Here is a 115,343-nt window from a genome sequence, read left to right as displayed (position 1 = left end):
TAACATGTTTCCATATCCGTCAGGTTCAGGTTGGTGAACATATTTGAAGCCATCGTCAGCATCTTATTGCCGATCGAGTGCCAGAAAAACAAAATGCGGTGCGGGTTGCCACCCAGGAAGCGGGAGCCGAAAACTACATCCGCATGCCCGCGCAACACCGGCTTGATCAGCTCATTATACTCTTCCGGGTCATATTCCAGGTCGGCATCCTGGATCACCGTAAAATCACCCGTTGCCTTGGAAATACCGGTATGCAGGGCCGCACCCTTGCCCTGGTTAAACTCATGTTTATAATACTTAATATCCATCGCAGGATGCTCATCTATATACTTACGGATCGCTTCCTCCGTATTATCCTTCGAGAAGTCATTAACAATAATAATCTCCTTTTGGATATTATTGACAAGCTGTACCTCCTTGATCCGGTCCAGGATTAAGTGAATAGTAGGCCCTTCATTATAGGCCGGGATCACAATAGAAAGCTTGTTGAATGGATGCATCTGGGTTGAAACGTTCATTGTTTTAAGGTTATACGGTCAATTGTCATCGTAACAGGGAACCGGTAATAAAATGGCAGGAATATTGGGTGAAGGTTGCGCACAATTTAGCTATTCACAGGCCGAATTAGGGCGCAACTTAATAATAACATGGCTTTTATGCAAGGTTTTGATTTTAAATATTCCCAATATGACAGGCAAATCCACTGCGTTTGGGTAAAATACGCCGGATATTGATAATGATAATATATTATTGGAAGGATACCGGGAATCAGAGGCTGGCTATAATCAAAAAGCCAGAAGGCGCGTAAAAATAATAAACAAAATCCACCGGTACCAGTAAATCCGCAAATATCTCTCCCGCCTGCAAAACCCCGGAATATTTTTTGTCGTATACCATCCGGACAGCCATTATTCCTACCTTTATTAAGGTTCAAACACTAAACACCCTTGGATTATGAAAAAACTATTCCTTGCCGCCGCTGTAATAATAGCTTCTGGCATCGTTCTCGTAGCTTATCGTCCTGCTCAACCTGCAAAGGGCCAGGCGCCCCTTACCGGTGAACCCGCCTCCGGGAAATTTGCCGGTAAATGGACCATTGACAAAGCGCACTCCAACGTAAAATTTACCGTCACCCACATGGTCGTATCGGAAGTAGACGGTTCTTTTAAGAACTTTGAAGGGACCCTCGAGCACACCAAAGCCGACTATTCAGATGCCAAAATCAACTTCACAGTAGACGTAAATTCGGTCGATACCGACAACGAGAACAGGGATAAACACCTGAAAAGTGCTGATTTCTTCGATGCAGAAAAATATCCGCAGATGAAATTTGAAAGCACCGCCTTCAAGCCATTGGGCGATAACAAATACAAACTGGAAGGCAACCTGACCATCAAGGATGTGACCAAACCGGTGAGCTTTGATGTCACCTATGGCGGTACCATCAATACGCAACGGGGCGCGAAAGCTGGTTTTAAAGCCAAAACCACTGTCAACCGTTTCGACTATAACCTCAAATGGGACCGTGCCACAGAAGCCGGGGGCCTCGTCGTGAGCAAAGAAGTACACATCACCATCAATGCCGAACTCAACGAAGTAAAATAATTCATCATCTCAAAAGGTGGGTCGCCCTTCCCGGGCGGCTCACCTTTTTATGAACTTCTCAGCAGCGTCTCCCAACGGGGACGCTGCGTCTTTTGTGCCACGAAATATCCACCCCGAAATCCCGTTTTAGTATATTCATTGAATTACCAACTTTTGCCTTTATTTTGAATAAATTTAGTGCCTCAAGACCATGAAGAAAATAGTATCCCTTGCCTCTTTATCAGTGCTCGTACTCCTGGCGCAGGCCCAAACAGGCTACAACATCAACATTACCCTAAAGCCCTATAAGAACAGCTACATCTACCTCGGCTACCATTATGGCAAAATGAAAGCCCTGGCCGACTCCGTACTGCTCGATCAAAACAGTACCGGCACCTTCAAAGGAAAGCAGGCCCTGCCCGGAGGCATCTACTTCATCGTGTCGCCCCGGAAAGAGATCCTGTTCGAACTGCTCCTGGACAAACAGCAAAACTTTTCCATCAAAGCCGATAGTGCCGGCCTGCCCAATAGCGTTGTCTTTACCGGCTCTGCCGATAATACGGCCTTCCAGAACTATACAAAATTTGCCAATACCACCGGCATGGCCATCAATAAAGCCAATATAGCCTATGCGGGAGCCCGGAATGCGAAGGATTCTGCTGCCATAACAGCAGAGATAAAAGCCCTGGCCGATAAAATGCAGCAGCACCGGGATAGCATCATCAAAAAACAACCTCATTCCATCCTTACGGCCCTTTTTGAGGCCATGAAAGAGCCGGTAGTGCCCCCCGCTGCCAAACATCCCAAAGGCAAATACGATACTGCCTTTGCGTTCCACTACTACAAATCCCACTTCTGGGATGGCGTTTCCTTTACCGATGAAAGACTCATCAGGACACCCTTCTTTGAATCCAAGCTCATCAAATACTATAAAGACCTCGTATCCCCCAATCCCGACTCCATCAACAAGGAAGTAGACCACATGCTGCTCTACTCCAGGAGCAATAAAGAAATGTTTAAATTCCTGCTGGTGCACTTTGTACAGAAATACATCAGTCCCGAATACATGGGGCAGGATGCTGTATTTGTACACCTCTTTGAGAAATACATCAACAACGGTCAGGCCGACTTCTTTACAGCGCAATACAAAGACCACATGACCAAGAGGGCCTACAGCCTTATGGCCAACCTCATTGGCCAGCCTGCCGCCAATATGGAAATGGTGGATAGCCTCGATAAGCCCCTGCCACTCTATAGCATACAAAGCGATATGATCGTCCTCTGTTTCTGGGACCCCACCTGCAGCCATTGTAAGGAAGTGGTGCCCAAAGTAGATTCCATCTACAATGCAAAATGGAAAAAACAGGGGATCACCGTATATGGTGTAATGGTGGATGGTGGTAAAGAAACCTGGCTGCAGTTCATCCGTGAAAAGGGGCTCAAAAACTGGTTACATGTATATCAGTTGCCTTCACAGCAGCAGGTCGAAGCCAGTGCCGGTAAGGCAGGTTTCCGGCAGCTATACGATGTGTATCAAACGCCTGTTCTCTACTTGCTCGATAAAGACAAACGTATAGTTGCCAAAAAGCTCAACTATCAGCAATTAGATGAAGTCATAAACCTTAAACTAAAAACATCAAAATCCAACTGATCAGCTTATGTCTTTCCTGCGAAAAATAATAACCGCATCAGTATTTACGGGTTGCCTGGCCACTACCCATGCCCAAACCTTATTTACCTATGGGACCAGGCCCGTTTCCAAGGAAGAATTTCTCAAAGCCTATAATAAGAACAATACAGAGACCACACCTTCTGATCAATCCTACCGCGAATACCTGGACCTGTACATCCGGTTTAAGATCAAAGTGCAGGCCGCGCTGGATGCAAAACTGGATACCCTGCCCAATCAGCAAGCAGAATTGGCTGCCTTCCGCAGTCAGGTAGTGGAAAGCTACATGAATGACGAGGCCAGCATCAATGTACTGATAGATGAGGCAATAGACCGCAGTGCAAAAGACATTCACATTGCCCACATCTTCGTGGCGGCGGGCGCTTCCGCAACGGCCGAGCAGGCAAAACAGGCCCTGCAGAAAATCAATGCGGCGCATGCGCAGCTACAAAAGGGTGACGACTTTGAAAAAACAGCCCTCGCTTATTCAGAAGATCCCTCCGTGAAAACCAATAAAGGCGACCTTGGCTTCATCACCGCGCTGGTGCTGCCTTATGAAATGGAAAACCTTGTCTACAATACGCCGGCTGGCAGGTTTACAGCACCCCTGCGTGGTAAAAATGGCTTTCACATCTTTAAAGTCCTCGGTGAGCGCAAAGCAATCGGTAAGATCAAAGCCGCGCAGATACTCATTGCCTTTACGCCCGATGCTGCCGATAGCCAGAAGCAGGAAGCTGCTAAAAAGGCCGATTCATTATACAATGCCTTACAACACGGCAGCGATTTCAAACAACTGGCCGCCCTCTTCAGTGGTGATAACCTTACCTTTCAGAACGGCGGTGAAATGATGCTCTTTGGCGTGGGCCGCTACACGCCTGCTTTTGAAAATGCCGCCTTTGCATTGGCCAAAGATGGCGATATATCCCGGCCGGTATTAACCGAATTTGGTTACCACATCATCAAACGTTTACAACGCCTGCCTGTTCAGGATGATAAGACCAGCAAGCAATTACGGGAAGACATAAAACAGCAGATACTGCAAAGTGACCGGATGGAAGTGTCAAAAAAAGTGCTCTACAAAAAGATCCTCCAGTCAACAGGGTATAAAAAATTGCCGGTAAATGAAAAAAGCCTGTGGCTGCTAACGGAAAACGTGATTGCCAATAAAACAGCGCCCATGCCTGCCGGACTTACCGCCAATACGCCGTTATTTGTTATTGGCAAACAAACCTTCCGGGTAAAAGAGTGGCAGTCTTACCTCGAATCCATAAGGGGCTTTGAGGACCTGCGTGCAGGAAAAAGCCAGGCACAATTGCTCGATCAGTTCATTGAAATATCCGCCTTCGACTACTACCGCAACAACCTCGAAACCTATAACAAGGACTTCGCTTACCAGGTCAATGAATTTAAAGAAGGCAACCTCCTCTTCGAGATCATGCAGCGCAATATATGGGATAAGGCTTCTGTAGACAGCATCGGATTAAAGAAGCATTATGAAGCGCATAAAAACAACTATTGGTGGGAAGCCAGTGCCGATGCCATCATCCTCACCGCTGCTACCGAAGCGGCAGCCAATGAAGCAAAGAAAAAATTAGAGGCCAACTACAAAGAGTGGAAAAAACTACTGGAATCAGGGGATGGCGCCATTCAGGCCGACTCTGGCCGTTTCGAGCTGGGGCAGATACCTGTGCTGGAGCGAACCAACTTTCAGCCGGCGCTCATCACCGCACCTGTAAAAAATGAAACCGACAACAGCCTCACCTTTGCCTATATCATCAAAGTGTACAGGGAACGGGAACCCCGTGACTTTGCCGATGCCCGCGGCTTCGTCATTAATGATTACCAGGCCCACCTCGAAAACTTGTGGATAGCAGCATTAAAAAAGAAATACCCTGTAAAGATCAACGAAACAGTAGTAAAAAGCCTGCCGCATTAAACCTTCTCAATCCAGGCAGGTCAAAGTATCGTTTATATTTATAAATAGATGCTTATGAAATCACTAATCTGTATTCTGTTAAGCTGTTTGGTAGCATTTACGGCTACTGCACAAAAAGGAAGTGTTTACCTGAAAGGTGGATTGAATATTGCCAATATTTCCACTACCGATGATGGCGAAATAAACGATGCCAATGCCTTGGCCAGTTTTCATGTTGGCTTCATGGGCGATCTGCCCGTTGGAAAATTCTTTGCCATACAACCCGGCCTGTTGCTTACCGGAAAGGGCGCCAAAGTACAAAGCGGCACCCCTGATGATCCCACTTATTACAAAGCCACTACCAATCCTATCTATGTGGAACTGCCGGTAAATGCCGTCATTAAATTCCCCTTGGCCGGCGGGTCAAGCCTTTATGCCGGGGCCGGTGGTTATGTGGCCATGGGTATTGCCGGTAAAAGAAAAATTGAGGGAAAATTCCTGGGCACCAGCTTTAGCAGCAAGGAGAACATTGAGTTCAGCAATGATGACCCCACTACCTTTGATGAGGATGAAGGCGCGGGATTAGGCGTCATGAAACGGTTCGATTATGGCCTTAACTTCACGGGAGGGTTTCAGTTAGACAAAGTACTGCTTTCCGTAAACTATGGCCTGGGGTTGGCCAAATTGCAATCAGGCGCCGACAGTGAAGACAATAACAGGAATAAACACCGTGTACTAAGCCTTTCCATTGGCTTTAAACTATAAAACTACACAGGGGATTTAAACACAAATGGTGGGTCGCTTTAAAAACGACCCACCATTTGCATTATATAAAACATCTTTCTAAACAAGTTCCTTCACTGCATTCCATATCACTTTGGGCTTGCCCAGTGTATAATAATGCAATACGGGTACGTTTGCCGCCTTCAACTCCTTCGACTGCAGCAGTAACCACTCCGTCCCGATCTGCTCCACATCGGCATCTGTTTTAGCCTTCATGATCTCATTGCTCAGGTCGGTAGGAATATCCACGTGGAAAGTCCGTGGTATTACACTCAGTTGCTTCTTATTCGTGATCGGTTTCAGGCCCGGGATAATAGGGATCTCAATACCGGCTTCCCGGCAACGTTTTACAAACTCAAAATACTTCTGGTTATCAAAGAACATCTGGGTTACCACATACTCAGCGCCCGCATCCACCTTGGCTTTCAGGTACTGCAGGTCGCTCTGTAAATTGGGGGCTTCAAAATGCTTCTCGGGGTAGCCTGCCACGCCAATGCAGAACTTCGTGCGAAAGCCATCCCGGATATCTTCTTCCAGGTAAATGCCGTTATTCAGGTTAAGTACCTGTTTCAGCAGGTCCAGGGCATAGCGGTTTCCCGCTGGTTCCGGTTCAAATACTGTTTCATTCTTGGCGGCATCCCCCCGCAGTACCAGCACATTGTCCACGCCAATAAAATTCAGGTCAATCAGGGCATCCTCGGTTTCCCGTTTATTAAAGCCGCCGCAGATCAGGTGGGGTACCGCATCCACCTTATAATGGTTCATAATCGCTGCGCAAATACCTACCGTTCCCGGCCGTTTACGTACCTCTACCTTATCGAAAGTGCCGTCGGCTTTCTTCTTGAATACATGTTCACTACGGTGATAGGTAACATTAATAAACGACGGCTTGAACTCCATCAAGGGGTCCAGGTGGTCAAAAATCGAATTGATTGTCTTGCCCTTCAGCGGGGGTAATATTTCAAACGAGATGAGCGGCTTATTGGCCTGCCTGATATGATCAATTACTTTCATGAATACTTATTATCACTATATATCTTCAAAATAGCGTGCAAACATACTCAACGAATCCCGTATGGCAAATACCTGTCATACAGTCTCTTTAACATTATTTTGTTACTAATCCGGCTTTTCGGGCAACCCGAATCAATTACTTCCGGTATTTTTGTTCCAAACGTAACAACGCGTGATCAGTGAAATTCATACCCGGGACCTGGTTAAAATCTATCGTAACCGTACTGTTGTAAACCATGTATCTGTGAGCGTAAAGCAGGGTGAGATCGTGGGATTGCTGGGGCCCAATGGCGCCGGTAAAACGACCTCCTTCTACATGGTCGTAGGCCTCATCAAACCCGATGAGGGACAAGTATTTCTGGATCAGGAAGAGATCACCCGCCTCCCCATGTACAAAAGGGCGCAAATGGGCATTGGCTACCTGCCCCAGGAAGCCTCTGTATTCCGTAAGCTTACCGTGGAAGAGAACATCATGGCTGTACTGGAAATGACCAAACTCAAAAAGGCCCAGCAGAAAGAAAAGCTCGAAGCCCTGCTCGATGAATTTCGCCTGCACCACGTACGTAAAAACAATGGCGATAGCCTGAGCGGGGGAGAAAGGCGCAGAACAGAAATTGCCCGGGCATTGGCGGTAGACCCCAAATTCATCCTGCTCGATGAGCCTTTTGCCGGTGTGGACCCCATTGCGGTAGAAGACATTCAAACCGTCGTAGCCCGCCTCAAATACAGGAACATCGGTATCCTCATCACCGACCACAACGTAAACGAAACCCTTTCCATCTGCGACCGGGCCTACCTGCTCATAGATGGTAAAATATTCAAACATGGTACTGCCGAGGAGCTGGCAGCCGATGAACAGGTGCGGCGTTTATACCTCGGCCGTAACTTCGAGCTCAAACGCAAAGACTACCTCCATGAAGAAGCCATGAAGGGAGAACGAAGCATCTCAGCGCTGAGCGAAAGGGAAGGATTGGAATAAGTCATTTGCTTCCCTTAACTGTCATTATTATTCTTTATTTTGCTGCCGGTGAAACTACTCTCGCCTGCCATATCATCATTGGCCCGCATGCGGCTATGGCGCATTGAAGGTTGGAAAAACAATCCTGCCGATGCGCAGCGGGAGGTATTACAGGACCTCGTTACCTCTGCACAGAATACCGAATTTGGCCGCAAATACCACTTTTCAGAACTATTCAACATCCGGTCATTTAAGCAAACAGTGCCTATTCATGAATATGAGGACATGAAGCCTTATATCCAGCGCACCATGAAAGGCGAGCAGAACATAATATGGAATACCCCTGTCTATTGGTTTGCCAAAAGCAGCGGTACCACCAGTGATAAAAGCAAATTCATACCGGTTACCGACGAAAGCCTGGAAGACTGCCACTACAAAGCAGCCAAAGACGTGCTCACCTTCTACTATCAGTTCAATCCCGATTCCGACCTGCTCACGGGTAAGGGACTGGTATTGGGAGGCAGCCATACCATCAATCCCCTCAATCAGGAAGCGCAATACGGCGACCTCAGTGCTGTATTGCTGCAAAACTCTCCTTTCTGGGGGCATTGGCTGCGCACGCCCGACCTCAGCATAGCGCTCATGGATGAGTGGGAAAGTAAAATTGAATTGCTGGCCCAGAGCACCATCAAAGAAAACGTAACCTCCATATCTGGTGTGCCTACCTGGACACTCGTCCTCTTTCGCCGCATACTGGAGATCACCGGTAAAAGTTGTGTGGCCGAAGTATGGCCCCACCTGGAACTGTACATGCACGGCGGTGTATCCTTTACGCCTTACAAAGAACAGTTTCAGAAACTCATCGGCAAGCCCATTCATTACCTCGAAATGTACAATGCCAGCGAAGGGTTCTTTGCGGCGCAGGACGTACCCGGTGAAGAGGGCATGTTGCTGTTTGTAGATCATGGCATCTTCATGGAATTCATGCCCATTGAGGAATATGGCAAGCCACATCCGCAAACCATTGGCCTGGGTGAAGTGGAGCTGGGGAAAAACTATGCGCTCGTTATCAGCACCAATGGCGGTTTATGGCGGTACCTCGTGGGCGATACCATCCAGTTTACTTCCTTAACGCCTTTCAAAATAAAAGTAAGCGGCCGTCTCAAACATTACATCAATGCCTTTGGCGAGGAAGTCATCGTTGACAATACCGATAAGGCTGTAGCCATTGCCTGTGAAAAAACGGGGGCGGTAGTCAATGACTATACCGCGGCGCCTGTTTACTTTAGTGAAGGCAGCAATGGCGCCCATGAGTGGCTCGTGGAATTTGAGAAAGAGCCCGACAACATGGAGAACTTTATTGCTACCCTCGATACGGCCCTCAAAAACATCAACAGTGATTATGAGGCCAAGCGCCATAAAGACATTGCCCTGCGCATGCCCTTACTGCGTTCCCTCCGGAAGGGCATCTTCAACACCTGGCTCAAGAGCAAGGGCAAACTGGGCGGCCAGCACAAAGTGCCCCGCTTAAGCAATGACCGCAAACACCTCGAAGAAATACTGGCCATCGCCACGCAGTAATAATATTGTCACCCTGAGTCCCGCGAAGCGGGATAAACTTTGTCGAAGGGTACTGCCGAAGGCTGCTAACAGCTAAAGGCTAAAACCTAACAGCTATCTTCCCGGCATTCATAATTGCAGAAATTAGATGTTTTCAATACATTCGGGCCCTAATTATTATCATTATGAAATTACTGGAAGGAAAAGTAGCCATTGTAACAGGGGCAGCCCGCGGTATCGGGGAAGCCATCGCCGTTAAACTGGCCGAACAAGGCGCACACATCGCTTTTACCTATGTAAGCGACAGCAGTGCAGAAAAAGCTAAAACATTACAACAGAAAATAGAAGCACTGGGCGTAAAAGCAAAAGCATACCAAAGCAATGCCGGTGATTTTGCGGCCAGTGAAGCCTTCGTCAATGACGTGGTAAAAGAATTTGGTACCGTAGATGTATGCGTTAACAATGCCGGTATCTCCAAAGACAACCTGCTCCTGCGCATGAGCCCCGACCAGTGGGATGACGTCATGAACGTAAACCTCAAAAGTGTCTTCAACATGACCAAGCAGGTGATACGTCCGATGATGAAGGCTAAAAAAGGGTCCATCATCAACATGAGTTCCATCATTGGTATCCGTGGTAATGCCGGGCAAAGCAGCTATGCAGCTTCCAAAGCAGGCATCATTGGTTTCACCAAATCAGTTGCCCATGAGCTGGGTAGCCGCAACATCAGGTGCAATGCCATTGCGCCCGGCTTCATTGAAACCGACATGACCCATTACCTGAAAGATGGGGACGCCTCCAAAGCATTCCTGGAAAAAATTCCTTTAGGACGTTTCGGCAAAGCAGAAGAAGTGGCCGACACCACCTTATTCCTCGCTTCCGACCTCAGCTCCTACATCACCGGCCAGGTCATCAGCACCTGCGGCGGCTTAAATATTTAATAGCATAGTTGAAACAGTCGCCAGCCTCCGGCTGGTGACGGCTATTGACGAGCCTCCGGCTCGTATAAAAACTAAAAATGGTGAGCCGCCTTTGGAAAGTGGCTCACCATTTTGTATCGAAGCAAAAGCAAATCGAAGCAAATGTGCTAACAGCTAAGTCCTGACAGCTAATACCTTCCCCCTACGCCTTCTTCTTAAACGCCGCAATCGCATTCTTCGAAAACGTACTCAACACCAGCCTGCCACTGATCGCAGCACGCTCGGTCAGCAACTGGTCCCAATGTTCTGTGCCCTTCCACAACATATGCTTCATCTCCAGCATCGCGTCCGGACTGGAATGCGCCAGCGTATATGCAAGCCGCGCAACTGACTCATCCATGTCGGTGATATTATTATGAACCTCGGCATACAGGCCCTTTCGTTTGGCCCAGTCGGCACTGCGCCACATCGTAGCGTCAATGGCCAGGTGGCCAAAAGCGGCTGTCCCAATCTTGCGTTCTACAGCAGGACCTACCACAAAAGGCCCGATACCCACAGCTAACTCACTCAGCTTAATATCCGCGCCTTCTGTCGCGATCGCATAATCGGCCGCGGCAGCGATGCCTACGCCGCCGCCTACACATTTACCATGAATACGGGCAACAATAAACTTCGGGCACTTACGCATCGCATTGATCACAAGTGCAAACCCATTAAAAAATTGCAACCCTTCTTCTTTCGTGCTGATGGCGGCCAGTTCATCAAAAGAAGCGCCGGCGCAAAATGCCTTGTCGCCTTCTGAGCGTAATACAATAACCCGCGTATCACGTTCATTGCCGGCGCCATGAATAGCATGCGCCAGTTCTTCCAGCAACCGGTGCGGCAATGAATTGCTTTGCGGGTGGTGGAACTCTATTGTAGTAACTGCATTATGCGTTTCTGTCTTTACATAGCCGCTTTTAATTTCTTGTATCATAGCCAACGGGTTTAAACATTATTGATTTTTTAGCTTTACCATCGTTAAAATAGTAGCTATAGCCACAGGCTCACCTGTTTGGTCCGTAACCTCTACCAGCCATTTTACAATACCCTTCTTCACCGGGTCACCTTCTTTCTGTTCCTGCTCCGTCTTCTCCTTGCAGGTAAGCTGCACGCCGATAGTGGTGCCTGCATACACAGGTTTCAGGAAACGGCATTCTTCCAGGCCATAATTCAACAATACCGGTCCTTTCTTTGCGTCTACAAACAAACCGGCGGCAGCGCTCAGGATAAAATAGCCATGTGCTACCGGTTTCTCAAAAATCGTCCCCTCCAGCGAAGTATGGTCTGTATGCGCATAAAAATGGTCCCAGCTTACATTGGCAAAATTCACAATATCGGCTTCTGTTACCGTACGCTTATGGGTGATCACGGTGTCGCCAATGGCCAGCTCTTCAAAATACTTACGGAAGGGATGTTTCTCTTCTTCTGTAACGGCAGCGCCACGCTGGTATACATGCGTGATGGCAGTAATCACCGAGGGCGAACCCTGTACTGCCACCCGCTGCATATAGTGTTTTACACCACGTACGCCACCCATCTCTTCGCCACCACCTGCACGTCCCGGGCCTCCATGCACCAACATGGGCAGGGGAGAGCCGTGACCTGTACTTTCTTTGGCACATGCCTCATTCAATACGAGGATACGGCCATGGTGAGATGCCGCCCCCAGCACAAAATGCCTGGCAATAGAATGGTCGGCTGTCACAATCGAGCATACCAGGGAACCCTTGCCTTTTTTGGCCAGCTCAGTAGCTTCGGATAATAACTTATACGGCATAATCGTACTTACCGGGCCAAAAGCCTCCACCTCATGTACTTCGTGACTATCAAAAGGTTGCTCATTCATCAGTAATAAGGGGCTCATAAACGCGCCTTTGGCAGCATCAGCGTCTACGACCTGCACACTGTCCAGCGATCCAAAAACGATCTGCGAGGAAGCCAGCAGCTTCTGTACCTGGTGCTTCACCTCTTCACGCTGGCTTTGACCGGCCAGGGCACCCATGCGCACCTTTTCATTCAGGGGATTGCCGATCACCGTTTGTTCCAGCGCCTTCCCCAATCCTTTCCATACATCATCCAGTTTATTGTCCGGCACAAAAATGCGGCGTATCGCGGTGCACTTCTGCCCTGCCTTCACCGTCATCTCCTTCCGCACCTCCTTAATAAAAATATCCCACTCCGGCATGCCGGGTACTATATCGTTGCCCAGTACAATACAATTCAGCGAATCGGCTTCCATATTAAAAGGCACACTTTCCGACAACACCCGGGGATGTGATTTCAGCTTTAGTCCGGTAGAGGCAGAACCTGTGAAAGTGATCACATCCTGGGCCGTAACATGGTCCAACAGGTCACCGGCTGATCCGCACAGCAATTGCAGCGATCCTTCCGGTAAAATGCCTGAAGCAACAATCTCTTTTACAACGGCCTCAGTAAGGTAGGAAGTCACGGTAGCTGGTTTTACCACAGCAGGCATGCCGGCCAGTAAATTAACCGCGATCTTTTCCAGCATACCCCATACCGGGAAATTAAAAGCATTAATATGGATAGCAACCCCTTCTTTGGGTACCAGTATATGTTGGCCGGTGAAAGAACCCTGCTTGCTCAGGGCGATCGCCTCTCCATCCACGCAAAACGGTTCATCAGGAAACTGCCGGCGCAGGGAAGCATAAGAAAACAAATTGCCGATGCCGCCCTCAATATCAATCCAGCTATCGGCCTTTGTAGCGCCTGTCTGGTAGCTGATCGTATAAAACTTTTCCAGGTGATTGCGCAGGTGAAGTGCCAGTGCCCGCAGCATCCGGCCCCGCTCATGAAACGTAAGTTTGCGTAAGGCAGGGCCGCCTGTAGCACGGCCATACGCAAGGATGGCCGCAAAATCAAGTCCTGCAGTAGAAGCATGTCCGATCAATGACCCGTTTACCGCATCATACAGGGGTTGCCCTGTACCATCGCCGGTAATCCATTGTCCTGTTACATAATTAGCAAGTTTATTCATATAGCAATCAATTAATAATAATAGAGGCCGCTAAAGTAGCATATCCTCTTTGAACCCCATCATTCCCAAAATACGTATAGCCGGCCTGCACATTCACCCGGTTAAACTTTTTAGGCAGGTTAATGCCACCGGCAATACCGGCAGCCGGACGGAAAGCTGCGGCATTCATATCATTCACTACAAACCAGACAAACCCCGCCCGCAGCGACGCATATACCTGAGGTGTCATATAGGCTTTAATACCCGCTAGTACCGGCAGGGTAAAAGCATTATTCTTGCCCGACTCATAATAAGTCTTATCGCCCGTAAAATAAATATAGCTGGCTTCGGCCTCTGCTGCAAAGTTCCTGGAAAATTGCCGTTCTGCACCGGCCAGTCCGCCAATACCTACCGTATTATGGCTGATATTTGACAGGCCAAAGGCCACCTGGGCACCAATCCGGAAACGATAAGGAAGCTTATTTTGTGCAGCAGTGGTTGCTGACAGCAGGAGGAAGAAAACGAAACCCACACAGCACTTTTGCATAATTTTACAGGTATTGGTGTTAACGGTACTAAAATAGGGTAAAGGTCCATTAATAGGGAGGGTATTTTTGTTATCCTTTTACAAAACACTCATTAAAAGCAAAGTATTATGCATAATCATATAAAATCATTCGTAGTAATAGCCGCTATGGCCGCACTGGCTTGTAACAATGCCCCCACAGACCCCGCCCGCAAAGACGGATTCAGCACAATCCCTGCCACCAAAGAAGATTCCCTGTACCACCAGGTAATGGAGGGGCACGACGTGGGAATGGCCAAAATGGGCCGTATCAGGAAATACCTGGTACAAATACAGCAGACAACTGATAGCATCAGCAAGCTGCCTGTGAAACAACAGGATAAACAATACCTGCAGGCCTTGTCAACCCTTCAGCAGGAGCTGAAAAAGGCAGAAGAAGAAATGAATACCTGGATGGAGCAATTTAATGGGGATTCTGCCAAAGACAACCAGGCCCTGCGCATGCAGTACCTCGAAGCAGAAAAAGAGAAAGTCAATGGTGTAAAAGACCAGATACTGGGAAGCCTGCAACGGGCCGATTCCCTGTTAAAACCCCGTTAACGCCAGCCATCCTGTCAGGAAATAGAATTGGTAACAAGTTTGACGGGTAACCGTATGGAAAACTCAACACCTATTCAGCAGGTGCAGCATACCGACGCAGCCCTCCTGGATGCTTATTCACAAACGATTACCGGCGTTGTCAATACCATTGCAGAAGCCGTAGTACACATACAGGTCACCAAAAAGGCCTATGACCGGCAAACAAGGCAGGAACGGTTAACCCCGGGCAGCGGCTCAGGGTTCATCATCTCTTCGGACGGGTTCATTATTACCAATCACCATGTCATTGAAAATGCCACCAGTATAAAAGCCTCCCTGGCCGATGGCCGGTTGGTAACAGCAGAGCTCAAAGGCACGGACCCTTCTACCGACATTGCGGTATTAAAGATCTATGAAACCAACCTCCGGGCCCTGTCCTTTGCCGATTCGGCGCAGTTGCAACCGGGCCAGATTGCCATTGCCATCGGTAATCCGTTGGGATTGCAACACACCGTCACAGCCGGCGTGGTAAGTGCGCTGGGAAGAACATTAAGGGCTTCCAATGGCCGCCTGATAGACGACATCATTCAAACCGACGCCTCCCTCAATCCCGGTAACTCAGGAGGCCCCCTCGTTAACTCCCTCGGTCAGGTCATTGGCGTCAATACCGCCATGATACCCACTGCCCATGGGATCTGTTTTGCAGTATCCTCCAACCTGACGGCTTATGTGGCAGGGAAACTGATCATCCACGGCATCGTGAAGCGTGCCTGGCTAGGTATTGCCGGTCAATCCGTCAACCTTACCGAGCGCATGCGGGCAGCCAACAAACTCACCGCAAAAACAGGAGTATACATATTTGAGATCGTGGCCGATGGTCCGGTATACAACAACGAACTACGTACCGGTGACATCATCGTAGGCTTTGGCCAAAAGGAAGTAGCTTCTGTAGATGACCTGCACAAACAACTAAACGACCAGGTCATTGGCCAACGCACACAGCTACACGTATTGCGCGGCGGTCACAAACTGTCGCTCACCGTCATTCCCGGAGAAATGAAATAAAAGGGAGGAGATGAAATAGAAAAAGGGTGGGTCGCCTTCCAAAGGCGGCTCACCCTTTTTCTTAGTAACGAAGCAAGCGGCTCGCAGCTCGTAGCTCAAAGCCCGCAGCTCTCTTACCGCACAATCAGCTTCTTCAGATAGCTCTTATTATCATGCTGCACCTGCAGCAGGTAAATGCCGGCCGACAGTTTGCCTGCTTCCACCGGCTGTACATAATGACCAATAAAGCCTGGTGTGCGGCTATTGAAAACCTTCTGTCCTACTGCATTGTAAATAATAATATCCAGGTCGGCTTTCTTATTCACCGTAAAGTCGAGCATAAAGCGGCCATTATTGGGGTTAGGCATCACCTTCAGGCCGATCTCCGACGGATCAACATCCGGAATGCCGGTAACACCAAACGTGACCTCATTGGAAGTACTGGAGCAGCCCATCGGGGTCGTCACCACCGATTGATAAACACCACTTGCTGTAGCGGTATAAGTTTGATTGGTAGCACCTGCGATCGGGTTGCTGTTCAGGTACCACTGGTTGCCCGTAGCCACACTGCTGGTGAGCGTGCTGCCATTCAGGGTAACCACCGGTGTAACCGATGTGCCGGCTACCACAGATACCCGGCTGCTGGGACAGCCGCTGACCTTAATATTCATATCATAGAAGAAATAATAGAACCGCTGGAAATAATTGGGATCGGGGTTTGTTGTGGCAGGATCAGCAGCACTATTGCCGGTAATGGAGAAAACGCCGGGAATAGCGAACGGATAAGGATTACCGGTCACCCCATTATTTCTATAGATCGTTGCGCCTTCCAGGCAACGGATAACAATAATATAATCACCGGGATCAGTCAACGCAAAATTCAGGGCAAAAACAGCGCCCGGATCATCCCCGCCTGTACTGGTGGGATACACATTCAGGGTGGTGGTGGCCAGCGGATAATAAGTATTAACCTGGTTGCCGTTAACCGTAGCTACTTCTCCTAAAGTAAGTTCAACCTTGCCGGCAGCGCCAATATACAGCTTCACGGTTTCAATGGTCAGCGGTACCTGGTTTGTGAACCTCATATAATTACCCGTAAACGAACCATAACTACCTACACCCAATACTGCTTTATTGGCAGGGCCTGCCTTCGCATTCACCAGGTCATTGCGCCCTACATAATAGGTTTTGTCTGCTTTGATCACGCTGGTAAAAGTATTGGCGCCCGCGGCCAAAGGAGTTGTGGCGGCAGCAGTCTCATACCACAGCATAAGATCAGGGCCTGCATTCGTAGCTTTTAACAATACACTCGTATTATTACATACCTCAGCCTGTGCCACAGGGGCCGTTGTCTCACCGCCTACGGTCATCGTCATGGTCTGCTCATCATTCGAAGTCCGCTGATCACCAGCAATAGTCGTTTTAACGGTAACTGTATACGTTTTACCGGCAACAGGATTGAAAGGTGTTTGGAAAGTATACAATATTTCAGTCGAGTCGGGTACAGAGGGAACATAAGTGCCGGTTAAAGTGGCTACCGTAGTTGCTCCATCTTTTACCGTGCCCGACAAAGCAATATTATCCCTGGCAGTAGCCCCATAATTCCGGAACCGGATAGTTACATACTGTGCGCCGCTGGCGCAGCCCGAGCTCAGGGGCGATACAATGCTGGCGATGCCCACATCATTGGAGGGGATACCAAAGCGTATACGGTAATCCTGTGTTTCTCCTTTTCCATAAGTGCCGCAGGGGGCTACATCGTTGGCATTGGAAGTTTCCTGTACAATAACACGCAGCAACACGTAATTGCCGGGTGCAATACCGGCCGGGATGGTTACATTAGTAGCGAGTGCGCCATCTCCGTTAATGGCATTGCTGACGGCTATCAGTTCTCCCGCATCCAGGAAATCACCGTCTCCATTAAAATCAATCCAGGCTTTAACGATCTTATCCACAGCCCCGCCATTGCAGGCATTCACCTTTATATAAAGCGGTAAAGCACTGTTAGGTTCCACAGTGCCAGTAACATTTGTGAAATTGCTGTAGCCTGTACAGCCGGCAACATTTTGTTTTTGAATGCCGCCAAAAGAAACACTGTCAATGCGGGCGCCATCTGTAGAGCCGGGAGCAGAAGTACAACGGGCCACACCACCCGCGCCGGTTACAATCAATGAAAAAGCTTGTGAACCCCTGGCCAGTGTATTCTTATGGGTGATCTCAATCGTATAAGTTTCTCCAGGCACTGCATCTGTTACGGCTATCTTTTCTACATTATCCCGGAAATTATCGCCCGTAGTGGCTGCGGCAGCGGGTACAGCCGGGTTCAGTATCCAGGGCATGTAAGTAGTGGCTCCTTTCTTGATCCGGATATCCAGGTCATTGATCAGCTTCAGGGAACTATTGTCAACCTCTTGCGCGTGGGGCTCGCCTTTTACATCAGTCCAGCAAAGCGTAACAGTTAGTGATCCGTTGCCGGAAGCAACGACATTAGTCGTATAAGTTGGAGTTGCGGTACTAAGCGTATTCTCAACAATAAGATTACTATTGTTATTATTAGCAGTGGTGATCACACCGGCAGCCTTGGCGGTGTTGATAAGCCCCCAGCCATATATATAATCGGGACCGGGTGAAGTACCGGCTTCATCAGCCGTATGGATCACCAGGGCTTTCAAAGTAGCAGAACGCATAAAGGCGCCGCTATGTAGTTTGGAGTAATATTCCTGCAATAACAACAAGGAACCTGCAGCCGCAGGAGAGGCCATGGAAGTACCGCTATACGAAGCATAAGAATTATCGGTAGTGCCAATAGAAGACAACACATCTACCCCATCAGTTACCACATCCGGCTTAATACGTCCGTCATCGGTAGGCCCCCAACTGCTGAAAGTAGAGATGACCACATCCTGCGGAAGGTTATAGCCCGAAGCGATCGGCTCAATGGCGCCGACCGTGAGAATATTCTTAGCCGTACCATACGTAGGGATAATATCATAACCATCATTACTGCTGATGCCGGCAGGCCGGGCGCCTGCATTGATCATTGTGATAGCGCCAGTATTGGGGTCGGGAGCACTATACCGCCAGTAAGTGCTGCCTACCGTAGGTCCGTTCACATTACGGTTATTCCCGGCCGATTTAACAATAAGATAGTAAGGGGCATTATAAGCGATTGAGTCCCACAGTCGCGCCTCATCTGAATAATAGCCAAACTTATAATCCTCATTAGCGCCCCACTGCCCCCTGAACTCCCACCGGTTGGCTGTCTCATTGCGAACCCAGCCGGAAACAATGCCATAGGAGTGATTCGATACCAGCATATTATTGGCCGATTCATTCAGCATCTCGGATTCATCGTTTGCAAAATCGTATACAATCAACTCCTGCAGGCCAAATGACATGCCCTTGGCCAGGGGATTTACACCCGTAGCCATCAGCGTACCGGCTACGTGGGTAGAGTGGTCATTAATGGCAACGGTACCGGCTTCTTTATTGGTAATGCGGCCGGTCAGTTCCACATGGGTGGGCCGTACACGGCCACCATCCCAAACACCCAGTTTGCCCTTTACATTGGCCGAAGAGCCGGAAAGATTAAGGCCGGTGCTGCCGCCGGGCCACAGCTTATTCGTGCCCATAGTGGCTGCCGCCAGGATATTATTTTCGGTGCTCGTATAAAGGGGGTAGCCCTGGGCGTCAATCCCCGTCAGCAGGGTCAGTCCACCCAGCTTATTGGTATAGGCCAGTGGCCAGTTATTTGCTTTGGCTATCTTCTTCAGTTCTGTGGCGAAGTTCTTTTCCTTTGCAGCCTGTTCGGTAGCGGCCCGCCGCAAAGTAGCGGTTTGGGTAACCGTTTGGGCAAGTGTATTGGCATACAATCCTGTAAGAACAATAAAGAGGGGTACAATTTTCTGTTTAGGCATAAAGTTTTTGCAGTTAATTAAAAAACGATATATTGGAAATCCCGGTTGCTAATCAACCCTTAAATTTAATCATAAACGGCCCGAAAATGATAAAAAAGCTTGTAAAACCACTGTTATTACTGCCTCTCATAATATTGCTTAGTTCATATACGTGCATTTTCTGCAAAAGGGAGGGAATAAAAGGAAAAATTTACCGGGTCCAGGGCAATCAGATGCCTTCTCCCGATGAACCACCCCCCGCCCCGCAACCCCTCCAAACCACCCTTTATATTTATGAATTAACCAATATCAGCCAGGTGAAAAAAGCCCGGGAAGGGTCCTTTTATACTACCATCAATACAAAACTCATCAAAGAGGTCCAGTCCGATAAAAAAGGGGCATTCAAAATAAAACTGCCTCCGGGCCAATACTCCCTCTTCGTCAAAAAAGACAGCCTTTTCTATGCCAACCTCTTCGATGACAAAAATAACATTGCCCCCGTTACCGTAGAAAAAGGCAAATACACCACCGTCGACGTTAAAGCCGATTACGATGCCGTATACTAAGCTCTGCGAGGGCTTGTAGCCTCGCAGTTTTATTTCGTTGCTTGTAGCAACAAAAAAGCCCTCCATTGCTGGAAGGCTTTTGGTTCTATCAAATTCCTTATTCGCTTACCACCTGCGGTCATCATCCCGGCGGCCATAATCACGGTCACGGTCATGATCATGATTCCTGTCATTGCCCCACCTGTCATCACGGCCATCACGATCATAACGGTCCAGGTCTGATTTTCTTACCACCACATTACCGTTACGGTTCACATTCAGGCTCACCAATTGGTCGGGAGCTACAAACACATAGTCACTGTAAATAATCCTTGTTCTCATCGAGCCCCAAAAGCCACCGCGTTCCATACGGTAAATTTCCACCCGGTGATTACCCGGCCTGATGCTGTTCAATACAAAATCCTTGCGGTCCAGGTTATATCGCTGGCCATCGATCTTAACAAAGATCGTGGCAGGGCTATTGCTTGTCACTGAAATCTTTCCTTTCTTCGGACGATCAGCAGCCAATGATGCAACACTAAGACCAATCAGGATCGCAGCGAGTGTAAAGATCTTTTTCATAACTTGTTTCCTCCGTTTTGTTTTATACAGTAATAGATCAAAAACAAGCTCCACCGTTTACAAAAGCAATGTTAAAGCCTGTAGCTGCCTAGAAACAGCCTTCCTGTTGGTTCATGCTTTCAATCCTGCAACTGGTGCATCTTATAGTAGTAAGTCAATATAAACTTCAATAATCTTGTAATTCCTAAGTGCTCTGATTATCTAAGGATTGGGTACAAGCATTTAGACATACGATCCGGGAGGGGTTTTCACCCCTCCCTTTACTTTCCTGTGAGCATTGAAAATTGAGCATTGCGCGTTGAACATTACTTTGATTTTATTCCTATCTTATAGCAGCTAAAACCAACCTGCTATGAGATACCTTATCATCCTTGCGTTCCTTTTCAACACATACCTCCTTTCTGCACAACAACCTGTTCTCATCACCTGGTCCGCAAAACACAGCAGTCAGCCACTGGATGGTCGTTTATTACTGCTATTGTCCAATAACAACCGCGCAGAACCCCGCTTTCAAATAATAGATGGTCCGCAAACCCAACTCGTATTTGGTACAAACGTAGAGAACTGGAAAGCCGGCGAATCAAAAACAATCACCGGCAGGGCATTTGGTTATCCCATTCAAAGCATCGCCAATGTGCCGCCGGGAGAATACTATGTACAGGCTTTGCTGCATCGCTATGAAACCTTCCATCGCAAAGACGGCCATACCGTAAAGCTGCCCATGGATCGTGGCGAAGGACAACAATGGAACCAGGCGCCCGGCAACCTCTATTCTAAACCGGTCAAAATACGTATTGATGCAAAACTGAAAAATATCATACGCATAGAACTAACAGAGAGCATACCACCGGTAAAAGAACCGGAAGACACCAGATACATCAAACACATCAAAATACAAAGCAGGCTGCTCACCGAATTCTGGGGAAGGCCCATGTACCTCAGCGCCCATATCCTCTTGCCCGAAGGATGGGATACCCATCCTGATGTAAAATATCCGCTCGCCATCTTTCATGGTCACTTTCCGGCCAACTTCAGCGGCTTCAGGACCATGCCACCCGACTCTGCCCTCAAACCCGATTACATAGAGCGTTTCAAACTAACAGGCTACAATAAGATCGTGCAGCAGGAAGCCTATAACTTTTATAAACAGTGGACCGGCCCTGCCTTCCCGCGCGTCATCGCCATCGAAATACAACATGCCAATCCTTACTATGATGATTCCTATGCGGTGAATAGTGCCAACCTCGGCCCCTATGGCGACGCCATCACCTATGAACTCATTCCGGAAATTGAAAAACGCTTTCGTGGTATCGGGCAGGGATGGGCGCGCTTTATGTATGGCGGCAGCACAGGCGGCTGGGAGGTGTTGGCGGCCCAGGTATTCTATCCCGATCAATACAATGGTTGCTATGCAGCCTGCCCCGATCCTATAGACTTCAGGGCGTATACCGTGGTAGACCTGTACAAAGACAAAAACGCTTACTTCCTGGAAAGCGACTTCAAAAAAACACCCCGTCCCGGTATGCGCAACTACCTGGGCCACGTAAGCACTACCCTACAGGAAATGAATTACCGGGAACTGGCCCTGGGTACCCAAAGCAGGAGCGGACAACAGTTCGACATCTGGGAGGCGGTCTATTCACCAGTTGGCGCCGATGGCTATCCCCAACCCATCTGGAATAAATTGACCGGCGTTATTGACAGCAGTGTGGCGGCCTATTGGAAAGAGAACTATGATCTCTCCTACATCATGAAAAGGGACTGGGCAAAGATCGGTCGCCAACTAAAAGGCAAAGTGCACATCTATTGCGGCGACATGGACAACTATTACCTCAACAATGCCGTGTACCTCACCGAAGAAATGTTAAAAGCATTGGACAATCCTACCTATGAAGGGGAAGTAGACTATGGCGATCGCGCCGAACATTGCTGGAATGGCGATCATACGCAGCCCAACTACATTTCGCGGCTTCGCTATCATTCCATGTTCATCACCAAATGGGCAGAAGAAGTAAAGAAACGGGCGCCTGCAGGTGCAGACCTCACAGGCTGGAGGTATTAATCAACTAAACGATATCAGGCTGAGCTTGTCGAAGTCGTCTTCGATAAACTCAGCCTGACATCATGGAATAACTATATTATACCAACTGGCGGGCTTCAATCTGCCTGCACAGGGAATGGAAAATATCGTCAATGCTGCCTACGCCTTTCACATACACCACCTTGCCGCTTTGCGCATAATAATTGGCCACAGGAGCGGTCTTATTTTCATATTCCACCAGCCTGGCGCGGATAATATCCTCATTCGTGTCATCGCTGCGGCCGGAGCTCTTACCGCGGTTCAGCAGGCGTTTTACCAGCTCTTCACGGTCTACTTCCAGCGCCAGTACAATGGCTATTTCAGAAGCTTTCCCGGCCAGCAGGTTGTCCAGGGCTTCGGCCTGGGCTACCGTACGGGGAAAACCATCAAACAAAAATCCCTTCGCCTGGGGGTTGGCATCCAGTGCAGAGCCGATCATGCCGATCACTACTGCATCCGGCACCAGTTGGCCCTTGTCCATAAAACTTTTCGCCTCCAAACCCAGTTTCGTCTGATTAGCAATCTCTTCCCGCAGCAGGTTGCCGGTGGAAAGATGGATCAGGCCATACTTCTCAATAAGCTTTTCAGACTGGGTTCCCTTGCCGCTTCCGGGAGGGCCAAATAAAATCAGGTTAAACATGGTACTTACGTCACTTGATGAAGGGCAAAAATAAAGGAACACCCTTAAAAATCCTTTAACATTCCCCGGTTTCTGATTAAAAAACCATGGGAAAACTCCTAAATCCTTAATACAAAAGAAAATGTTAAGTTGCGCCTGTTGTCGCCTGCCCGACAACCGGAACGAACCCTCACTACGTAAGTTTGTTATAAATACATGCACATGAAACGAATAGCACAATGCCTGGCCATTCTCCTGCTGGCAACCCTGTTGCAGCAGTGCAGCTATTCCCAGTCAACAGACAACCAGAAAAAAACAACTATGAATACCTCCAAAAAAGACAGTACCAACCCCGTTTATTCCCGTACCGACACTTCCAAAGTGAACCTTTCCGAGGAAGAATGGAAAAAAGTGCTGCCGGCCGACGTCTACTTCATAGCCCGTCAGAAAGGCACGGAGCGGCCTGGCACCAGCATTTTTGAGCATTCTAAAGAAGTGGGCACCTACTATTGTGCTGCCTGCGGCAACTCCCTCTTTAAAAGTGACACCAAGTTTGAAAGCGGTTGCGGCTGGCCCAGTTTCTATGCCCCCATCAGCAAAACCAGCATCATCTACCTGCCCGACCATTCGCATGGCATGAGCCGTACGGAAGTGGAATGCGGCCGCTGTAAAGCCCACCTGGGCCACGTATTTGAAGATGGACCTCCCCCTACAGGGTTAAGGTACTGCATCAATGGCGTAGTATTGGACTTCGAAAAAGCCAAAGAGGCCGAAACCAAATACAACCAGGAAAAAACGAAGAAAAGCGAATAAACTGGTGTCAGGCTGAGCCTGTCGAAGCCTTTCCACCAGGTACTTTCTGACTAAGCAATAAACAACAGAAAACAAAAAGGAGCAAAGATGGCAGCAGCCGGTTTGCTCCTTTTCTTTTTCCAGGTATCTATTGTACCGAAAGCCTGGTGGAATGCTCAGGGAGTGGTAGGGGACAGCTCTAAGCATGGTACAGGATAGCTCAGGGAATACTACAGGACTCCTCTGCCAGATACTATTTTAGAGCTATCTCAGAGCATTCTCTGACCATTCCCAGACAAGCCTTAGAACATTCCACCACAACTCCCCGCCCAAACCTTCCCTACACAAGGTTCTTGCCCTCCTCCCAATCCCCAAAATCCCCTCCCCCTGGTTAGTGTCTCCCTCCGCCCTGGTTCGTGTCCCCACGAACCAGCTTGTCCTGTCAAAAAAATATTAGGTTATGTGTACCAATTACACATTATATTTGCGTAGCAGATACACATTATTTACATACCTAAACGAAAGCTTGTTTTTATGATGCCGAAACGACCGCTTGTGGGAGTTCTTATGCTCCTCCTGTGTCTACCTGTATTTTCATGGGCACAAAGCAAAACCGTTACCGGTAAAATTACCGATGCCAGCAATGGCACACCGGTAGCCGGGGCTTCGGTCACTGCCAAAGGTTCTAAACAGGGAACCTCCTCCAAATCAGATGGCAGCTTTTCGCTGACCATTCCTGCAGCAACAGCCACTTTAACCATTTCCGGCGTAGGCTTCGAAACACAGGACGTGCCTGTGGCGGCGGATGTTATCCTGGTATCCCTCAAAGGGGCTGCCTCCAACCTCAATGAAGTAGTGGTCATTGGCTATGGCACCCAGCGCCGCCGTGATGTTACCGGCGCCATTACCAAAGTAAGCGCCGAAAAGCTCACCTCTATTGCAGCGCCCAGCTTTGAAGCCGCACTGCAGGGTAAAGCGCCCGGTGTGCAGGTAATACAGGGTAGTGGGCTGGCCGGCTCAGGCTCTGTCATCCGCATCCGGGGTATTGCTTCCATTGGCGCCGGCGCCGATCCGCTTTACGTAGTGGATGGCATTCCCATCATTGCCGATGCATTCCTGCGGGGCAACAGTGGCGCCATGAACCAGAACCCGCTGGCTTCCATCAACCCCAATGACATTGAGTCTATCGAAATACTAAAAGATGCGGCCGCTGCCGGTATCTATGGCAGCCGCGGTTCCAATGGTGTGATCCTCATCACCACCAAACGCGGTAAAAGCGGTAAGCCTTCCTATAACTACAACAATAAGATCGGAATATCCACCTATGCCAACAAGCCCGATTTCGTGAGCGGCCCTGAATGGCTGCAATTGCGCCAGGAGGCATGGGAAAATGATGGCAATACCGGCAAAGCGCCTCTGCCGGGCGGACTTACCTGGGAGCAGGCGGAAAAAAACAATACCGACTGGTGGGACCAGCTCACCCGTACCGGCTTCATCAATGAGCACAGCCTTAGCATGACGCAGGGCAACAAGCTGGTGAAAAGCTTCGTGGGCGCTACCTACAGCGAAAACCAAAGTTATCTGAAGAACAATAGTTACACACGCCTCGGCTTGCGTACCAACTTCGATTTTACCATCACACCCAAATTCAAGGCTACGCTGAGCGCCGCTTACAACCGCGGTATCAACAAACGTGTACCAGCCGCCTGGGCAGGTGGTTTGGGCGATGCCATGAGTACAGCACTGCCGATCTATCCTATTTATAATGATGACAAGACCTGGTTTACCGGTGGCGCCAATCCGGTACGCCGCCTCAATGAAACACTCTGGAGAAATACTGACCATCGTCTTATAGGCGGGTTGATGCTCGATTATGAGGTTATCAAAAACCTAAACCTGCGTGTCAATGGTTCTTATGATTACCTGAGTGGCATTGATGATCAGTGGGAATCTTCCAACTGGATCAACGACACACAAAAACCCGGCATTGCCAAACGTTCCCCTTACCGGGGCAAAAACTGGGTGGCTTCTGGAACCGCTACTTACAACTGGACTTATAAAGATGACCACCGCTTCACCTTCCTGGCTGGTATCGAATTCCAGGAAAAGAGCTTTGTGAACAGGGTATATGTAGAAAAGAACAGCGACAAACCATTTTATAAAAACAAGTCACTGTACAAGCACGCGCTCGATTCCATCAAGGCCACAGGTACCCCGCTCAATTCACCGGCTTTTAATGCAGAAACCTTTGCCAGTGTATTTGGCCGGATAAACTATGTGTACAAAGAGCGCTATGCCTTACAGGCTTCTGTGCGCCGTGATGGTTCTTCCAAATTTGGTCCCAACAAAAAATATGGCGTCTTCCCCACCATTTCAGCCGGCTGGACCATCAGCCAGGAAGATTTCATGCAGGACTTCAAATTCATCAACTTCCTGAAGCTGCGTGCCAGCTATGGCCTCACTGGTAATTCAAACATTCCTTCCGGGCGATATTACTATACTTACTACGCGGGAAGTCAGTACAACACCCAGCCTACCCTCTATCCCGGCAACATAGGCAATCCCGATCTGCACTGGGAAGAAACAGCCAACATGGACCTTGCCATAGAGTTTGCGGCTGTTAATAACCGTATTACCGGCGAACTGGCCTACTATCATAAGAAAACGACCGATCTCTTATTAAATACTGCTGTATCCCCTTCCAACAGTTTTGGTGACTTTTACCGTAATGTGGAAGGCAGTGAAATACTCAACCAGGGCATTGAGCTGAGCCTGAACCTGAAACTCATCAACCAAAAAGACCTCTCCTTCAGTGTCGGCGGCAACATTGCCAAAAACTATAATGAGCTCATTAGCCTGGGTGGATTAAGCGCCGATGCGGCCGGTGGGGGCAGCAATGATACCCGCGTGGTAGTAGGATACCCCGTAGGTACCAACTACCTCGTACGTTACTATGGCGTAGATCCTGATGACGGACTGCCCATCTGGTACGATAAGAGCGGCAAGCTCACCAAAACCTTCAGCCTCGATAACCGGATGCCGGTAGGCTCTGTAGTGCCCGACTTCATTGGTGGCCTGAACCATAACCTCAGCTACAAAGGTTTTGAATTTACCAGCTTATGGACCTTCACCATTGGCGGCAACATCTATGATGGTTCCGGCAAAAGACAGGCGGGTATCATCACGGATTGGGTCATCCGTCGCGACCTGCTCGACAGGTGGAGGCAGCCCGGCGATGTAACCAAATTCCCCCGCCTCACTATGAACACAGGCACCTATGCCGGCCTGAGCAGTGAATGGCAATACAACAGCACCATGTTTCTCTATGATGCTTCTTTCCTGCGGTTACGGGAAATATCACTGGGTTACCGTTTCGATCCCAAACTGCTTACCAGGTTACACGTGAAGGGAGCCCGCGTATTTGTTACCGGTATGAACCTGCTCACCTTTACCAAATACCCCGGTGGCGATCCGGAGATAGCGCGTGATTTTGAAAACCCGACAGACCGTAACCTCAGTCCCAACATTACCTACCTCACCCCACCCCAACAGAAATCATGGGTGATAGGACTAAATGTTACTTTCTAAACCATCAAATGCATCTACAATGAAAAAAGCGATCTATATATTGTTGCTGGGATCTGTGGCTGTATATGCTCCATCCTGTAGCAAATTCCTCGAACGAAAACCAGCGGGGGCGCTTACCGAAGAGCAAGCCATTAAAAATGATGCCGACCTGCAGACACTCTTAAACAGCGCTTACTCAGATTACTGTAACAAAGTGTACAATGGTAAACTGCAATGGATAGAAGACCTGCTGGGGGATCAGGCCATAGGTACTTTATACACCGGTGACGACGGAGAGATCTTTAAACGCAAGACCTCCATCTTCGGCGATTATAAAAACGGCTTATATACAGATATGTATCGTCCGGCCTACATAGGCAACAAAGTGCTGCAAAACATTGACAAGGCAGGCACCGCAAAAAATGATATTGAAGGGCAGGCTTACTTCCTCCGGGCGCTTACCCATTTTGATGCAGTACGCTTGTGGGCGCAACCCTGGGGTTTCACCAGCGATAATACACACAATGGTATTGTATTACGCCTGAGCGCAGAAGTGACGCCCGGTGAGCGCAGCACCGTTAAAGCAGTATATGAATCCATCATTGCCGACCTGAAGAAAGCTGAGAACCTGCTGGGCGACCAGGTAACCCTTGGCTTTGCCAACAAATGGGCGGCCAAAGCGTTCCTGGCCAGGGTATACTTCCTGCAAAATGATTTTGCCAATGCCTATTCCTATGCCGGTCAGGTTATCGAAAGCAACAAATTCCAATTGGACGCCTCCTATGCCAACCGTTTTTCAATTGGGCTTTCCAAAGAGATCATCTTTGGGTTCAAATTCATAGATAATAACCTGTATCCCGGTGGCGAGCTCAGGAACCGTTACCGCAGCGATGTGGGCTTCAGCGCGCAGGGCAGGTTCCATGTCACAGATATATTTTATACTGCGGCCACCACAGCCGGAGATGTGCGCGGCACTGCCTGGTACAGCAATACCCTGGTGCCGGGTTACAATGTCATCACCAAATACAATAAGAACAACTTTGATGTGCCGGTAATGGGTTATACGGAAATAAAACTCATTCGTGCTGAAGCAGGGGCCGAAACAGGCGCTGCCAACCTCGGCACCGCCATTAAGGATATCAATGATATACTCACCCGTGCTTATGGTGGCACTGGCAAAAACCTCGCTGATAATGCGCTTGCTGCTACAGTGATCGCTGCTGCCCGCCGCGAAAGAGAGTTGGAACTCGTGGGAGAAGGCAACCGCATACAGGAGATCAAACGCATAGGTGTTCGCAACGGTACCAGCATTGATCGCCGCGGCGGCCAGTGGAACTGTCCCGGGCTGGCATTACAATTCCCCATTAGTGAACAGGCTGCCAATGCTTCCTTCAAGATGAACCAGGAAGGCGGTTGTGATTAATAACCCATACAACTAAGCAAAATGAAAGCAATACATTTCCTCACAATATTATTGGTAGCCGGCTTACTATTCGCCGGTTGCCGGCCCGATAGCTATGAGCCGATAGGCGATCCCAATGATAACATGACTGCTATTTCGGGCGTATGGAAACTGACAAAGGTTATACAAACAGATGCTGAGTCACAGCGCAAAGGGTTTCCCTATGCAGTGGAAGACATTACCACCTTGTTCAACTATGCTTCCCTGCAGCTCACCTTCAACCTGAGCAGTGGCGCCCCTTCCACCTTTGCCATCAACAATGGTTCAGCGCCCCCCATTACCGGTATTACTTCCGGTACCTGGACGGTGGACGACGTGAAAGCGCCTAAGAACATTACACTGAAAAGTGGTGCTGTAACAGAAATCATGACATTGGGCGGTTATCCCAATTCAGTGAACGGCAAACTCAAAGTAAAGGTTACGCGCACCGACGCAGCGACCAACAAATTGCTCATCGTGTATGATTATGAATTTTCACGCTAACCCTCCAACAAAGCAATTATGAAAAAGCTATTGATATTTTCACTCCTGTTACTGGGTAGCCGACTGGCCATGGCCCAGTGTATTCCGTTCGAGAACTTCAGCATCAACCCGGCTACTTTTAGTGCAGAAGATGAGATCACCATCTCCTTCGATTTTACCGGTACCGGCATGGCAGGAGAAGCTGAACTCTACATCTGGACCTGGGCCAATAAAGGGGCGTCGGGCTTCAGTGAAAAAAACGGCATCACCAATGCCAACCCCTCTGTTGACTGGGGCAATTCACCTGCCATAGCGAAAATGACACCGGTAAACGGCGCACCCAACAAATTCACCTATAAACTCACCGGTACTACCTTGTTTGAGCTGACGCCGGGCGGCCTGAAACATTTTCAGTTCCTGGTCAAAACAAAGAACGGTAGCAAACAAACCTGCGATAGTAAAGTCAATGCTTTTGACCCGCTGGTGTTTGTGCCCAGTATGCTGCGCCTATTCCCGGCGCGGGTAGGACAAAATGATGTAGTATCGCTCTACTTCCACCAGGACCTCGCCACTACCATTGATGAGCAGCGCATGGAGCCGGTTTCTGTTACCGTGGAAGTATTTGACAATACCAATACTTCTGCCGGTCAGCCATTGACACTGCCGGTGAAAAATGCAGGCACCAAATTGTGGAAAGCTTTCTTTGTGCCCACCCGTTCTTATACACCCGGTGCAGGAAAGAAATTCACCCGCTTCACCTACAAATTCAATGGAACGGTGCGTGATGCCAACAATCAACCGGTAAATGTCAGCACGGCTGCTGTGGAAGTGACTTTAGCCGATATGAAATAACATCCCTCTAAACATTAATAATGATGTTGCATATGAAAAAGATTCTTTGGTTTGCTGTCCTGTCCGCCGCACTCTTCGCCGGCTGCCAGAAACCAGATTTCGATAGCACGGTCACCGGAGAGGCGCTGGGAACCTTCACCCTTAGTGCCCCTGCTACCAATACGGCCATCGCTTTAAATGCCGCTACACCTACTGCCAAAGTGGAAATAAGCTGGACGGCCTCCAAGCCTGGTGTGGATGCAGTACCCGCCTATAAATGGATCGCGGCCTTAAAAACCAATGGCAGTCTCGAAGCTCCCTTATTGGAGATCGCGTCAGACAATGCTGGGAAAGACGCCCGGCTAACCATCACCCATAAACAACTGGATGATGCGCTCAAAGCAAAAGGCATTGCCGATGGCGCCAAAACGGATCTTATCTGGAGCGTAAAAGCCGATAATGGTTCTACACAGTTGATCTCATCCGATATCAGGAACATCAGCATCACCCGCATGAAGGACGGCGTTACAGCCTTCATCCTGCTGGGCCCGGCTTCTTCTGCTTCGGCCATCACACTCAACCCGGTATCTACCGCCGACAGCGTTAAATTCAACTGGACAAAATCATTGCCGGCAACAGGAGGCCCCGCCATTACCTACCAGGTAGCCTTTAGCAAAGACGGCGCCTTTACTACACCCCTGTTTGCAATAGCGGCTGCCAATAGCGGTAAGGATACCGTACTGAGCGTCGCCATGAAACAGCTCAATGATTCACTGGTAAAATATGGCTTCACCGATCTCTCACAAACAGTGAGCCTCAAGTGGACCGTCATCGCTACTTCAGGTACCTGGAAACAACCCGCCGACTACATCAACGATATCGCTTTCCTGCGCGAGGTGAATTTCTATCTCGTAGGCAGCGTAAACGGCTGGAGCATTGACAATCCGTTGAAAATGGTAGTAGACCAGAAAGCAGATCGCTATAGCACTGTTTTCTATACCTACATCAAACTGGCCGACAATGACGAATTCAAATTCTTCAAAATCAAAGGCGATTGGGGATCCGGTTATGGCGACAATGGCGCAGGCACTACGCCCGGTAGTTACAAGACCGGCTTCAATGTAGGTGGCAATTTTAAAGTCGCCACCGGCGGCATCTACCGGCTGACCATTGATACAAAAAATGACCTGGCCTACATTCAGCAAAAGCAGGTGGGCGTGGTAGGCAACATGCAGGGATGGAATGCTACTGCTCCTTTATTGGGTGCATACCTCCAGCGTGATAAATTCCTCATTATCGTTCCTTCCTCCGGCACCGATGAATTTAAATTCCACGATGGCTCACTCGGCAGTCCCTGGAACTTTGGTATTGGTGATGATCGCTGGTGGGGTGGTGCGGATGGCAAATTGGTCCATGACGGCGGCGATCCCAATATAAAAGCAGCTTATTCACCCTACACAAGATTAATATGGGATGCCACCAATGTACAGCAGTTGAAATACAACATGTACCAGGGTAAGCTGCGCATGGTAGGCGGCGCACCGGTGGTAGGCGACTGGACACCTGCCAATGCGCCCGACATGGATTACCAGGGCAATGGTGTTTGGAAAAAGACCATCACTTTTACCGGGACCACTGAATTCAAATTTGTTAGTGCAGAAGGCTGGGACCTGAACTATGGCGCAGATGGGGCCGGTAAGATCAGGGAAGGAGGAGATAATATCACCCTTACTGCCGGTACCTACACTATTACTGTAGACGAATATAATAGAACCTATACCATTTTGTAAACTGGTTTAGTGCTTTACAGGTGACACCTTTCTAAAAAGGTGTCACCTGTAAAGTAAAACGATTGCCGAATGAAATCATTTATCCTTACCATGTGTTGTGCAGTATGGTGGGCAATAACCACCTCCGCCCAATTGCTCACCACCACACCGGAATTTCCGGCCGATAATTCATCGCTGACCATTACGGTAGATTGTACCAAAGGCAATCAGGGACTGCTGAACTATGCCAATACCAATGATGTGTATGTACACATCGGCGTTATCACCAACCTCAGCAGCAACAATACCGACTGGAAATATTCAAAATTCGGCTGGGGCACTACCGACCCTGCTGCAAAAGCTACCTGGATAGCCGCCAACAAGTACCAGTATACCATCCCCAACATCCGGTCTTTCTTTGGAGTACCTGCCGGCGAGACCATCCGGAAAGTGGCCCTGTTATTCCGCAATGGAACAGGCGCACAGGTGCAGCGCATTGCCGACCCCTCCGTTGATATGGGCAATATGTATTTAACAGTATATGACAACAACCTGGCCGGCAAGTTCATCACGCCACCTTTTGAGTCCCGGTTCATACCTGTTCCGGAACCCATCACCAAAGCAGTGGGCGAATCTATTGCGGTCTCCTATACTGCCAGCAATACCGCCAATCTGCAACTCTTTTTCAATGGTGCCCTCATCAACAGCGTTGCCGGTAATACCAATATTCAATCAACGCCTGCCATCACAGTGGCCGGTAACCAACAGATCGTAGGCAGGGTTACAGATGGCGTAACTACTCATTCAGACACTATTAACTTTTTTGCTGCCCCGGCAGTCCACATCGAGCCCTTGCCTGCCGGTGTAAGGGATGGGATCAACTACGAGCAGGGCGATACATCGGCCATCCTCGTATTATATGCGCCCAATAAAAACAAAGTAGCCATCATAGGTGAGTTTAACAACTGGACAGAGTCGGTCAACTATCAGTGCAACAAAACACCGGATGGCGGGCGCTTCTGGAAGCGCATCACCGGCCTTACGCCCGGAACGGAATATGCCTATCAGTACGTAGTAGACAATACCCTGAAAATAGCAGATGCCTATGCACAAAAAGTATTGGACCCGGCCAATGATCCCTTCATCACAGCGGCCACCTATCCCAACCTTAAAGTCTACCCAACCGGGAAAACAACCGGCATGGTGAGCCTGTTGCAAACAGCCAAACCGGCTTATACCTGGCAGGTCAACAACTTCAGTCGCCCGGATAAACGCAACCTGCTCATCTATGAACTGCTGCTGCGCGACTTCATCGGCAACCATGACTGGAAAACCTTAAAAGATACCTTAACCTACCTGAAGCGGCTGGGGATTAATGCCATTGAGCTTATGCCTTTCAATGAGTTCGAAGGCAACCTCAGTTGGGGTTACAATCCTTCCTTTTACTTTGCGCCCGATAAATACTATGGCCCGGAAACCGGCCTCAAAGCATTCATTGATGAATGCCATAAGCAGGGCATAGCCGTCATCATGGACATGGTGCTCAACCATTCCTTTGGCCAATCGCCCATGGTCCAGCTATACTTTGATGCCGGTAAAGGCCAGCCTTCGGCAGAAAGTCCCTGGTTCAATACGGCTGCCAAACACCCTTTCAATGTAGGGTACGACTTCAACCATGAAAGCGCGGCCACGCAATACTTCGTGAGCCGGGTAGTGGAATTCTGGCTGAAGGAATACAAACTGGATGGTTTTCGCTTCGATCTCTCCAAAGGATTTACCCAGAAAGCCTCCTGTGATGCCGATGGCAACAATTGCAACCAGGCCAACTGGGATGCCTATGATGCCAGCCGTATCGCTATCTGGAAAAAATACTACGATACCATCCAGCTAAAATCCAATGGCAGCTATGTCATCCTCGAACACCTCGGCGTCAATGACGAAGAAAAGGAACTGGCTGCCTACGGTATGCTATTATGGGGTAATATGAACCATGCCTTTAATCAGGCTACCATGGGATATCCTGATGGCTGGGATTTCAGGAATGCCATCCATACGGAAAGAGGCTGGAGCCAGCCCAACCTCGTGGCTTACATGGAAAGCCATGACGAGGAAAGGCTTATGTACAAAAACATACAATATGGCAATGCCGCTGCCGGGTACAATGTAAAGGATCTTGTAACCGGCCTGCGCCGCAATGAAATGGCAGCAGCATTCTACTTCGCCATGCCCGGCCCTAAAATGATCTGGCAGTTTGGAGAGCTGGGGTATGATTACTCTATCAACTATTGCGAGAACGGGACCATTGATAATGCCTGCCGCACCAATCCCAAACCTTTCAAATGGGATTATCAGCAAAATGCCGGCAGGAAAAAACTATACGATATCTACAGTGTGCTGCTGGCTTTACGCAGCCACCCGGCTTATAAGAACGGCTTCACTACCGACCGCATCACCTCAAATCTTGCCGGGGCTTTCAAATGGTTGAAACTGACCACTGATACGTCTGATATAGTGGTCGTGGGAAATTTTGATGTGACGGCTGTAACGGGTTCAGTTACCTTTCAGCATGCGGGCACCTGGTATGATTACTTAACAGGTCAAACCATTACTGCCACCGGCAATTCGCAAAGCATTTCCTTGCAACCCGGCGAGTATCACGTATATTTGAACCGGAACATAACCAACATGCTGACCCCGGTCACCGGTCCTGAGAATCCGGGTTCAAATACAAGGTTAAGCATCTATCCCAACCCGGTCACATCGAACTCTACCATTGAATATGAACTACCGCTCAATACGGGCGTAACGTTGTCACTGTTGCATGCTAGTGGTCAACGGATCGCAGAACTATATGCTGGTTTTAAAGCTAAAGGAGTTCATCAATTACCTTTGCATAAGCTCAGTAATGGCAAACTTCGGACAGGATTATATTTCCTCCGTCTGCAGTTTGGCAATAACAACGTGGTCAGAAAACTAATAATCAATTAAGCCTTTTACTACTATAACACCAACAATATGGGAACAGCATTACAGAAAACAATTCACCAGCTACGGTCTGAGAACAGGGAATACTTTCAGATTGCCCTTTCTGTAGACTGCGTGATCTTTGGATTCGATGAGAATGAATTGAAAGTGTTGCTCATCAAGTCAGACCTGGAGGAATTTAATGATCAGTGGTCTTTACTGGGTGATCTCGTAAGGCCCGATGAGAACCTGGACAATGCTTCCTACCGGGTTTTGAAAGAGCGTACCGGTCTGGATGATGTATACCTGGAGCAGGTGTATACCTTTGGGGATGTAAACCGCCACCCGGCCGGCCGGGTAATTACCACCGCCTGGTATTCCCTCATCAATGTCAAGGATCACCAGTTGGATTTGGCACACAATGAATTACACTGGCATCCGGTGAGCGAGATAACCACTCTTGCATTCGACCATAAAAAAATACTGGATACCTGCTTAAAGCAGTTACAATCAAAGATCGACGAGCACCCGATCGTGTTCAACCTGCTGCCGGAGAAATTTTCCCTCCGGGAGCTGCAGAGCCTCTATGAGTCCATCCATGGCACCAAGCTGGACCGCCGCAACTTCCGCAAGAAATTCTTCCTCATGGACTGGCTCATTGATGTCAATGAGCTGGAGCAGGATGTGCCCCACAGGCCGGGTAAACTCTATCGTTTCAATGCCGCCAAATTCTCCGACGGCAAAGTAAGACTGGAAGAAGCCGTGCATTAACCCCACGCATCATATTATTACCACCCTGCGAGGCTGCTCTGCGAAGGCTTGCAGCCTCGCAGTTTTATTATATGGCTTTAAGCCATTACTCTCACCATTCTGCAACCCTACTGCCGGCAGTTCACTTGTCAATTTCTTATCATATTGACAATGATATTCTTATCAAGATTTCGCCCTCTCAGGCCAATTATCAAAACCGCATCATGTACTGTCCTGAGATAAATGTTAAATTTTTTTGAAAAATAGGTAGGAAAATGTTAAATTGTGTATAAGCTACACGTTACATTCCGCCATTTTATAACTACCTAACTGATTGCTATGACATCAAAACGATTGTTTACAGCAGCTGTTTTGCTATTGCTGGCATTGTCTATCAGCCTCGCCAGTCTCGCCCAGGACAAGATCATCACAGGAAAGGTTACAGATTCAAAAGATGGTGCACCGGTTATCGGTGCTTCTGTAGTTCCCAAAGGGTCTACCCAAGGCACATCTACCGGTACAGATGGTTCCTTTCGCATCAATGTAAGTGAAGGCGTCACCACCTTAGTAGTTTCTTCTGTAGGGTACACTACCCTTGAGGTCGATATCACCGGGAAAACAGTTGCCAATGTTGCCCTGGAAGCCAGCAACCTCAACCTGAACGAAGTCGTGGTAGTGGGATATGGTACCGCCCGCCGCAAGGATCTTACGGGGGCAGTAGCATCCATAAAATCCAAAGACTTTAACCAGGGTATCCTTACTTCTCCGGATCAATTGATCCAGGGTAAAGTAGCCGGTGTACAAATGATTAATAACAGTGGTGCGCCGGGCGGCGCAGCTACCATCCGCATCCGGGGTAATGCCTCTGTACGTTCGGGTAACCAACCTTTATTTGTGGTAGATGGTTTCCCGCTCGACGGCCGTACAGCCCGTCCCGGTGTAAACATTGGTGGTGTGGGGCAAACGCCTGATGCCAACCCGCTCAACTTTATCAATCCCAATGACATTGCCTCTATCGACATCCTGAAAGACGCTTCTGCTACTGCCATTTACGGCTCCAGGGGCGCTAATGGGGTGGTGATTATTACCACCAAACGGGGACAAACCGGCCAGCCCAGGATTGATGTGAGTGCAAATGCAGGTATCAGCAGGATACTTAAACGGTTTGATGTGCTGGATGGCAATGCATACAGGGCTGCACAAACCGAATATGGCCTTACCGGCAATGATAAGGGCGGAAACGTAGATGCCCTTGATGAAATCACCCGCACTGCCGTCACCCAAAACTATTATGTATCTATCGGTGGTGGTAATGAAAATGGCCGGTATCGTATCTCATTGGGTGTTCTTGATCAGGATGGTATTGTTAGAAAGACCAGCTTTAAAAAATATACCGCCAATATCAATGGCGCTTATAAATTCCTGGAAAGCAAAAAGCTGGGGATTGATTTCAACCTCCTCGCTTCACACAATACTGAACACATAGCGCCTATTTCCAACGATGCCGGATTTACAGGCAGCCTTATCAACCAGGCATTGCAATGGAACCCTACCAGGCCCCTGCGCAAAGCCAGTGATTCATTGGATATAGAATATGGTTCCACAACCGTTAATCCGCTGGCGATGTCAGAAGCTTATGATGATGTCTCCAACATCACCTCTGTACTTGCCAGCATTTCACCCTCCTATAAATTTACTGACTGGTTAGAGTATAAGATCCTGTTCAGTATAAACCGCAGCGTGGGCACCCGTAAAGCGCAGATAGCTTCCTTCATCAACCTGGAGCAGGTAGTCAACAGGGGGATCGCTTTTTCAGGTACCAATGAATTGACCACCCAGCAGCTTACGCATACACTGTCTTTTAACAAGGCAATAGCCGCTAAGCTCAACTTGAATGCGGTAGCAGGCTATGAGTACCAGAAATTTGATAACAAAGGTTCATGGATGGTGGGCAGGGACTTCCTGAGCAGCTTCATCAACTATACCAATTACTTCCAGAATACCTCCCAGAGTACCCGGGACATAGGCTCTTTTGCCGATCCCATCTCTGAATTACAATCTTTCTTCGGACGGGCGGCATTTAATTATGACGACCGTTTTCGCCTCATGGCTACTTTCAGGGCGGATGGTTCCAGTAAATTCGGGAAAAACAACCGCTACGGTTACTTCCCTTCCATTGGGGCATCATGGACCATTACCAATGAAGAGTTCATGAGCAATTCCAACATCTTTAACAACCTTAACTTCCGGGTAAGCTGGGGCAAAACCGGTAACCAGGAATTCCCCGCCGGGTCTGCCCAGGAAAGATTTGGTTTTTCACAAGGCGCATTCCAGCAGGTAAACGTGGCCAACCCCGACCTTAAATGGGAAACATCGACAGCCGTTAACGTAGGTCTTGATTTTTCTATTCTTGGAGACCGCCTCTTTGGTTCATTGGATTATTTTAATAAAAAGACCACCGACCTGCTGTTCAACTTTGACGCCATTCAGCCTGCGCCGGCTACCAAATATTGGATTAACCTCGATGGAGAAGTGGTGAACAAAGGATTTGAAGCAGGTATTACAGGCGTATTAATACAGAAAAGAGACCTTCGCTGGAACCTGGGCTTTAATGCCACCTTCCTGAAAAACGAATTGAATGGCTACAATGGGCCGGCTGTATTGACCGGCGCCATTCACGGTCAGGGTGTTTCAGGGGCCACCGTACAAAGGCTTGCCAATGGTCGTCCGCTCAATTCATTCTTTGTACGTGAATTCCTCGGTATAGATAAGGCTACCGGTTTTAGTACCTATACCGATGATGGCAACACTTTCTTTTATATCGGTGATCCTAACCCCACTAGCATATTGGGCATCAGTACGGATCTGACCTGGAAAAATTGGCTGCTCATTGTCAACATGAATGGGTCATTTGGCCATGAGATCTATAACAATACATTGAATTCGGTATTGCCTATTGGCAACCTCATTGGTGGCCGTAATATCGCTTCTTCCCTGGTAGCGGGCGATGTACAGGAAAATCTCTCCAATGCCCTTACTACCTCTTCCCGTTACCTCGAGAAAGGGGATTACATGAAGCTTACCAATGCAACCATCAGTTATAGAATAGGCAATCTGGGCAAAGTGATCAGGGATGCCAATGTATTCGTTACCGGACAAAACCTCTTCATCATTACCGATTTCAGTGGATTTGATCCTGAAGTGAATACAGACAAACAGGTTAATGGAGTGCCCTCTTTTGGTATTGAATATTCACCTTATCCAACACCAAGATCATTTATCCTTGGCGTCAGATTTACTCTTTAACAGCTAAAAAAAGATTGTATGAGCCATAAGAAAATTATAATACTACTGATGATGCCGGTCCTGCTTGTGCTCAGTTGTACAAAGCTGGAAGAGGATTTGAGAGGCGATATTCCCCGCGCCGAAGCAGAAAGAATATCCAACGTAAATGCCTTGCTCAAAGCAACCTATGATGGGCTGCAATTACCTTTCCAGGACCAGGCCAATGTTTGGGCTTTACAGGAGCATAGTACCGATGAAGCCCTGCCACCCACACGGGCCGGCGACTGGGATGACAACGGCGTATGGAGGGTGTTGCATACGCATACCTGGAATGCCGATCACACCTATGTACGCGATGTATTCAACAATCTGTTGGGCGTTGTTTTTAATGCCACCAACGTATTAAGTTTTAATCCCAACGCTCAACAGGCCGCTGAAGCAAAATTCCTGCGTGCCTTTGCTATGTTTACGGTGCTTGATCTTTATGGACAGGTCCCCTTCCGTGAGCCGGGCGAAAACCTGCTCAATCCACCCAAAGTATTGAAAGGCATAGAGGCACTGGACTTTATTGTAGAAGATCTAAATGCAATCCTTAATGATCTTCCTGCTACTTCTGACGATTTTGTGGCCAACAGGGATGCAGCAAGGGTATTACTAATGAAATGCTATCTCAACAAAGGTGTTTTTGCCAATCGTGAAACGCCAACTTTCGACGCTGCTGATATGAACCAGGTAATTACCCTGGCCGATCAGATCACCGCTACCGGCAAATACAGCCTGGAGGATAACTTCTATGATAATTTTGCGCCGAACAATCATACGGCATCATCCGAAAACATCTTTACCCAGCAAAACGGGCCCGGTATCAATAGAAATGGCAATGGCGCCCGTAGCAGGTACTATTCTTCCCTGCATTACAATTCTCCCATACCCGGTGGCGGGTGGAATGGATTTACCACGCTGTCCGACTTTTATGACAAATTTGAAGCTGCCGATAAGCGGCGGGGTGATGCTTATCCCGGCGTTACAGATTCATCTGGATTGCGGGTAGGCTTATTGTTGGGTCAGCAGGTGAATAAAAGCGGCGCTAATTTAACAGACCGCAGCGGTTCACGCCTGCTGTCCTTTACACGGGAAGTAAAATTAATAGAAACAGGCGCCAACCTGGAAGTCACCGGTATACGGGTAGTGAAATATCCGCCTGATCTTTTCAATGGTGATAATGCCAACAATGACTATGTCTTTTTCCGTTATGCTGATGTTTTACTCATGAAAGCAGAAGCGTTATTGCGTACCAGTAATGCGCCTGCAGGCCTCATTATTGTCAACAGCATTCGGGCAAAACGCCAGGCATCGGCACTGGCTACCCTTACTGCCGACAATCTCCTCGATGAAAGAGGAAGGGAAATGTATTGGGAAAGCTGGAGAAGGCAGGACCTGATCCGGTTTGGTAAATTCCTGCAGCCCTTCCAGGAAAAACCAGGCACTTCCGGTAAGGAAAGGCTATTGTATCCAATACCCAATGCTGCACTCGCAGTAAACCCAAATCTTGAACAAAATCCCGGATATACTCAATAAGTTTTCTAATTTACAGGAAGTCATTTTAGCAAAATGACTTCCTGTTCTTATGACACACCGCCATACATTTGCCTGCCTGTCGCTTGCCTGTTCTCTCTTATGGTCCTGCTCTCAAAAGAAGGCCCCGCCTGCTTTGTTTGAGCAAATGGAGCATACGGGTATTGACTTTACCAATAAGGTAGAGGATTCGCCCGACTTCAATATTTTCTCTTATCGCAACTTTTACAATGGCGGCGGTGTAGCCATCGGCGATATTAACAATGATGGATTAAGTGATATCTTCTTTACCGCCAATTCGGGCGGTAACAAATTATACCTCAATAAAGGCAACTGGCAGTTTGAGGACATCTCCGGAAAAGCAGGGATCGCCAACACAAAAAAGTGGAGCACAGGTGTGGTCATGGCCGATGTGAACCATGATGGCTGGCTCGACATTTACGTATGCAATGCCGGTTATCAGAAAGGCGTAGACCAGCAGGATGAGCTCTTCATCAACAACCACCGGCTTGGGTTTACAGATTCTGCCGTTGCTTACGGCTTAACCGAAAACGATTATACTACCCATGCCGCCTTCTTCGATTATGACCTCGATGGCGACCTTGATCTGTACTTGCTCAACAATAGTTTTATTCCTGTTAATACACTTAACTACGCCAATAACCGCGATCTCCGGGCAAAAGACTGGCCGGTAGCCGATTTCCTCAAAGGCGGTGGTGACCGCCTCATGCGGAACGACAAGGGGAAATTTACAGATGTAAGCAAAGAGGCCGGCATCTATGGTAGCCTCATTGGATTTGGATTAGGGGTCACCGTAGGGGACGTGAACAATGATCACTACCCGGACATCTATATCTCGAATGACTTTTTTGAACGCGATTATCTTTACATCAACCAGCACAATGGCGCCTTTACAGAAGAACTGGAAAAATGGACACAGCACATCAGTTTGTCTTCTATGGGCGCCGACATGGCCGATATCAACAATGACGGTTATCCGGACATCTTTACAACAGATATGCTGCCGGATGATGAATACCGGTTAAAAACAACCGCCTCTTTCGAAACCATTGATGTTAACCGCCTCACCATTAAAAAAGGCTTCTACCACCAGTACATGCAAAATACCTTGCAGGTCAACAATGGGAATGGCCGTTTCCTGGAAACAGCTCATTACAGCGGCGTGGCAGCTTCCGATTGGAGTTGGGGCGCCCTCATTTTCGATGCAGATAACGATGGCCTCTCCGACATCTATGTATGCAATGGTATTTACCACGACGTAACAGACCAGGATTTCATAGATTTCTTTGCCAATGAAGTGGTGCGTAAAATGGCGCTTACCGGTAAAAAAGAACAGGTAGACGGGATCATTGCAAAAATGCCTTCGCGGCCTATTGTCAACAAAGCCTTCCGGAACCTGGGCAATCTGCAGTTTGCAGATGCAGGCGCTTCCTGGGGTATTACGCAACCTTCCTTTTCCAATGGTGCTGCTTATGGCGACCTGGACAATGATGGTGACCTGGACCTGGTGGTCAACAATGTAAATGAAAAAGCATTCATATACCGCAACAACAACCGGGAAACAGCCGGCAATCATTACATAGGGGTTAGCCTCAAAGGCAAAGGCCTCAACACCTTTGCAGTAGGCAGTACCGTGAAAGTATACCAGGGCAATCAGATCATGAGCCGCGAGATCATTCCGGGCCGCGGCTTTCAGTCGTCCGTAGACTATAAAGCCATCATTGGCCTCGGTAACAAACCGGTTGATTCTATGATCATCATCTGGCCCGATCTTACGGCTTCACGCTTCGATCGTCCGGTAGCCGATTCAGTATACGCTATTCAGCAACCAGATGCCGGAAAACCAATTGCCGCACCTCCTGCCGCTACCGTTCAGCCACTGCTGGAAACAGTGAGCAGCCCGTTTGATAAGCATGTGGAAGATGATTATGTTGACTTCTATTATGAGCGTAACATTCCCATGATGCTTTCCCGGGAAGGCCCCAAAGCTGCTTTGGGAGATGTGAATGGTGATGGACTGTCTGATGTATATATCTGCGGTGCAGCCGGCACTGCCGGGCAACTCTACCTCCAAACAAACAATGGCTTTATAAAGAAACCCTCAACAACATTTGAGCAGTTTGCCAACTTTGAAGATGTAGCCGCTTTATTCTTTGATGCAGATAAAGATGGCGATGCTGATCTCTTTGTAGGCTCAGGCGGTAACAATCATCCCATGGGCAGCCGGGAAATGCAGAACAGGCTTTACATCAATGATGGTAAAGGGAACTTTGCCATCAATACGGCTGCCTTGCCGCCCAATGATGGCAATACCGCTGTGGTACTGGCCCATGATTTCGAGGGCGATGGCGACCTGGACCTCTTTGTCGGCAGCCGCAGCATCCCCGGTAACTACGGCGTTTCGCCTGCCAGCTACCTGCTCCTGAATGATGGGCGGGGCAAATTCAACGACATCGCCAAAACGAAAAATCCGGATATCGCGCAGGTTGGCCTGGTAACGGGAGCCGTGTTTGCCGACCTTACCGGCGACCGCCATCCCGAACTCATCATTGCCGGTGAATGGATGGCGCCCGGTATCTTTTCCTGGCAGGGCGATCACTTCGTGCCCCTGAAAAACAACCTCGATCAGTTATATGGCTGCTGGCAATCCATGGCCGCCACAGATATTGACCAGGATGGCGACCAGGACCTCCTACTGGGCAACATGGGCGAAAACTTCTACCTGCGCCCCACACAGGAGGCGCCGCAGAAAATATGGATCAATGACTATGACGGCAACGGGGTGACCGATAAGATCATGACCCGCACCGTAAAGGGACACGATGTAACAGTTTTTATGAAACGCGACCTGACCGATCAGTTGCCCTCTGTGAAAAAGCTGACGCTCAAACATGAAGACTTTGCCCAAAAAACCATACAGGACCTCTTTCCTGCCGACCTGCTGGAGAAAAGCCTGGTCAAAACCATCAACTATGCTGCCTCCTGTATAGCCGTGAATGAGGGGAACGGAAAATTTACCGTACACAAACTACCCCTGATGACCCAGCTTTCCTGTATCAACAGCATTCTCTGCACCGATATGAACCGGGACGGCTTTACCGACCTGGTCATGGGAGGTAACTGCTTTGGTTTCCTGCCCCAGTTTGCCCGCATGGATGCCTCTTTTGGTCATGTACTATTGAACAACGGGAAAGGAGGTTTTACCGGCCTGGCAGGCAGGCAATCCGGCCTGGAATTGACCGGCGTAATAAGGGATATAAAAGAAATACCCGCTAAAAATGGCCGTTACCTGCTGGTGTTGCAGAACAATGAACTGCCGGTACTGCTCAGGATGAAGCTTTAACATCTCCCCTGGTACCTCCAATTCGAAAAACTGTATCTTTGGCGCCTATGAAAAGATTCTTCTTCGCTGCCATTTTGTGTTTATCAGCAGGCGTTGCCGGTGCCCAGGATCAGGATTGGAAAGCTTTACAGGAAAAAGCCAAAGCCTTTACCCGGCAGGGCGACTATCCCAATGCCATCCTCGTGCTGAACCGGGCCATAGAAAAAGAGACCACTAACCTGGAACTTAAAAAAGACCTGGCTTTTGCCTACTACCTGAACCGCGATTATGTCCATGCACTGGAAGTAGCTAAGCCTTTCCCCGAATTGCAGGATGCTGATGTACAAAGCTTCCAGATATTGGGAATGGTATACAAGGCCATTGAAGAGGCAAAAGATGCCGAAAAAATGTACCGGGCAGCGCTTAAGAAATTTCCCAACAGCGGTGTATTATACAGTGAGTACGGGGAAATGCTGTGGAGCAAAAAGAATTATTCCGATGCCGTCAAGCAATGGGAAAAAGGCATAGAAGTAGATCCCAACCACTCCGGCAACTACTACAATGCCGCCAAATACTACTTCTTCACAAAAGATAAAGTATGGGCATTGATCTATGGCGAGATCTTCGTCAACCTGGAGAGCTATTCAAAGCGCACCCCCGAGATCAAGAACATCCTGCTGGACTCTTATAAAAAACTATTTACAGACAGTGACCTTACCAAAAACCAGGATACTAAAAACAACTTTATACGGGCTTTCCTGGACATCATGAAAACCCAGTCGGGCTATGTAGCCGCCAATGGCGTTACGCCGGAAACCCTATCGGCCATCAGGACCAAATTTGTGACCACCTGGTTTGAGAAATATGCCAAAGGACAGCCTTCCCGTTTATTCGAATACCAGCAGCAATTGCTGAAATCAGGCATATTTGAGGCCTATAACCAGTGGATCTTTGGGGCGGCCAGCAACCTGGCGGCGTATGAGAACTGGACCAAAGCAAATACGGAAGCCTATAACCAGTTCAATACCTTCCAGCGCAACCGGGTGTTTAAACTGCCGGGCGGTCAGTATTACCAGACTGCTTCCAAATAACTATTCAGACCATCTGATTATCAATAAGGCTTCCCGCTTTGCGGGGAGCTTTTTTTATTACCACTTATTTGGTAATTTGATGGCCAATAGCCGGGAAAAAACAACAATAGGGAGCTTCCGGATGTTGCATCAATGTGCCCCTTGATTTATATATTGTAAACAACGATTGTTATGACTGAACCCAGGCGCCTTTTCGACTGTATTCAATACCATCTTGAACGTACGCCTTTACCGGATATGCTGGCCGGTAAGGAAAATGGTCAATGGTGTACCTATAGCACACAACAGGTTAAAGACACGGTAGATAAACTAAGTGCCGGGTTACTGAACCTCGGTATCAGTGCCGGTGATATGACGGCTGAAGGCCGTGATAAAATAGCCATCATCAGCAAGAACCGCCCCGAATGGTTAATGATTGACATGGCAGTGCAACGGATTGGCGCCATCCTCACGCCGGTTTACCCTACCATTAATGTGAATGAACTGGAATTCATCCTGCAGGACGCACAGGTCAAAATGATCTTTGTAAATGATGAAGAACTATTTCACAAAGTGCTCAGCGTGAAAGACCGTGTTCCCTCGCTTACAGACATCTTCACCTTTGAGCATGTTGCGAATGCCCGGTATTGGAAAGATGTAATAAGTCTGGCCGATGAAGCAGGGCTGGGGAAAGCTGCTGCCATTGCAGATTCGATCCGGTATGAAGATCTTGCTACCATCATCTATACTTCCGGTACTACGGGTACGCCCAAGGGTGTCATGCTGTCGCACCGGAACCTGCTCAGTAATGTACTCGATTCTATTCCCTGCTTTCCGCCAGGTGATAACATGCGTGCCCTGAGCTTCCTGCCATTGAACCACGTGTTCGAACGCATGGTAAGCTATGTGTACCTCTTCAAGGGCACCTCCATCTACTACGCAGAGAGCCTGGAAACCATTGGCGATAACCTCAAAGAGGTAAAGCCTACCATGTTTACCACCGTGCCCCGCCTGCTGGAAAAAGTGTATGACAAGATCATGGCCAAGGGAGCGGAGCTGACCGGTATCAAAAGGAAACTCTTTTTCTGGGCTCATGACCTGGCCACCCGGTTCGAGATCAACAAAAACATGGGCATCGGCTACAGGATGCAACTGGCGCTGGCCAACAAACTTATATTCAGTAAATGGCGCGAAGCCCTGGGCAATAGGTTGTTGTGTATTGTAACGGGCGGCGCTGCCTGCCAGGTAAGATTGATACGCATCTTTACGGCGGCGGGCATTCCCATTATGGAAGGGTATGGATTAACAGAAACCTCTCCTGTCATCAGTGTAAACCGTTACCAGGAAAAAGACAGGCTGTTTGGCTCTGTTGGGCCGCTGATCAACAACGTAGAAGTGAAAATTGCAGAAGATGGAGAAATACTCAGCAAAGGCCCCAATGTCATGATGGGTTACTACAAACGGCCCGATCTTACACAGGATGCCATTACCGATGGATGGTACCATACCGGCGACATTGGGATGATCGTGGAAAACAGGTTCCTGAAAATCACCGACCGCAAAAAAGAAATGTTTAAGACCAGTGGCGGTAAATACGTGGCGCCGCTCCCCATTGAAAATAAACTGAAAGAATCGCCCTTTGTAGAGCAGGTAATGGTCGTAGGCGCAGAAAGGAAATTTGTAGGCGCGCTCATTGTGCCGGCCATCAGTAACCTCAAAGACTGGGCAAGGCAGCAGGGTATAAAGGCAACCACTACAGAAGAACTCATCAACCAGCCACCCGTCATGCACCTCTATAAAGACCTCGTGGAGAACTTCAACAAATACTTCAACCATGTAGAGCAGATCAAGAAATTTGAGCTGCTGCCCCGGGAATGGAGCATAGAAACCGGCGAAATGACGCCCAAACTAAGCCTGAAGCGCAAAGTCATCATGGAGAAATTCCGCGATGCCATTGAGCGCATTTACCAGGATACCCGGCAGGAAACCGTCAGTTAAAAACTGTCTTCCGCCTTTCCCTCAGTCGCCAGCCTCTGGCTCGCGACGCCTATTTCAAAGCCTCCGGCTTTGATTTCCTTCGCAGTGTCTTCCGTAGAACTTGTCCCGCCCCAGCGGGAGGGCGCTGCGGAGAAAAGAATCCATCATTTCATACCTCCAAAACAACAGTTCAGGCATGCTGCTATTGCCCGCTGAGGTGATCTGGTAGACATTTGTCCCGTATCTGAATTTGCTTTTGTTTACCAGCCAACACCTTTGTATGAAAAAGATTGCCATCCTGTTGTGCATCATTGTCTCAATGGGATTTACAGTAGCCAGGGAAAACAATGCCGGCGGCATAGTCGCAAAGCCGGCTCGCCCAAAAATTGACCATGCCGGCGGGTACCTTGAAACTACCTCCCCGCAGGCATATACCATCACCTTGCAATAGAGGAATTGTAACCTGTTGCTGTACAGTAAAAACAGCGCCCTGATCCTTTCCCATTTGAAGTTTAAACGTTAAGGGGCCCATTGGGTCCGCCACCGGGCGGACCCAATGGGCCCCGGCTTTTTCTGTACTGCCACGGCAGGCAACTACTGTAACAGATGCTATCTGATATAGCTAAAATTGAAAAAACTGAATCTGTTTTTAATAAAAAAATCAAAGGAGATTTGTACTGTTAACAGCAAGTCGTTACACCTGCTATGCGAAAGGGCAAGAATCGGGTTGCTGCGCGCACATCGCTTTTACATCTTCGCATAGTCTTAACTTAAATCGTGTTGTATATGGAAAGAGTTCCGGAGTTACTCGAAGAAGAGACATTAGACCCTGCAGACTGGGCTTCCTTAAAAGAACTGGGTCACCGTATGTTGGATGACATGTTCGATTACTACCAGTCATCACGGCAAAGGCCAGCCTGGAAAAAGCCCTCCAAATATGCATTGAACAGCATGGAGCATCCGCTGCCCCAATTCCCCCAGGAGGCCACAGAAGTATACGAGCATTTCTTCACCCAGATATTACCCTACAATACAGAAAACGGGCATCCCCGCTTCTGGTCATGGGTGCAGGGCGGCGGCACACCGTTGGGCATGCTGGCCGATATGCTGGCTGCCGGTATGAACGCCAACGTGAGCATTGGTGATCACATGCCCATGTATGTGGAAAAGCAGGTAATAGAATGGTCAAAGGAAATGATGGGCTTCCCCAAAACAGCCAGTGGCCTATTGGTCAGCGGTGCTTCGCTCGCTAACATTACAGCCCTGGTAGTAGCCAGGAACCACTTCAACAAATCTATCCGGAAAAAAGGCTTACAGGCCGTTCCCGCACAGATGATCGTATATGGTTCTGCAGAAACACACAATTGTGTAGTGAAAGGGGTGGAAGTAATTGGTATAGGCAGTGATAACTTCCGGAAAGTACCGGTAGATGATCAGTACCGTATACGGGTAGACCTGTTAAGGCAGATGATCCGGGAAGACCGCGAGGCCGGCCACCTTCCGTTTTGCATCGTTGGTAATGCAGGTACGGTCAACACAGGAGCAATTGATCCCCTGGAAGAGCTGGCCGCCATCGCCCAACAGGAAAACCTGTGGTTCCACATTGATGGGGCATTTGGCGCTGTTCCCAAAATATTGCCTGAGTTTGATGATCGGTTGAAAGGGCTCGAGCTGGCAGACAGCCTTTCGTTTGATTTTCACAAATGGTTATATGTGAACTATGAAGTGGCCTGTGTGCTCATCCGTGATGCCGCCATTCACCGGGAAGCATTTGCCACCGCTGTTACCTATCTCGTACAACATGAGCGGGGCCTGTCGGGTGGACCTGATCCTTTCAGCAACTATGGAATGGAGTTATCCCGGGGATTCAAGGCATTGAAAGTATGGATGTCTTTAAAAGAGCATGGCATCCGGCGCTATCAATACATGATCCGGAAAAACCTGCGGCAGGCCCAATACCTCGCAGGATTGGTACAGGAAGAGCATAACCTGGAATTGCTGGCGGAAGTACCGTTGAACATTGTATGCTTCCGTTTTAATCCCGGTGGTTTGGACGACTCAGCGTTGAACATCATCAACAAGGAAATACTCATGCGGTTACAGGAACAGGGCATTGCCGCACCTTCCTACACGCTACTGAATGGTAAATATGCGATCCGCGCAGCCATTACCAATCACCGCAGCAGGTTGGAAGATTTTGACATATTAATAGCGCAAACCATGCGCATCGGAAAAGAGCTCATTGCATAAACTCCTTAAGGAAGGGAAAGTATAGCCAGTTAATCACTTAAAAAACTCAATATGGAACTCACACAGGCCTTCTCCATACGGCCGGCCAAACAGTCCCGGATACGGGAAGTGGATTTTGATCACCTGGAATTTGGCAAATATGTGGCCGATCACATGCTCGTTTGTGATTATGGAAAGGGAAAATGGAACACACCGGAGATCATTCCTTTTGGCGACCTGACCGTATCGCCTACCACCCTTGCCCTGCACTATGGGCAAACGGTATTTGAAGGCATGAAGGCCTTTCGCATGGAAGATGGCCGCATCAACATATTCCGCATCCATAAGCATTATGAGCGCCTGACCAGGTCACTGGACCGGATGTGCATGGCCATCGTTCCGGAGGAAGTCTTTATAGAAGGGCTGCGGCAGCTCATTGAGCTGGATAAAGCCTGGGTGCCTGCAGCGCCGGGCACGGCCTTATACATTCGTCCGTTTGCCTTTGCCAGTGAAGCGAAATTTGGTGTGAAAGTTTCTGATGAATACAAATTCATCATCTTCTCAGGCCCGGTAGCAGGCGCCTTCCAAAAGCCGCTGCGGGTAAAAGTGGAAACCGGCTATGCCAGGGCTGCCAGGGGTGGTACCGGCGCTGCCAAATGTGGCGGCAACTACGGAGGGGCTTACTATCCCACCCAAAAGGCCAAAGAAGCAGGATATGACCAGGTGCTATGGACCGACAGCCACGACCATCAATACATTGAAGAATCCGGTATGATGAATGCCCTCTTTGTTATAGACGGCAAGCTGGTAACGCCGCCTCTCAGCGATTCTATCCTGGATGGTATTACGCGCGATTCCCTGCTTACCCTGGCCGGCGACCTCGGCATCCCGGTGGAAACAAGGCCTGTCAGCCTGGACGAACTGGAAAAAGCCTTCCGCCAGCGCCTCATCACAGAAGCATTTGGAGCAGGCACGGCCGCTATTGTGGCGCCGATCGGCGTCATTCATAGCAGGGGCATTGATTACCAGTTGCCGGAATATACCCCCGGTGCTGTAATGTTCAGGTTGAAGGATAAACTGGAAGCCATACGTACAGGAAAAGAACAAGACAAACATAATTGGAATTATGTGTTTTAAAGGATCAACCGAGTTCATGTTGGTTAGAGCCGGCGTTTCCACGCCGGTTTTTTTACATTTGCACTTCAATCCTTTTAATCATGACCAGGACAATACTGATCACCGGCGCCAATGGAGGCCTGGGTACGGCTGTTGTGAAGAAATTCCTCGATGAGAACTATAAAGTCATTGCGGTTGACCATTCCGGCAGTCATCTCGGTTTCGCCAGTAACCATCCGCAATTTGAACTGCATGCGGTGAACTTGGCATCTGAACCCGAAAGCGACACCTTTGTAAAGGAAGCCATCAGCCTGTACAAGAAAATTGACAGTGCTCTCCTGCTGGTCGGAGGATTTGCCATGGGCGATATTGCCGCTACAGATGGGGAGGCCCTCAAAAAAATGTTTTCCGTAAACTTTGAGACAGCTTATTATATGGCCCGGCCGCTCTTTCAGCACATGATGGAGAATGGGTATGGCCGTATCGTACTGGTGGGTGCCAGGCCTGCCCTGCAGCCGGAAGCAGGAAAAAACATGATTGCCTATGCCCTGAGTAAATCATTGCTGATAAAACTGGCCGATCTGCTCAATGAGTCTGCTAAAGGAAAAAATGTAGTGGTATCTGTTATTGCTCCCAGCACCATTGATACCCCGCTGAACCGGAAAGAGATGCCCAAGGCGGATTTCAGTAAGTGGGTAAGTCCGGCGCAGATTGCCGACGTGCTGGAGTTCATTTGTTCCGGTAAAAGCGATCCGTTAAGAGGTCCCTTGTATAAAGTCTATGGAGATGCCTGAAATAAAAAAGGTGTAAAGAGATGCTGCATTTGATCAATCTCTTTACACCCATACTCTTTTTTTAAACTACACGGTGAGCACACTGTTCCAGCCGGTAACACCATCTGGTTCCCTAAGCTGGTTCTCAATGTCTTCCATCCACATGCGCCCGTCAATAAAGAATTTGTAATGATACTTTCCCTGCGGCAGCATGGGAATTTCAATGAGCCACATACCATTCTTGGCTGGCTGCATTTGTAATTCATCCTGTGCCCAATGATTGAATGTTCCTGCGAGCGTAATGTGATCTGCACAACTGTTGTGAATGTGGAACTCGATCGTCTTCTTCCGCTTGTTGATGTACGGTGATTGATGCGGTTTCATAGCTTCTCCTTTTTTGAATGTGACAGGAATGATGTTGGATACCATAGGGTATCTGGAATGCTTTCATAAGGCTGGGACAATGGGATTTGATTAAAACGGGCTGATAATAAAACAAGGCGGGCGGCAATCGGTGATGCTATGATAGGGCTATAGAGCTAAGCCATCCACATAAAGAATAATTCCTTTGCTTCCTAAAAGGTACGAAGTGTTTTTGGGATTAGGAGTCATTAAAAAGGAATTTTTTTATTAAAAAAGAGGCCGGGAAGTTGTTCGGAAAGCTGGGTTAACCGTAGGTTAATCCGGGTGGTGTTTAGGGGTCTGGAAACCGGGTTGCAAAAGAATGGATTGTGGATTTTATGGGGCAACATCAATTACGGGTACTGCTGATAGCGCCATTCTTTAATCGCAGGCTATCCAGCAGGCATTGCAGTTTTGATATCTCTTTGGAAAGCTGGAGGTTCACGGAAAGAATAGAGTCATTTTGCAGTGTCAATCTATTATTCCTGGTAACAAGTTTTGAGTTCCGCTGCCGGAGGGTAACCCCGGCAATGAGCACCAAAACGAGACACAATAAAGGAACCCAACGTAAAAATAAGGGGTGTTTCATACCTGCTTTCATGTATTATCAAATATGCTGTTTTGCTGTTAAACACTAATTAAACATGCATTAAAAGGCAATTAATTAAAAAGGCTTACTGGGCGGAAAAGGCTTTGACAGAAGGAAGCAGAATAGTAAAAATAGTACCATTTTGGGTATCGGATTCAACACGGATGGTGCCCCGGTGCAGGCTGATGATCCTTTGGGCCAGTGGCAGGCCAAGGCCAAACCCTTTAATGTGTGTGGCAGCGTTAGTACGGTAAAATGGCTGGAAAATATGTTCCCGCTCATCTTCAGCAATAACATTGCCCTCATTCTTAACCTGTATAATTACCTGGTCCTGGTCAAATGACAGGTCTACCCAGGAAATATGATCGGGAGAATACTTGCAGCCATTCTCTACAAAATTCTTGATAGAGCTGTACAGCAGGTCATTATTGCCAAATACCAGGAAGCGCTTTTCATCTTCCGGGAACTCTCCAAAATGTAATTCCACCTGGTAGGCAGGACTGATCTTCCGTACATCGCTCATTACCTTGAACAACACCTCATCAATCCGTACTTCATTCAGTTCGATCGTTCCCTGCGATCCTGTTTTGGCAATTTCCAGCAGGCTTTTCGTAAGCTGTTGCATTTGCTGCACATCTTCGCGGATAGATTGCATCACCTGCCGGTATTCTTCAATATTCCTTTCCTTGTGCAGGGTCACCTCCAACTGGCTGGAAATAGACGTGAGGGGCGTGGATAGCTCATGGGAGGCATTGGAAATAAAGCGCCGCTGGATCATAAAGGATTCCTGCAGGCGGTTGAGCAGCTCGTTAAACGTGTTGGCCAACTGATGCAATTCATCATGCCCGCTCCCTGCTTCTATCCGGTGGGAGAGGTTTTGAGAGGAAATATCATTTACTTCCTTAATAATCTGGGTAATAGGGCTGAGTAATTGCCGGGAAAACAGGTGCCCGATCAGTGCTGCGGTGGCAATGCCTATTAACAGGCCGGTGAGCAGGAACCTTTCCAGTTGCTGAAGCCGGTCCCATCCATCAGCATCATACGCCGCCACCACTACTACAATGCGGTTCACCGTGTCGGTATGGTGAAAGGCAAGGGCATCCCTGTTGTGTGCCGTAAAATAAACCTCGCCATTCAACCGGGCTTTTTCGAGCGTGGATACGTTGACGGGCGGCGGCTCTGTGCCTTCTGCATTGAATTCATACACAGGCTTATTGAGGTAGTTATAGATTATCACACTTTTATTCAGCAGCGTGTTGGTAGATCCGGCATCCAGGCGTTTGAGCATCACTACACTGCTATCGCCAAAATAGGTATACAACTGGGCATTATTATTGGCGCGGCCCTTCAACCGCTTTTTAAAAGCTTCCAGCCGCTCCAGGGAAGAGAAATAATAAATGAAAAAACTAAGCAGTAGCAGGATGGCTGTTACCAGCAGTGTGAAGAGGGCAGTTATTTTAAATTTGATCTTCACCTATTATGCATGCTCTTTTAAAATATAGCCCATCCCTACCTGCGTATGTATTAGCCTGGTATCAAAATCTTTATCAAGCTTTTTGCGTAAAAAATTTACGTACACGTCAATGACATTCGTTTTTGTATCGAAATCAATATCCCATACGTTCAGGGCTATATCGGCTCTGGATACTACACGGTTCTTATTACGTACCAGGAATTCAAGTAGTTGGAATTCTTTGGCGGTAAGCGAGATAGGCTTATCTGCACGGGTAACCTCTTTGCTGTCCAGGTTCATCACCAGATCGGCTACCTTCAGCATATTGCCGGTAGGTACATTCTGGTAAATGCGTTTGAGCAATGCCCGTATGCGTACCAGTAATTCCTTAAAATCAAAAGGTTTTACAATATAGTCGTCCGCGCCGGCATCGAATCCTTCAATCTTATCTTCGGTAGCGCTCAAAGCGGTCAGCATAACTACCGGTATGCGTTCATCCCGTTTTCGGATCTCCTTGCACAGCTCATACCCGTTCATCCCCGGCAGGTTGATATCCAGTATCACCAGGTCGAACGAATATGTTTCGATCATTTTCTTTCCGATAAGGCCATCATAGGCTACCTCCACATGATACTGCTGTTCCATTAATCCTTTCTTAAGGGCCTCAGCGATCTTCTTTTCATCCTCTACCAATAAGATTTTAACTTCTTCCATAAGTGAGTAGATGATTATGCCGACAAAAATCAGAAATAATGGGCCATCAACAGGTTATCTGCTATAAATATCGCATTAAAATGGAATTAAAATGACGTATAAGTACCAAAAACAGGGGGAGAGTGGGCAAATAAAAATCCGGATTACCGGTTTGCATGCCTTGCAGCAGTGGAGAGTCGCTGTTTAGCTGTAACCGGTAATCCGGATTAAAGACGATTAGCGTATGGAATGTCAGAAGACGGACAACAGGGAACGCTATCATCTAATAGGCTCAGGAGCAGTACAGGGTAAGTTGGGTTATGCTGCTGGTTGGTAAAAAGGATTAAAACAGAAGAGGGGATGCCATAAGGTCCAGGGAAGGCACGGGGATTTCACGCCTGGATATGGCATTTGCTCTTCCTTATTTGTGGTTTTTCAGTATTACCAATAAATAAAGAAATACGGTTACCCGGTAATGTCTACAATCAAGCTAAGGTTTGAGTGATGGCAAAATAATCCTTGCCGGGGAGCAACTTTCAGAGAGTCTTTAACCAAGTGTGAGGCGTCAGGAAATGATCAGAGATAATCAAACACTAAATTATATTTTTTCTTTGAAATAAATAACAATCTAAAATTAAAATACGCTTATGGATTGGGTTGGTTGTTTAATGATGATCGCTGATACAGTTTCATTTTATTAACAAGACCCAAAATGGGAAAAATGAGTACCTAAAAATAGCGTGCCACCAGGCAAGCTAACAGGCATAATCATAGATTTACCAATCCTCTTTTTTTCAGGCTGCCCGGTGAAAAACCGTGATGCTTTTTAAAGATCCAGATAAAATTGCTCACCTTCTCATAGCCCATCAGATTAGCGGCTTCATATACTGTTAGCGGTTGTTCCAGTAACAACAACTTGGCCAGGTTCATCTTCTTCTCCAGGTAATATTCATACAGGTTTTTACCAAATATAACTTTGAAGTGCCGTTTCAAGGTGGATTCACTTAAGGAAACCTGTTGTGCAATAGCGCAGACCGGGGGAAGATTGCGTTGCAGGTGCGCCTTTAATATAGCCTCAGCCTCCATCACTTTTAAAAAGTGCGCGTCATGATTACCAAAAACCTTTGGCGGCTGATTGTTAAAAGCCTTGTGCAGGAAATCAAGGATCAGGGAAGTAGCTAACTGACCGGCATGGTCGTTATCAGGTTCCGTGTTCATACAGGCTTCAAAGACCTTGTTCACATTATTAATGACGCTGGTAGTACAAATGCTGCTGAGGATAAGGGAAGCCTCTTTTTCATTGATCCTGTCGAGCAGGTTTTCCAGCGGTAAGCCTGCTTGCTGAAAATGCCGGGCCAGCCAGAAAGTGGTGATCCTGATCTCTATTGCCTGCACGGCATAATAAGGAATAACATCAAACCGGAGGTCTATATCATTGGCAACGATCAGGGTGCTCCGGGCCTCTGTCTGATTGAACTGCCGATGCCCGCCCACACTTTTCAACCGGAAAGAATCGGGCGTCAATACATAAATAACGCTAAAGCTCTTATTGTCCGAACGGATACCCGGCTTGCATAATTCAACGGGATAATTAAATAAGAGATTCCAGGTCCGGATACAGCAATCTGCTTCTATTTGGCTCCTTTTTACCAGCCCTTTGGCCAGGCCGCCGGATAACTGGATCACATTTTTGTCCACCACTTCGCCATTCAGTTCTTTGGCAAGCTGTTCAAGATCCTGATCACAATCAATGGAAGGAAAGGAAATGCTATAAGTGCTGACAGGTGATTGAAGGTTCATAAACGGATTTGAGTAGAATAATGAAAGTGTTAAAAGATCGCTGCGGGTGTTTATTGGTGTTTTTACTATAAGGGTTTATTGACCCGATCCGGGTATTTTATGGGTTATTTTGGGTATCAGAAAGCGCATGCAGATGCTATTTTTGTACTTCATCAATTGACATATATCAGTGGAAATTTTCTGCTGTACCATGTTAAGATCATTCTAAATGCCATCTATATATGTAACAAGTAAACCGCAGGAACGTACTAAATGAAAGACCTTTTTTTTGTCTTTTTCCTATAACCTTAACAATACCCACTGCTATGAAGTTGAAATGCTGTACCGGGATACTTATCTTAACTGGACTGTCTGTTTGTTCGCCCGCCTCGCCGTTGCCCCCCGCCGTCTTGTCTGAATTAAAAGCACTGAAAAAGGATAAAACCATTGAACTGAGCTGGAAAGCGGCACAGGAGATCAATACCAATGTCTATGAATTACAACATAGTATTGATGGAACGAGCTTTGAGACCATTGCGCTCGTGTTCCCCTGGGATAATACGGAAGAAGTCAATCAATACCGTTATACGGATAAGCGTCCCATATCGGGAATCAATTACTACCGGCTCAGGATCATTGAAAAAGACGCTACGTATAAATACTCATCCATGGTGGCTGCACAGGCTCTTATAAAAAATAATGAAAATATTTTGGTGGCACCCAATCCGGCCACTGATAGAATTCGTATACAGTTTAGCGGTATTCCTGCAGGCCCGTACCGGCTGGAGTTAAGAAATGCAGAAAAACAATTACAGCAAGCAAGCCTGGTAAATATTACCCATGCCAGCCAGGTAGCATACCTGGCACGAAGTGCAGCCATGAAACCAGGCATCCATTGGTTAACAGTGTTTGATAAAAATGATCAACGAGTTGGTGTAAGCAGGGTCATCATTCAATAGGGTATCAATTCACACAGGCGAGCCACCCACGAGGGTGGCTTTTTTTTTGCCTGTACATCCCCTAAAAGGTAGTGTCTCAGCAAAAGCTCAATACTTACCGCCTTGCCGCCTTCTCCGAAGGAGTCCTTCGGACCCGGCAGGGACACTAAAAATCAAATAGCTTCTTATTGTTTAAACACTTAATTTTGCAGGCGGCAACTTTATTGCCGGACAACTGTTATAGAAGACATGTGTGCATTTAAAACCATAAAACTTTCTGCGTGAGCGCCCCTGAATCAGGCGATACGATTAAAAGACATTTTTATGGATGCAAAAAAAGTAGAGAAGATCTCCAAAGCCCTGGCCGACCCCAACCGGTTAATGATCCTGAAGGAGTTACGGAAAAATAAGAACTGTTTGTATTGTACCGATGTATATGATTTTGTGGACCTTACACAGCCATCTATTTCACATCACCTGAAATTGCTGACGGATGCCGAACTGATCATCCCCACCAAAGAAGGACGTAATATGAAATACACCCTCAACAACAAGATGATTGACCAGTATGTAAATTTTTTACAAACACTGAAGGCTTAACAAAAATTTTTTTACAAAAAACATCGAAATATTTCAATGTTTCTATAAGTTTGCAGTCCGGTTCTACAGAAAGCTTGTCATTCCACGGCGAGATTCATTTCAACAATCAATCATAAAGCTCCCGCCGCCTGCCCGTTAATGCCCAAAGCAACAACAGGCGGGGAAATCTATACCCTAAAACATCGAAACATTTGAATGTATCAATTTAAATACACTTATATGAGTATGAGCCAACCATTATTACAAACCCAGGTTTACAGGCTACTGTTTATATTGTTGCCTGTTATCATCTTTATTCAATCATGCGCCAGTCAGGCCAACGAACCCAAGCAGGCTATTGCAGCGGCAGCGCCTAATCCCGCCGTGCCGGCAGATGGGTACATAGTACAGCCAACTTCTTTCAGTGAAGAAATAGAGATCACCGGTACACTGGTGGCCAACCAGGAAGTAACTATTGCCAGTGAGTTAATGCGGAAAGTAGTGCGCGTACAGGTGAAAGAAGGCAACTACGTACAGGCCGGCACCCTGCTCTTCCAGCTCGACGATGCCGATCTGCAGGCGCAACTGGAACGCCTGCGTCAGCAGGAAAAACTGGCCGCCCTCAATGAAGAACGCCTGAGAGACCTGATAGCCCATGATGCAGCTATACAGCAGGATTATGACCAGGCGGTTACCAACCTCAATGTATTAAAGGCAGAGATCCGCGCATTGGGGGTAACGATTGATAAAACACGTATCCGGGCCCCTTTCAACGGGCGTGTAGGTATCGTGCGGGTATATCCCGGCGCACTGGTATCTCCCAATACAGTACTTACCAATATTGTGGATGATACACGCATCAAAGTAGAATTCTCTGTACCGGAAAAATATGCCAACCTCGTGACCATCGGTAAATCACAACGTTTTACTGTTCAGTCCGATACTGCTGTTTATGCCGCCACCGTGATTGCCAAGGAATCAAAAATGAATGAACAGACACGCACCCTCCTGGTAGAAGCCATTGGTCCCAATCCCCATGGTAAACTGGTATCAGGCCAAAGTGCGCGGCTCAACCTGGCCCTGCACACAGCCAATGATGCGCTGAAAGTGCCCAGCCAGGCACTCATGCCCTCTCCGCAGGGTTATGCAGTGTACCTGTCAAAAAACAACAAAGTGCAGTTGGCCCCTGTGGTAATTGGCCAGCGCGGAACACAGGAAGTGCAGATCATTAACGGACTTAATCAGGGAGATACCGTCATCACCAGCAACCTGCTGCGCCTGATGCCGGGAGCGGAAGTTGCCCTGGTAAAAATAAAATAAGACTTAATTAATACAACATTTGTATGAGTGCCATTTCTCAAATGAGCATCTCCAGGCCTGTATTGGCCGGAGTGATGTCGGTTCTGTTAATCCTTTTCGGTATCGTAGGATACACCTTCCTCGGTACCCGTGAATATCCGGTCACTGATTCTCCCATCGTTACAGTAACTACTGTATACCCCGGGGCCAGTGCTGATATCATTGCTTCGCAGGTGACCAAGCCCCTCGAAGAAGCGGTGGCGGAAGCCAATGGTATACGCGCTATGTCTTCCGTATCCCGCGAGCAGGTAAGTATCATCACTGTTGAATTTAACCTCAATGCCGATCTGGAAGCGGCTGCCAATGACGTACGCGATAAAGTATCTAAATCGCGGCAGCAGCTACCGACTGATATTGAACCCACCATCGTGGAGAAATCGGGTCCGGCCGACTTCCTGGTATTCCTTACCGTGCAAAGCGATACCAGAAGCCTGGAAGATATTACCGACTTCGTGAACATCAACATCAAAGAAAGACTACAGTCTATTCCTGGCGTACGCCTGGTAGACACCTATGCAGGACGCAAACGGGCGATGCGCCTGCGCATGGACCCGGTAAAGCTGGCCGCCTATGGACTTACGCCTAATGACATTCAAAGCGCCCTGCAGCGGGAGAATGTGGATTTACCCAGTGGGCGTATTGAAGGAGAAAATACAGAAGTAACCTTGCGCACACAAGGCAGGTTGGTAACCGAAGAGGACTTCAATAACATGATCATCAGCCAGAAGGATGGAGCCATTGTGCGGTTCCGCGACATTGGTACAGCAATCATGTCTTCCCAGAACGAACGTACGGCGATGATTGTGGCCGAAGGTAAAAAAGCACAATACGGTGTAGGAACAGGCGTACAGCCACAACGCGGCGCCAACTCACTGGCTATTGTGGAAGAGTTTAGAAAGCGGTTTGATGATATCGTAAAGACAGCGCCCAAGGATTTTAACATCACCCTGGGTAAAGACTTTACAGTCCCTGTACGTAACTCCCTGTCGGAAGTGGAAGAAACATTGTTGCTGGCCTTCGGACTGGTGACATTGATCATCTTCATCTTCCTGCGCGACTGGCGCAGTACATTAATCCCACTGGTAGCGATACCGGTGTCTATCATATCGGCCTTCTTTATCATGTACATTGGCGACTTTTCCATCAATGTACTTACCCTCCTGGGCATGGTGCTGGCCATTGGTCTGGTAGTGGATGATGCCATTGTGGTGCTGGAAAACATTTACAGTAAGGTAGAAGAAGGGATGAAGCCGTTGGAAGCAGCGCGCAAAGGTTCCAATGAGATCTACTTCGCGGTGATCTCTACCACGGTTACGCTGGCGGCGGTGTTCCTGCCCATCCTTTTCCTGGGCGGTATTACCGGCAGGCTCTTTAAAGAGTTCGCGATCGTGGTGGCCGGTTCTGTATTGATCTCTGCCTTTGTAGCGTTGACGCTTTCTCCCATGATGAGCGCCTACCTGCTGAAGCCGGGTACTACCCATGGCTGGCTGTACCGTAAAACAGAGCCTTGGTTTGTGAAGCTGAATACCGGTTATGAGCGCTCGTTGAAAGCATTCATGCGGTACCGTTGGATTGGATTTATTCTACTGCTCGGCTCTTTTGGCATTGCTTATTACCTGGCTCCCAAACTGCCTTCCGAACTGGCGCCGCTGGAAGACAGGTCGATGGTGGGCCTGGCAGTGATTGCCCCGGAGGGTACTTCCTATGAAAGCATGGAGCAAACCATGAAAGAGATCAGCGCTTACGTGGCCGATTCCATTCCGGACCTCAATAACAATACTACCTATGCAGGTATAGCTGCTACTGTAGGTACGTTGGTGCAACCGGTAAACGGTGGCTTTCAATGGGTCTTCCTCGAAGATCCGAAGCAAAGGAAAAGTAAGATGACCCAGCAGCAGATCTATGAAAAGCTGGCAGTAGCCTCCCAGCGTTTCCGGAATGTGATCCTCATTCCTATTCAAATACCTACCATCGGCGGTTTCTCCACCTCCCAGCCGGTAGAATATGTAGTACAGGCGCCTACGCTGGATAGCCTCATAGCGGTAATGCCCAAACTGATGGGAGCGGTATTCCAAAGTCCCAAGCTGACTTTCCAGAACCCCGACTTCAAAGTAAACCGTCCTGAGATCAGTATCTCTATCGACAGGCAACGGGCGGCGCAATTGGGCATTTCCACACAGGAAATAGGCCGTACGCTGCAACTGGCCCTAAGTGGCCGCCGGTATGGATACTTCATCTATAACGACCGTCAGTATGAAGTGATTGGTCAACTGGACCGTGTGGAAAGGTCTACGCCGGAAAACCTGCGTTCCTTATTCCTGAAATCGGCCAGCAATGAAATGGTGTCCCTGGATAACCTGGTGACCCTCAAAGAAGGCATCAGCCCGCCTGCTATCTACCGCTATAACCAGGCATACAGTGTTACCATTGGCGCTACACCGGCGCCTGGGGTAAGCCTTGGCGAAGCGATTAAAGAGCTGGACAACATCACCGCGAATGTATTGCCCGCAGGGTTCCGCACCCAACTGGCAGGCCAGAGCCGTGACTATGCAGAGAGCAGTTCCAGCCTCATCTTCGCTTTCATCTTTGCCATCGTGTTGATCTACCTGGTGCTGGCCGCGCAGTTTGAGAGCCTGATAGATCCTTTCATCATCCTCTTAACAGTACCCATGGCGGTTACCGGCGCCTTGCTCAGCTTATGGCTTACCGGTGAGTCGGTCAACATCTTCAGCCAGATCGGTATCATCATGCTAATTGGTCTCATCACCAAGAATGGTATCCTCATTGTGGAGTTTGCCAACCAGCGTAAACACGAAGGATTGAAGGTGAAAGACGCTGTTATATCGGCTGCCGCCTCCCGGTTCAGGCCCATCCTCATGACCACACTGGCCATGATCTTTGGTACACTGCCTATTGCCTTATCATTGGGTACTTCTTCAGGCAGCCGTACTTCCCTGGGTATTGTGGTAGTGGGTGGTCTCGTCTTCGCCGGTATCCTTACATTATACGTTATCCCGTCCGTGTACTCTTATTTCTCACGGCCGGCTAAGAAAACAGCAGGTGATGAGGGTGCGCTGCATAATGCAGTACCTGCACCAGCCCCTGTTTCATTGAATCCAAATGCATCAATATGATCAATAAGAAAAAAATAGTGTACACCCTTTTATTGTCGGCAGGCTTCCTCCTGCCTGGTGTACGCAGCATAGCGCAGTCTTTATCCCTGTCATTGCCGGATGCCGTATCACTGGCTATTAAGAACAACCGGTCCCTGAAAATAGCGGGGCTCGACATTGATAAAGCAGGTGAGGAAGTACGGGTAGCCCGTAGCCTTTCCTTACCCTCCGCCAGTATAGGCGGTCAATACCTCCATTACTTTGTAATGCCTGCTTTCTTTGGCTTTGGCGATAATGGCGGCGGTGATAAAGTGCCCTATAGCCGCATCGGTGGAAGGGACCAGATTGCCGCTACCTTATCGGTGGCTTACCCGGTATACAATCCATCGGCCCGGCCTGCCTTGCGCGAGGCGCAGTTGAACCAACATGCCCGCAGAACAAACCAAAAATACAACGAAACCGAGGTGGCGGCTGCCGTAAAGCGCATCTATCTGGGTATGTTGGTGGTGAAGGAAAGGCTGCAGTTGCAATACGAAAGCCTGCAACGTAATGAAAAGGCTTTGCAGGATGCGCGTTCCCTGCTGGCGCAGGGACGAGGATTAAGGGTAGACACTTTGCGGGCCTATACGTCTGTCAAGAACCTGCAGCCGGATATCCTGAAGCTCAATTACGCATTACAGGTAGGAAAGCAGCAACTGGTTACCCTCATAGGCATAGATTCCCTGCAGGATATTCAGTTGACAGACTCCCTGTCGCTGGCGAAGGATGAGCAGATCCCCACGGAGGAAGTGATCTATGAAGAGGCCAAAGCACAGCGTCCCGATCTGCAGATATTGGCCATTAACCAACAGATCAGTGATCAGCAGGTATTGCAGGCTAAGGCGCAGCGCCTGCCGGTAGTTTCGCTCATCGGTCAATACCAGGTGCAAAGCCAGGCCAAAGGGGCTAACTTCTTTGATGCCTACTGGCCTTCCGCTTCTTTTGCCGGTGCACAGGTGGTAGTACCCTTATTCAGCGGGTATAAGAACCAGGCAAGGATTAGTCAGGCCAAAATAAACAAAGACCAGTCGGTCGTACGCTTAACCGATGCACAGCAACAACTGAAAACGGAAGTGACCCAGGTCATTGCCAACCTGCAGGAAACCTTTGAAAGAATGAAAACACAGGTGCAGGTAAAGGAAACGGCCAAACTGAGCTATGACATCATTCAGTACCGGTATTCAAAAGGGGTGGCTTCCAGGTTGGAACTGACAGATGCCGAGCTGGCACTTACTACCGCTCAGTTGAACTACCTCGAAGCAGTATATGAATATCTTTCTGCACGTATAGAATTGGACAGAACCAGAGGAAGGAATTAGAAAAACGGTTGGTTTATAACAAGGGTTAACATAAAAGGCCTGTCGGAGACCTATATCCGGCGGGCTTTTTTATGCAGCTCTGCGAGACTTGCAGTCTCGCAGCCCTATTTTCGGGCCTTTGGCCCGTCCAGGCAAAGGGTTACCGAAGCAAACGCATTGCCTCAATGCCTTGTTGCCTCGTTGCCTTCCCCCCAAGCAACATTCCATTATGCGTCTTGTCTTTCTTCCATACACAACCTTATAACCTCACGAACATGTTCAAAACCAATCTCAAAACTGCTTTCCGCAATCTGTGGAAAAACAAAACCTATAATACCCTCAACATCCTTGGCCTGGCAATCGGTATCGCTTGCGCCGGACTGATCTTTCTATGGGTGGAAGATGAGATAGATTATGACAATGTGCATGTAAAAAAAGACAGGCTTTACAGGATAAATGTAAATAAGCGATTCGACAACCGGGTATTTACCATGGGATCTACACCACGGCCGATGGCAGCAGCATTGAAAAGTGAGGTCCCGGGTATTGTCAATACCGCCCGGGCATCGGATGTAGCGCAACATGCCCTTTTCAGTTTTTCGGATAAAGCAATGTATGCATCGGGCAGGTATGTTGATGCTGAGTTGTTCAGCATGTTCACCTTGAACTTTGTTCAGGGCAATGCAAAGAATGCCTTCGATCAATTGCATGCGCTCGTGATCACAGAAAGTACGGCAAAGAAGTTTTTTGGGGAGGATAAAAATGTGATGGGAAGAACGCTGCGGGTAGACAATGAACAGGATTTTGTGGTGACGGGTGTACTGAAAGACCTGCCTGAAAACGCTTCTTTTAAATTTGAATGGCTGGCGCCTTTTGAGTTCGATCTTCAGCGGCGTCAGGAGCCGCCCAGTTGGGAAAGCTATGGACCGTATACTTATGTTGAATTAGATCCCCGGGCCAATGTCATAGCTGTCAACGAACAATTGAAAAATTTTATTTCACGGAAGAAGTCTGATCAGAAAAGCGAGACCTTCTTATTCCCCATGGCTGACTGGCGTCTTTATAACGAGTTTGAGAATGGCAAACAGACTGGTGGCGGGCGCATCAAACAAGTACGTATGCTTTCTACGATTGCCTGGATCATCCTTTTCATTGCCTGTATCAACTTCATGAACCTGGCTACTGCCAGTAGTCAGCGGCGTGCCAGGGAAGTGGGTGTACGCAAAGTGCTGGGTGCCGGAAAGAGAGGGTTAATCATGCAGTTTATAGGCGAAACTTTACTCATGTCAACAATGGCTGCTGTTGTTGCCATGGTGATTATCCTTATTTCATTGCCGGCGTATAACGGGCTTATGCAGAAGAATCTTTCCTTGCACCCGGGCAACCCGCTTCATATAACTGCCTTGCTTATCATTACCCTTATTTGCGGGCTGGTGGCCGGCAGCTACCCCTCTATGTATTTGTCGTCCTTCAATCCTGTTGTTGTATTGAAAGGTTTAAAAATGAAAGCAGGAAGTGCTGCATTGATAAGAAAAGGATTGGTAGTGCTTCAGTTTGCTGTTTCGGTAGTGTTCATTATCAGCACCATTATTGTTTATAGTCAGCTACAGCATGTAAAAGACAGGCAGCTTGGCTTTAGTAAGGACAACCTGATCCAGGTAGACATGCAGCATGATGTTACCGGTGTTTTCCCCTTAATCAAGCAGGACCTTTTGCAGACTGGCCTGATAGAAAATGCTGCCCTCTCTAATCATTCAACCATCTATGGCGGCAATACCGATAGCCGGTTCAAATGGCAGGGAAAGCCGGTTGACAATGAAGTGTCCATTGCGCACAGAGGTGTAAGCCCTGAATTTATTTCCACCTTCGGGATGCAAATTGCTGAGGGCAGGGATTTTACTGTTGATGGTGCTGCTGAAAGTAAGAATGTGATCATTACCCAATCAATGGCCAGCCTCATGGGCAAAGGAAGCGCGGTGGGTAAGGTCATACAGTCTCCGCGTGGGAATGATGAAGGAGTGTTCACCGATCTGACAGTAGTAGGTGTTGTAAAGGATTATGTATATGGCAATATGTATGGCAAGCCCGGGCCGGTGATCTTTTTCTGTCAGCCAAAAAAAGCCGAACTGGTATATGCGCGGATAAAACCAAACAGTGATCCTGAACAATTGTTGACGAAGATCGGAGCCGTGATGAAGAAACACAATCCTGCCTATCCGCTTGAATACAAATTTGTGGATGACCAGTTCAATGAAATGTTCCTGAACGAAGTGCTGATCAGTAAGGCTTCAGGTGTATTTGCAACCCTGGCCATTATCATCTCCTGTTTAGGATTGTTTGGGCTTGCTGCTTATACAGCCGAACGCAGAACAAAAGAAATAGGCATCCGAAAAGTGCTCGGCGCCAGTGTGACCGGATTGGCGGGCTTGTTGTCAAAAGATTTTCTGCAATTGGTAATTATTGCCTGTGGGGTGGCTTTCCCGGTGGCCTGGTGGATCATGCATGATTGGCTGCAAAGCTATGAATACAGGATAGGCATCAGTGGATGGGTATTTGCCGCAGCCGGTGTAGGAGCTGTCTTGATTGCCTTGCTCACCGTAAGTACACAGGCCATAAAAGCAGCCTTAACCAATCCTGTTAAGAGCTTACGTTCGGAATAGTGAGTTGTTACAAAAAACCTAACTCCAGCTTGGCTTCCTCACTCATCATTTCCCTGTTCCAGGGTGGGTCGAAAGTGAGCATCACGTTCACATCTGATACATGGGGAACGGTGCGCACCTTTTCATCTACTTCGCGGATAATTTCGCCGGCTACAGGACAGCCGGGCGCTGTGAGGGTCATCGTGATCTGTACATAACCATCGTCTTTAATGTCAATGGTATAGACCAGGCCCAGTTCATAAATGTTCACCGGTATTTCCGGGTCGTGCACCGTTTTCAGTGTCTCAATAATATCCTGTTCTATTTGCTGCTTGTCAATCATGTGAACACTATTAGGACGTTTTGGTTTGCAGGGCCACCGCGTATAACTTCATTTGTTTGATCATGGAGAGCAAGCCATTGGAGCGGGTCACGGAAAGGATTCCCTGCAATCCTATCTTATCTACAAAATACAATTCCGCCTGTGCGATGGCGCCCGGGGTATGGCCTGAAAGCACCCGCACTACCATGCTCACCAGTCCCTTGGTGATAATAGCATCACTATCAGCCGTGAAATGCACCCGTCCATCCCTGAAATCGGCATGGAGCCACACCTTTGCCTGGCATCCGCGTATCAGGTTCTCATCCTTCTTATACGCTTCTTCGATCAATGGCAATTCCTTTCCGAGTTGAATGATATATTCATACTTCTCATTCCTGTCCTCGAAAAAAGAGAACTCCTCAATCAATTCATCCTGTATTTCATTAATCGTCATAATAATCGTTTTCTGCTCAGTCGCCAGCCTCCGGCTGGTGACGGCTATTTGTTAGCCTCTGGCTAACACCAAAGATATGCTACGTCAGCATCGTTACTGCCCGCTTTACACCGGCTGCCAGTTGATCAATCTCTTCTTTGGTATTATAAAAAGCCAGGGAAACACGTACCGTACCGGGAATGCCATAAAACTCCATCAGCGGCTGTGTGCAGTGGTGCCCTGTACGTACGGCAATGCCCATATTGTCAAGGATCACGCCCACATCATAGGGGTGAACACCTTCTACAATGAACGACAATACGCCCGACTTCTGCGTTGCCGTACCGATAATGCGGAGCTTATCAATGGACAACAATTGCGCTGTAGCATATTCCAGCAGCTCATGTTCATATTGCTGTATGGCGGGCAAGCCAATACCGGTTATATAATCAATAGCAGTGCCCAGGCAGATACAGGCTTCTATATTGGGCGTACCGGCTTCAAAACGGAAAGGAAGATCATGATAGGTGGTCTTTGCAAACGTTACCTGTTTGATCATGCTGCCACCGCCCTGGTAGGGAGGCATCTGGTTCAGCCATTCTTCTTTGCCGTATAAAATGCCGATACCGGTAGGACCATAGATCTTGTGGCCAGAAAATACCAGGAAGTCAACATCCAGTTCCTGTACGTCAACCGGGATATGCTGTACAGCCTGTGCTGCATCCAGCAATACCGGGATATTGTGTTGATGCGCCTGTGCAATGATCTCCCTTACCGGGTTAATGGTGCCCAGCGTGTTGGATACATAGGCTACAGCAATCAGCTTCACCTTGTCATTCAATAAAGCGCTGAATTCATCCATCAGCAATTCCCCTTTTTCATTAATGGGGATCACCTGCAGGTTGGCCTTGCGGTCTTCACACATAATTTGCCAGGGTACAATATTGGAATGGTGTTCCATGGCAGATACAATAACCGTATCGCCTTCCTGTACGAATTGCTTGCCGTAACTGTAAGCTACCAGGTTAATGGCATCGGTAGTACCCTTCGTGAAAATCACTTCATAATCGTGCCGGGCATTGAGGAAAGCGGTCACCTTCCTGCGGGAAGCTTCATACGCATCCGTTGCCTTTTGGCTCAGGTGGTGTACGCCCCGGTGTACGTTGCTATTCAGGTGGGTGTAATAATCTTCAATAGCTTTCAGCACAGCCCAGGGTTTTTGAGCGGTGGCGCCATTGTCTAAATAAACCAATGGCTTGCCATATACGGTTGTCTGCAATATGGGGAAATCATTCCTGATTTGCTGAATATCCAATGCGGCCGGAGCTACCATAACGTCTGTACTCATGGGTCAAAAAAATTAATAATTAACAATGAGTGTTCTAAGGGACCCTTACGGAGCGTGTGTTGGTTAGAAGGCCAGACCTGTAGTCTGGATCAGACTGTCACCCTGAGCTTGTCGAAGGGTGCTTAACGGCTTCGACAAACTCAGCCTGACACTCACTTATTTCAACCCTTGTTCGATCAGTGCATTAATATGTGTCTGCACTTCCGGAATAGGGATCTTTTCTGTTACGTCGAATACAAAGGCATGGATCAGCAGGGTGCGGGCCTTTTCCTCTCCGATACCTCTTGATTTTAAATAGAACAAAGCATCCAGGTTAAATTGTCCCATGGTAGAGCCATGGCTACATTTAACGTCATCGGCAAAGATTTCCAGTTGCGGCTTGGAGTCGACCACTGCCTTTTTGCCCAGGATCATATTATTGTTCTGCTGGAAGGCATTGGTTTTCTGGGCATCCTTGCGCACGAATATCTTACCGTTGAATACGCCGGCAGCCTCGTCTTTCATCACGCCTTTGTACAGCTCGTTGCTGTTACAATGGGGTTTGCGGTGGTCTACGATCGTGTGGTTGTCTACCAACTGGCGACCGCCTGCAAGATAAAGACCGTATAAGTGACTTTCCACGTTTTCACCATCCAGCGCTACGTTCAGGTTATTGCGCCAAAGGCTGGTGCCGGGGAAAGAAGCCTTATAGTTATTATAGATGCTATTCGCCTGCTGGTACACCTCTGTATGATGTACATAACGGGCGTTCTCATCGCCTGCCTGGATATAATAATGCTGTACCTGTGAATTTTCCTGCAGTACAATTTCTGCTACATTATTAATGAACACTGGTGTACTGTTCGTGTCTGTAGCATAGCTTTCAATAATACTGATGGAGGCACTGGTGCCAACCACAAACAACTGCCGGGGTTGGTAAAAAGTAGGCTCACTGGCAGTGGTAATATGGATCAGGTGCAAAGGCTTCTCTACAATGGTATTCCGTTTTACTTCTATAAAAAGGCCATTGCGGAAAAGCGCTGTATTGGCAGCAGCGAAATGGAACTTCTCCAGGTCCACATACTGACCAAAATGCTGTTTGAAGGCTGGCCTGTTGCTGGCTTCGGTTAAAGACATCAGGTATATGCCTTCTACCGGCACGGCATCGGAAAGATCGGCCCGGTACTTGCCGTTTACCAGTACAATATGATAGCAATCCAGTAACTGGATGGTTGCTTTGGCAATGGCGGCCTCTTTTACAGAGAGTATCTCTTCTTCCTGTTCCAGTTCAAAGCCTTCTTTCAGTACCGGTACCAGGTTGGTATACTTCCAGTCTTCTACCTTGGTGGAAGGGAAGCCCAGTTTTTTAAAATGCTGGAATGCCTTTTCACGTACGGCACTTACTTCAGGCGCTTCCGTTGCGAAGAGGGATGAACGTATTTCGTAATCAGCTATGCACTGATCGTATAAAGAGCTGCTTATTTGTGTAATCCTGTTTTCCATTCCGGTTCTTTTTCTGCTGGTTCTAATAAATCGAAAGCGGTACGGCCGGCTTTAGCGGGGCAGTAAAATATCTGCCGTTTCTGTTTCCTTTGAATCTTCCTTCAGCCAGTCGTATCCCTTCTCTTCCAGTTCCAGTGCCAGCTCTTTGGTGCCGGATTTCACAATCTGTCCTTTATACAATACGTGTACGTAGTCCGGAACGATGTATTCCAGCAGACGCTGATAGTGTGTAATGATGATGAACGCATTTTTACCGGTGCGCAGTTTATTAACGCCTCTTGATACAACGCGTAGGGCATCGATATCCAGTCCGGAATCCGTTTCATCCAGGATAGCCAGCTTGGGATCCAGCATAGCCAGTTGGAAAATCTCATTTCTTTTCTTCTCACCACCGGAAAAACCTTCATTCAGGGAACGGTTGGCCAGGGCAGCATCAAATTCCAGGAGCTTTTGTTTTTCTTTCAGCAGCTTCAGGAATTCTTTGGCTTCCATATTGGGCTGTCCTCTATAAGCCCTGATCTCATTGAGGGCAGTCTTCAAAAAGTTTATGTTGGAAACGCCGGGAATTTCAACAGGGTATTGAAATGCCAGGAACACACCTTCTCTTGCACGGTCTTCGGGAGAGAGTTCAAGAAGGTCTTTGCCTTCAAATAAAGCCTGTCCACCGGTAACTTCATAGTTTTCTTTACCGGTAAGTACGGATGCCAGGGTGCTTTTACCCGAACCATTGGGCCCCATGATAGCATGCACTTCCCCGGCTTTCACCTCCAGGTCCAGCCCTTTCAGTATCTCCTTACCTTCAACAGATGCTTTCAGATTCTTAATACTTAACATTTATTAACGCTTTGATAAATTTACTTTTTACAATTATCCTACACTTCCTTCCAGGGAAATAGCCAGCAACTTCTGAGCCTCTACGGCAAATTCCATGGGCAACTGGTTCAGTACTTCCTTGGCATAACCATTGACGATCAGTGCCACCGCTTTCTCGGTATCAATACCCCGTTGGTTGAGGTAAAAGATCTGATCTTCCCCGATCTTGGACGTGGTCGCTTCATGTTCCACCATGGCCGAGTTGTTCTTCGACTCGATATAGGGGAAAGTATGAGCGCCGCATTCATCACCGATCAGCAGGGAATCGCACTGGGTGAAATTGCGGGCATTGTCAGCGCCGCTGCCTACCTGTACCAGTCCGCGATAACTATTCTGCCCATGTCCGGCAGAAATACCTTTTGAAATAATACGGCTACGGGTATTCTTTCCGATATGGTACATCTTGGTACCGGTATCGGCAATCTGTTTATTCTTCGTGAGGGCTACAGAGTAGAACTCACCGGTAGAATTATCACCCCGCAGGATCACACTGGGATACTTCCAGGTAATGGCCGAACCCGTCTCTACCTGTGTCCAGGAGATCTTGGAATTAACACCCCGGCAGATACCACGTTTCGTTACGAAATTGTAAATACCGCCGTTGCCATCCTTATCACCGGGATACCAGTTTTGTACGGTGGAATACTTGATCTCTGCATTTTCCAGGGCGATCAGCTCCACCACGGCCGCGTGCAGTTGATTTTCATCACGCATCGGGGCGGTACAGCCTTCCAGGTAGCTCACATAACTTTCATCATCGGCAACGATCAGGGTGCGTTCAAACTGACCGGTATTCTGTGCATTGATACGGAAGTAGGTAGAAAGCTCCATGGGGCAGCGTACACCCTTGGGGATATACACAAAAGAACCATCGGAGAATACGGCTGCATTGAGCGTTGCGAAAATATTGTCCGTATACGGTACCACAGTACCAAGGTATTTCTTCACCAGGTCGGGATACTCCTGCACGGCTTCACCGAAGGAGCAGAAGATAACGCCCATCTCTTTCAGCTTTCCCTTGAAGGTGGTAGCTACCGATACACTGTCAAACACAGCATCTACGGCTACCCCTGCCAGCATCTGTTGTTCTGTTAAGGGAATGCCCAGCTTTTCAAAAGTGGCCAGCAGCTCAGGGTCTACTTCATCCAGGCTATTATACTTGGCTTTCTTGCGGGGAGCCGCATAATAGGAAATACCTTGCAGGTCCATCTTCGGCATCTCAAAATTCTGCCAGGCGGGCCATTCCATCTTCTCGAAATGACGGAAAGCCTTCAGCCGCCATTCCAATAGCCATTCCGGTTCATTCTTCTTGGCAGAAATAAACCGGATGGTATCTTCATTCAGCCCTTTGGGGGCAATGTCCATCTCGATATTCGTCGTAAAGCCGTACTTATACTCCTCTGTCGAGACGTCTTTTAATATATCTAAATCAGTACTCATGTCTTCTTCGCTTGGTTAAAGTCAATCACATTGATGTTACCGCTGTCCGTTTCCAATGGCTATCGAAGCAAAAGCCCACTCGCCATTCACCACTTACCACTCGCCCCTTACCCCTTACAGTGCAAAGCTCTCACCGCAGGCACAAGTGCGGGAAGCGTTGGGGTTATTGAAAAACAATCCTTTACCATTCAGGCCGCTGGAATAATCCAGTTCGGTGCCATACAGGTACAGCAGGCTTTTCATCTCTACCACCAGCTTCACGCCTTTATCCTCAAATACCTGGTCATTTTCTTTCACTTCGGTATCAAACTTCATCTCGTAGGAAAGGCCGGAGCAACCGCCTCCCTTTACGCCTACACGTACAAAACTGCCTGCCTGGTGGCCCTCTTTTTCCATCTGTTGATGGATATACTCCTTCGCGTTATTGGAAATTGTTATCATTTTTAATGCTTTGTTGTGATAATTACCAATATAACAATACTCCAGGCTATTAGTTGCCTGCGCAAGTTATAGCGATAAATCGTAACCACATTGATTTACAGCAACAAACAATTGGTCCAGGTCAAAATTTTTGAAACATCTAAATTTTGAGCGCCAAAAGCTAAAATCAGACTGCAAAAATAGTGTATAAAGCCGGTGTTTTTAGCGGTTTTGTGGGGTTTTTGAGGCCCAACGCCACAATTAACAACCGTTAGAAGGGCGCCTGCTAAATCCGGCTTAGGTCCGGTGCCCCATAGGAGAAAATAGAAGACAAGTCGTAAAAATGCGACAAAATGTCGTTTTTCTTGCTGACCAGGAATTACGCTGCAACAGTTGCCTTATGGTTCTGCGAAGGTATAGGTCGGGCGGGGATAGAGTATAGATCAAGCCGGGATAAAGCATGGATTAAGCATAGATCAAGCTACCAATAACTAAACTGAAAGCAAACCGAAAGTAAACTGAAAGTAAACCGAACGTAAAGTGCAGTGGATAAAATACGCTTGAAGAGGGAATGTTCGGGCGAAAGCTGAGCCTGGCCGGCGGGTATACAACCAACAGCCAGCAGCGGTAGAAAACGCCATCGGAAGTAGTAAAAGCAGGTAAAAATGGTATTGAAACATAGCTGGAAATTACAAAATAAGTGACAATCTGTCGGCTGTTTCGAATTAAAATTTAAAAAATGGGTCAGCTTTTGCAAGAACACAACAGCAAGTACAGAAGTAGGCCTGCAGCGGAAGAAATTGGCAGGTTTTATAGCGAAAAAACATTATATTCGTCTGACCATTAATCCAATGACTGTCTTATGATACGTTCGGCAAAAATTGACCTGGCGATTAATATCTCGTCCCTCCGTCAGGAGATCCTTACACTACCCGATTCCTGGGCTCCCCACTTTAATACCTATCACTACGAAGGCGAATGGACAGTGCTCCCCCTCCGGTCACCGGGTGGTCACCATGACCAGATCATTCCAGACCTGATGAGCGAGGATGTTTACCTGGACACTCCCCTGATGGAACAGTGTCCGGCCATCCGGCAATTGCTGGATACCTTTCAATGCCCGCTGGGATCGGTACGGCTGCTGAACCTGAAAAGCGGGGCCGTCATCAAAGAACACCGGGATCATGAACTGGCGTATGAACGGGGCGAAGCCAGGCTGCATATACCCATATTTACCAATGAACAGGTGGAGTTCTGGGTGCAAAATGAACGCATACAGATGGAGGTGGGCGACTGCTGGTACATCAATGCCAACCTGCCGCACCGGGTGGCCAATTATGGGGCCGGCGACCGTATTCACCTGGTGATTGATTGCAAAGTGAATGAGTGGTTGCAGGACCTGTTCAACCGGTCTGTGAAAACCTATGTGTCTGAAGAGCGTAAAACCAGCGAGCTGTTGAAAATGATATTTGAGCTGCGTTTACAAAATACAGCTATTACCAACCGCCTGGCCGATGAATTGGAACACAGTTTGCTGGAACAGGCGTAATTAACCCCATGTTACTTATCCAACTCACGGGGCTTTCGGGCGCCGGCAAAACATCGATTGCTTTCCGTGTACAGCAACTCCTGCTGCAAAAGGACATTGCCGCAGAGATCGTTGATGGCGATGCCTATCGTAAAACACTTTGTAAAGACCTGGGATTTTCGGCTGCCGACAGGCGCGAGAACATCCGCCGGCTCGGCGCTGTGGCAGATGCACTGGTGCAGCAGAATATCATTGCCATCATTGCAGCCATCAATCCTTATGAAGATGTGCGGCAGGAATTGAAAACAAAATACAATGCGCCTATAGTATGGGTCCATTGTTCTTTAGACATCCTGATTGAAAGGGATACCAAAGGGCTTTACAGAAGGGCTTTTCTGCCAGCCGGTCACCCGGAAAAAATAACCAACCTCACCGGCGTGAATGATGTATACGATATTCCTGTTGATGCCGACCTGATCATATCCACCCATACCGAAGACCCCGAAACTTCTGCTGTGCGGCTACTGGCCTTTGTATTGAAAAACTTAATAGACGAAGAGTCATAAGCGGCTTCTTAGGGTTTCTAATTGCTTATACAGCTCCATGACCGGGAGGATGCTATCCGGCAAAGGCGTTGTGGATGCTGGTTCCTGGAATACCTGCTCCGGGTACTTGGCATGATAGCGGCTGCGCTCCTGCATCACCTGCAGCTCACTTTCCTGTAAAGTAATGCCTGTAAAGGCGGCGATCTTTTGCATGATCTGAAGTACCGGCTCATGGTAACTCACCAGCAGGGAATGCGGGTCATAGCCGGTAATCTCCAGCATGGTCGTGAAATAATACTCCAGCACTTTGATCATATAATCGTCCAGCGAACAGGCTGCAATAGCGTCCTTATCAAAGCCAAACAGTTCCGGTTCTATAACGCCCTGTACCGATTGCATGCCCCGGCGCCTGCGCTGTGATTGTATCACTTCATCGGGTGAACGGTATAGCAGTAGGAAAGGAACAGTGGGGAATAATTGACGCAACTGCCGGTAAAAACAGAAATGCCAGCTATCGGTCTTGATGAAGAGATGCTTTTCATCGCCCCTTCTTTTCTGTCCATACAATTGAAGCGCAGCCGGTAGGGCCTTTGCAATCAGGGTAGTGTCAATATTGGGCTGTTGATAAGGTAGCCGGAGCAGTTGGTCCAAAAAAGGGGTTTCGGCCAGTACAATATGTTCTTCGGGAAGGCCCAGCAATTGGGCAATGAGCGTGGAACCACAGCGTGAAACATGGAATATAAAAGCAGTGGGTGGCGCCGATTCCATAGCAGCTCCCCAGGAAGGTAATATATCCAGTGTGCTGAGGCTTCTGTAAGGAAATGAGTTTTCCGGCAAGCTTTTGCACTGGCTGATCGTTTCGTCAAAAAAGGGCGCTGTATAACGCTGGTTGCCGGTATACAACCAGTAACAGTGCGGGATATCATGGAGCATGGACAACTTATAAGGTATCCAATTATGAAGTGCTGATGAAATAGGCGTGGGCATAGGCTGGCTTAAATGGTGATGCCTAATGTAAATTAATTTTTGGTAGCCTGGTGGTTTCGACTCACCACTCACTCCTCCGGTACCAGGAATTCCAATACACCCGGCTGTAATTCCACCGTAACATTGGCTGGTTCTTTCAGACTTATCAGTTCATCATCTGCATGCAGCAGGGTATCTTCTGTATGTATGGTGATCTTGCTGCCGTCAATCGGGGTGAAATCAAACGGGACATCTTCTCCATTGATCTTTTGTTGCACCCAACCGGCCAGTGAGGCCCTGGCTTCTTCCGGCATCAGGATAATATCAAAATGGCCATCGCCCGGATCAGCACCGGGGGCCAGCTCCAGGTTGGGACCTATAGAGCGGCTGTTCATCACCTCTACGAGCAGGAATTTACCCGAATGGTCCTGCTCATCTATTGCAATATGATAATGACGGGCTTCAGAAGAAAGTGCGATATGGTGCAATTCTTCCAGGGCTGTTTGCAGCGCCAGTTCCGGTGTGCTCTTCTTTTCTTTATCTACCTTTTTCATCACCTTCATCAGCCGTGGGAAAATGCCATACCCAAAACCTTCCACCAGGAAATGAGATTCCTCCAGTCCTTCAATACGCCCGATATCATACTTCTTGATGGCACTCTTTTTCCAGGAGGTAATGGTCTCTGCTACCGTTCCGGTGATACCCAGTGATTTCGAAATATTATTGGCGGTGCCCAGCGGTAATATGGCAATGGGCAGTTTTTTGTCGGAGAACTTGCGTTCCAGCAGGGTGAGGGCAGTCTTCCGGATCGTGCCGTCCCCACCGGCCACTGCTACGAAATCGGTATCGGGTTCTATCTTATCCCACCCTTTCTCTTTTGTAGATGAATATCTACATTCCCAGCCTGCCGCTTCTATGAGCGGGATCAGCTCTTTCTTCGTATGATCTTCTTCACCAGCCGTCGGATTGTGCAGGAGTTTGACGTATTTCATGTTGTTCATTGTTATTATAATCTATCCCTTAACAATTGCATACCACAACCGGGCTGGCATGGTTATGTAGCTCAATGGTAGCATGAGAATATTAGTAACCAATGATGACGGTATTTACAGTCCGGGTTTAGCCGCCCTGGCAAAAATTGCTGCCCGTTTCGGGGAAGTACAGATCGTAGCGCCGGATGTGGAGCAATCTTCTATGGGCCATGCTATTACAGGCTCAAGGCCCTTATACTATAAAAAATCCCCCATCACTTTTGAAGGATTGGAAGCCTACAGGGTAAATGGTACGCCGGCCGATTGTGTGGCCCTGGGCACGCACCTCTGGGCCAAAACGGATGTGGTATTATCAGGCATTAACCTGGGCCTTAATGTGGGCAATTCCATGTGGCATTCCGGCACCCTGGCGGCTGCCAAGCAGGCCGTACTGCTGGGTATAAAGGGCATTGCCGTAAGTACGCCGGCCGGTAAAACGGAACCTGATTTTGAAAGGCTTGATCCCTATGTAGAGAAGGCGCTGGCAGCAGTGATGGAAAATCCGCACCTGAGCCTCATCAACATCAACCTGCCGCCGGAACCCAAAGGGGTACAATGGACCAGGCAGTCGGTACGGCTGTATGATGGTAGAATAGTGCCGGGCATTGACCCGATGGGCCGTAAGCATTACTGGTTTACCGTCATCCCGCTGGAGCCTGCCGAAGAAGGTACCGACCGCTATGCGGTAGAGAATGGTTATGTATCCATTACGCCGTTGCGGCTCGACCTGACCAATGAAGCTGAACTGACCAGGGCCCTGCAAACGCGGCCGGTGGTTTCCTGAAATAGTTCCTGCAATATCTCCCAGGGGCCTTCTTTTTTGGGCCCTACCCAACGCTTCCGTCCCAATTTTACGTATTAATTAACAGTTAAAGGCAGGCTGAAAGAAGGGGTGCAAGGCCATATCCTGCAATATTTGCGTTGGTAATCCCGTTCCGGGATATAGCAGCATTGCATTAAATGATGGTATGGATAAGGCTTGCGGAAACATAAATACGGGCTTATTTGGCAAATAGTATTGCCGATACGGAGTTGATTAACGGTTGTATTAACAATAGCCGTCGGGCGCAGGAGCAGTTGTACAAACAGTTCTATGGGCCCATGGCATCCATATGCCTGCGCTATACCCGTAGCCAGGAAGATGCAATAGAAGTATTGCACAATGGTTTCCTGAAAGTATATAAGAATATCCATACGTACGATGCCAGCAGGGCATCGCTCTACACCTGGATACGCAAGATCATTGTTAATACGGCCATTGATTTTATCCGGCAGCGGGAAAAATTCTATACCAAGATTGAACTGGAAAAAGCGGAAGAGCCTGCCATTGAAGCGGATGCCATACAACGTATGAGCGCCCAGGAATTATTACAGTTGGTAAGAAAACTATCACCTGCTACCCAGGGTGTATTTAACCTCTACGTTGTAGAAGGATACAATCACCGTGAAATAGCTAACCTGTTGGGAATTAGTGAAGGGACCAGTAAATGGCACCTGAGCGAAGCCCGCAGACAACTGCAACACCTATTACAAACCATGCAAGTGTAACCGTAATGAACGACCGACAACCATACGAAAGACACTTGGCAGACAAACTGCAACACCTGCCACCCCCAGGAGAGGCCAATGACTCCTGGGAACAGATGAGAGCATTGCTGGAGAAGGAGATGCCCCGAGGAGGCGGCTTCTCCGTACGCCGCCATTGGTGGCTGTTCAGTATTGCCATTGGGATTTTATTCCTGGGCACCTGGCTGTCTGGAAAACATTTCCTTGAAGGAGATAAGACAATCCCTGTTACACAAACGTTGCCTCCGGTTGATCCGGAAAAAGGGAAGCCGTTATCGCCGGCCGGCAAAGCGCAGTCTTCCGGGACCGCCGCCCAATCACCTGATAACCCACCGGTAGCTACTGCTCCTGCCGAAGGAACTGTCAAAAGCCGGGAGAAACCGGTTACACCACCCGGTAGCAATGCCGCCGTGTCGGAAAGAGATGAAGGGGCAGCAGTGGCAACTGTTCGCGATGCCGGCAACAAGATCCGTAACAATCAAAACAACAACCGTCAACCCAGAGCCGATGAAACAATAACTACTCAAAAAGATAATAGGAACTACACACGGGAAGGGAACAAGAAACTGTCAGGCGGTCGCACACAACCCAAGACGCCTGCTGATCTTGATCCTGCCTTTACTGATCAACAAAGGGAGCGTAACCTCACCCGCGGTACAACGCGTAAGCCTTTGAAGCAAGACCCCAAAGTGATCTATGATAAAGCGCCTGTATTGTCCAAACCGGCTGAAGATCGTGTACACGCTACCACTGTAAGATCACCGCTTCGCTATACAAATAGTCAACCCGGGCCTGTGCTTGCCCCCGGAACTACCATTGAGAAAGACTATGCAAAAAAGAATGGCCTGCCGGACCGCCCTGTAGCCAATGCCGGTGCGGCTAAAAAGAAACTGCAAAGGAGCAGGGAAACTGGTATGCTGGCGATGGGATTTACCCTGCCCCTTGCTTTTCCCCTGGGCGATCAGCGCGCCATGGGCTATAACCTGTGGGCCGGCCATAATACCGTATCCGATTACCTGCCGTCGCCTCACTTGCAATATCACCTCAGCGGCAAAACATTCTTACAAACAGAGGCGCAGCTAATATCGCCCCAGTTTATACGGTCTACACTCCTGGAATACACGGTCAGGCCTTTAGGTCCGAATAGTTATACCACGAATGCCGTGTATGCCAAAAAGCTGTATTACTTCAATATACCAGTGAGCATACACCATAGCCCATTCCCCGGTTTTTACATGGGTACCGGTATTCAATTCTCTTCCATGATCAGTGGGGTGGCCTTATCGGAGGAAAGAAAGTGGACCGGTGGCGGTAATGTACTGGTAAAAGAAACCTACAGCCGCTTCAGGAATGACAGCTTATCGCAAAGGATCAATAGTAATGAGTTCAGGCTCTTGCTCGATGCCAACTATTTCTTCAACCGCTTCACCGTGGGATTGCGCTATAACCAGGCCCTCAGCAATTACCTGAGCTTCCGGTTATCACCTGCCACGCCATATACTTTTGATAAGAACAGGGCGCTGCAATTCTACCTGCGGTATAATTTGTGGGAAAGCAAGAAGTCATCAAATTCCGGTAAAACCTTATTAACGCTTAAATAGCTGTTCGAGATAATCCCGCTTGAATTCAATATAAGTGGGATTGCCCCCTGCGGTAACATTGGGTTGCCTGCATTGGAACAGATCATCTATCAGCCGCCGCATTTCCTTGTCAGATAAAGAGGTGCCGGGTTTGATGGCCTGCTGCCAGGCCAGTGAGCGGATCAGCTTTTCCCGTTTGGAAAACTTCAGGTCGCTGCTGAAGTGCTTGAATTGCTCCAGCAGGTTTTCAATGATCATCTTTTCATTGCCCTGCTCCAGGTCGGCCGGCGTGCCTTGTATTACAAATGCCTGGTTGCCGAAGGGTTCAATCAGATAACCCAATTGGTTGAGGTCGCTCATTAATTCATTCATCAGTACGGCATCCTGGGCAGATAACTGCAGTGTTACCGGAAACAGGCTGCGCTGGGTAGCCATCGCCTTATCGGTAGCCGCTGCGATAAAACGTTCATACAGGATGCGTTCATGTGCCAGTTGCTGGTGTACCAATATAAAACCGCGATTGGTAGGCACTACGATGTACAGGTTGTGCAACTGCGATAAAGGCGCCTGCTCACTGATCACCAGTTCAAGGCGGGCCTGAGGATTGTGCGTAGTGAGTGGAGAGTGGAGAGTGATAGAGCCAGTTGGTTGTTCCTCTTTCCTCAATTGATCTAATAAAGACTCAAATTTCTTCTCTCCCTGGCTGCCTGCTGCTGATGGCTGATCACCGGCTTCTGGATGCTGGATCCTGGATGCTGGATTCTTGTTATTCTCCCCCTCATAAAAATCCCTCCAGTGCTTCAGCTCACTCTTATTGGTGGGCTGAATAAAATGCGCCTGGTGTTTCTGGCTGAAATTCTTAAACAGGGGCGATGTAGTAGCGGCCTCCTGTTTATCTTCCGTGAAAGGCTTATTGATCGCGTCGAGCTGTTGTATGTTCGGGTCCAGGTCAAATTCGAGGGTAGGTGTAACGCTGAACTGTGCCAGGGCATGTTTTACTGCGGCCTGCACAAAGGCATACACGATCTTCTCATCTTCAAACTTGATCTCCTGTTTGGTGGGATGCACATTAATATCTACCTGGGCAGGGTCCAGGTCAATGAACAACACATACAGCGGGAAACTGTCGGGCGCGATCATTTCCTGGTAGGCGCTCATCACCGCATGGTTCAGGTAAGGGCTGCGGATAAAGCGGTTGTTCACAAAGAAATACTGGTCGCCGCGCGTTTTCTTGGCTGTCTCCGGTTTGCCGGTGAAGCCATAAATATTCAGGTAGTCTGTTTTCTCCTGTACGGTCACCAGCCTCGCATTGTACTGGTTGCCCAGCACTTGTACGATCCGTTGTTTGAGAGTACCTTTCTCCAGGTGGAACATCTCCTGTCCGTTGGCCGACAGGGAGAAAAATATTTCCGGGAAAGAGAGCGCCACCCGGATGAACTCATCCACAATGTGCCGCATCTCTGAGGCATTGGTTTTTAGAAAGTTACGCCTTGCCGGGATATTGAAGAACAGGTTCTTCATGGCAATGCTGGTGCCGGTATTGGCGGCCACCGGCTCCTGCCTTTTTACCAGGCTGTTTTCCACCTCTATATAGGTCCCTGTGGTATCTTCTGCTCTTTTGGTTTTCAGTTCTACCTGTGCTACGGCTGCTATGGAAGCCAGTGCTTCCCCGCGGAAACCCATTGTGCGGATGCGGAACAGATCTTCGATCTGGTGTATTTTGGAGGTAGCGTGGCGTTCAAAGCACATGCGGGCGTCGGTTTCACTCATGCCTTTACCGTTGTCAATCACCTGTATCAGGGATTTACCGGCATCCTGGATGAGTAGCCTGATCTCGGTAGCGCCGGCGTCTACGGCATTTTCCAGCAGCTCTTTCACCGCGCTGGCCGGCCGTTGGATCACTTCGCCGGCAGCGATCTGATTCGCAATATTATCGGGCAGTAATTGAATAATGTCGGGCAATCTTCAGTCTCCTTATTTGGCAGCGAAAATACGGGAATTAATTGGGGCGTAAATGACTGTTATTGGCGCCTTCTGTGGATTAATATTGATGGCAATGCGTATGAGTAAAACAGCGTGGTGCAGGTATAAAAAAAGAAAAGGGTCTGAATAGAAATTCAACCCCGTCTTAGTCCAATATCCTATGAAAAACCGATAATGTATATTCAAGGGGCATGCCAACTATTTTTAAACGGGAATCAGCCTGTTATCTCCACATATCCTTCCCATGGCAGGATTATTTTTCTCGAAGCGGGAATATTGTTGTCGGGCTGAGCTTGTCGAAGCCCCTTGTTGCCTTTCCGCCTTCCCGGCTAATATGCGGTAATCTGCATGAATCGCAAGGAAGTGAGAAGCATTTAAAAAGCGTTCACTCACAACGTTGCATGATTATTAAAATTGACAGCAGGGAATGTCCCGCTCATCCTTTTTATGGGTGTTTCTTCTTAATTTCAGCGGCTAAATTCGCTTTTTAAGTTCATCATCATGAAGAGACTCTTTTTGTTTGCTATTCTTTTGTGGAGTGTTACTGCCATCCAGGCCCAGCGCCCTTCTTTCCTGCCCGCCAATCATTGGGTAGACAGTGTATTTAAAACACTGACCAAAGAACAGAAGATCGCCCAACTGATGGTATTGCGTTTGTCTTCCATCGGCCCCAACCGCACCATTACTTTCTTCGACAAGGAAGTGGAAGAAGCCATCCGTAAATACAATATTGGCGCTATCTGTTTGTTCCAGGGAGGCCCTGTTAAACAGGCCAACCTGATCAATTATTTTCAATCCATTGCCCAAACGCCGCTGATGGTAGCTATTGATGGGGAGAATGGATTGGGTATGCGGCTGGACAGTGTACAGGGGCTGCCCCGGCAGATGATGATGGGCGCTGTACAGGACCCTGCGTTGATCTATGAATACGGGCGTGTGGTAGGCGAACAATGTAAACGCATGGGCATCCAGGTAAACTATGCGCCGGTAGTGGATGTTAATAACAATCCCAATAATCCCGTGATCAATGACCGCTCTTTTGGAGAAGATAAATACAAGGTAGCTGAATACGGTATTCAATACATGAAAGGCATGCAGGATGCCGGTACGATGGCCTGCGCCAAACACTTTCCCGGTCATGGTGATGTGGATGTAGACTCGCATTATGACCTGCCCATTATTAATAAATCAAAAGAGCAACTGGACTCCCTGGAACTATATCCCTTCCGGGAGATCTTCAAAGCAGGCATTGGCAGTGTGATGATCGCTCACCTGGCAGTACCGGCTATTGACAATACGGCTAACCGCGCTACTTCTATTTCAAAGAACAACGTAACGAACTTGCTGCGCAAGGAAATGCACTATAACGGCCTCACGTTTACCGATGCGTTGGAAATGAAAGGCGTAGCCAAATATTATCCTGATGGAGAGATCTCCCTTCAGGCATTGATTGCCGGTAATGATATGTTGTGCCTGCCCGGTGATATTCCCGGCAGCATTGATAAGATACTCAAAGCCATCCGCAAGCGTAAGCTTTCCTGGAAAGCCATAGATGCGCATGTAAAGAAAGTGTTGCACGCCAAGTATGAATATGGACTGGCCAACTGGAAACCCATCGAAACAAAGAACCTGACCGCCGACCTGAATAGCAAAGTAGGAGCCATGCGCCGGCTGATCGCTGAAAAGGCATTGACCCTGCTGCGCAATGATGACTACGGTATTTATCCGCTCACCAAAGGAAAGCGGGTAGCTTATGTAGGCTTTGGACTTACCAAAGACAATGTGTTTGCAGAGCAGGTGCGTAAGGACTATGATGCGCAGGTTTATTATTTTGATTACAGGCTCGACTCCGCCAAGGTAGCCCCCATGCTGGAACTGTTTAAAAACCGGTACGATGTGGTGGTCATTGGCATGCATAACTATAGCCGCTATCCGGCCAATAGTTTTGGCGTAAGCAATGCCGCCCTTTCGCTGGTAAAGGGATTGCAGCAACAGCATCAAACCATCACGCTTGCATTTGGCAACCCCTACCTTATCAAAAACTTTTGTGATGCAAAGGTATTGGTAGCCTGCTATGAAGATGATGATATAACGCAAACAGTGGCTACCGACCTGATCGCCGGTCGCCTGCAGGCAAAAGGAAAACTGCCGGTTACTGTTTGCGAATCATTGAAGTTCGGAGACGGCCTTGTAATAAAGCGCTTACTGCCTGGAGTACCGGCGGCAACGCTGGGTTTTAAGCAGGCCCAACTGAATGATTCCATTGATGCCGTTATGTATGATGCCATCCGGCAGCAGGCCATACCCGGCGGAGTGGTGCTGGTAGCCAAAGATGGCAAGATCGTTTTTGAGCGGGCCTATGGTTATTTAACTTATGATAGTACGGAGCCGGTATATCCTGAAACTATTTATGACCTCGCTTCAGTCACCAAGATCATGGCTACTACAGTGTCGGTGATGAAGCTGTATGATGAAGGTAAGATAGACCTGCAAAAAACATTGGGTGATTACCTGCCCTGGGTAAAGGGGACCAATAAAGAAGGACTTAAGCTGTGGGATGTGATCCTGCACCAGGCAGGCCTGAAATCATTTATACCTTTTTACCGGGAAACGGTGAATGGGGCAGATGGCAATAGCCCCAACTGGAATTTTTACGCCCTGAAACCGGATTCCGCGCATCATGTGCGCGTGGCAGATCATCTTTTCATGCGCAATGACTGGGTGGATACTATTTATAGCCGTATCCTTACCAGCAACCTGGAGCCCGGCAACAGGTACATCTACAGTGATAATGATTTTATTTTCTTGGGCAAGGTGGTAGAGGCTATTACCGGCATGCCACTGGAAGCGTATGTAAAGAAAACTTTTTACGATAAGCTGGACATGACCTCTACCGGTTTTAAACCGCGCGATCGCTTTCCGCTTAATTATATAGCGCCTACCGAAAAAGAAGCAGGCTTCCGCCAGCAACTGATCCAGGGCGATGTACATGATCCGGGAGCTGCCATGTTTGGCGGAGTGGCTGGTCATGCCGGGCTCTTCAGCAATGCGTACGACCTGGCGATACTTTCACAGGTATTGCTGAACGGCGGTGTACTGGGCGGGCAAAACTTTTTCAGTAAGGCTACCGTGGACTATTTCACCGCCTACCATAGCGATATCAGCCGTCGCGGCCTGGGCTTCGACAAGCCGGAAAAAGACAATGCTACCCGCAAGGAACCCTATCCTACCTTGTCGGCCTCACCGCTTACCTATGGGCATACCGGTTTTACCGGCACCTGTTTCTGGATAGATCCCCAATACAATCTTGTCTACATCTTTTTGTCCAATCGGGTCAACAGTCCTGATATCAACAAATTCCTGCGCATGAATGTACGCCCCAGGGTACATGAGGCTATCTACCAGGCGCTGTTGCATTGAGGTAACAATAGCTTATTTTTTAAAAAGACCAGGCAAGTCATTGTCTGGTCTTTTTTTTGCTATTTTACAGCACCATAAAAATTACTTCTATGATGCCATTTGAGCGGTTACTACTGGAAAATAAAGCCTGGGCGGCTGAAAAAGTGGGAGAAGATCCCCTGTTTTTCAAGCGGCTGGAAAATATACAACAACCTGATTTTTTATGGATCGGCTGCAGCGACAGCCGCGTGCCTGCCAATGAAATTACAGGTACACAGCCCGGAGAAATATTTGTGCACCGCAATGTGGCCAACCTGGTGATCAATACAGATGTGAACCTGCTAAGCGTACTGGACTATGCGGTGAATCATTTAAAGGTAAAACACGTCATTGTATGTGGTCATTATGGATGTGGAGGCGTTAAGGCCGCTACCACCAACCATGATTATAAATACTTATTGAATATGTGGCTGCGGAATATTAAAGATGTATACCGGCTGCACCGGGAAGAGCTGGATGCCATCCATGAGCCTGATGAACGGACAAACAGGCTGGTGGAGCTCAATGTGGTGGAGCAGTTAAAAAACCTGGCTAAAACATCCATTATTCAGCGCGCCTGGAAACAGGAGAACCGGCCCGACCTGCATGGATGGGTATACGGCCTGAAAAACGGTATCATCAATCCCTTATTGGATATAAAGGCCAATACTTCGTTGGATCCCTTGTATGAATACGATGATCTCTAAGCAGCCTGCCCTATAAACTGCTTTTTCTGCTACCTTATTGTTAAATATGCAGAAGGTGCTGAAATATTAAAATCTTCAAATTGGTTTTTGTAGGTTTGTTGCTATGTCAATTGAAGTAAATCAGCTTACCCGGTTATATGGTGAGCAGAAGGCTGTAGATAGTATTTCCTTCCATGTCAATAAAGGAGAGATCGTAGGTTTCCTGGGGCCTAACGGCGCCGGTAAATCTACTACTATGAAAATTATTACCGGCTATCTACAGCCGGATAGTGGCACCACAATTGTATGCGGCATTGATGTTCAAAAGGAGCCACTGGAAAGTAAAAAAAAGATCGGCTACCTGCCCGAAGCCAATCCCCTCTATTATGATATGTACGTACGGGAGTACCTGGATTTTGTAGCGGATGTACATGGTGTGAGCGACAGGAAGAAAAGAATTGAAGAAGTGATAGAAATGGTGGGCCTTTCCCTGGAAAGTAAAAAGAAAGTGGGCCAGTTGTCAAAAGGCTATAAACAACGCGTAGGCCTGGCAGCCGCCCTTATCCACGATCCCGAAGTGTTGATCCTTGATGAGCCTACCACCGGTCTCGATCCCAACCAGATCGTTGAGATCAGGGAGGTGATCAAAAAGCTGGGACAGCATAAAACTGTCTTGTTCTCTTCCCACATATTACAGGAAGTAGAAGCCATCTGCGACCGGGTAGTGATCATTAACCGGGGTAAGCTGGTAGCCAATGATACGCTGAGCAACCTGCGCACGCAATCAGCCAACAGTGAAGTGCTGAAAGTCAGTTTCCGCGAATCACTGGAACCTGCCTGGCTGGAAAGGTTAAGCAGCGTACGGGCGGTTAACAAGTTAAGCACCTATGAATGGGAGCTTACCTGTACCGATGTGCAGGAAGCCAAACGGCAATTGCTGGAGCTGGCCCTGCAGCAGAACCTGAACATCGTATCCCTTCAATCGGGCGGTCAAAGCCTGGAAGAGGTATTCAGATCATTAACGAATAACCAATAATAGTAAAACAATGGGAACCTGGGGACATAGAATTTTTGAAAATGACAGCGCATTGGATTTTGTAGCAGAAGTGGAAGAGCGTGGATTCGACAGAATTGAAGAAGCTATCAGGGTAGTAGCCAACTATCCGGCAGAAGACTACCTGGAAGTAGATGATAGCGCAGCAGCGCTCGCTGCTATTGAATATATAGCCGCTGCCAAAGGAAAACAATCAGAAGACTTTCCCGAGAACGCCGAAGACTGGTTACAGAAAGCCGGCACGGGAACATTGCTGTCGCAGGATAGCAGCACGATTGCAAAAGCCATCGAAAGAGTTAGAAATAATTCAGAATTGCGCGATCTATGGCAGGAAGATGGTGAAGAACCCCGGGAATGGCTGGCGGTATTGAATGATCTCGAAAAAAGGGCAAGCTGAGCGGCGATATCAATAAAATTAATATAAACTTCGTTTCTTTGCCATCCGGTTGCAGCACTCCCCGGGGGTGCACCAGCACCGCTAACGAGCGTTTGCCTTATATTCAAACCAACAGCAAATAACAAACAACGAATCATGAGTTACATTTCTGACATTCATGCAAGACAGATATTAGATAGTCGTGGTAATCCTACGGTGGAAGTAGATGTGGTTACTGAAAATGGCATTATTGGCCGGGCTGCTGTGCCCAGCGGCGCTTCTACCGGAAAACACGAAGCGGTGGAACTGCGTGACAATGATAAGAAGGTATATGTAGGCAAAGGCGTTCTGCAGGCTGTAAAGAATGTGAATGATATTATTGCCGATCAACTGATTGGTATGGAAGTGGTGAAGCAGGCTTATATAGATGCTCAACTGTTAAAGATTGATGGTACTGAAAATAAAGCCAAGCTGGGCGCTAATGCTACCCTGGCCGTTTCCATGGCCGTAGCCCATGCTGCTGCCCAGGAAAGCAACCTGCCCCTGTTCCGCTACCTCGGTGGTGTAAATGCTACCGTGCTGCCCATGCCCCTGATGAATATCCTTAATGGTGGTATGCATGCCGATAACAAGATCGATTTCCAGGAATTTATGGTGGTTCCCATCGGTGCTCCTTCTTTCAGTGAAGGTCTTCGTTGGGGCGTGGAAATATTCCATAACCTGAAAACCGTACTGAAGAAAAAAGGATACAGCACCAACGTAGGTGACGAAGGTGGTTTTGCGCCTGATATCAAGAGCAATGAAGAAGCCATCGAAACCGTACTGGAAGCCATCACGTTGGCAGGTTACAAAGCCGGCGAGCAAATTGGCATTGCCATGGATGCTGCTACTACAGAAATGTTTGACGAAAAAACAAACAGCTATAAATTCCACAAGAGCTCAGGCAAATCCATCAGCAGTGATGAAATGGTAGCCTTTTGGGCTGATTGGGCGAAGAAATACCCCATCGTATCTATTGAAGATGGTATGGCAGAAGATGACTGGACCGGTTGGAAAAACCTCACCACGGCGATCGGCGGCAAATGCCAGTTGGTAGGTGACGACCTGTTTGTTACCAACGTAAAACGTTTACAGGAAGGTATCGACAAAGGTATTGCCAATAGCATCCTGATCAAGGTAAATCAGATAGGAACCGTAACAGAGACCATCAATGCGGTTCAACTGGCGCAGAACAATGGTTACAATACCATCATGAGCCACCGCAGCGGTGAAACAGAAGATACCACTATTGCCGACCTGGCTGTAGCCCTCAATTGCGGTCAGATTAAGACGGGTTCTGCCAGCCGCAGTGACCGGATGGCTAAATATAACCAGCTCCTCCGCATTGAAGAATTACTGGCTGAGAATGCTGTTTATCCTAAAGGAAAGATTAAATTTGGTAAATAAGGATCCGAAGTTGGAAGTCAGAAGTCGGAGCATTCGCTCAGACTTCTGACTTCCAACTTCTGACTTCCGGTTTCAAATGAAGTTTCTTCAACACATACCCGCCTGGCTTAAGAACAAGTACCTGCTCACCGCCCTGGTGTTTGGGGTATGGATCTGTTTTTTTGACGACCAGGATATTATTACCACCCACTTTAAGCACAAGCACGAACTTCACAAGCTGGAAGAAAGCCGTGATTATTACCTGGGACAGATTGATAACACGAAGAAAGAGCTGGAACAATTAAAGTCTGATCCCGCTACCCTGGAGAAATATGCCCGGGAAAAGTACTGGATGAAAAAAGACAATGAAGACCTGTTTATCCTGCCTGAAATAAAGCAATAATCTATTTTTTCTGCCTCCTCTTATTTAGCTTCAATTAGTTGAAAAGCAATTAATTAGCTCCTTCTGCAGATACTATGCACATAGTACAATAATTCGTATATTTCCTATTGTTATTTTTAAATTATTTTCTCTACCTTGAATCCGGTTTTTGCAACTCCTCCTCCAATTTCCAATACCCTATACAATAACCCAGCCCAACCAACGTTTATAATCACGGACGGACTCCGAAATTGACTCTTTCGGAAATTTTAAAGGACATAAATGGATTTGCCTATGACTATTCTCTTTACACCAGAGGAGCTCATACAGTATTTGTATCAAGAAACCTCCCCAGAGAAAACCGCAGCGATTGAAGCCTCCTTACAGGAAGACTGGACACTTCGCGAGAAATTAGAAGTTTTAAGAACATCTGTAAAAAGCCTTGACCGGATTGTTGAATCTCCCCGGCCACAGGTGCTTCTCAACATTATGAACTATGCCCGTGAATCGGCTATAGAATCTGTTGAATAACAGTTGTTACAGCTTTTGTTGATTGCCTGATCCTCTTCCCGTAATTTCGCCGTCATTCCAAGCTAAGAATGACCAGGAAAGAACGCTTCGATTTTGTTATCAGTTATTTTCAACAGCACGCTCCCGATGCGGAGACTGAGCTCTTGTATGACAATCCCTACCAGTTACTGGTAGCTGTGATCTTATCAGCACAATGTACAGACAAAAGGGTCAATATGACCACGCCGGCTATTTTTGAAAAATACCCGGATGCGGCCAGCTTGTCTAAAGCCACTTTTGATGAACTGTTCCCGCTGATCAGAAGCATTTCTTATCCCAATAACAAAACAAAGCACCTCATCGGCATGGCCAATATGCTGATGGAGCAATTCAATGGCCAGGTACCCCTGACGGTGGAAGAACTGGTGCAGCTACCCGGTGTGGGCCGTAAAACAGCCAATGTGATCACCTCGGTGGTAGACCAGCAACCCAATATGGCCGTTGACACCCATGTATTCCGGGTCTCAGCCCGGATCGGGCTTACCGTAGGCGCCAAAACCCCGCTGGCGACCGAAAAACAGTTATTGCAGTATATTCCCAAAGAGCTGGTACACGTTGCCCACCACTGGCTTATACTCCATGGCCGGTACATCTGCGTGGCGCGCAATCCCAAATGCGAGGAATGTGGCTTAAGACCGGTCTGCAAGTACTACCAAAAAAATAAGGCGAAGGCTGCCAGGTAATTGATTATCTGAATGTTATGCAGAGTTGGTATACAGCTATAGAAAATGATACCGCCATCAGGCAACGCTTATGCAACTTTTATTTGTCTGTACTTGTTATTAACGTACGATTAAAATTCCCCCACTACCGGGGATAGCCCAGCCATATTAAAATTGGTACTTTTACAATATCCAACCCGGTCAACCGTCTACCCTTATATAGCCAGAAAAACAAAAGATATTTTACATGAACAAAACTTCTACACATACCACTAGTATTAACTCCAGCCTGTCCTTCAGGCCGCTGATCAGAGCATTGGAAAAAACGGTCAAGGAAGGAAGAGAAGGCGTGGGACAGTGGTATAAAGAATTGCTGGATAAAGTATACCAGCATTCCGAATTACTGGAACCTATCCGCGATCTTGAACTGCTTGATAAGCACAAGGCCCTGATCGAACAATTGATGTCAACGGTATTCCCTGTTACCCTCTCAGATAAGGAGGACCTGTACGGCAGCTCAGTACCTTTTCAGTTCCAGATGTTTTATGCTTCCCGCAGGATGCAGGAGGAATTCATGGATGCAACGGGACAGAAGATCACGATGCCCGATTGTGAAACTGAAGACAGGATCAATGAGGAGAAGATAACAGGGGCCTATCAGATGATCCTGAACCGGTTTTTTAACGCCAATATCAATAATGGCGTTATGACCAGTGTATATGGCGTTAAATGCCCGCATACCGGCCTTGATACTTATACAGAGCTGGAACTGGATTCCCGGTTTATTGATGTGCGCATTAAAGGGGATCTGCCCCAACTGTCTTTTGATTGCGGGGCTCACTGCCATGCAGTAACCGACCTGATGCCTTTGGCAACCCTGCAGGAACTATTACCCTTGCACCTGTTTGAATTTGAAGGCATGGTGATCCTGCGTCTGCGCGACGTTACGGAACGGGAAGTATTGAATATTATCCGTAACCGCCTGCTTGACCTGCATACTTTTTCCGATGCCAATGTGTTTGCTGAATTGCAGACACAGGTGCAAAACCTGATTGGTTTGTCGGGCGTTCATACAGCCGTTAAACCTTTCTTCCGGGTGAACAATCACCTGGTGCTTTCTGAAATATACAGCAGTATTCCTGAGACTGCGAAGAAAGATCCCTCGCCCGAACAGTTGCAATATGTATATCAGGCCGTGGTGAAAGCCTTTAAAAATACGGAACAGCCATTGCTGATCCAGCACATCAATGATGAAGCGGTGATCCGTTACCCATTCATGACCATGTTGGCTGAGCTGGGTTATAAAAGCGCAATTATCTGCCCCTTGTTTGCAGATAACCATGATATGCTGGGCGTGTTGCTGATCGTAAGTGAAACACCCGGCACATTTAACGCGTCGCATATTGCTAAAATAGAACCGGCCATCCCCTTGTTTAAGCTGGCCATGGAAAAGAGCCAGGAAAACCTGGACCACCAGGTTGACCGGGTTATCAAAGACCAGTTTACTGCTGTACAGGATGCCGTTGAGTGGCGGTTTACAGAAGAAGCATTGCGGTACCTTACCAGGAAGAGCAAGGGTGAGCAGGTAAAGATTGAGCCCATCGTATTCCAGGGCGTATATCCTATGTACGGGGCGATCGATATCCGGAACTCATCGGTAGAGCGGAACAATGCGATCCAGCTTGACTTGCTGGAGCAATTGAACCTGGCCAAAGAGATCATTCAACTGGCCCGGAAAGAGCATCCCTTCCCCCTGCTGGATGAAACCTCTTTCAAACTGCAGAAGTATACCCATTCAGTATCCAATATATTGTTTGCGGATGAAGAGATTGCCATTCTGCAATTCCTGAAAGTGGAACTGATCAACCTGTTCAAACACCTGCAGTCCATATTGCCCTCTCTCAACAAAGAGATCAACCGCTATTTCACGGCCATTGATTCTCCCGTGGAAATGGTGTACCATCACCGGAGAGAGTATGAGGACAGTATTACTACTATTAATAATGCAGTAGCGCGGTTCATTGACCGGGAGCAGGAAGCAGCACAGAAAATATTCCCCCATTACTTTGAGCGTTTTGTAACCGATGGGGTTGATTTCAATATTTACATCGGCCAGTCTATCAGTCCGGATAAAAAGTTCGATTTCTTTTACCTGAAGAACCTCAAGATCTGGCAGCTGAGTACGCTGGCAAAAGCCGCCCGCCTTACCCACCGGCTGGAAAAGGAATTGCCGCTGCGCCTGCAAACCAGTCAGCTTATCCTGGCGCACAGTCATCCTATCTCCATCAGTTTCCGCACAGCAGAACGTAAGTTTGATGTGGATGGCGCTTACAATATCCGCTATGAAATTATCAAGAAGCGGATTGATAAGGTGCATGTGAAAGATTCCAATGAACGGCTTACGCAGCCTGGTTCCATCGCGATTGTTTATTCACAGCCGCAGGAAGCGCAGGAATACCTCGAATACATTGAGTTCCTGCAAAACCAGGGATTATTGAAAGGAGAGGTGCAGAAGTTTGACCTGGAAGAACTGCAGGGTGTAAGCGGTTTAAAGGGGCTGCGTGTAGCCATTAATCTCGAGGAAGAAGATCCTGAAGTAAAGAAGGAAGAGAAGAAACCGGCGAGTCTCACCAATTAACATATCAATACATCCCGGCTATTGAACATGGCCGGGATAATTTCATTGTTCCCCCACTGATTACTGACTGTTCTTGAAGTCAAAGTCAAATTCAAACATCTTCTTGGGATGCATGCCCATTGCAGTGGCGATGGTGACCACCGTAGCAATGGTTGGGCTGCTTTCCCCTACTTCAATTCGGTAAACTTGTTTGGGTTCAATACCCGCCTGGGCGGCCAGCGCTTCGCGCGAGAGTTTTTTGGCAGTTCTCAATCTTTTCAGGTTGGCGCCAAATGCTTTGTTGTATGCTTCGTTACGGATGTTCACGGGTGTGAAGGTCTTATTTATGTGAAATTAAGCTGCGTCAACTTTGACAGATCGCTGATTTTTAATCAGTGATGTGCTGTTAAAGGGGCATCGAAAAAAATATAAATGCGTGTGCTTGCTGTTTTATTTGCCAGGCGTATAAGGGAATTTCAAAATGGTAGCTTTTCCATCTGCCCCTTCATTGGAAATAAACATATCGCCATTAGGAGCAAAGGTCAGTCCTTCCGGTTGCGGGAATTGAACGGGGTTTAGTTGCCAGGCGCCTTCTATTTTCCCATCCAGGCTGCATTGCAGCATGGCCTTACCCACAGAAGCTACCAGAAAGAGCTTATTAAGCACCGGGTGAATAGCCGCTGCGGAAGATTTGAACTCAGCATTATTATCCTTCAGGTGCTCATGGATCTCCTTACGGCGTATTTCATATAAGATGTCGTCGGAAAACTGCAGACTGTCGGGAGAGAAGGTATAGGTGATGATTCCTTTTTTGGTTTCCCGCTGTTCTTTGGATACCAGTACCAGTTGTTTGAGGTTGGGATCATAGTACAGGCTTTCAAACTCAATTTTCTTTTCCCGGGGAAATTCAAACTCTTCTTCTGTATTGGCCATTGCTACAGGTACCCGGTGAATATTGCCATTACTTTCCAGTACATAATAAAAGCTGTCTACGACTACCACATCTTCATAATCTCTTTTCCGGCCGAACTTGGTCACCGTAAAATCTCCGGTGGAGCTGTTGATCAGGAATATCTTTCCATCCTCGTCATTAATGGCGGCAATCCTGGTATCGGGCAGGTAATACATACCGGATATTTCCAATAGCTCCTTGTCCAATACAATCGTTTGCCGGGTATCGGTATGATAACCCGGAATGGATGGAACAAAAGACTTCCCTTGCCGGCTGCAGCCGGTGAAGGACAAAACCAGTAATATGTACAATAATATTGCAGCGTTCATAACTTTCATAAGCCCAATGCCGTTAAGGTGCAAAGTTGCCGATTAATTCTTCTAAATATACAATCTTTTATTGCTTAATTTAGTCAGCTAAAGTAACATCGGTATGTCCATGGACAGTCAATCTTTACTGCAGGAAGCAGAGCGTTTTGTGGTCCATTTCTTTGCCACCCGCGTAAGCCCCTCCTTCCTGTTCCACAATATTGATCATACGCAGGAGGTAGCAAGAGCTGCTACCTTACTGGCGGATTACTACCTTTTGCCGGAAGAAGACCGGCAGATCTTATTGCTGGCTGCCTGGTTCCATGATACCGGTTATTCCAGTGGCAATGCCCGTTGGCACGAAACAGTCAGTAAGGAAATAGCTACTGATTTCCTGCAGCAACACCAGGTGGAGCCTGCTGTTATTGAAAAGGTAGGCAACTGTATTATGGCCACCCAATGGCCACAATGCCCTACCAACCTTACCGAGCAGATACTTTGCGATGCCGACCTCTTCCACCTGGGTACTGACCAGTTTGACGAAAAGAACAAGCTGCTGCGTAAAGAATTAAACACCCTGTTCGATAAAAAGTTAGGCAAGAAAGAATGGCGGCAAAGAAATATACAGTTCCTCCAGCAGCACCGGTATTTTACCGACTATGCCCGTAAGAACCTGCAACCCATAAAGCAGCAACACCTGCAGGAACTATTGGCCAAAGAAGATGATCCCCAGGAGGGAATGCCGGTCCAGGCCAATAAAATATTACCGGTTAAGCCGGCGGAGACAGTAGCCCCGGATAACGAAGGGAAGACAAATGAAGGGAAAGCAAAACAAGAAAAAATGAAGGCCGACCGTACCGAGCGGGGTATTGCCACCATGTTCCGCATCATGTCGGAAAACCATGTGAACCTGAGCCAGATGGCCGACAGCAAGGCCAATATCATGATCTCTGTCAATACCATTGTGATGTCAATCATGGTATCGGTATTACTGGGTAAACTGCAATTCTATCCCGAATATATTGTGCCTACCATTATCCTGTTATTGGTATGCCTGAGTGCTATTGTATATGCCATCCTGGCTACGCGCCCCAACATTACAAAGGGAACTTTCACCGAAGAGGATATAAAGAATAAAAAGGTGAACCTGCTGTTCTTTGGTAATTTTTACAATATGTCATTGCCCGAGTACGACTGGGCCATGAAGGAAATGATGAACGACCGGGATTACCTGAACAGCAGCATGGTGAAGGATATCTATTTCCTGGGCGTGGTACTGGCGCGTAAATACAAATACCTCCGTATCAGCTACAATATCTTCATGTTTGGGTTAATACTGGCCATACTGGCCTTTGCCATTGCTTTTCTGTTCTCTGAGCAGAATGTGCAGACTTCTTAACCGCTTTAATTTATCGATCCCAGCATTTCCCGCAGCTTCATCACCAGTTCGGTCTTGGTAATGGGTATGCCCATGATCTTGTTATAGCCTTTGGCATCTACAAAGTATTGGTCACGGATGATTTTAATAAGTTGTCCGTTATTGATCTCCGGGATTAACACCTGCTCAAAGCATTGTAGGATATCTCCCAGGTTTTTGGGGAAGGGACGGAGGTGCCTGAGGTGGGCATGGCTTACCGCATATCCTTCGGCCTGTAGTTCTCCCACGGCGCTCTTGATGGCCCCATAGGTGCTACCCCAGCCCAGTACCAGCAGCTTTCCTTTTTCAGGGCCGCTGTCCAGCTTTTGTTCAGGAATATGATCGGCGATCTTGTCTACCTTTTCCTGCCTGATCTTTACCATCAATTGGTGGTTCTCCGGCTCATAGCTGACATTGCCGGTGATGTTTTGCTTTTCCAGTCCGCCGATGCGGTGTTCCAATCCGGGTGTGCCGGGGATGGCCCAGGGGCGTACCAGCTTCTCATCGCGCAGGTAGGGCTGGAATTTATCTTCCCCATGCCCCAGGTCGGTTTTGAATTTTACTTCTATAGGAACCAGGTCTTCACTCTTCGGAAAACGCCAAGGCTCTGCTCCATTGGCGATGTAACCATCACTGAGGAAGATAACCGGTGTCATGTGTTGTATCGCTATGCGTACTGCTTCATAAACGGCCGCGAAGCAATCACTGGGCGTGGAGGCCGATACAATGGGCATGGGGCATTCGCCATTGCGGCCATAATAGGATTGCAGCAGGTCGCTTTGCTCTGTTTTGGTAGGCAGGCCGGTGGAAGGGCCTCCGCGCTGGATATTACAGATCAGCAGCGGGATCTCCATCATGACGGCCAGGCCCATGGCTTCTGCTTTTAAGGCCATGCCGGGGCCAGAGGTAGTGGTAACGCCAAGGGAGCCGCCATAGGAAGCGCCAATGGCGGATGTAATGGCAGCAATTTCATCTTCTGCCTGGAAGGTCTTTACGCCAAAGGCTTTGTGCCTGCTCAGCTCATGCAGGATGTCTGATGCCGGTGTAATGGGATAAGAACCGAGATAAAGCGGCAGTCCGCTTTTTTGGGAAGCAGCGATCAGCCCATAGGCCAATGCCTGGTTGCCCATGATGGAACGGTATACACCGGGGTCCATTTTGGCTTTCTCCACGCGGAAGGTGGTCGTAAAGGTTTCGGTAGTATCGCCGAAATTATAACCTGCCTGCAATACACGGATATTGCTTTCCATTATTTCCGGCTTCTTACCGAATTTATCTTTAAAGAACCGGATCGTATTGTCCATATCCCGGTTATACATCCAGTATAAGAAACCGAGTACAAACATGTTCTTGGCGCGGTCCTTTTCCTTGGTGCCCATGGTGAACTCTTTCAGGGCTTCACGGGTCATCCTGGTCACATCCATTTTAATGACCTCGTAATTGTCCAGGCTGCCATCTTCCAATGGATTGATGCCATCGGGATAATTGGCCAGGCGCAGGTTCTTGGTATCGAACCCGTCGGTATTGGCAATGATCTTACCGCCTTTTTTCAGCGATTTAAGGTTGGTTTTGAGCGCAGCGGCATTCATGGCTACGAGTACATCACATTCATCGCCGGGCGTAAAAATGCGGTCGCTGGAGAAGCGTAGCTGGTAGCCGCTTACGCCGGGCAGGGTGCCCTGCGGGGCGCGGATCTCTGCAGGAAAATCCGGGAAAGTGGCCAGGTCAATACCCAGCAAAGCGGTATTGTTGGTGAACTGACTGCCTGTCAATTGCATGCCATCGCCGGAATCGCCGGCAAACTTGATCACCACCTCCTGCAATACTTCTTCTTTTCGGCTCATGGGAAATGTTGTAACTGTAAATTTAAGATAATTCACCCGCTGTATTTAAACAATCTTTAACCAAAACTATTTGCATTCCGGCCCTCTGTTATTATAAATTCACAGTAATAAAATTTCCCCTAAACAAGTATGGAAACGAACAACGACGAAGGTGGTCCCACTACCTTTTTGTCCTACCGCCCGCTTCTCCTTTTGCTGGTACTGATGGCCTGCGCCAAAACAACCCGTAGAAGCACTGATGACAATCTTCCCATTAAAAAACAAACAACCATTGCCGTGGCAAAGGAAACAACGCCACCGGTACGTAAGAAGAAAAAGAAGAAGATCTATCTTACGTTTGATGACGGGCCCAATAAGGGTACCCGCAAAGTATTAGGCATTGTACAACAGGAACAGGTACCTGTTACTTTCTTTCTCATTGGCGAGCACGTATTTGCCAGCACTTCCCAGCGCGCTACCTGGGATAGCCTGCGCGTAGCGGCATCTATTGAGCTGTGTAACCACAGCCATACCCATGCCTGGAACAACCGTTACAACAAGTTTTACGAGCAACCGGATTCGGTAGTGAATGATTTTAAGCGTTGCCATGACAGCCTCGACCTTACCAATACCATCAGCCGTACACCAGGACGGAATATCTGGCGGGTAGACACCCTTAGCTATACCGATCTGAAGAAAAGTGCAGCAGCGGCAGATTCCCTGCAGCAGGCAGGATTTACCATTATAGGCTGGGACCTGGAATGGCATTATGACCATAAAAGCTTTACGCTGAAGAATAAGTCGGACGAGCTGTTGTTGCAGATAGACAGCCTGTTTGCCGGGAACAAGACCAGGATACCGGAGCACCTGGTAGTACTGGCACATGACCAGGTGTATGACGATTCCAATGATTCGGCAGAGCTGCACCAGCTTATTAAAAAACTGAAAGCACGGGATGACTATGAGTTACTGGTTACCAGCAAATACCCGGGCGTGAAACAGTGAGTAATAAATAGCGAGTGGTAAATGGCGAGTAGCGAGTGCTTACTACTCGCCACTCGCCATTTACCACTCGCCGGATTTATTTACATTGACATTACAGCATAACGTAAGCGGACTCTTTTATCGGCGCTGCGATATCGTATACCGTGTTCAGCAGGCCATCTTTTAAACCATAGATCCAGCCGTGGATATGTGGCTTGTTGCCCTTTTCCCAGGCGCGGCGGATGGTATCGGTCTTAGACAGGTTGATCACCTGTTGGCGTACACTGAATTCGGCCAGCAGGTTGGCTTTTTCTTCCGGATCGTCAATGCTGTCGATAGCCGGCCGGTTTTCCTCGTAGGTATTTTTGATATTGATAAGCCATTTATCCAGCAGGCCAAAGCTGTCGTTGCTCAGGGCTGCTTTAATGCCTCCGCAGCCATAGTGGCCGCAAACAATTACATGTCTTACTTTCAGGTACATAACAGCATATTCCAGTACGCTCAGTAAATTGGTATCATCTTCCACCACCAGGTTGGCAATATTGCGGTGCACAAATATTTCACCGGGCAGTGTGCCGGTGACTTCATTGGCCGGCACCCGGCTGTCGCTGCAACCAATCCATAGGAATTCCGGGCACTGGCCTTTGGACAGGCGGTCGAAATAACCCGGATCGTCCAACTGGGTTTCATAGACCCAGGCCTTATTTTGAAGGAGCAATTTTTCAAATGAGTGCATGGTAATTAGTTTTTGGATAATACAAGATTGTTGGGAGAAGCGATAGAGAACCCCTGTTCTTTATATACGCTTTTCTTCAGCTCTACTTTAATGTTCTTTAAAGGAGCATGTTTCTGGAAATCTTCTATTACTTCGATCACGTCCTTATCAATAAAATCAGCCCTCGTGGCGTCTATCAGTACATAAGAGTCGGCAGGTACTTCTTCCAGCTTTCTCTTAACGATCGGCTTATTGAGGAAGGATACATCTTTCCGCAGGCGGAAGAGGTATTTATTGTCATCATTGACCACAAATACAGCCGATTTGAAATTGCTGCGGAATACGAAGATCAATCCTGCGCAACAGCCGATAAGGATACCTACCAGCAGATCGGTAAGCAGGATGGCTATAACGGTAATTACAAATGGCAGGAACTGATCCAGGCCTTTTTGGTAATATTTGATATACAGGGCAGGTTTGGTAAGCTTGTAACCGGTATAGATCAATACAGCAGCCAGTGCCGAGAAGGGGATAAGGTTTAATAATCCCGGTATCAGGGCCACACATAGCAGTAACAGGACGCCATGGGAAATAGCTGATGTTTTTGTTTTGGCGCCGGCATTCACGTTGGCGGAGGTACGTACCACCACTGACGTAATGGGCAATCCGCCGATAAGGCCGGACACAAGGTTACCTACGCCCTGAGCTTTCAACTCCCGGTTGGTAGGGGTAACCCGCTTATAAGGGTCCAGCTCATCCGATGCCTCAATATTCAGCAATGTTTCCAGGCTGGCAATGATGGCAATAGTGAATGCGGCGGTCCATACAGTTATATTGCCCAGGTGACTGAAATCGGGATGGGTAAAGAAGGAAAAGAACTCTTTCGGTGTGCTGGCTTTAGGTATATCAACCAGGTGTGCTGCCTGCAATGCCAGATCGGGCCTGCTGGCTTTAAGCCATTCATTGATCAGGACGCTCACTACAACGACTATCATTGCAGAGGGTATAAGCTGCAGCACTTTCGATTTTTTGGATATCTTTTCCCATACGATCATGATGGCCAGTGAAACAAGGCCAATGGCCAATGCCACAGGCAGCATATTCTTAAAGGCATGGATCAAATGGGTGAATGTATTGCCGCCACCCCGTTGCTTGAAAGATTCATCCCCCTGGAAATCGGCTTCATCACCTACCAGGTGTGGTATTTGTTTCAGGATCAGGATAAGACCAATTGCGGCCAGCATCCCTTTAATAGCAGCATTGGGAATGTAATCACCCAATACGCCGGCTTTCAGATAGCCCAATATAATCTGGATAATACCGGCCAATACCACGGCTACCAGGAATGCCTCATATACCTTGAGATCGGTAATAGCTGCCAATACGATAGTAGTGAGGCCGGCGGCCGGACCGCTCACACTTAATTGTGAACCACTTAAAGCGCCAATTACAATACCACCCACAATACCGGCAATCAGGCCGGAAAATGGAGGCGCGCCAGATCCTATCGCAATACCCAAACAGAGCGGGAGCGCTACCAGGAATACCACCACTGAAGCGGGCAGATCAGACCCAAGAGAACGTAAATAGCTTGCAGGCTTTTTCACCATAATAATAATTTAGAGAAAATGAGATGCGATTTGTGTGTCGGAACGATGGTATAAGCCGCATTGAATGCGATTTTACCAATTGCATCGACAACCAATACCTTTCCCGGTTACCGGAAAGGGGTTAATAAAATAAAATTGACGGAAACGTATAATCGTATGACAAGCAGGGGAGGGACTACGCTTTGGGAGGCGGTGTGATAAGTTCGAAGTGAACGATCTGTAGTTTCTCTGCTTCATGAATTTTATGGGCGAAAAGCGGATCTATCCAAAAGGGATGGTCCAGGTCTGGCCCTTCATGAATGTATTCTTCATTGACAGAAACAGGCTTGTTAGGAGATTTTTCATCCGGCCCCGCAGGGGAGCAGGGATTGTTTGTTTCGGGTGATTCTTCTTCATTACTGGCCGACCAGCAGGTTTTGATGGGCGACTCAGGGGAAGAATAGATAAAGAAGTTCATGCTGGTAAGCAGGAGCAATAACAACATCATGCCAATGGCCGGAAAGATTTTCCAGCTTGTTGATGCTTGATATTTTTTGCTTGCCTGCTTCATAATCAATTTACTGACAACACAAATATAACCCCCAAACCGGCGAAATGTTAGCGCGTTTGGGTTTTTTTAACAATTAAATGATACGCGGCTAAACTAACGTATGGAAGCTATTTTGGCTGCTTATGACTGCCAAAAGACCCGGAACAGGGCCACCGGAGACATATTAGTTTATTCTTTAGATGTTTGCAAATCGAGGGCCAGCCGTCCATTTGTCAGCCCGTCCATTTATACTTCTTCCGAGTTCTCCGGCAGGTGTTCATATTCTCCCTTCCATGCATAGTAGCCAAAGATCATCAGGCCAATGGCAATAGGTGTGAAGATGGTAATAATGATCACCCATATTACCGGGTTGTTAATGTCTTTCTTTCCTGCGGGATCAATATGGGTAATAGCACCCTGCAGTAAAAAGTAAATGACCACGGGCGCCAGCAACAGCCATACGATGCCTAATAATTTCTTTGTTGTATTCATACAAACGCGTTTAATCAGTTACGTCTTTATCAATTCTGTTATTGAGGTAAATACTGCCGATGATGAAGCACAGGGCGGCAATACCAATGGGATACCAAAGACCTACCAGCGGATCTTTGGGATAGGTAGTGGTCAATAATAAACCGATGAAAGGGACCAGTCCGCCAAATACGCCATTGCCGATATGGTAGGGCAGGCTCATGGAGGTATAACGTATTTTGGTGGGGAACATTTCTACCAGGAAAGCGGCAATGGGACCATATACCATGGTTACCAGTACGATCATTATCCATACCAGGAAAATGAATTTAATATAAGTGGTGCCATTGACCTCTTTATTGCTGTACACGGTATTTTTAGGGGTCTCCGTCGCCTGGTACATTACAGGCCTTGCTGCTGTTAATGTATCTGTTACGGTCTTGGTAAATTTGGCACCATCAGGCGTTTCGTATTGGGTAGTTACCTGCCATACAGAATCTGTTTTATGCACGGATACACTTGTCTCTTTCTTAAGAATGGTGTTCTGCGTTTTTTGCCATTCTTTGATATCGGTATCTTTTAAGAAGGTAGTGAAGATAGGCCGGTATAATAGTACACCCAGCAACATCCCTCCCAGCATGATCCATTTCCGGCCGATCCTGTCACTCAGCCAGCCAAAGAGCAGGAAGAACGGGGTGGCAAAAGCGATGGCCCATAACATGATGGTACGGCTTTGCTCAAAGCCCATACTGCATTTTGTTTCCAGGAAACTTTGGGCATAGAACTGGCCGGTATACCAGATAACGCCCTGCCCCATCACTGCGCCAAACAGCGCCAGCAGTACCATTTTAAAATTAGCCTTATGCCGGAAGCTTTCTTTCAGCGGGTTGGTAGAAGTTTTGCCTTCCTTTTTCAGTTTGCTGAACAAAGGCGATTCTTCCATTTTCATCCGTATATAAATGGAAACGATCACGAGGAAGATGGACACCCAGAACGGATAGCGCCAGCCGCCCCAGGGAGCATTGAACTGCTCATCGGTCATATTGAGCTTTACCAGCATGATTACGCCCAGTGCAACGAATAAGCCCAGGGTAGCGGTGGTTTGTATCCAACTGGTATAATAGCCCCGTTTATTGGGAGGAGAAAATTCTGCTACATAAGTTGCCGCGCCGCCGTATTCACCACCTAAGGCCAGGCCCTGAACCAATCTCAGTGTCAATACCAGCAAGGGAGCAGCCATACCGATGCTTTTATAGCCGGGCACCAGGCCGATGAGGAAGGTAGAGCCTCCCATTAATATAAGGGTGAGCAGGAAGGTGTACTTACGGCCTATCAGGTCGCCCAGGCGGCCAAAGACCAGGGCCCCAAAGGGACGAACGATAAACCCTGCGGCAAAGATAGCCAGGGTACTGAGCAGGGCGGCTGTAGCATTGCCCTCCGGAAAGAATTGTGTACTGATGGTTTTGGCAAGCATCCCGAAGATGTAGAAGTCATACCATTCAATCATGGTACCTACGGAGGATGCAATGATGACCTGACGGATTATTGCCGCCGGGGCAGCAGTCGTTTTATTCATGCTGGGAAGATAATTTGAAAATTTGATAATCCCGCAAGGCGCGACAAGTTTTGAAAATGTGGTAATACTATTGGTTGAAATAGTCGATTAATTTAGCGGAGTTTACTGTAGCGGATAGGGTTAATTGGTATCCAACGGCTATAAAACGAGACACAGGTATACAGATAAATAATTTTCAAATTTTCAACTCAACACATTTTCAAATTCAAACTGTTGTATTTTTAGCGTCCAAAACAACAAGGTAAACGACCCGTTTATGTCATATCCTTACCAGATCAGATCAGCAGAACAATATCAGGCAGCCTATAAGAAGAGTGTTGATGATCCCGAAGCATTCTGGGGTGATATCGCCTCCCATTTCCAATGGCACAAGCCCTGGGATAAAGTACTGGAATGGGATTTTAAGAAGCCCACGATCAAATGGTTCAGCGGAGCCCAATTGAATATTACGGAGAATTGTATTGACCGCCACCTGGAAAAGCTTGGTAACAAGCCGGCCATTATCTGGGAGCCCAATGATCCGGAGGAATATCACCGTGTACTCACTTACCGCGAACTGTATAATAAGGTAGTGCAGTTTGCCAATGTGCTTAAAAATAATGGAGTCCGCAAGGGCGATCGTGTTTGTATTTATATGGGGATGGTACCCGAGCTGGCTATTGCCATACTGGCCTGCGCCCGGATAGGTGCTATTCATTCCGTAGTATTCGGCGGCTTCAGCGCCCAAAGCATTGCCGACCGCTTGCAGGATGCGAAAGCGGAGTATGTAGTTACCAGTGATGGCGCTTACCGCGGCAATAAGGACATCCCGCTAAAGAGCGTTATTGATGATGCCCTGGTACAATGCCCCTTTGTAAAGCGGGTGATCGTTTTAACCCGCACCCGTACAGCGGTATCCATGATCAAGGGTCGTGATGTGTGGTGGGAAGATGAAGTAAGGAAGGTGGAAACACAGGGCAATCCCGATTGTCCGGCCGAAGTGATGGATGCGGAAGACATGTTGTTTATCCTGTACACTTCCGGCTCCACCGGCAAACCCAAAGGGGTAGTGCATACCTGTGGCGGGTACATGATCTATACCAATTATTCTTTTGTAAACGTATTCCAGTACCAGCCGGGTGATGTGTATTTCTGTACGGCAGATATCGGTTGGATCACCGGGCATAGCTATATTGTGTATGGGCCTTTGAGTGCGGGCGCTACAACGCTGATGTTTGAAGGGGTGCCTACCTGGCCTGATGCCGGCCGCTTCTGGGATATTGTAGATAAGTATAAAGTAAATATCCTTTATACAGCGCCTACCGCTATCCGTAGCCTGATGGGCTTTGGACTGGGGCCGGTAGAGAAGCATGACCTCAGCTCCTTAAAAGTACTGGGCACCGTGGGTGAGCCGATCAATGAAGAAGCCTGGCATTGGTATGATGAGCATATCGGTAAAAAGAAATGCCCCATTGTAGATACCTGGTGGCAAACAGAAACCGGGGGTATGCTGATCTCTAATATGGCTGGCGTTACACCTGCCAAGCCCTCTTTTGCCACCCTACCGCTGCCGGGTGTACAACCCATCCTGGTAGATGAGAATGGCAAGGAAGTAACAGGCAATGGCGTGAGTGGTAACCTTTGTATTAAATTCCCCTGGCCAGGCATGTTGCGCACCACCTATGGTGATCATGAGCGTTGCCGCCAGAACTATTTTGCTACCTACGATAATTTATACTTTACGGGCGATGGCTGCCTGCGTGATGAACAGGGCAATTATCGCATAACCGGCCGGGTGGATGATGTGCTCAACGTGAGTGGTCACCGCATCGGTACCGCGGAAGTGGAGAATGCCATCAACATGCATACGGGCGTAGTGGAAAGTGCCGTAGTAGGCTATCCCCACGATATTAAAGGGCAGGGTATTTACGCCTTTGTGATCTTCCAGGGCAGTAAGCAGGATGATAAGTTAACCAGGCAGGATATTACACAAACTGTTTCCCGTATTATAGGTCCCATTGCCAAGCCGGATAAGATCCAGTTTGTAAGTGGCCTGCCCAAGACAAGAAGCGGTAAGATCATGCGGAGAATACTGCGTAAGATTGCGGAAGGCGAAACGGATAAACTGGGCGATACTTCTACCCTGCTGGACCCTGCTGTAGTGGATGAGATCAAGAACGGAAAGTTATAAGCCGTAATGTATAAAAAGAAAACCCCATGGCTGGAGTAATATGGGGTTTTCATAGAGACGGAAACATTGGCCGTTTTCTGATTACCAATGTTATATGACTTGTTCTATCTCCCAATGGTAATTGGGTTTTTCAAGGATATGCCGAAATCTGCTATTAAGTACGATATTCATGCCAGATTCGTTGGCCGGAGATGCTATTGTAAGACAAATTTTATGCATCAGGGGCTGCATCAGTAAAACTACTAAACCCCTCATGAGATTATTACGAAGAGCCCTGCGGGTACTTATTGTCCTGTTCCTTTTGCTCAATATCATGGCTGTATTCCATGCGCTTAAGTTCACTTATTTCTATGATGATAGAACGGCTGTAGTAAAGAAGCCGGAGCTGATGAACCGCTGGGAGAAAACAAAGGTCATCCTGTTTGGTCTTCAATATCCCAAGTCTGTCAACACCGCCCGCCCTAAACTTCCCTTTGATACTCTTTCTTTAATGACGGCTGATGGCCTGCGCTTATCCGGGTGGTATATACCGCGCGACAGCGCCAGGGGAACGGTGATCCTGTTTCATGGACATGGTTCCTCCAGCGGCAGGATACTGGAGGAGGCATATTATATGCACGATATAGGTTTTAATACGATGTTGATTGACTTCAGGGCGCATGGCAACAGTGAAGGCAACGTGTCGACCATTGGCTACCGCGAGGCCAATGATGTGAAGGCGGCCTATGATTATATCCGCGCCAAAGGCGAAAAGAATATTGTATTGTGGGGCGTTTCTTTAGGCGCTGCCACGATTGCACATGCTGTGGCAGATTATGGGGTGAAGCCTGAAAAAGTGATCATGGAGCTATCCTACGGAAGCCTGTCGGCCGCCGCAAAAGGAAGGATACGGACGATGGGATTGCCGGAGCAGCCCATTGCCGGGTTGCTTACCTTCTGGGGCGGTACGGTGCGGGGGTTCTGGGCTTTTGGCCTTAAGCCGGAAGACTATGTGAAGCAGATGACCTGCCCGGTACTGGTGCAGCATGGCGCTAAAGATGCGCGGGTAACGAGGGCTGAGTCGGATGCTATTTTTAATAACATACCACACCCTAATAAAAAGCTGGTGGTGTATGAAACAGCCAAACATGAATCCCTCTGCAACAGGGAACCGGAAAAGTGGAAACGGGAAATAAAGGCTTTTTTGAATTATTGACGGATGATGACTTTGGTGCCGATGGGTAAATAGGTTTCCAACTCATCCAGGTCATTGTTCTTGACGGCTACGCAACCATTGGTCCAGTTGGTATAATCATCCACCACGATATTGTCATTGGGCCAGGTGCCGTGGATGGCGATACCGCCACCTATTTTGGCATTTTTGGGGATGATGCCCTGCGACTTGCGCTGGTTGAATTTTTGATAGCTTTCTGTATTGGGATAATCCAGCATGAGCATTTTATGCCACTTGGCGTGAGGCCTCTTGGAAATGATCTTGAAAGTGCCTTCGGGCGTTTTGCGGTCGCCCTCCATCATTTTATCTCCCAGGTTTTTATTGCCAAACACGACCGGGTAGGTAGCATACCAGCCTTCCTCATCATATACCTGTAGTTCATAGTCCGACTTATCTACAATGACATAGACAATACCTGTGGGTTCACTTTTAAAGAACCGTTTCTTGATTACTCTTGTTTCAATGGTTTTAAAGGCAGCTAAGCCCACAAATGATAAGAGGAATAGTGCGACGATGTGTTGGCGTTTCATAATAAGCATGGTTTGTGTAGAGACCAGCCGATGGGTAAGATGTTTAAATGAATGAATGCTTTTAACAGGTAACCTCACAGGATAACGTATAAGGAAATAAAAATATTTTTTATGGGGATAAGTTTTAACAGGGTCTTTAACAATAAGCTAATTGTGTACCAATCTTGCAACCGGGCCGGTACTTTTATGCGAATTGTATTTTTCCATGATATTCATGAACTTGCTGCTTCAAATTGAAGAAGTTCATGAAATTCCTGTTCTATATTCTGCCTGTACTGGCGGGTGTGGCGATGACGGTACAGTCTGGTATTAATGCCCAATTGAGGTCGGCCCTTAACCATCCTATACTGGCTGCTTTCATTTCTTTCGTGGGGGGAACGATTGCACTGGCCCTCCTATTATTGTTTTCCAAACAGGCATTTCCTGCCTTGTCGGCCTATAGTGATGTAAACTGGTATAAGTTTACCGGTGGCCTGCTGGGGGTATTTGTGGTGACGGTGGTGCTGGTGTCGGTGCAGGAGATAGGCGCTGCCAATATGTTTGTGCTCATTATTGCGGGGCAACTGGTTACGGCCCTGCTGATGGATCATTTTGGTGTGCTGGGGATGAAGGAAAGCCCGATCACTTTGCAGAAGATGATTGGTATTGTGTGCCTGATCGTGGGCGCCTGGCTGGTGAACAGGAAGTGATAAAAAGTTGCCGGGAAGGCTGGAAGGCGGTAAATGATTTACTGCAGGCCTTTCCGCCTTCCCGGCTTACATTTTCAGGGCTATACTCGTGTTGTTACCAGCTATTAATCCTTACGCCTACGCTGTAGGGAGTTAAGTCCAGTCCGTTTTCAAAGATGCTTTCATTAGCATAAGAGCCGTACAGTTTTATAGGGCCCAATCCCAGTTCTGCCATATAGGAAAGCTTCCAGGGGCGGAGATCAAAGTCATCCCGTTTTTTACGTTTGCCATCTGCATCGGTGATGGTTTTCTGGCGGCTGGCGTACAGGTAACCTGCACTGGCGCCTATGGCGAGGCCAAATCCTCTCTCCCGGCGGGGGGTAAAGTTGAACTCCAGCAGCATAGGAACTGTTGCATAATCTGCCGCCAGTTTGTTCTTCTTATAATGGGTGCTGTTGTCCATGATCACATTCGTGTGCGGCTCTGTTTGAAATTTGACAGGTTCCTTGAAGCGATAGTTGTTCATATCAATGCCTAACCCGTATTTCAGGTTTACCACATGTTTGATGAGGTTCAGGCGCTGCATAAAGATCCAGATGTTTACATTGGTTGATTTAATGGCTTTCAGTTTAAACCAGTCTTCATCCGATCCTGGTGCAAATGCCTGCGCGTCGGCACTGCTGTAATTGGTCTGGTCATTGAAATTGGTGAAGCCCAGGTCAAAGATCAGCCAGTTGGTACTGATGTTGGAGGGTTTGTATTTCCGGCGGTAAACGCGGGTCCTTTCCCGTTCATTGTCTTCTTTGGCGCTGCCGGGTGTGCGCGCAATGATCATTTTGCCAATAACAAGGGTATCACTCTTTTTCTGTTGTGTTGAATCCTGTGCAAGGGCAGAACTGGCCATACCTATCCCCACCAGGAAGGTTAAAATCCTCTTCATACTTCAATGTTTACTTGTGTAATGGAACTATTTTAATGCGAATTCAAAACTGGCTATACGGATACTCGACTTTTCATTGTCGGGATCTGCATTGGTAGCTTTATCAAAAACGCGGGATACCTTTCTGAAGAAGCCGCGCATTTTGTTTTTCTTGTTATCATTGATGGGATAAGGTTCACCTGGGTTCTCTGGTTCAGGAATAACTGTGGGTTTTTGGGCAGTGGTTGGTATAGTAAGTGCTGCCAGGTCTCTTTCACTTAATACTTTATCTACAATAGCCTCTTTGGTTTGATCTGCCTTTAAGCCCGGATCAATACTTTTCCCTTCAATTGTTCTTTTCGGATCTGCCTTCACTACAGCTTCTGTATGTGGTACGTTTAGCACCTCAGGAATGTTACGCGGAGTCTCCTTATTTTTTTCATCTTTTTTATTAATACCTGCTACATCAACTGCTTTGGGGGATCTAACAGACACTGTTGTCGCCGGTTTTTGTTGATTGTCAGTTTGATTCTTCTTATCAGCAGTGATCGCTACATCCTGTTTTTGATCGGGGGTATTCTTTTGCTCTGCAATAACGGGCTGCTGTGTTTGCTCCTGTATTGGCTGTACGGGCGGTGTTGCTTTGCCGGAATCGTTGTAGGCAAATGAACTTTCCACATCAGGTGCATTGCCGGGATCATGGGTGGCTAAGTACCAGCCCATACTGCCTGTAAATAACAGCACGGCTGCTGCGGCGGCTATACGCCACCAGCGTATCCTTATTACCGGCGCTTTATCCTCTTCTTCCTTACGGTATAAAGCATATTTATCCGGGAATACGACCGATGTATCGGGCATGAGGCGTACCTGCTGGTATAGTTCAAAAGACTCCTGGTATTGGGGATGGCGGTATACAAATTGCTCTACCTGGTCTTTCTGTTCATTGGTCAGTTCGTCATCGCTATAGAGAATAAAGTATTCTTCGCAGTTGGTTTCATTGACCGGGTTAGGGTCTGTGGCCATCTTCAACAGGTCCTGTTTATGGTTGAAGGTGATGTGTTCATCAGCCGGCAATACCGATTGCTGCAGCATGATGAGTTCGGACCGGAGGTCTGGATTTTCTTCCACGAAAGCTTCCACTGCTTTGCGCTGGGCAATGTTCAGCTCATTGTCCACATACAGCAGGAAAAATTCTTCGTAATTGTGGCGTGTGATGTTCATGCTATAACACGTTTTCGGGTCTTACCAAATAGTTTTTTAACTGCACGCGGGCACGGTGTAGGTATACCTTTACCTGGCTTTCACTTAAACCGGTAATCTGCCCGATCTCTTCATACGAATAACCTTCATAATCTTTCAGCAATACCAGCGACCGCTGGGTTTCGTTCAGTTGGGCCAGGGCTTTTTCCAGCACCTGGCGGGCGTTGTTCAGAGGGCGGTCATGGATCCTGGCTTCTTCTTTGAACTCGTCTTTCAGGGTTACTCTTTTGGCTTTGCGTAGCACATCAATCATCTGGTGATAGGCCACGGTAAACAAATACTCCTTGCTTTTGGCGCCATCAATATTTGCCCGGTGGATCCACATTTTCTCGAATGCCGATTGTACCACATCCCTGGCATCTTCTTTATGGCGAAGACTTTTAAGGATAAAGCGGTACACGTTATCCGCGTACTCTGTGACACATTGGTTGTACTCTTTTTCGGTCATAAGGTTAGTCCAATCTCTTAAAGTGCTATAAGGTTGTATAATGGTTATACGTGGAAGGCATCCCGAATGTTACAGTCTTTTTTATTTTTTTGGGCAGAAAAAATAAAAAGAGGCTGTAAGGGGCCTCTTTTTTATTATAAAAGGATGATAATCAGGTTATCGTGCAGATGTCATCATGGCCCTGTTCAGGGCTTCAAGAATGATGAATTCTCCCTGGGCCTTGGGCTTTTCACATTGTCCCTGTGATTCACTACATACATTTTCTTCTGTTGTTTTGCCTGCACGGGTGGCGGCAAATACCAGTATCCCGGCTGTTAGTACAACCAGGATGAAAAATGCCCGTATGATACCTTTTTTGAACATAAGAAAGGCTCTTTGAATGATAAGACGAAGTTATGCGGAAAATGTTACAGGAATGGTAAAGAAATCTGAAAATTGGCTGTTCTAAGGGTTTACCGGCAAGAATACCCAATTGCGACTGGTCGCATTCCGCCCGTTCTGTAGTTCTTCTGTCTCCAGACTGTAGAAAATGTGCCTATGAGTCCTGCCCGACTGCTCTGCGACCTGTACCAGCATACCTGTTTCTGCCAGTATGAAATGAGGCTGTCTGCAGTACGTGAGGGTAGGGTAACCCGTAGGTAATCCCCGGATGATCCCTAGGTGATCCCAAGATAGCATTCTCCTTATGTTCTCTGTAGTTTCTCTGAATATTCTCTGTAAGTTCTCTGTAGCTATTGACATATATTAATTTTAATCATGTATTTCGGCTTACGCTTATCTATTTTAAAGGGGGTAAGCGTTATTTCAAACTGGTGTTTTATTAAGATGGCTGACCCCCAGGGCTATTTTTGAAAATTTCAAATAAACAGGTGCTCAAATTGCTATTTTTGTGCCCTTATCTAAAAAATTCCTCTTTCCATGAACGAAAATTTGGTCAAAAGACTGGCTGCAGAACTTGAAGAAATCAAGGCTTCCGGACTGTATAAAACGGAGCGCATTATTGAATCGCCCCAGGGGGCTGAGATGGTGGTGAATGGCAAAACAGTGCTGAATTTCTGCGCCAATAATTATCTCGGGTTATCTTCTCATCCAAAGGTGATTGAGGCTGCTAAAAAAGCTATTGATCACCGTGGTTATGGAATGAGCAGTGTGCGCTTTATCTGCGGTACGCAGGATATTCACAAGGAACTGGAAGCAAAGATCTCCCAATTCCTGGGCACAGAAGATACGATCTTATATGCAGCCGCCTTTGATGCCAATGGCGGTGTTTTTGAGCCCTTGTATAATGAACAGGATGCGCTTATTTCCGATGAACTGAACCATGCTTCGATTATTGACGGGGTACGCCTGTGTAAAGCGCAGCGCTACCGTTATAAGCACAATAATATGGACGACCTGGAGGCCAGGCTGCAGGAGGCGCAGGCGCAACGGAGCCGTATTATTATCACGGATGGTTCTTTTAGCATGGATGGTACGATTGCCCAGTTGGACAAGATTGTAGCGCTGGCTGAAAAGTATGATGCCGCTATTATGATTGATGAATGCCACTCCAGCGGATTCCTGGGTAAAACAGGCCGGGGTACACATGAGTACCGCGGCGTGATGGGGAAGATTGATATTATTACCGGTACGCTGGGTAAGGCGCTGGGCGGAGCATCGGGCGGGTTTACCAGCGGACGTAAAGAAGTGATTGAAATATTGCGCCAGCGCTCAAGGCCCTACCTGTTTTCCAATACCCTGGCGCCAAGTATTGTGGGGGCTTCCATCGCTGTGCTGGACCTGCTGACAGAAACTACCGACCTGCGGGATAAACTGGAATACAATACAAAGTATTTCCGTAGCAAGATGACTGCAGCCGGCTTTGATATTAAGCCCGGTGATCACCCTATTGTTCCTATTATGCTGTATGATGCAGTGGTGGCGCAGAATTTTGCGGCCAAATTGCTGGAAGAAGGCATTTACGTGATCGGCTTTTTCTTCCCTGTAGTAGCCAAAGGCATGGCCAGGATACGGGTACAGTTAAGCGCGGCCCATGAGCAGCATCACCTGGATAAAGCGATTGCCGCCTTTACGAAGATCGGGAATGAGCTGGGCGTATTGAAGTAATAGTTGTATTTTCCGGGCTACAAACCCCTAATAGCCCGATCATGGAAGAAATTCAAACACCTTCCACTGCAGCCTGTGCTAATTGTAATAGCCCTGCTGTGGTGGAAGGATATCCCACCCCGCTATGCCAGGAATGCCGGCAACAGTTCATTAAGTATCCTATTCCGCTCTGGATTAAAATATTTGCCGGCGCCATTGGCGTTGTAGTAGTATTTGCCCTTTTTTCTTTCCCTAAGAATCTTTCCCTGGGTCTGCAACTGGAGAAAGGAGTGAAGGCTGCCAAACAGCATAAATACCTTACAGCACAGCGTGAACTGACTGCTTTTACGAAAGCTAATCCCGGACATACAGAAGCACAGGGCTACCTGACGCTGGCCGCTTTTTATAATGGTGATTACCAAACCTTCGCAGATGTAGGCCAGAAGTTAGTTGGTCAGTCTATTGATAACAGCAGGTTGTTGAGTGACTTGAACTGGATTGGGGAGAGATTTGAAGAGTATTACCCGTCCGACTCCCTGAAGCTGTTGGTGGAGGCATATACGGGAGATCATAAGGCTGTTCCGGATACCGCTTACCAACGTTATTTACAACATCACTCCCAGGAAGTGTATGCCCTGTTCAGCTATGCCAGTAGTTTGTACGACCAGGACCAGTATACTGCATGCGATAGTGTATTGGCATTGATCCTTGCGAAAGATGAGTCTTACCTGCCGGCACTGAGAATGCGTGCGGGTGTTCAAAGGGAACTGGGCAACTGGGACGCTTCTGTAAAGAATTGCGATCTTATCCTGGATATTAATAAAGAGGCGGCTTATGCCATTGCTTCCAAGGCAAGAACATGCCTGAAGCAACATAAGGATAAAGAGGGGTTGCAACTGGCCCTGGAAAGCGTGAAGATGGATAAAGACGATGGATACTGCGCCTGTACCCTTGCACTTGCTTATCATTTTAATGGGCAGATTACCGAAAGGGATGCACAGATGCGCATCATGCAAAGTGCCGGCAATGCAGGTATGAAAGAATATGCGCAATATGCGCTGGATATTATTAGCAAAAAAGAGCCATTCAGAAACTGAAAAAACCTTGTTGTATGTTCATTCCTGGTATTGTTATTTCCCTCGTCACATTTCCCGGTGTTATTGTGCATGAGCTGGCGCATCAGTTGTTTTGCCGGTGGTATAAAGTGCCTGTTTTCAAAGTGGTGTATTTCCAGATGGCAAACCCGGTTGGTTATGTGTTGCATGAGGCGCCTGCCAATAAATGGCATAGTATTATGATCAGTATCGGTCCTTTTATCGTGAATACGATCCTTGGCGGCCTGATAGCACTTCCTGCGGCCATCCCCGTATTTACTTTGGATAAAGCGGGGCCGCTGGACTATTTGCTGATCTACCTGGGCGTTTCTATTGCCATGCATGCTTTTCCCAGCACTGGCGATGCCAATGTGATATGGGAGGTTGTAAAAGATAAGCACACCAACCGCCTGGTGAAACTGGTCGGGTATCCTGTGGTAGGACTTATTTATCTCGGTTCGCTGGGCAGCTTTTTCTGGCTCGACCTGGCTTATGGGATTGGTGTGGCTATCGGTATTCCTAAACTGATTATTTCGTTCCTGCTCTAAGCTGTTGCTTAGCGCCCCGCGATCATACTGATCTCCACATTCACATTTTTGGGCAAGCCTTTTACGGCCACAGTTTCACGGGCAGGGAAGTCGTTCTGAAAATATTTGCCATATACTTCATTTACAGCAGCAAATAACGACATATCACTGAGGAAGATGGTTGTCTTTACCACATGGCTGAAATCCATCCCCGCCTCTGCCAGTACGGCTTTGAGGTTGTGCATGACCTGGTGTGTTTCGCCGATTACATCAATGGCTTCTATGTTGCCGGTAGCGGGATTGATGGCTATCTGGCCGGAAATGAATAATAAGCCGCCGATCTGAACAGCCTGGTTATAGGGGCCGATGGGGGCGGGTGCATTGCTGGTATTGATGATCTTTTTTTCCATAGCTCAAAAATACAGGAAGTTTCGTGTTTGAAGTTCCGCGTTTCATGGTTGAAGTTCCGCATTTCGTGTTTGCCGATTGCCGATTCAGGATAAGGGCTTACTTTGTGTAAATTTTCTGTCCATGATTATTGCCATACTGGCCGATGATGTGTTAAAAGAGGAGTGGCTTTCCAAAGAAGCGCCGGAAGAGGTTGAATTTGTATGGGTGGATTCCGTGCGCTCGCTGATGATGACGGAAGCTGATGCCCGCTTCGACCTGCTGTTCACCACTGATCCGGAAAGGATGGAGCGGTTGAAACCGGCTGACGGCAAGCCATTGTTTGTGAATGCAGTGGCCTGGACAGGAAAAGTAATTGGTCAACAGTTTATTCGCATCAATGCCTGGCCTTCATTATTACGCCGACCCATAATTGAAGTTGCCCTTACCGATGCGAAGCAGGCAGAAGCTGTGCGGTCTGTTTTTGATGCGTTGCAATGGCGTTTCCAACTGGTGCCGGATGAGTGTGGCATGATTACGCCGCGGGTGCTGGCGATGATCGTTAATGAAGCTTATTATACGTTGGGTGCAGGCGTGAGTACAAAGGAAGAGATTGACATAGCCATGAAGCTGGGCACCAATTATCCCATGGGGCCTTTTGAGTGGAGTGCTGTTATTGGTCTTGTGCCTATCGGGCTATTGTTAAAAGAGCTGGGCAGAACAAACGGCCGTTATGCGCCGGCGCCGGTGCTGGAACAGGAGTTGGCCGGCTAACCGGGGGTAGTTGGGTA

Annotated in this window: 94 protein-coding genes (1 of these 94 cut by a window edge); 57 read left to right on the top strand and 37 right to left on the bottom strand. The window is 47.9% G+C overall.

Annotated features, from left to right (window positions below):
* Window positions 1-518 carry the 5' portion of a glycosyltransferase family 2 protein gene (locus tag HB364_RS04150; protein WP_167286623.1) on the bottom strand. It extends 223 nt beyond the left edge of the window, so 518 of the gene's 741 nt are visible here — the first part of the coding sequence; its start codon is at window positions 516-518; its stop codon lies beyond the left edge, outside the window.
* Between the two features lie 436 nt (window positions 519-954).
* Here HB364_RS04150 and HB364_RS04145 point away from each other — a divergent pair, with 436 nt between their 5' ends.
* The 4 genes from HB364_RS04145 (at window position 955) to HB364_RS04130 (ending at window position 5,933) form a co-directional block, all read left to right on the top strand.
* Window positions 955-1,605, top strand: coding sequence for a YceI family protein (locus HB364_RS04145; RefSeq protein ID WP_167286622.1), 651 nt, complete (start codon window positions 955-957; stop codon window positions 1,603-1,605).
* Between the two features lie 190 nt (window positions 1,606-1,795).
* Complete coding sequence (locus HB364_RS04140; RefSeq protein ID WP_167286621.1) at window positions 1,796-3,235, top strand: thioredoxin-like domain-containing protein; 1,440 nt, start codon at window positions 1,796-1,798, stop codon at window positions 3,233-3,235.
* A 7-nt stretch (window positions 3,236-3,242) separates the two neighbouring features.
* Window positions 3,243-5,189 carry a peptidylprolyl isomerase gene (locus HB364_RS04135; RefSeq protein WP_167286620.1) on the top strand — a complete coding sequence of 649 codons (1,947 nt, stop codon included), beginning with the start codon at window positions 3,243-3,245 and terminating at the stop codon, window positions 5,187-5,189.
* Window positions 5,190-5,243: 54 nt separating this feature from the next.
* On the top strand, window positions 5,244-5,933 hold the full coding sequence (locus tag HB364_RS04130) for a porin family protein (protein ID WP_167286619.1): 690 nt from the start codon (window positions 5,244-5,246) through the stop codon (window positions 5,931-5,933).
* A 78-nt stretch (window positions 5,934-6,011) separates the two neighbouring features.
* On the opposite strand, the gene metF is transcribed toward HB364_RS04130, so the two are convergent.
* Window positions 6,012-6,965: a methylenetetrahydrofolate reductase [NAD(P)H] gene (metF, locus tag HB364_RS04125; RefSeq protein WP_167286618.1), complete on the bottom strand. Its 954-nt coding sequence runs from the start codon at window positions 6,963-6,965 to the stop codon at window positions 6,012-6,014.
* A 172-nt stretch (window positions 6,966-7,137) separates the two neighbouring features.
* On the opposite strand from metF, the gene lptB reads away from it, so the two are divergent.
* The 3 genes from lptB to fabG all read left to right on the top strand — a co-directional run bounded on the left by lptB (window position 7,138) and on the right by fabG (window position 10,424).
* Entirely contained in the window at window positions 7,138-7,944 is an 807-nt protein-coding gene (lptB, locus tag HB364_RS04120) for an LPS export ABC transporter ATP-binding protein (protein WP_317170671.1), read from the top strand.
* 48 nt (window positions 7,945-7,992) lie between these two features.
* A complete protein-coding gene (locus HB364_RS04115; protein ID WP_317170670.1) occupies window positions 7,993-9,504 on the top strand; it encodes a GH3 auxin-responsive promoter family protein in 1,512 nt (503 codons plus the stop codon).
* 164 nt (window positions 9,505-9,668) lie between these two features.
* Window positions 9,669-10,424, top strand: coding sequence for a 3-oxoacyl-[acyl-carrier-protein] reductase (gene fabG / locus HB364_RS04110; protein ID WP_167286617.1), 756 nt, complete (start codon window positions 9,669-9,671; stop codon window positions 10,422-10,424).
* Window positions 10,425-10,605: 181 nt separating this feature from the next.
* On the opposite strand, the gene HB364_RS04105 is transcribed toward fabG, so the two are convergent.
* The 3 genes from HB364_RS04105 to HB364_RS04095 are packed head-to-tail and all read right to left on the bottom strand — an operon-like array spanning window position 10,606 to window position 13,969.
* The gene (locus HB364_RS04105) at window positions 10,606-11,379 is read right to left on the bottom strand and encodes an enoyl-CoA hydratase/isomerase family protein (RefSeq protein WP_167286616.1); all 774 of its coding nucleotides are present in this window, start codon (window positions 11,377-11,379) and stop codon (window positions 10,606-10,608) included.
* 18 nt (window positions 11,380-11,397) lie between these two features.
* Window positions 11,398-13,443: a phenylacetic acid degradation bifunctional protein PaaZ gene (paaZ, locus tag HB364_RS04100; protein ID WP_167286615.1), complete on the bottom strand. Its 2,046-nt coding sequence runs from the start codon at window positions 13,441-13,443 to the stop codon at window positions 11,398-11,400.
* A 7-nt stretch (window positions 13,444-13,450) separates the two neighbouring features.
* A complete protein-coding gene (locus HB364_RS04095; RefSeq protein ID WP_167286614.1) occupies window positions 13,451-13,969 on the bottom strand; it encodes a hypothetical protein in 519 nt (172 codons plus the stop codon).
* Between the two features lie 108 nt (window positions 13,970-14,077).
* On the opposite strand from HB364_RS04095, the gene HB364_RS04090 reads away from it, so the two are divergent.
* Both HB364_RS04090 and HB364_RS04085 read left to right on the top strand, forming a co-directional pair.
* A complete protein-coding gene (locus HB364_RS04090) occupies window positions 14,078-14,548 on the top strand; it encodes a viral A-type inclusion protein (protein ID WP_167286613.1) in 471 nt (156 codons plus the stop codon).
* Between the two features lie 54 nt (window positions 14,549-14,602).
* On the top strand, window positions 14,603-15,592 hold the full coding sequence (locus tag HB364_RS04085) for a S1C family serine protease (protein ID WP_167286612.1): 990 nt from the start codon (window positions 14,603-14,605) through the stop codon (window positions 15,590-15,592).
* Window positions 15,593-15,705: 113 nt separating this feature from the next.
* On the opposite strand, the gene HB364_RS04080 is transcribed toward HB364_RS04085, so the two are convergent.
* Complete coding sequence (locus HB364_RS04080) at window positions 15,706-19,488, bottom strand: S8 family serine peptidase (protein ID WP_167286611.1); 3,783 nt, start codon at window positions 19,486-19,488, stop codon at window positions 15,706-15,708.
* A 212-nt stretch (window positions 19,489-19,700) separates the two neighbouring features.
* Between HB364_RS04080 and HB364_RS04075 the strand changes: the two genes are divergently transcribed.
* Window positions 19,701-20,033 (top strand): carboxypeptidase regulatory-like domain-containing protein, encoded by a 333-nt coding sequence (locus tag HB364_RS04075; protein WP_167286610.1) that lies wholly within the window; start codon window positions 19,701-19,703, stop codon window positions 20,031-20,033.
* A gap of 105 nt (window positions 20,034-20,138) precedes the next feature.
* On the opposite strand, the gene HB364_RS04070 is transcribed toward HB364_RS04075, so the two are convergent.
* On the bottom strand, window positions 20,139-20,594 hold the full coding sequence (locus HB364_RS04070; RefSeq protein ID WP_167286609.1) for a hypothetical protein: 456 nt from the start codon (window positions 20,592-20,594) through the stop codon (window positions 20,139-20,141).
* Between the two features lie 352 nt (window positions 20,595-20,946).
* Here HB364_RS04070 and HB364_RS04065 point away from each other — a divergent pair, with 352 nt between their 5' ends.
* Entirely contained in the window at window positions 20,947-22,656 is a 1,710-nt protein-coding gene (locus tag HB364_RS04065) for a hypothetical protein (RefSeq protein WP_167286608.1), read from the top strand.
* A 76-nt stretch (window positions 22,657-22,732) separates the two neighbouring features.
* Here HB364_RS04065 and HB364_RS04060 read toward each other — a convergent pair whose 3' ends face one another.
* A complete protein-coding gene (locus HB364_RS04060) occupies window positions 22,733-23,314 on the bottom strand; it encodes an adenylate kinase (RefSeq protein WP_167286607.1) in 582 nt (193 codons plus the stop codon).
* Between the two features lie 201 nt (window positions 23,315-23,515).
* On the opposite strand from HB364_RS04060, the gene msrB reads away from it, so the two are divergent.
* From msrB to HB364_RS03975, 17 genes are all read left to right on the top strand, one after another.
* Complete coding sequence (gene msrB, locus HB364_RS04055) at window positions 23,516-24,106, top strand: peptide-methionine (R)-S-oxide reductase MsrB (RefSeq protein ID WP_167286606.1); 591 nt, start codon at window positions 23,516-23,518, stop codon at window positions 24,104-24,106.
* Window positions 24,107-24,619: 513 nt separating this feature from the next.
* Complete coding sequence (locus HB364_RS04050; RefSeq protein WP_167286605.1) at window positions 24,620-27,673, top strand: SusC/RagA family TonB-linked outer membrane protein; 3,054 nt, start codon at window positions 24,620-24,622, stop codon at window positions 27,671-27,673.
* A 19-nt stretch (window positions 27,674-27,692) separates the two neighbouring features.
* Window positions 27,693-29,075: a RagB/SusD family nutrient uptake outer membrane protein gene (locus HB364_RS04045; protein WP_167286604.1), complete on the top strand. Its 1,383-nt coding sequence runs from the start codon at window positions 27,693-27,695 to the stop codon at window positions 29,073-29,075.
* Window positions 29,076-29,096: 21 nt separating this feature from the next.
* Complete coding sequence (locus HB364_RS04040; RefSeq protein ID WP_167286603.1) at window positions 29,097-29,597, top strand: DUF5004 domain-containing protein; 501 nt, start codon at window positions 29,097-29,099, stop codon at window positions 29,595-29,597.
* An 18-nt stretch (window positions 29,598-29,615) separates the two neighbouring features.
* A complete protein-coding gene (locus HB364_RS04035; RefSeq protein WP_167286602.1) occupies window positions 29,616-30,428 on the top strand; it encodes a hypothetical protein in 813 nt (270 codons plus the stop codon).
* Window positions 30,429-30,460: 32 nt separating this feature from the next.
* Window positions 30,461-32,197 (top strand): SusE domain-containing protein, encoded by a 1,737-nt coding sequence (locus HB364_RS04030; RefSeq protein WP_167286601.1) that lies wholly within the window; start codon window positions 30,461-30,463, stop codon window positions 32,195-32,197.
* Between the two features lie 69 nt (window positions 32,198-32,266).
* The gene (locus tag HB364_RS04025; RefSeq protein WP_167286600.1) at window positions 32,267-35,164 is read left to right on the top strand and encodes an alpha-amylase family glycosyl hydrolase; all 2,898 of its coding nucleotides are present in this window, start codon (window positions 32,267-32,269) and stop codon (window positions 35,162-35,164) included.
* 27 nt (window positions 35,165-35,191) lie between these two features.
* On the top strand, window positions 35,192-35,911 hold the full coding sequence (locus HB364_RS04020) for an NUDIX hydrolase (protein WP_167286599.1): 720 nt from the start codon (window positions 35,192-35,194) through the stop codon (window positions 35,909-35,911).
* 318 nt (window positions 35,912-36,229) lie between these two features.
* Window positions 36,230-39,196 (top strand): SusC/RagA family TonB-linked outer membrane protein, encoded by a 2,967-nt coding sequence (locus HB364_RS04015; RefSeq protein WP_167286598.1) that lies wholly within the window; start codon window positions 36,230-36,232, stop codon window positions 39,194-39,196.
* An 18-nt stretch (window positions 39,197-39,214) separates the two neighbouring features.
* On the top strand, window positions 39,215-40,753 hold the full coding sequence (locus HB364_RS04010) for a RagB/SusD family nutrient uptake outer membrane protein (protein WP_167286597.1): 1,539 nt from the start codon (window positions 39,215-39,217) through the stop codon (window positions 40,751-40,753).
* Window positions 40,754-40,802: 49 nt separating this feature from the next.
* Window positions 40,803-44,114 (top strand): VCBS repeat-containing protein, encoded by a 3,312-nt coding sequence (locus tag HB364_RS04005; RefSeq protein ID WP_246228308.1) that lies wholly within the window; start codon window positions 40,803-40,805, stop codon window positions 44,112-44,114.
* Between the two features lie 47 nt (window positions 44,115-44,161).
* Window positions 44,162-45,184, top strand: coding sequence for a tetratricopeptide repeat protein (locus tag HB364_RS04000; RefSeq protein WP_167286596.1), 1,023 nt, complete (start codon window positions 44,162-44,164; stop codon window positions 45,182-45,184).
* A 171-nt stretch (window positions 45,185-45,355) separates the two neighbouring features.
* Window positions 45,356-47,161, top strand: coding sequence for an AMP-dependent synthetase/ligase (locus tag HB364_RS03995; RefSeq protein ID WP_167286595.1), 1,806 nt, complete (start codon window positions 45,356-45,358; stop codon window positions 47,159-47,161).
* Window positions 47,162-47,420: 259 nt separating this feature from the next.
* Window positions 47,421-47,591 (top strand): hypothetical protein, encoded by a 171-nt coding sequence (locus tag HB364_RS03990; RefSeq protein ID WP_167286594.1) that lies wholly within the window; start codon window positions 47,421-47,423, stop codon window positions 47,589-47,591.
* Window positions 47,592-47,926: 335 nt separating this feature from the next.
* Window positions 47,927-49,390, top strand: coding sequence for a pyridoxal phosphate-dependent decarboxylase family protein (locus HB364_RS03985; RefSeq protein WP_167286593.1), 1,464 nt, complete (start codon window positions 47,927-47,929; stop codon window positions 49,388-49,390).
* Window positions 49,391-49,441: 51 nt separating this feature from the next.
* Window positions 49,442-50,506 carry a branched-chain amino acid aminotransferase gene (locus tag HB364_RS03980; protein WP_167286592.1) on the top strand — a complete coding sequence of 355 codons (1,065 nt, stop codon included), beginning with the start codon at window positions 49,442-49,444 and terminating at the stop codon, window positions 50,504-50,506.
* Between the two features lie 80 nt (window positions 50,507-50,586).
* Window positions 50,587-51,279, top strand: a complete 693-nt coding sequence (locus HB364_RS03975) for an SDR family NAD(P)-dependent oxidoreductase (protein WP_167286591.1) — start codon at window positions 50,587-50,589, stop codon at window positions 51,277-51,279.
* Window positions 51,280-51,345: 66 nt separating this feature from the next.
* On the opposite strand, the gene HB364_RS03970 is transcribed toward HB364_RS03975, so the two are convergent.
* The 5 genes from HB364_RS03970 to HB364_RS03950 all read right to left on the bottom strand — a co-directional run bounded on the left by HB364_RS03970 (window position 51,346) and on the right by HB364_RS03950 (window position 56,195).
* Entirely contained in the window at window positions 51,346-51,642 is a 297-nt protein-coding gene (locus HB364_RS03970) for a hypothetical protein (protein WP_167286590.1), read from the bottom strand.
* 367 nt (window positions 51,643-52,009) lie between these two features.
* Window positions 52,010-52,249 (bottom strand): hypothetical protein, encoded by a 240-nt coding sequence (locus tag HB364_RS03965; RefSeq protein ID WP_167286589.1) that lies wholly within the window; start codon window positions 52,247-52,249, stop codon window positions 52,010-52,012.
* A gap of 85 nt (window positions 52,250-52,334) precedes the next feature.
* The gene (locus tag HB364_RS03960) at window positions 52,335-53,723 is read right to left on the bottom strand and encodes a HAMP domain-containing sensor histidine kinase (RefSeq protein WP_167286588.1); all 1,389 of its coding nucleotides are present in this window, start codon (window positions 53,721-53,723) and stop codon (window positions 52,335-52,337) included.
* Between the two features lie 3 nt (window positions 53,724-53,726).
* A complete protein-coding gene (locus tag HB364_RS03955) occupies window positions 53,727-54,416 on the bottom strand; it encodes a response regulator transcription factor (RefSeq protein ID WP_167286587.1) in 690 nt (229 codons plus the stop codon).
* Window positions 54,417-55,163: 747 nt separating this feature from the next.
* The gene (locus HB364_RS03950) at window positions 55,164-56,195 is read right to left on the bottom strand and encodes a helix-turn-helix domain-containing protein (protein WP_167286586.1); all 1,032 of its coding nucleotides are present in this window, start codon (window positions 56,193-56,195) and stop codon (window positions 55,164-55,166) included.
* Between the two features lie 305 nt (window positions 56,196-56,500).
* On the opposite strand from HB364_RS03950, the gene HB364_RS03945 reads away from it, so the two are divergent.
* The 6 genes from HB364_RS03945 (at window position 56,501) to HB364_RS03920 (ending at window position 66,160) form a co-directional block, all read left to right on the top strand.
* Complete coding sequence (locus HB364_RS03945; protein WP_167286585.1) at window positions 56,501-57,133, top strand: fibronectin type III domain-containing protein; 633 nt, start codon at window positions 56,501-56,503, stop codon at window positions 57,131-57,133.
* A gap of 303 nt (window positions 57,134-57,436) precedes the next feature.
* Entirely contained in the window at window positions 57,437-57,712 is a 276-nt protein-coding gene (locus HB364_RS03940; RefSeq protein WP_167286584.1) for an ArsR/SmtB family transcription factor, read from the top strand.
* A gap of 225 nt (window positions 57,713-57,937) precedes the next feature.
* Window positions 57,938-59,011 carry an efflux RND transporter periplasmic adaptor subunit gene (locus tag HB364_RS03935; RefSeq protein ID WP_167286583.1) on the top strand — a complete coding sequence of 358 codons (1,074 nt, stop codon included), beginning with the start codon at window positions 57,938-57,940 and terminating at the stop codon, window positions 59,009-59,011.
* A gap of 23 nt (window positions 59,012-59,034) precedes the next feature.
* Complete coding sequence (locus HB364_RS03930) at window positions 59,035-62,184, top strand: efflux RND transporter permease subunit (RefSeq protein ID WP_167286582.1); 3,150 nt, start codon at window positions 59,035-59,037, stop codon at window positions 62,182-62,184.
* Complete coding sequence (locus HB364_RS03925; RefSeq protein ID WP_167286581.1) at window positions 62,181-63,521, top strand: TolC family protein; 1,341 nt, start codon at window positions 62,181-62,183, stop codon at window positions 63,519-63,521. The genes HB364_RS03930 and HB364_RS03925 overlap by 4 nt, the downstream gene beginning before the upstream one ends.
* 254 nt (window positions 63,522-63,775) lie before the next feature.
* Window positions 63,776-66,160, top strand: coding sequence for an ABC transporter permease (locus HB364_RS03920; protein ID WP_167286580.1), 2,385 nt, complete (start codon window positions 63,776-63,778; stop codon window positions 66,158-66,160).
* A gap of 7 nt (window positions 66,161-66,167) precedes the next feature.
* On the opposite strand, the gene HB364_RS03915 is transcribed toward HB364_RS03920, so the two are convergent.
* The 7 genes from HB364_RS03915 to HB364_RS03885 form a co-directional block, all read right to left on the bottom strand.
* Window positions 66,168-66,482 carry a DUF59 domain-containing protein gene (locus HB364_RS03915; protein ID WP_167286579.1) on the bottom strand — a complete coding sequence of 105 codons (315 nt, stop codon included), beginning with the start codon at window positions 66,480-66,482 and terminating at the stop codon, window positions 66,168-66,170.
* 10 nt (window positions 66,483-66,492) lie between these two features.
* The gene (locus HB364_RS03910) at window positions 66,493-66,915 is read right to left on the bottom strand and encodes a SufE family protein (protein WP_167286578.1); all 423 of its coding nucleotides are present in this window, start codon (window positions 66,913-66,915) and stop codon (window positions 66,493-66,495) included.
* Between the two features lie 79 nt (window positions 66,916-66,994).
* Entirely contained in the window at window positions 66,995-68,242 is a 1,248-nt protein-coding gene (locus HB364_RS03905; RefSeq protein ID WP_317170668.1) for an aminotransferase class V-fold PLP-dependent enzyme, read from the bottom strand.
* A 156-nt stretch (window positions 68,243-68,398) separates the two neighbouring features.
* On the bottom strand, window positions 68,399-69,724 hold the full coding sequence (gene sufD, locus HB364_RS03900; RefSeq protein ID WP_167286577.1) for a Fe-S cluster assembly protein SufD: 1,326 nt from the start codon (window positions 69,722-69,724) through the stop codon (window positions 68,399-68,401).
* A gap of 51 nt (window positions 69,725-69,775) precedes the next feature.
* On the bottom strand, window positions 69,776-70,558 hold the full coding sequence (gene sufC, locus HB364_RS03895; protein ID WP_167286576.1) for a Fe-S cluster assembly ATPase SufC: 783 nt from the start codon (window positions 70,556-70,558) through the stop codon (window positions 69,776-69,778).
* 33 nt (window positions 70,559-70,591) lie between these two features.
* Window positions 70,592-72,037 carry a Fe-S cluster assembly protein SufB gene (gene sufB / locus HB364_RS03890; RefSeq protein WP_167286575.1) on the bottom strand — a complete coding sequence of 482 codons (1,446 nt, stop codon included), beginning with the start codon at window positions 72,035-72,037 and terminating at the stop codon, window positions 70,592-70,594.
* 114 nt (window positions 72,038-72,151) lie between these two features.
* Complete coding sequence (locus HB364_RS03885) at window positions 72,152-72,478, bottom strand: HesB/IscA family protein (protein WP_167286574.1); 327 nt, start codon at window positions 72,476-72,478, stop codon at window positions 72,152-72,154.
* 841 nt (window positions 72,479-73,319) lie between these two features.
* Here HB364_RS03885 and HB364_RS03880 point away from each other — a divergent pair.
* Together HB364_RS03880 and cysC are read left to right on the top strand one after the other, a co-directional pair.
* Complete coding sequence (locus HB364_RS03880) at window positions 73,320-74,006, top strand: aspartyl/asparaginyl beta-hydroxylase domain-containing protein (RefSeq protein WP_167286573.1); 687 nt, start codon at window positions 73,320-73,322, stop codon at window positions 74,004-74,006.
* 8 nt (window positions 74,007-74,014) lie between these two features.
* Window positions 74,015-74,551 carry an adenylyl-sulfate kinase gene (gene cysC, locus HB364_RS03875; protein WP_167286572.1) on the top strand — a complete coding sequence of 179 codons (537 nt, stop codon included), beginning with the start codon at window positions 74,015-74,017 and terminating at the stop codon, window positions 74,549-74,551.
* On the opposite strand, the gene HB364_RS03870 is transcribed toward cysC, so the two are convergent.
* A complete protein-coding gene (locus HB364_RS03870) occupies window positions 74,546-75,463 on the bottom strand; it encodes a sulfotransferase family protein (RefSeq protein ID WP_167286571.1) in 918 nt (305 codons plus the stop codon). The genes cysC and HB364_RS03870 overlap by 6 nt on opposite strands.
* A 122-nt stretch (window positions 75,464-75,585) precedes the next feature.
* Window positions 75,586-76,488, bottom strand: coding sequence for a diacylglycerol/lipid kinase family protein (locus tag HB364_RS03865; RefSeq protein WP_167286570.1), 903 nt, complete (start codon window positions 76,486-76,488; stop codon window positions 75,586-75,588).
* A gap of 82 nt (window positions 76,489-76,570) precedes the next feature.
* Here HB364_RS03865 and surE point away from each other — a divergent pair, with 82 nt between their 5' ends.
* From surE to HB364_RS03850, 3 genes are all read left to right on the top strand, one after another.
* On the top strand, window positions 76,571-77,311 hold the full coding sequence (surE, locus tag HB364_RS03860) for a 5'/3'-nucleotidase SurE (RefSeq protein WP_167286569.1): 741 nt from the start codon (window positions 76,571-76,573) through the stop codon (window positions 77,309-77,311).
* Between the two features lie 221 nt (window positions 77,312-77,532).
* Complete coding sequence (locus HB364_RS03855) at window positions 77,533-78,075, top strand: RNA polymerase sigma factor (RefSeq protein WP_167286568.1); 543 nt, start codon at window positions 77,533-77,535, stop codon at window positions 78,073-78,075.
* Between the two features lie 35 nt (window positions 78,076-78,110).
* Window positions 78,111-79,694: a hypothetical protein gene (locus HB364_RS03850; protein ID WP_167286567.1), complete on the top strand. Its 1,584-nt coding sequence runs from the start codon at window positions 78,111-78,113 to the stop codon at window positions 79,692-79,694.
* Here HB364_RS03850 and mutL read toward each other — a convergent pair.
* Window positions 79,680-81,635 (bottom strand): DNA mismatch repair endonuclease MutL, encoded by a 1,956-nt coding sequence (mutL, locus tag HB364_RS03845; protein WP_167286566.1) that lies wholly within the window; start codon window positions 81,633-81,635, stop codon window positions 79,680-79,682. The genes HB364_RS03850 and mutL overlap by 15 nt on opposite strands.
* Before the next feature lie 522 nt (window positions 81,636-82,157).
* On the opposite strand from mutL, the gene HB364_RS03840 reads away from it, so the two are divergent.
* From HB364_RS03840 to HB364_RS03800, 9 genes are all read left to right on the top strand, one after another.
* Complete coding sequence (locus HB364_RS03840; RefSeq protein ID WP_167286565.1) at window positions 82,158-85,076, top strand: glycoside hydrolase family 3 N-terminal domain-containing protein; 2,919 nt, start codon at window positions 82,158-82,160, stop codon at window positions 85,074-85,076.
* Between the two features lie 89 nt (window positions 85,077-85,165).
* The gene (locus tag HB364_RS03835) at window positions 85,166-85,801 is read left to right on the top strand and encodes a carbonic anhydrase (protein ID WP_167286564.1); all 636 of its coding nucleotides are present in this window, start codon (window positions 85,166-85,168) and stop codon (window positions 85,799-85,801) included.
* Window positions 85,802-85,904: 103 nt separating this feature from the next.
* The gene (gene gldA, locus HB364_RS03830) at window positions 85,905-86,816 is read left to right on the top strand and encodes a gliding motility-associated ABC transporter ATP-binding subunit GldA (protein WP_167286563.1); all 912 of its coding nucleotides are present in this window, start codon (window positions 85,905-85,907) and stop codon (window positions 86,814-86,816) included.
* 10 nt (window positions 86,817-86,826) lie between these two features.
* Entirely contained in the window at window positions 86,827-87,231 is a 405-nt protein-coding gene (locus HB364_RS03825; protein WP_167286562.1) for a DUF4259 domain-containing protein, read from the top strand.
* 135 nt (window positions 87,232-87,366) lie between these two features.
* Window positions 87,367-88,656, top strand: a complete 1,290-nt coding sequence (gene eno / locus HB364_RS03820) for a phosphopyruvate hydratase (protein ID WP_167286561.1) — start codon at window positions 87,367-87,369, stop codon at window positions 88,654-88,656.
* A 76-nt stretch (window positions 88,657-88,732) separates the two neighbouring features.
* Window positions 88,733-89,038 carry an FtsB family cell division protein gene (locus HB364_RS03815; protein WP_167286560.1) on the top strand — a complete coding sequence of 102 codons (306 nt, stop codon included), beginning with the start codon at window positions 88,733-88,735 and terminating at the stop codon, window positions 89,036-89,038.
* A gap of 273 nt (window positions 89,039-89,311) precedes the next feature.
* Window positions 89,312-89,548 carry a hypothetical protein gene (locus HB364_RS03810; RefSeq protein WP_167286559.1) on the top strand — a complete coding sequence of 79 codons (237 nt, stop codon included), beginning with the start codon at window positions 89,312-89,314 and terminating at the stop codon, window positions 89,546-89,548.
* Between the two features lie 68 nt (window positions 89,549-89,616).
* Window positions 89,617-90,270: an endonuclease III gene (nth, locus tag HB364_RS03805; protein WP_167286558.1), complete on the top strand. Its 654-nt coding sequence runs from the start codon at window positions 89,617-89,619 to the stop codon at window positions 90,268-90,270.
* A 226-nt stretch (window positions 90,271-90,496) separates the two neighbouring features.
* The gene (locus HB364_RS03800) at window positions 90,497-92,887 is read left to right on the top strand and encodes a hypothetical protein (protein WP_167286557.1); all 2,391 of its coding nucleotides are present in this window, start codon (window positions 90,497-90,499) and stop codon (window positions 92,885-92,887) included.
* Window positions 92,888-92,947: 60 nt separating this feature from the next.
* On the opposite strand, the gene HB364_RS03795 is transcribed toward HB364_RS03800, so the two are convergent.
* Both HB364_RS03795 and HB364_RS03790 read right to left on the bottom strand, forming a co-directional pair.
* Window positions 92,948-93,193: a helix-turn-helix domain-containing protein gene (locus HB364_RS03795; protein WP_167286556.1), complete on the bottom strand. Its 246-nt coding sequence runs from the start codon at window positions 93,191-93,193 to the stop codon at window positions 92,948-92,950.
* Between the two features lie 123 nt (window positions 93,194-93,316).
* Window positions 93,317-94,156 (bottom strand): hypothetical protein, encoded by an 840-nt coding sequence (locus HB364_RS03790; protein WP_167286555.1) that lies wholly within the window; start codon window positions 94,154-94,156, stop codon window positions 93,317-93,319.
* A 100-nt stretch (window positions 94,157-94,256) separates the two neighbouring features.
* Here HB364_RS03790 and HB364_RS03785 point away from each other — a divergent pair, with 100 nt between their 5' ends.
* Window positions 94,257-95,525: a Pycsar system effector family protein gene (locus HB364_RS03785; protein WP_167286554.1), complete on the top strand. Its 1,269-nt coding sequence runs from the start codon at window positions 94,257-94,259 to the stop codon at window positions 95,523-95,525.
* Between the two features lie 5 nt (window positions 95,526-95,530).
* On the opposite strand, the gene HB364_RS03780 is transcribed toward HB364_RS03785, so the two are convergent.
* Window positions 95,531-97,387: a 2-oxoacid:acceptor oxidoreductase subunit alpha gene (locus HB364_RS03780; protein WP_167286553.1), complete on the bottom strand. Its 1,857-nt coding sequence runs from the start codon at window positions 97,385-97,387 to the stop codon at window positions 95,531-95,533.
* 129 nt (window positions 97,388-97,516) lie between these two features.
* On the opposite strand from HB364_RS03780, the gene HB364_RS03775 reads away from it, so the two are divergent.
* Complete coding sequence (locus HB364_RS03775) at window positions 97,517-98,371, top strand: polysaccharide deacetylase family protein (RefSeq protein ID WP_167286552.1); 855 nt, start codon at window positions 97,517-97,519, stop codon at window positions 98,369-98,371.
* 91 nt (window positions 98,372-98,462) lie between these two features.
* Here HB364_RS03775 and HB364_RS03770 read toward each other — a convergent pair whose 3' ends face one another.
* From HB364_RS03770 to HB364_RS03750, 5 genes are all read right to left on the bottom strand, one after another.
* A complete protein-coding gene (locus HB364_RS03770) occupies window positions 98,463-99,086 on the bottom strand; it encodes a carbonic anhydrase (RefSeq protein ID WP_167286551.1) in 624 nt (207 codons plus the stop codon).
* Between the two features lie 5 nt (window positions 99,087-99,091).
* Window positions 99,092-100,675 (bottom strand): SulP family inorganic anion transporter, encoded by a 1,584-nt coding sequence (locus HB364_RS03765; protein ID WP_167286550.1) that lies wholly within the window; start codon window positions 100,673-100,675, stop codon window positions 99,092-99,094.
* Between the two features lie 175 nt (window positions 100,676-100,850).
* A complete protein-coding gene (locus tag HB364_RS03760; RefSeq protein ID WP_167286549.1) occupies window positions 100,851-101,162 on the bottom strand; it encodes a hypothetical protein in 312 nt (103 codons plus the stop codon).
* A gap of 288 nt (window positions 101,163-101,450) precedes the next feature.
* Entirely contained in the window at window positions 101,451-101,696 is a 246-nt protein-coding gene (locus HB364_RS03755) for a DUF6814 family protein (RefSeq protein WP_167286548.1), read from the bottom strand.
* Between the two features lie 10 nt (window positions 101,697-101,706).
* On the bottom strand, window positions 101,707-103,251 hold the full coding sequence (locus tag HB364_RS03750) for an MFS transporter (protein WP_167286547.1): 1,545 nt from the start codon (window positions 103,249-103,251) through the stop codon (window positions 101,707-101,709).
* Between the two features lie 256 nt (window positions 103,252-103,507).
* Between HB364_RS03750 and acs the strand changes: the two genes are divergently transcribed.
* Window positions 103,508-105,421: an acetate--CoA ligase gene (gene acs / locus HB364_RS03745; protein ID WP_208419843.1), complete on the top strand. Its 1,914-nt coding sequence runs from the start codon at window positions 103,508-103,510 to the stop codon at window positions 105,419-105,421.
* Window positions 105,422-105,674: 253 nt separating this feature from the next.
* The gene (locus HB364_RS03740; RefSeq protein WP_167286546.1) at window positions 105,675-106,616 is read left to right on the top strand and encodes an alpha/beta hydrolase; all 942 of its coding nucleotides are present in this window, start codon (window positions 105,675-105,677) and stop codon (window positions 106,614-106,616) included.
* Here the strand turns inward: HB364_RS03740 and HB364_RS03735 are convergent.
* On the bottom strand, window positions 106,610-107,164 hold the full coding sequence (locus HB364_RS03735; RefSeq protein WP_167286545.1) for a L,D-transpeptidase family protein: 555 nt from the start codon (window positions 107,162-107,164) through the stop codon (window positions 106,610-106,612). The two genes, HB364_RS03740 and HB364_RS03735, sit on opposite strands and share 7 nt — an antisense overlap.
* Before the next feature lie 245 nt (window positions 107,165-107,409).
* Between HB364_RS03735 and HB364_RS03730 the strand changes: the two genes are divergently transcribed.
* Window positions 107,410-107,853 (top strand): DMT family transporter, encoded by a 444-nt coding sequence (locus tag HB364_RS03730; protein WP_167286544.1) that lies wholly within the window; start codon window positions 107,410-107,412, stop codon window positions 107,851-107,853.
* A gap of 94 nt (window positions 107,854-107,947) precedes the next feature.
* Here HB364_RS03730 and HB364_RS03725 read toward each other — a convergent pair whose 3' ends face one another.
* The 4 genes from HB364_RS03725 to HB364_RS03710 form a co-directional block, all read right to left on the bottom strand.
* Entirely contained in the window at window positions 107,948-108,772 is an 825-nt protein-coding gene (locus tag HB364_RS03725; RefSeq protein ID WP_167286543.1) for an outer membrane beta-barrel protein, read from the bottom strand.
* A gap of 27 nt (window positions 108,773-108,799) precedes the next feature.
* Window positions 108,800-109,972: an anti-sigma factor family protein gene (locus HB364_RS03720; RefSeq protein ID WP_167286542.1), complete on the bottom strand. Its 1,173-nt coding sequence runs from the start codon at window positions 109,970-109,972 to the stop codon at window positions 108,800-108,802.
* A 1-nt stretch (window position 109,973) separates the two neighbouring features.
* Window positions 109,974-110,459: an RNA polymerase sigma factor gene (locus tag HB364_RS03715; protein ID WP_167286541.1), complete on the bottom strand. Its 486-nt coding sequence runs from the start codon at window positions 110,457-110,459 to the stop codon at window positions 109,974-109,976.
* Window positions 110,460-110,615: 156 nt separating this feature from the next.
* Window positions 110,616-110,822: a hypothetical protein gene (locus HB364_RS03710; protein ID WP_167286540.1), complete on the bottom strand. Its 207-nt coding sequence runs from the start codon at window positions 110,820-110,822 to the stop codon at window positions 110,616-110,618.
* A gap of 555 nt (window positions 110,823-111,377) precedes the next feature.
* Here HB364_RS03710 and kbl point away from each other — a divergent pair.
* The 3 genes from kbl to HB364_RS03695 are packed head-to-tail and all read left to right on the top strand — an operon-like array spanning window position 111,378 to window position 114,186.
* Entirely contained in the window at window positions 111,378-112,565 is a 1,188-nt protein-coding gene (kbl, locus tag HB364_RS03705) for a glycine C-acetyltransferase (RefSeq protein ID WP_167286539.1), read from the top strand.
* A 41-nt stretch (window positions 112,566-112,606) separates the two neighbouring features.
* Window positions 112,607-113,641: a tetratricopeptide repeat protein gene (locus HB364_RS03700; protein WP_167286538.1), complete on the top strand. Its 1,035-nt coding sequence runs from the start codon at window positions 112,607-112,609 to the stop codon at window positions 113,639-113,641.
* A 14-nt stretch (window positions 113,642-113,655) separates the two neighbouring features.
* The gene (locus HB364_RS03695) at window positions 113,656-114,186 is read left to right on the top strand and encodes a DUF3267 domain-containing protein (RefSeq protein WP_167286537.1); all 531 of its coding nucleotides are present in this window, start codon (window positions 113,656-113,658) and stop codon (window positions 114,184-114,186) included.
* A gap of 8 nt (window positions 114,187-114,194) precedes the next feature.
* Here the strand turns inward: HB364_RS03695 and HB364_RS03690 are convergent, their stop codons facing one another.
* Window positions 114,195-114,575, bottom strand: coding sequence for a RidA family protein (locus HB364_RS03690; protein WP_167286536.1), 381 nt, complete (start codon window positions 114,573-114,575; stop codon window positions 114,195-114,197).
* Between the two features lie 121 nt (window positions 114,576-114,696).
* Between HB364_RS03690 and HB364_RS03685 the strand changes: the two genes are divergently transcribed.
* Window positions 114,697-115,326: a 3-hydroxyacyl-CoA dehydrogenase family protein gene (locus HB364_RS03685; RefSeq protein WP_167286535.1), complete on the top strand. Its 630-nt coding sequence runs from the start codon at window positions 114,697-114,699 to the stop codon at window positions 115,324-115,326.
* The last annotated feature ends 17 nt before the right edge of the window (window positions 115,327-115,343 follow it).

The sequence above is a fragment of the Paraflavitalea devenefica genome, from assembly GCF_011759375.1.
GTDB classification, from domain to species: domain Bacteria; phylum Bacteroidota; class Bacteroidia; order Chitinophagales; family Chitinophagaceae; genus Paraflavitalea; species Paraflavitalea devenefica.
The sequence above is the reverse complement of the archived record's forward strand: the minus strand, read 5'-3'. Positions and strand labels throughout refer to the sequence as shown.

Excerpts from the sequence above, each read along its gene's own strand:
- HB364_RS04075 (WP_167286610.1), top strand. The coding sequence starts at position 19,701 with ATGCCTTCTCCCGATGAACCACCCCCCGCCCCGCAACCCCTCCAAACC.
- paaZ (WP_167286615.1), bottom strand. The coding sequence starts at position 13,443 with ATGAATAAACTTGCTAATTATGTAACAGGACAATGGATTACCGGCGAT.
- HB364_RS04010 (WP_167286597.1), top strand. The coding sequence starts at position 39,215 with ATGAGCCATAAGAAAATTATAATACTACTGATGATGCCGGTCCTGCTT.
- HB364_RS03920 (WP_167286580.1), top strand. The coding sequence starts at position 63,776 with ATGTTCAAAACCAATCTCAAAACTGCTTTCCGCAATCTGTGGAAAAAC.
- HB364_RS03815 (WP_167286560.1), top strand. The coding sequence starts at position 88,733 with ATGAAGTTTCTTCAACACATACCCGCCTGGCTTAAGAACAAGTACCTG.
- HB364_RS03790 (WP_167286555.1), bottom strand. The coding sequence starts at position 94,156 with ATGAAAGTTATGAACGCTGCAATATTATTGTACATATTACTGGTTTTG.
- HB364_RS03950 (WP_167286586.1), bottom strand. The coding sequence starts at position 56,195 with ATGAACCTTCAATCACCTGTCAGCACTTATAGCATTTCCTTTCCTTCC.
- kbl (WP_167286539.1), top strand. The coding sequence starts at position 111,378 with ATGAACGAAAATTTGGTCAAAAGACTGGCTGCAGAACTTGAAGAAATC.
- metF (WP_167286618.1), bottom strand. The coding sequence starts at position 6,965 with ATGAAAGTAATTGATCATATCAGGCAGGCCAATAAGCCGCTCATCTCG.
- HB364_RS04130 (WP_167286619.1), top strand. The coding sequence starts at position 5,244 with ATGAAATCACTAATCTGTATTCTGTTAAGCTGTTTGGTAGCATTTACG.
- HB364_RS03800 (WP_167286557.1), top strand. The coding sequence starts at position 90,497 with ATGAACAAAACTTCTACACATACCACTAGTATTAACTCCAGCCTGTCC.
- eno (WP_167286561.1), top strand. The coding sequence starts at position 87,367 with ATGAGTTACATTTCTGACATTCATGCAAGACAGATATTAGATAGTCGT.
- HB364_RS03835 (WP_167286564.1), top strand. The coding sequence starts at position 85,166 with ATGATGCCATTTGAGCGGTTACTACTGGAAAATAAAGCCTGGGCGGCT.
- HB364_RS03915 (WP_167286579.1), bottom strand. The coding sequence starts at position 66,482 with ATGATTGACAAGCAGCAAATAGAACAGGATATTATTGAGACACTGAAA.
- HB364_RS04140 (WP_167286621.1), top strand. The coding sequence starts at position 1,796 with ATGAAGAAAATAGTATCCCTTGCCTCTTTATCAGTGCTCGTACTCCTG.
- HB364_RS03685 (WP_167286535.1), top strand. The coding sequence starts at position 114,697 with ATGATTATTGCCATACTGGCCGATGATGTGTTAAAAGAGGAGTGGCTT.
- HB364_RS03965 (WP_167286589.1), bottom strand. The coding sequence starts at position 52,249 with ATGAAACACCCCTTATTTTTACGTTGGGTTCCTTTATTGTGTCTCGTT.
- HB364_RS03740 (WP_167286546.1), top strand. The coding sequence starts at position 105,675 with ATGAGATTATTACGAAGAGCCCTGCGGGTACTTATTGTCCTGTTCCTT.
- nth (WP_167286558.1), top strand. The coding sequence starts at position 89,617 with ATGACCAGGAAAGAACGCTTCGATTTTGTTATCAGTTATTTTCAACAG.
- fabG (WP_167286617.1), top strand. The coding sequence starts at position 9,669 with ATGAAATTACTGGAAGGAAAAGTAGCCATTGTAACAGGGGCAGCCCGC.
- HB364_RS03810 (WP_167286559.1), top strand. The coding sequence starts at position 89,312 with ATGACTATTCTCTTTACACCAGAGGAGCTCATACAGTATTTGTATCAA.
- HB364_RS03975 (WP_167286591.1), top strand. The coding sequence starts at position 50,587 with ATGACCAGGACAATACTGATCACCGGCGCCAATGGAGGCCTGGGTACG.
- HB364_RS04135 (WP_167286620.1), top strand. The coding sequence starts at position 3,243 with ATGTCTTTCCTGCGAAAAATAATAACCGCATCAGTATTTACGGGTTGC.
- HB364_RS04020 (WP_167286599.1), top strand. The coding sequence starts at position 35,192 with ATGGGAACAGCATTACAGAAAACAATTCACCAGCTACGGTCTGAGAAC.
- HB364_RS03825 (WP_167286562.1), top strand. The coding sequence starts at position 86,827 with ATGGGAACCTGGGGACATAGAATTTTTGAAAATGACAGCGCATTGGAT.
- HB364_RS03720 (WP_167286542.1), bottom strand. The coding sequence starts at position 109,972 with ATGAACATCACACGCCACAATTACGAAGAATTTTTCCTGCTGTATGTG.
- HB364_RS03970 (WP_167286590.1), bottom strand. The coding sequence starts at position 51,642 with ATGAAACCGCATCAATCACCGTACATCAACAAGCGGAAGAAGACGATC.
- surE (WP_167286569.1), top strand. The coding sequence starts at position 76,571 with ATGAGAATATTAGTAACCAATGATGACGGTATTTACAGTCCGGGTTTA.
- HB364_RS04040 (WP_167286603.1), top strand. The coding sequence starts at position 29,097 with ATGAAAGCAATACATTTCCTCACAATATTATTGGTAGCCGGCTTACTA.
- HB364_RS03870 (WP_167286571.1), bottom strand. The coding sequence starts at position 75,463 with ATGCTCCATGATATCCCGCACTGTTACTGGTTGTATACCGGCAACCAG.
- HB364_RS03935 (WP_167286583.1), top strand. The coding sequence starts at position 57,938 with ATGAGCCAACCATTATTACAAACCCAGGTTTACAGGCTACTGTTTATA.
- HB364_RS03695 (WP_167286537.1), top strand. The coding sequence starts at position 113,656 with ATGTTCATTCCTGGTATTGTTATTTCCCTCGTCACATTTCCCGGTGTT.
- HB364_RS03940 (WP_167286584.1), top strand. The coding sequence starts at position 57,437 with ATGGATGCAAAAAAAGTAGAGAAGATCTCCAAAGCCCTGGCCGACCCC.
- HB364_RS03930 (WP_167286582.1), top strand. The coding sequence starts at position 59,035 with ATGAGTGCCATTTCTCAAATGAGCATCTCCAGGCCTGTATTGGCCGGA.
- HB364_RS04025 (WP_167286600.1), top strand. The coding sequence starts at position 32,267 with ATGAAATCATTTATCCTTACCATGTGTTGTGCAGTATGGTGGGCAATA.
- HB364_RS03770 (WP_167286551.1), bottom strand. The coding sequence starts at position 99,086 with ATGCACTCATTTGAAAAATTGCTCCTTCAAAATAAGGCCTGGGTCTAT.
- HB364_RS04005 (WP_246228308.1), top strand. The coding sequence starts at position 40,803 with ATGACACACCGCCATACATTTGCCTGCCTGTCGCTTGCCTGTTCTCTC.
- HB364_RS03750 (WP_167286547.1), bottom strand. The coding sequence starts at position 103,251 with ATGAATAAAACGACTGCTGCCCCGGCGGCAATAATCCGTCAGGTCATC.
- HB364_RS03735 (WP_167286545.1), bottom strand. The coding sequence starts at position 107,164 with ATGAAACGCCAACACATCGTCGCACTATTCCTCTTATCATTTGTGGGC.
- HB364_RS03760 (WP_167286549.1), bottom strand. The coding sequence starts at position 101,162 with ATGATGTTGTTATTGCTCCTGCTTACCAGCATGAACTTCTTTATCTAT.
- cysC (WP_167286572.1), top strand. The coding sequence starts at position 74,015 with ATGTTACTTATCCAACTCACGGGGCTTTCGGGCGCCGGCAAAACATCG.
- HB364_RS03690 (WP_167286536.1), bottom strand. The coding sequence starts at position 114,575 with ATGGAAAAAAAGATCATCAATACCAGCAATGCACCCGCCCCCATCGGC.
- msrB (WP_167286606.1), top strand. The coding sequence starts at position 23,516 with ATGAAACGAATAGCACAATGCCTGGCCATTCTCCTGCTGGCAACCCTG.
- gldA (WP_167286563.1), top strand. The coding sequence starts at position 85,905 with ATGTCAATTGAAGTAAATCAGCTTACCCGGTTATATGGTGAGCAGAAG.
- HB364_RS03725 (WP_167286543.1), bottom strand. The coding sequence starts at position 108,772 with ATGAAGAGGATTTTAACCTTCCTGGTGGGGATAGGTATGGCCAGTTCT.
- HB364_RS04030 (WP_167286601.1), top strand. The coding sequence starts at position 30,461 with ATGAAAAAGATTCTTTGGTTTGCTGTCCTGTCCGCCGCACTCTTCGCC.
- HB364_RS03995 (WP_167286595.1), top strand. The coding sequence starts at position 45,356 with ATGACTGAACCCAGGCGCCTTTTCGACTGTATTCAATACCATCTTGAA.
- HB364_RS04015 (WP_167286598.1), top strand. The coding sequence starts at position 36,230 with ATGACATCAAAACGATTGTTTACAGCAGCTGTTTTGCTATTGCTGGCA.
- HB364_RS03980 (WP_167286592.1), top strand. The coding sequence starts at position 49,442 with ATGGAACTCACACAGGCCTTCTCCATACGGCCGGCCAAACAGTCCCGG.
- HB364_RS04065 (WP_167286608.1), top strand. The coding sequence starts at position 20,947 with ATGAGATACCTTATCATCCTTGCGTTCCTTTTCAACACATACCTCCTT.
- HB364_RS04090 (WP_167286613.1), top strand. The coding sequence starts at position 14,078 with ATGCATAATCATATAAAATCATTCGTAGTAATAGCCGCTATGGCCGCA.
- HB364_RS03885 (WP_167286574.1), bottom strand. The coding sequence starts at position 72,478 with ATGATAACAATTTCCAATAACGCGAAGGAGTATATCCATCAACAGATG.
- HB364_RS03985 (WP_167286593.1), top strand. The coding sequence starts at position 47,927 with ATGGAAAGAGTTCCGGAGTTACTCGAAGAAGAGACATTAGACCCTGCA.
- acs (WP_208419843.1), top strand. The coding sequence starts at position 103,508 with ATGTCATATCCTTACCAGATCAGATCAGCAGAACAATATCAGGCAGCC.
- HB364_RS03765 (WP_167286550.1), bottom strand. The coding sequence starts at position 100,675 with ATGGTGAAAAAGCCTGCAAGCTATTTACGTTCTCTTGGGTCTGATCTG.
- HB364_RS03715 (WP_167286541.1), bottom strand. The coding sequence starts at position 110,459 with ATGACCGAAAAAGAGTACAACCAATGTGTCACAGAGTACGCGGATAAC.
- HB364_RS04050 (WP_167286605.1), top strand. The coding sequence starts at position 24,620 with ATGATGCCGAAACGACCGCTTGTGGGAGTTCTTATGCTCCTCCTGTGT.
- HB364_RS04060 (WP_167286607.1), bottom strand. The coding sequence starts at position 23,314 with ATGTTTAACCTGATTTTATTTGGCCCTCCCGGAAGCGGCAAGGGAACC.
- HB364_RS03775 (WP_167286552.1), top strand. The coding sequence starts at position 97,517 with ATGGAAACGAACAACGACGAAGGTGGTCCCACTACCTTTTTGTCCTAC.
- HB364_RS03780 (WP_167286553.1), bottom strand. The coding sequence starts at position 97,387 with ATGAGCCGAAAAGAAGAAGTATTGCAGGAGGTGGTGATCAAGTTTGCC.
- HB364_RS03955 (WP_167286587.1), bottom strand. The coding sequence starts at position 54,416 with ATGGAAGAAGTTAAAATCTTATTGGTAGAGGATGAAAAGAAGATCGCT.
- HB364_RS03945 (WP_167286585.1), top strand. The coding sequence starts at position 56,501 with ATGAAGTTGAAATGCTGTACCGGGATACTTATCTTAACTGGACTGTCT.
- HB364_RS04045 (WP_167286604.1), top strand. The coding sequence starts at position 27,693 with ATGAAAAAAGCGATCTATATATTGTTGCTGGGATCTGTGGCTGTATAT.
- HB364_RS03840 (WP_167286565.1), top strand. The coding sequence starts at position 82,158 with ATGAAGAGACTCTTTTTGTTTGCTATTCTTTTGTGGAGTGTTACTGCC.
- sufC (WP_167286576.1), bottom strand. The coding sequence starts at position 70,558 with ATGTTAAGTATTAAGAATCTGAAAGCATCTGTTGAAGGTAAGGAGATA.
- HB364_RS03865 (WP_167286570.1), bottom strand. The coding sequence starts at position 76,488 with ATGAAATACGTCAAACTCCTGCACAATCCGACGGCTGGTGAAGAAGAT.
- HB364_RS03755 (WP_167286548.1), bottom strand. The coding sequence starts at position 101,696 with ATGAATACAACAAAGAAATTATTAGGCATCGTATGGCTGTTGCTGGCG.
- HB364_RS04085 (WP_167286612.1), top strand. The coding sequence starts at position 14,603 with ATGGAAAACTCAACACCTATTCAGCAGGTGCAGCATACCGACGCAGCC.
- HB364_RS03905 (WP_317170668.1), bottom strand. The coding sequence starts at position 68,242 with ATGAGTACAGACGTTATGGTAGCTCCGGCCGCATTGGATATTCAGCAA.
- HB364_RS04000 (WP_167286596.1), top strand. The coding sequence starts at position 44,162 with ATGAAAAGATTCTTCTTCGCTGCCATTTTGTGTTTATCAGCAGGCGTT.
- HB364_RS04105 (WP_167286616.1), bottom strand. The coding sequence starts at position 11,379 with ATGATACAAGAAATTAAAAGCGGCTATGTAAAGACAGAAACGCATAAT.
- HB364_RS03700 (WP_167286538.1), top strand. The coding sequence starts at position 112,607 with ATGGAAGAAATTCAAACACCTTCCACTGCAGCCTGTGCTAATTGTAAT.
- HB364_RS04145 (WP_167286622.1), top strand. The coding sequence starts at position 955 with ATGAAAAAACTATTCCTTGCCGCCGCTGTAATAATAGCTTCTGGCATC.
- HB364_RS03730 (WP_167286544.1), top strand. The coding sequence starts at position 107,410 with ATGAAATTCCTGTTCTATATTCTGCCTGTACTGGCGGGTGTGGCGATG.
- HB364_RS04080 (WP_167286611.1), bottom strand. The coding sequence starts at position 19,488 with ATGCCTAAACAGAAAATTGTACCCCTCTTTATTGTTCTTACAGGATTG.
- HB364_RS03990 (WP_167286594.1), top strand. The coding sequence starts at position 47,421 with ATGAAAAAGATTGCCATCCTGTTGTGCATCATTGTCTCAATGGGATTT.
- HB364_RS03710 (WP_167286540.1), bottom strand. The coding sequence starts at position 110,822 with ATGTTCAAAAAAGGTATCATACGGGCATTTTTCATCCTGGTTGTACTA.
- HB364_RS04035 (WP_167286602.1), top strand. The coding sequence starts at position 29,616 with ATGAAAAAGCTATTGATATTTTCACTCCTGTTACTGGGTAGCCGACTG.
- sufB (WP_167286575.1), bottom strand. The coding sequence starts at position 72,037 with ATGAGTACTGATTTAGATATATTAAAAGACGTCTCGACAGAGGAGTAT.
- HB364_RS04095 (WP_167286614.1), bottom strand. The coding sequence starts at position 13,969 with ATGCAAAAGTGCTGTGTGGGTTTCGTTTTCTTCCTCCTGCTGTCAGCA.
- sufD (WP_167286577.1), bottom strand. The coding sequence starts at position 69,724 with ATGGAAAACAGGATTACACAAATAAGCAGCTCTTTATACGATCAGTGC.
- HB364_RS03925 (WP_167286581.1), top strand. The coding sequence starts at position 62,181 with ATGATCAATAAGAAAAAAATAGTGTACACCCTTTTATTGTCGGCAGGC.
- HB364_RS04070 (WP_167286609.1), bottom strand. The coding sequence starts at position 20,594 with ATGAAAAAGATCTTTACACTCGCTGCGATCCTGATTGGTCTTAGTGTT.
- HB364_RS03880 (WP_167286573.1), top strand. The coding sequence starts at position 73,320 with ATGATACGTTCGGCAAAAATTGACCTGGCGATTAATATCTCGTCCCTC.
- HB364_RS03785 (WP_167286554.1), top strand. The coding sequence starts at position 94,257 with ATGGACAGTCAATCTTTACTGCAGGAAGCAGAGCGTTTTGTGGTCCAT.
- HB364_RS03910 (WP_167286578.1), bottom strand. The coding sequence starts at position 66,915 with ATGACGATTAATGAAATACAGGATGAATTGATTGAGGAGTTCTCTTTT.